The sequence below is a fragment of the Arthrobacter sp. SLBN-83 genome, assembly GCF_006715285.1.
Classification (GTDB): Bacteria; Actinomycetota; Actinomycetes; order Actinomycetales; family Micrococcaceae; genus Arthrobacter.
In genome coordinates this window covers 397,851-512,807 of sequence record NZ_VFMX01000001.1, presented here as the reverse complement: position 1 = coordinate 512,807, position 114,957 = coordinate 397,851, and the positions used below count along the sequence as shown (strand labels likewise).

Genomic DNA, 114,957 nt, shown 5'->3' with positions numbered 1-114,957 from the left:
CTCCGCGCCGGGCGCCACCCTGGTGAAGCTGTTCGGCCGCCCGGACGAGGAATCCCGCGAGTTCGCGGCCCGCGCCGGCCGCGTCCGCGACATCGGCGTCCGCATGGCGATGCTGCAGTTCACTTTTGTCACGGCCCTGACCCTGGTCTCGGCGCTCGCACTCGCGCTGGTCTACGGCCTGGGCGGCTGGCTCGCCCTGGGCGGCCAGCTGGCGCCCGGTGACGTGGTGGTCCTCGCGCTCCTCCTGACCCGTCTCTACGCTCCGCTGACAGCCCTTTCCAACGCCCGCGTGGAAGTCATGAGCGCGCTGGTCAGCTTTGAACGGGTCTTTGAGATCCTGGACCTGAAGCCGCTCATCCAGCAGAAGCCCGACGCCGTTCCGGTTCCGGCCGGACCCGTGTCCGTGGAGTTCGACAACGTCCGGTTCGCCTATCCCTCGGCGGACAAGGTCTCGCTGGCCTCCCTGGAGGAAGTCTCCACCCTGGACACCCGCGGCGGCGAGGAGGTGCTGCACGGCGTCAGCTTCCGGGTGGAACCCGGGCAGACGGTGGCCCTGGTGGGCTCCTCGGGTGCCGGCAAGTCCACCATCGCCCAGCTGCTGTCGCGGCTGTACGACGTCGACTCCGGCGCCGTGCGTCTTGGCGGCACCACGCCGGGGACCGGACTGGACGTCCGGGACGCCACCTTCGATTCGCTCCGGGACACCCTGGGCATGGTCACCCAGGACGGCCACCTGTTCCATGAGACCATCGCTTCCAACCTCCGGCTGGCCCGTCCCGACGCCACCGATGAGGACATGTGGGACGTCCTGCGGCAGGCCCGGCTGGAGGCCATGATCAGGTCCCTGCCGGACGGGCTGGAGACGGTGGTGGGGGAGCGCGGCTACCGGCTTTCGGGCGGCGAACGCCAGCGGCTGACCATCGCCCGGCTCCTGATCGCCCAGCCCCGCGTCGTCATCCTCGACGAGGCCACCGCGGCACTGGACTCCACGAACGAAGCCGCCGTGCAGGCAGCCCTGGGCGCCGCACTCGAGGGCCGGACCGCCGTCGTGATTGCGCACCGGCTCTCCACCGTCCGCGCAGCCGACGCCATCCTGGTGGTGGAGGGCGGCCGAATCGTGGAACGCGGAACCCACACGGAACTGCTGGCTGCCGACGGCCGCTACGCCGAGCTGTACCGGACGCAGTTTGCCGAGGCCACGGCGGTGGCGCAGGAGTCCGTCCCCGAGTTCTAGGGGCCGGCCGCAGGCTGTTTCTCAGACCGCCCGCGCCGCCAGCAGGGGCAGGATGTGGTCCGTCAGCAGCGGCGCGAGGTCGTGGGGGAGGGCCGCACCCGCCGGCGCGCTGATGTCCAGCCACCGGATCTCGGCGATTTCAGCCGCGGGAGTGGCCTCCCATGTGCCCGGGGCGATGAAGACGGTGGCTTCGATGTCGGTGGCGGCCTCGTTCGCGGCGTCGGCGATCCAGACGCCCATGAGGTCGAGGTCCTCCGGACGGACCACGATGCCCACCTCTTCGGCGAGCTCGCGGGCGGCAGCCTGAACGGCGGTTTCGCCCGGTTCCGGCTTGCCGCCGGGGTGCATGAACATTGCCGTTCCCCGTTTCCGCACGGTCAGGAGGCGTCCGGCGTCGTCGAAGACACAGACGGCGGACACCACGATCCGGTCCTTCACTCGGGGATCCTTTCCAGGTGTGAGACCAGCAGCAGGTCCTTGCGGGGTCCCTTCACATCCCAGCTGTAGCTGAACACGTCCGGGCCCTGGTGGGTGTAGGACACGCGGTAGGTGTCCGGATCGCACCAGTGGGTGTCCAGGCTGGCATCAGGGGTGAAGCTCATGCGGTGGAACGGCCTGCCGTCCGGGAAGAACACGTCCAGCGCGTCCGTCCGCGCCGCGGGCTTCAGGACGTACTCGCGCGAGGCGGGGCCGGTGAAAGCAGGCCAGCACATGGTGCCTTCTTCGCGGAGGGCAAGGCCGCCGTCGTCTGTTGGGGTGTAAAGGACGACGCCGGAAAAGGTTCCCCGGGTGCCGTCCGCCCTGTCCAGCAGGTCCCGCTCCACCCGCCACCGGGCTTCGTGTCCGGGGCGGCGTTCAGGGCTGGCCGCCAGGCTGCCGAGGAGGTAATCGCGGAGGCTGGGCTCCGGGGAACTGGAGTTCAAGTGCCCTCGATTGGAATCGAACCAACGACACCGGCTTTAGGAGAGCCGTGCTCTATCCACTGAGCTACGAGGGCGGGCATCCGGTGGTTCGGCGGGGCCGGTCCGTCCGGACACGGTTACAAGCATACAAGGTGCGGGGCCGTACTACGCTCAAGGCATGAGTCCAGCCGCCACTGCCGCTCCCGCCGCCGCCTTCATCCCGAACGTTGCGTCCACCCGGCATTACATCGGGGCCTGGGCTGTTTTGAGCGTGCTGCAGTATTTCCTCGCGGAGGCAGTGGTGGCTGTGGCGTGGGCCGGGCCCCGTCCCTATGACCTGCGGACCGGATACATCAGCGACCTGGGTGCGCTTCACTGCGGCGCCTATTCCGGGCGGGATGTCTGCTCACCCTTGAACTGGCTGATGAATGCCTCGTTCGTGGTCCAGGGCCTGGGGCTGCTGCTGGGGGCGGTGCTGCTGACGTCGGGGTTGCTCCGTGTGGCGGCCCGGCCCGGCACCAAGGTAGATTGGCGCCGCCGGAAGCCCTGGCTTGCAGCGACGGCGGTCCGGCTGCTTACCGGAGCGGCCGGAGCCGGAACCGTGGTGGTGGGGCTGGTCCCGGAAGACCTCGGATCGCCCTGGCACTACGCCGGTGCCATCACGTACTTCATCACCGGCGGGGCCGCCCTGCTGGTGCTCGGCCTGCTCTGGCTGCGCAAAACCCCCATGGCGTGGTTCCTCCTGGTGTGCGGGGGTGTGTCGCTGGCAGCTACGGCGACCGGGGGCCTCACCCGCATGATGGTCCCCGAGCCCGGGACCCTGGAACGGCTGATGGGATATCCGGTGACGGTGGGCATGGCTGCCGCAGGCCTGGTTATTGCCCAGCGCGTGCACCGGCACCGCAAGGAACGGCGGGCTGCGGCCGCGGGGACAGCTGCCGTTTAGCGGTCCTTCCGCCTCCGGCTGTTGAGGAACACCCCTGCGGCGCCGGCCAGGAGGCTCAGCACCAAAAGCACCCACCCGGCAATGGTGAGGCCGGACGCCAAGGCAACCTGCCCGGCGTCGGGACCCGGCGTACCCATCATGGCGTCAATGGCCACGTTGCCCCACAGCCGGACCACGACGAACAGCATGGGAAGCGCCCAGAGGGCCCACCGCAAGGCTTTCTTCGCTACGTTGGTTCCGATCAGCAGCAGCCACGTGAAGCCGAAGATCAGCGGGAACAGTGTCCCGGCGGTCTTGTGGACGTAGCTCAGCTGGCCCAGGGCGTCGCCGTTCATGGCGCCCTGCAACCGGGCGATGTAGCCGGCATCGAACCCACCCACCAGCGAATCCGGCATGGCCTGGCCGTCCGAGAGCTGCGTCATCTGGTTCAGGGTCAGCAGGTGCAGGTACCAGAACAGGAACAGGCTGGCCACCACCCCGGCAATCACGATGAGATTGCTGTTGCCTTGCGCCTTCTCCGGTGTGCGCGTCGTGGTGGGGTTGACCACCGGTGGCAGGTGATGCTGCGGCACGGCCGCGTTGGCGCCGTGCTTCTTGATCCGCTGGGCAGGGGTTTTGGCCATGGCACCATTATCCCGCCCCATAAACTGAACCCATGACCACTGGCCGACACAGCGCAGCTGTTCTTGACCCCGCACTGGACGACTACGAACTGGCGGCGGCGCTGGTCCGTGAAGCCGGACAGCTGGCGCTCCTCATGCGCATGGCCGGCCTGGAGTCGGAGCAGAAGACCTCCGTGTCCGACGTCGTGACGGCAGCTGACCACGCCGCCGAGGCCTACGTGCTGGAGCAGCTGCGGCGCTGCCGGCCCGAGGACGGCATCCTGGGCGAGGAAGGCGCCTCCGTCCAGGGCACCAGCGGGCGTACCTGGGTGATCGACCCCGTGGACGGCACCTATAACTTCCTGCACGGCTCCACCTATTGGTGTTCAGCCATCGCCCTCAAGGACCGCCGCGACGTGCTGCTGGGCGCGGTTTTCCAGCCTGAGGAGGACAAGTTGTGGCTGGGCGGGCACAACAGGCCCGCTACCCTGAACGGCCAAGCGCTGACCTCCTTTTCCGATGGCGGCGGCAAGCGCAACAGCACGGCTGTCGCGGAACTTGGTGCGGCCACCTACATCCACCCCACCTGGCTGATGGACCCCATGTGCGCCATGCCGTGGCACGCTGCGGCCACCTCCGCGGCGTCCCTCCGCATGCTCGGTTCCGGTTCCTGCGACCTGGGCAGGGTGGCCGACGGGCAGCTGGGGTGCTGGTTCCAGCACAGTTGCCCGGAGTGGGACTGGCTGCCCGGCAAGGCAATCGTCCGTGCGGCCGGAGGCGCCGTGGACACCGTCCGGGTCAACGGGCTCGAGTGGTTCATAGCAGGAGGAACGACGGCGGTACGCCAGTTGCGTGCAGCCCTTGAGTCAGCGTCGGTGGCTTAAGAATCACGGCAGTAATCCACAGGCTGGAAGGCGTTGTCGGTCCCACCGCCTAGACTTGTAGGCACCATGGATATGTTGTTTGACCCGTACTCTGACGGACCGTTCAAGGCCGCTCCCGCCGCTACCGCCCGCACCAGGACGGGGCCGGAGGGGGTTGCCACCACGGCCGGGCCGGGCGGAATACCGGGCTCCGGCATGGATGGGCAGCACCAGTCCGGCGGCTGGCAGCAGGCCAACCGGAACGGCGGGAACCGGCACGACGACGGCGGCCACCACCATGGCGGCCACCGCCCGGACGCGGCCCAGTTGCTGGAGGGGCTGAACCCACAGCAGGAGGAGGCCGTCAAGCACGGCGGGTCGGCGCTGCTGATCGTTGCCGGCGCCGGATCGGGCAAGACCCGCGTCCTCAGTAACAGGATCGCGTACCTGATCGCCACCGGCCGGGCCCACCACGGCGAGATCCTGGCCATTACCTTCACCAACAAAGCCGCGGCGGAAATGCGGGAACGCATCGAGGCCCTGGTGGGCGGGCGCGCCAAGATCATGTGGATCTCCACGTTCCACTCGTCCTGCGTCCGGATCCTCCGGCAGGAAGCGGCCAACGTTGGCTTGAAGTCAAACTTCTCCATCTACGACTCCGCCGACTCCCTGCGGCTGGTCACCCAGGTGTCCAAGGCGCTGGACCTGGACCCCAAGAAGTTTGCGCCCAAGGCCATCCAGCACAAGATCTCGGCGCTGAAGAACGAACTGATCGACGCCGATTCCTTTGCCTCGGCAGCCAACTACAACGACCCCTTTGAACACGCTGTGGCGGACGTCTACAAGGGCTACACCCAGCGCCTTCGCCAGGCCAACGCCATGGACTTCGACGACCTCATCGCCGAGACGGTTTACATGTTCCGGGCCTTCCCTGCGCTGGCCGAGTCCTACCGGCGCCGGTTCCGCCATGTCCTGGTGGACGAGTACCAGGACACCAACCACGCCCAGTACGCGCTGGTGCGGGAGATTGTGGGGGAAGGGCCGGGAGCCTCGGAACTCACCGTGGTGGGCGACTCGGACCAGTCCATTTATGCCTTCCGCGGCGCGGACATCCGGAACATCGTGGAGTTCGAAAAGGACTACCCGGAAGCCCGGACCATTAAGCTGGAACAGAACTACCGTTCCACCCAGAACATCCTGAGCGCCGCCAACTCCGTGATCTCGCGCAACCCCAACCGGCCGGAAAAGCGCCTGTGGACTGCCGAGGGCGAAGGCCACAAGATCATTGGGTACGTCGGCGAAAACGAGCACGACGAAGCGCAGTTCATTGCCAAGGAGATCGACAGGCTCCAGGACGAGGAAAACTTGCGCCCCGGTGACGTCGCCATCTTCTACCGCACCAACGCGCAGTCCCGCTCCATTGAAGACGTCCTGGTGCGCGTGGGCCTGCCATACAAGGTTGTTGGCGGCACGCGCTTCTACGAGCGCAAGGAGATCAAGGACGCCCTGGCTTACCTGCGCGTCCTGGTGAACCCGGACGACGACGTCAACCTCCGCCGGGTGCTGAACGAGCCAAAGCGGGGCATCGGCGACCGCGCCGAAGGAGCCATCGCAGCCCTGGCCGAGCGGGAGCGGACATCCTTCATGGCCGCGGCGCGCCGGGCGGACCAGGCACCGGCAATGGCCACCCGTTCCGTCAACGCCGTGCTGGGCTTCGTGAAAATGCTCGATGACCTAGCTGAGGTAGCCGCCGGGTCCGGGGCTGCCGCAGCACTCGAAGCCGTCCTGGAACAGACCGGCTACCTTGCCGCGCTCCGCTCCAGCACCGATCCGCAGGACGAATCCCGTGTGGAGAACCTGGCCGAGCTCGTGGCCGTGGTGCGCGAGTACGAACAGGAAAATCCGGAAGGGTCGCTGGCGGCATTCCTGGAACAGGTGTCCCTGGTGGCGGACGCCGACCAGATCCCGGATGCCCCCGGCGCGGACATCGACGAAGCCGTGGCCGAGGCCAAGCGGCTGGGCGTGGTGACGCTCATGACCCTGCACACTGCCAAGGGCCTGGAATTCCCGGTGGTGTTCCTTACCGGAATGGAGCATGGGCTTTTCCCGCACCAGCGATCCGCCACAGATCCCAAGGAACTGGCGGAGGAACGCCGGCTGGCCTACGTGGGCCTCACGCGTGCCCGCAAGCGCCTGTACGTCACCCGGTCCGAAGTGCGCAGCATGTGGGGCCAGAGCCAGTACAACCCAGCCAGTCAGTTCCTGGAGGAAATCCCCGCGGAACTCCTGGAATGGAAACGGGAGGGAACCAGCAGGCAGGCCGGCGGCTGGGGCGGCGGCTCCATCGGGTCCGGCCGATACAGCGGGTCCTTCTGGGGAGCAGGCACGGCCCGCGGTGCAGCTGCGGACTCCTCGGCCGGCTTCAACGCCGATGTTCCGGCCTTCATCGCCAAGAACCGGGTGCAGCCGCAGAAGGAAATCATCGCGGTCAGCGTAGGGGACAAGGTCAACCACACCAGCTTTGGCAACGGGACTGTCCTGGCGCTGGAAGGTGCGGGGGACAAGACCGTAGCCAAGGTCAAGTTCGATGTCGGCGAGAAGCGGCTGCTGCTCCGGTACGCGCCGCTGACTAAGCTGGACGCCTAAAGCGGGCCCCGTCCCGGGGCATAATGGAGGCCATGCGACGGACTATTTGGGGGATGCTCGCAGCCCTTCTCTGCATCACTGCCACGGGGTGCAGCGTAACCACCAAGGATCCCGGCTATGTCCCGCCCGCCCCGCTGAAGCCCATGGAACAGCTTGAGAAAGCGCCCCTGGCGGAGGCGAAGGCGTTTTCGAGCGGCACCGACGTCCTCTCCTTCATTACCGCGGACGGGACCGTCGCCTGCTCACTCACCTCTGCCCGCGGCGAGCACCTGAACCTTCCCTATGAGCAGAACCGCTACACCGACTCCGCCAACAACAAGCTGCCCATCGTTCCTGTGGCTCACTGCGAGCTGGCCACCTACCCGGCACCGCAACCGGGCGACATTAAGGACGACTGTGCCGGGACCCACCTGGGCTACCTGGGTGGAGTTGCGCTGCTGGTCCCGGAAAGCGCCGGGTACGGGGAATGCCGCTCCGGCGTCACATCCATGGAAGCAACCTATGGACCCAAGGGAACCAAAGCGGGCCCACTGACCCAGTTGCCCGTGCTTCCGGACGGCCAGACCCTGGAACGCAACGGGCTGCGCTGCTCCGCCTACAACGGGGGAGTGGCGTGCGGAAACGTCTCCGCCGGCGTCGGATTTTTCGTTTCCCCCGAACGTTACGAACTGATCGCCGGGCCGCCCGCAAACAGCCCGAAAGCCCAGCCGGAGGCCCCAAAAACCCCGTAAATCCGCGGTTTTTCTACGCCCCATAGAATAGTGTGCTTACTCACATAAGAGGTAGTCTGGGACGGCCCGGTCCCTCCAAAGGACTAGAGTTCCCCATGGAGCATTACGCCGCGTGGCTCGTTTCCAGACAGGCCGCCGGTGCGTGCAATCCGCAGCCCGGTCATCGTCTCTTCGATGGTGCCCGACTGTACCGAAACTACTTCGACGTAGAAGGACACTAAACCGTGGACCTGTTTGAATACCAGGCGCGCGATATGTTCGAGGCGCACGGTGTACCCGTGCTTGCCGGCATCGTGGCGTACACCCCAGAAGAAGCAAAGGCAGCTGCCGAGAAGATCGGCGGCGTTACCGTTGTCAAGGCACAGGTCAAGGTAGGCGGCCGCGGCAAGGCCGGCGGCGTCAAGGTGGCAAAGTCCGCCGACGAGGCATTTGAACACGCCTCCAACATCCTGGGCATGGACATCAAGGGCCACACCGTCAAAAAGGTGATGATTGCCCAGGGTGCGGACATCGCCGAGGAATACTACTTCTCCGTCCTGCTGGACCGGGCCAACCGCAACTACCTGGCCATGTGCTCGGTTGAAGGCGGCATGGAAATCGAACAGCTCGCCGTCGAACGCCCCGAAGCGCTGGCCAAGATCGCCATCGACCCCGCCGTGGGCATCGACCAGGCCAAGGCCGACGAAATCGTCGCAGCCGCCGGCTTCCCCGAGGAACTGCGCGGCAAGGTTGCCGGCGTCATCCTCAAGCTCTGGGACGTCTTCAAGAAGGAAGACGCCACCCTGGTGGAGGTCAACCCGCTGGTCAAGACCGGCAACGGTGACATCCTGGCCCTCGACGGCAAGGTCTCCCTGGACGAGAACGCCGACTTCCGCCACCCCAAGCACGCACAGCTTGAGGACAAGGACGCAGCTGACCCGCTTGAGGCCAAGGCAAAGGCGCAGGACCTCAACTACGTGAAGCTGGACGGCGAAGTGGGCATCATCGGCAACGGCGCCGGCCTGGTCATGTCCACCCTCGACGTCGTTGCCTACGCCGGCGAGAACCACGGCAACGTCAAGCCCGCCAACTTCCTGGATATCGGCGGCGGAGCCTCGGCAGAAGTCATGGCTGCCGGCCTGGACGTCATCCTGGGCGATGAGCAGGTCAAGTCCGTGTTCGTCAACGTCTTCGGCGGCATCACCGCCTGTGACGCCGTCGCCAAGGGCATCGTCGGTGCACTGGCCGAGCTGGGCACCTCCGCCAACAAGCCGCTGGTAGTCCGCCTCGACGGCAACAACGTCGAGGAAGGCCGCCGCATCCTCACCGAGGCCAACCACCCGCTGGTTACCCTGGCCGCCACCATGGACGAGGGCGCCGACAAGGCCGCCGAGCTCGCCAACGCAGCTAAGTAAGGGACGCACCATGTCTATCTACCTCAACAAGGACTCCAAGGTCATCGTCCAGGGCATCACCGGCGGCGAAGGCACCAAGCACACCGCCCTGATGCTCAAGGCCGGCACCAACATCGTTGGCGGTGTCAACGCCCGCAAGGCCGGCACCACGGTCCTGCACGGCGAGAAGGAAATCAACGTCTACGGCACCGTCAAGGAAGCCATGGCTGAAACCGGCGCCGACGTCTCCATCGTCTTCGTGCCGCCGGCATTCACCAAGAACGCCGTGGTTGAAGCCATCGAGGCCGGCATCGGCCTGGTCGTGGTCATCACCGAAGGCGTTCCCGTCCAGGACTCCGCCGAATTCTGGGCCCTGGCCCAGTCCAAGGTGGACGCCGACGGCAACCAGGTCACCCGAATCATCGGCCCGAACTGCCCCGGCATCATCACCCCCGGCGAAGCACTGGTTGGCATCACCCCCGCCAACATCACCGGCAAGGGCCCCATCGGCCTGGTGTCCAAGTCCGGCACGCTGACCTACCAGATGATGTACGAACTGCGCGACCTGGGCTTCTCCACCGCCATCGGCATCGGCGGCGACCCCATCATCGGCACCACCCACATCGACGCCCTGGCCGCGTTCGAGGCTGACCCCGAGACCAAGGCCATCGTCATGATCGGCGAAATCGGCGGCGACGCAGAAGAGCGCGCGGCCGACTTCATCAAGGCCAATGTCACCAAGCCGGTTGTCGGCTACGTGGCTGGCTTCACCGCCCCCGAAGGCAAGACCATGGGCCACGCAGGCGCCATCGTCTCCGGCTCCGCCGGTACGGCCCAGGCCAAGAAGGAAGCCCTTGAGGCAGCCGGCGTGAAGGTTGGCAAGACGCCTTCCGAGACCGCCAAGCTGCTCCGCGAGGTCTACTCAGCCCTCTAGCAGTACGCACGGCGCGGGGTCACCCCAGCCCGGTCTTCAAGGAGGCCGGCACGGGGAGGCCCCGCGTCTGCTTGTTTAACACGGCGGTTCAGCAAACGACGACGGCGGGCGGCTGACCGAGGGCGTCGAGTAATGTTGAGTAAGGCAAATCAGGGGGCGCCGCGCGCCCAGGCAGGGGATGGACGATGGCAGAAAAGCGACGCAGCCTGGTCGACGCCGTCGTGGATAAAGTCCTGGAGCACATCCTCAGCGGTGAGATTAAGGCCGACGACGCCCTTCCGCCTGAAGCTGACATTGCCAAGGAGTCCGGGGTCAGCAGGCTGACGGCACGTGAAGCGATGAACGTCCTGAAGGCCCAAAACGTGGTCTACGTAAGGCGTGGGCTCGGGACGTTCGTCAACCCTCCGGAACGATGGACCGGCATGGACGCCATCATGCAGGCAGCCTCCAGGGGAGTGGCCTCCGACCAGGTAGCGCTGCGGCTCCTTGAAGTCCGCCGCATGGTGGAGACCGGGGCCGCTGAACTTGCCGCCTCCCGCCACCGGCCGGCCGATCTCGCAGCCCTGCAAGACAGCGTGGACCGGATGGAAGCAGCGCACCAGTCAGGCGATGTTGACGCCCTCACCGTGGCGGACATCGCCTTCCATGACACAGTCCTGCGCGCTTCGGGCAACCCCTTTGTGCCGGCCCTGCTGGGCCAGTTGTCCACGCTGCTGTATGCCATGCGGCGGGAGACATCGGCGTTCCCGGACGTCCAGCGCCACGCGATCCACCACCACAAGATGGTCCTCGCTGCCATTGCCGCCGGCGACCCTGCCACTGCCCGCTCCACCATGGACGCGCACATCACCCAGACCTTCGAGGACTACGAGCAGTTCCTTGCCATGTCCAGCCGCACGGAAGCCACTGCCGGCTAAGAGGCCCTTCTGCTCCAACACTCCTGTGTTGACGCTCGCCTTCCCCTGTGACTACAATCTCAGTCAGACATCAGACATCTGATATCAGCATCCCCGCAAAATGCCGCCAGCCAAAGGAGTCTTCATGCGCGCGCATTCCCTTTTCAAGGGTCCCCACACAGAAGCGGCAGGTACGCGATGACCTCCCGTGCCGCCGCCCCCGCACTCAGCGAACTGGGCGAGACCACCCTCCGCAAGGTTCGCCGGAGGCTCATGCCCCTGATCGTCCTGCTCTACTTCATTGCCTACCTCGACCGGAACAACGTAGGCTTCGCCAAGCTCGGCATGCAGGGGGACATCGGCCTGACCGAAGCCGCCTACGGCCTGGGTGCAGGCATCTTCTTCCTGGGCTACGCCCTGCTGGAAATCCCGAGCAACGGCGGCATGTACCGCTTCGGCGCCCGCAAATGGATTGCCCGCATCCTGATCAGCTGGGGCATCTTCGCCACGGCCATGTTCCTGGTGAACGGCGAAGCCACCTTCTACGTCATCCGCTTCCTCCTTGGTGCTGCCGAAGCCGGCTTCTTCCCCGCCATCCTCTTCTACCTGACCCTCTGGTTCCCGGCAGCGCAGCGCGTGACCGTGCTGGGCATCTTCATCCTGGCCCAACCCATCTCCAACGCCCTCGGCGCTCCCGTGTCCGGCATGCTCCTGAACCTGGAAGGCGTGGCCGGCCTGCACGGCTGGCAGTGGCTCTACATCCTTGAAGGCATCCCCGCGATCATCCTGGGCATCATCACGCCCTTCGTCATGACGGACCGCCCCGAGCACGCCAAATGGCTCAAGCCGGAAGAGCGCGAGTGGCTCTCCATCACCATGAACGCGGAGCTGGCTGACAAGCAGAAAACCGGAAACCACAACTTCCTTGCAGGCTTGAAGGACTCCCGCACCATCGCCTACTCCGCGCTGTACTTCGGGCTGGTCTGCGGAATCTACGGGCTCGGCCTCTGGCTGCCCACCATCGTCAAGGCGCTCGGATCGTTCGACTCAACGCAGGTTGGATTCATCGTCTTCATTCCGTACGCCATCGCGGCAGTGTTCGTCTACTTCTGGAGCAAGCGCTCGGACCGTACCGGGAACCGCGTTTGGCACGCCAGCATCAGCATGGTGCTCGCCGCCGTCGGCCTCCTGGGTGCAGGCTTCCTGCTGCCGGTCAACGCGGTACTCGCCATGGTGTTCCTGACCCTCGCGGCGATGGGCATCTACTCGGCCATCGCACCGTTCCTCGCAATGCCCTCCGCCGCCCTCACCGGGGCTGCGGCCGCGGCGGGATTGGCCATGGTCAACTCGCTCGGCAACCTGGGCGGCTTCGTGGCCCCCTACATCGTGGGCATCCTCAAGGACGCCACCGGAAACAGCCAGACCGGCCTGGTCTTCCTGGCCGCCTGCCTCGCCGTGACGGCAGCCGCCACCTACCTTTACGCACGCAAGCGGCCTGAAGGTGTCTCCGCACCCGGTGCCACCGTTCCTGCCGCCGAAACCCACTAGGACATACCAATGACAACTCAGCACGCATTCCCCGCAGAACGCACCGCAGTCCTCACCGGGGCCGCATCGGCCCGCGGCATTGGCCGCGCAACGGCCGACCGCCTGGCAAGCGAGGGCTGGTCCATCGCCATCCTGGACATCAATGCCGAAGACGCCAAGGCCGCCGCCGCGGAAATCGGCTCCAGCCGGGCCGTCAAGGCCATCGGCGTCGGCGCGGACGTCTCGGACGAAGCATCCGTGGACCGCGCCATCACGGAGATCGAGCAGGCACTTCCGCCGATCGTTGGACTGGTCAACCTCGCCGGCATCAGCTCGCCCACCCCCTTCATGGAAACCACGGTTGCTGAATGGGACAAGGTCTTTGCCATCAACATGCGCGGCACCTTCCTGGTGTCGCAGCGGGTACTCAAGGGCATGATCGAGCGGGAGCTGGGCAGGATCGTCAGCATCTCCTCGATTTCCGCCCAGCGCGGCGGGGGCACCTACTCCAAGGTTGCCTACAGCGCCTCCAAAGCCGGCATTCTCGGGTTCACGCGTGCCCTGGCCCGCGAAGTGGGCGAGCACAACATCACCGTGAACGCCATCGCGCCTGGCCCGATCGACACCGACATCATGGGCGGGACCCTGACTGAAGAGCGCAAGGCCCAGATGTCCGAGGGGATCATGATGGGCCGCGTAGGCACCCGCGAGGAAGTGGCCGCGCTGATTGCGTTCCTGCTCAGCGCGGACGCCGGCTACATCACGGCCGCCACCTATGACATCAACGGCGGCCTGCAGGTCTCCTAGGACCCCCCGAGCCTGAAGGCGCCGGGCTGCCCACGGCGGCCCGGCCCCTTCAGGGCGCTGTGCCCTTAACACTCGCGTTTGCGAGCCTCTCCCGGCTATAGGATTTCTACATGGCAACCAAGAAGCAGGCCGCTGGCGGCGTGAGCAGGCAGGTCCTCGCCGACCACGTTTATGAAGCGCTTCTTGTTGCCCTGATGGACGGCCGGCTGGAGGCCGGTACACCCGTCAGCATCGACGGGATGGCGCGGGAACTTGACGTTTCCCCAACACCAGTACGGGAGGCGCTCGCCCGGCTGGAAGCCACCGGAATGGTCCGGAGGATGGCTCTGCGCGGTTACCGCGTAGCGCCACTGTTCTCGCCGGAAGAGCTGGCAGACCTCATGGACGCCAGGCTGGTAATCGAGCCGGCCAACGCCTTCATGGCCTGCAAGCACGCGGATCCGGAACTGACCGAGCAGCTGCAACAGGCCATCGAAGACCTGAAGGCAGCCCCCCGCGGTCCGTCCTTCGCCGAATTCCGCGCCTACTGGGAAGCCGATGAACGTTTCCACCGCCTCATCGCAGAATTCGCGGACAACCAGTTCCTGCTGTCCGCCTACAATGCGCTGGGCGGCCAGGTACAGCGTTTCCGCTTCTTCGGCGGCTTGGGCGTGACCGACGCCGACTATGCCATCGCCGAGCACACCGAAATCCTCAAGGCCTTTGAGGCAGGCGACGCCGAACTGGCCCGGCAAAAAATGATCGACCATATTGAGGGCGTCAAGCAGCGCTCACAGCACGACAGCGAAGTTCGCAGCTAGCAGTTCCGCCCTGGCGCACGCTCGCGGTGCGCTGCCGCCGCCCTCAACCCTGCGCTGAGCAGGCATAACAAACAGGCCCTTGACAGGGAACACAAGCAGCGTAGATCCTATAGGAAATGCGATTTAGATCTGGAGTGACAATGCCGTACACCGCTGAAAACTGGCCCATCGCCGCCGCCCTGCTGCAGTTCCCGGGAACCAGGCCCGATGGAACCACCGTGCAGGACGCCCCCGCCAGCGACTGGCAGATGGTCTTCGAGGAAGTGGCCGACGCCGGCTTCACCAACGCCGACCTCACCGACAGCTGGGTTCGCCCCGGCGACCTCTCGCCCGCCCGCCTCGATGAGTTGAAGTCCGCCGCCACCGCCGCCGGTCTTGGACTGCCTTCCATCTCCGCCATCCGCCGCAGCGTCATCGAGGAGGCCAACTGGGAAGACAACCTGGCCTACACCCACCGCACCCTCGAAGCCGCAGCGCACCTCGGCTGCGAGGTCGTGTCGATCGGCCTGCACCAGGCCATCACCCCCGAGCAGCAGAAGCAGCTGTGGTTCTGGACCGTTGAAGGCCACAAGGATCCGGCGGGGGACAAGGAAACGTGGAACAACGCCGTCACCCGCATCCGTGAAGTGGGCAAGCACGCCGCGGAACTCGGCCTCCTGGTATCGCTGGAGATGTACGAGGACACCTACCTGGGGACGGCCGATTCCTCCGTGCAGCTGGTCCAGGACATCGACCTGCCCAACGTCGGCCTGAACCCGGACCTGGGCAACCTGATTCGCCTTCACCGTCCCATCGAGGACTGGCGCGAAGTGGTGCACAAGACCCTGCCGTACTCCAACTACTGGCACGTCAAGAACTACATCCGCGATGAGGACCAGGCACGGGACCAGTACGTCGCCATGCCGGCCCCCATGGAATCCGGCCTCATCAGCTACCGCGAGGCCTTCCAGTTCGCCATCTCCGTTGGCTTCCAGGGCATCATCTGCACCGAACACTACGGTGGCGACGGCCTGAGCGTCACCGCCACCAACCAGGACTACCTGCGCCGCCAGGTCCTGCCCAAGCGCGAAGGCTACGCGCTGGGCACCAGCCTGGTGGCCCAGGGCCGGCAAACCCCGGCGGCAGTTCCGGCCCGCTAACCCGGCATCCCAACCGACAACCGGTTCGACGAGGAATCATGACAAAGATATTTGACGATCCAGCGCAGTTCGCAGACGACGCCCTCGACGGCTTCGTCGCCGCCAACCGCCAGTACGTGGCCCGCGTTGACGGCGGTGTGGTCCGCTCCACCGAATCACCCGAGGGCCAGGTGGCAGTGGTCATCGGCGGCGGATCCGGCCACTACCCGGCCTTCGCCGGCCTGGTGGGCGCCGGACTCGCTGCCGGGAGCGCCTGCGGCAATATGTTTGCTTCCCCCTCCGCGGGGCAGGTGTACCGCGTTGCCAAGGCATCGCAGACCGGCGGCGGCGTCCTGCTGAGCTACGGCAATTACGCGGGGGACGTGCTCCACTTCGGCCAGGCGCAGGAGAAGCTGAACGCCGAGGGCATTGAAACCCGGACCGTCCTGGTTACCGATGACATCGCCAGCGCTCCGCTCGAAGAAATTGGCAAGCGCCGGGGCATCGCCGGAGACCTCACCGTCTTCAAGGTGGCCGGGGCGGCAGCAGAAGCGGGCCTGGACCTGGACGAGGTGGAGCGGCTCGCCATCAAGGCCAACCACCACACCCGTTCGCTCGGTGTGGCCTTCGCCGGGTGCACCCTTCCCGGAGCCGAGGAGCCGTTGTTCACTGTCCCCGAAGGCATGATGTCGGTGGGCCTGGGCATCCACGGCGAACCGGGCATCTCCGAACAGCCACTGCCTACCGCCAGCGAGCTTGCCAAGTTGCTGGTGGACGGTCTGCTGAAGGACAAGCCGGACACTGCGGGCCGCCGGGTGGCACCCATCCTCAATGGCCTGGGAACGGTCAAGTACGACGAACTGTTCCTGCTGTTCGGCAAGGTCGAGGCCCTGCTCACCGAAGCCGGACTGGAGATCGTTGAGCCCGAGTGCGGTGAACTGGTCACCAGCCTGGACATGTCCGGCCTGTCCCTGACGCTGTTCTGGCTGGATGAGGAACTGGAGAAGTTCTGGTCCGCGCCGGCTGACACCCCTGCCTTCCGCAAGGGCAACCTGGCTCCCCGGCGCGCACGGTCTGTGGAGTCCCTCGCGGAGGCCGGGACGGCGCCGGTGCTGGCCGCCACCCCTGCGTCGACTGCCTTGGCCGCCACGGCCCTGGACGCGCTGAAGGAAGCTCAGGCCGTCGTCGTCGAACACGAAGAAACACTCGGCAAGCTGGACGCAATCGCCGGGGACGGCGACCACGGCATTGGCATGCGCCGCGGCGTTGATGCCGCCGTTGCCGCCGCCGAAAAGTCCCACGCTGCCGGCGCGGGGCTCGAGGAACTCCTCGCCGCGGCGGGGGAGCAGTGGGCCGAGCGCGCAGGTGGCACCTCCGGGGCCCTCTGGGGCGCGGCCGTCACCGCGGTTGGAAAGACCCTCGGCAGCAAGGACTCCTACACTTCCGCAGACGCAGCGGCAGCCGTCAACGCCCTCCGTGACGCCATCGTCACCCTGGGCAAGGCGGAAGCAGGGGACAAGACCATGGTGGACGCGCTGCTTCCGTTCGCCGACACCTTCAGCAAGGCAATTGACGACGGCGACAGCCTGGCTGCCAGCCTTCGTGCAGCAGCGGAGGCGGCGGCAAAGGCCGCTGACGCAACTGCCGAGCTCAGCCCGAAGAAAGGCCGGGCCCGGCCGCTGGCGGAAAAGAGCCTGGGCCATCCGGACCCCGGGGCCGTGTCCTTCGGACTCATCGCCCGCAGGGTGGCCGACTACGCCGCCACCATCGAAAGCTCCTAAGGAGAACATCATGACCGAGAACACCCAGCCAGGCTGGCGCATCGTCGTCGGCAACGACGAAGCAGGCGTTGAATACAAGAACGCCCTGCGCGAACTTCTGGAGGCGGACCCCCGCGTTGCCTCGGTGGAGGACGTAGGAGTCGGCGCCGACGACTCCACCGCCTACCCGCACCTGGCCGTTGCAGCAGCCCGCAAGGTGGCCGCCGGAGAAGCGGACCGCGCGCTGCTGATCTGCGGCACCGGCCTGGGCGTGGCCATTTCGGCCAACAAGGTACCGGGCATCCGCGCGGTCACCGCCCACGACAGCTACTCCGTGGAACGCTCCGTGCTGTCCAACAACGCGCAGGTGCTGACCATGGGCCAGCGCGTCATCGGCCTGGAACTTGCCAAGAAGCTGGTAGGCGAGTGGCTCAACTACCGCTTTGATGAAAACTCCGCATCCGCGGCCAAAGTAGACGCCATCTGCTCCTATGAGGGCGCGTCGGAAGGACTTGAAACCAAATGAGCACCCGTAACATCGCCGTCGTCGGCTCCGGCTACATGGGCGGCGGAATCGCCCAGGTCCTGGCACTCGCCGGAGCCCGCGTGGCCCTGGCGGACGTCTCCGCCGAAATCGCACAGGGAAACTACGAACGGCTGCTGACGGAATCCGACGAGTTCGTTGCGGCGGGCCTCTTCCCGGCCAACGCCACGGACCTGCTCAAGGAAAACCTTTGGGCAGCCAAAGACATCGAAGAAGCAGTGTCCGGCGCCGAGTACATCGAGGAGGCCGTGCCGGAAGTCCTCGAGATCAAGCACGCCACCCTGGGCCGGATCAGCGCCGCAGCCCGCCCGGACGCCATCATCGGCTCCAACACCTCCACCATCTCCATTGCCAAACTGGCCGAGGTAGTGGAAAACCCGGAGCGCTTCCTGGGCGTCCACTTCTCCAACCCGGCACCGTTCATCCCCGGCGTGGAAGTCATCCCGCACGAGGGAACCTCCGAGGCCACCGTGCAGGCGGCGCGCACCATTGTGGGGGAGACCGGCAAGGAAACCGCCACCGTCAAGGACGTCACCGGCTTCGTGCTCAACCGGCTCCAGTACGCCCTCTTCCACGAGGCGGCCCAGGTGGTGGAGGAAGGCATCGCCAGCGCGGAGGACGTGGACACCCTGGTCCGCACCACCTTCGGCTTCCGGCTGCCGTTCTTCGGCCCCTTTGCCATCGCCGACATGGCAGGACTGGACGTTTACGCCTTCTGCTACAAGTCGCTGCAGACCGGCTTCCCGGAACGGTTCGCCACCCCGAAGATCCTGCAGGAAAAGGTCGACGCCGGCCAGCTTGGCACCAAGACAGGCTCCGGTTTCCTCGACGTCCCCGCCGACCGCACCGCAGCCCTGGTTGCCTACCGGAACAAGGCGTACGTCGCCATGCAGAAGCTCATCGAGGAACTGGGCCCGGCCCCGCTGTCCTGAGTTTTTCGGACCGCAACGCTTTCCGGGACCACACCACCCCCTTTAGAAGGAACACTTCATGACAGCATTCCCCGCAGACCGCACGGTGATCGTTACCGGCGCAGTCTCCGAGCGCGGCATCGGCCGTGCCACCGCCGACTACCTGGCCGAGCGCGGCTGGAACATCGGCGTGATCGACCTCGATGACGCCGCCTGCAAAGCAGTGGCCAAGGAACTTGCCGGGAAGCACAGCGTCAAGGCCCACGGTGCCGGCGCCAACGTGGCCGACGAAGCGTCGGTCCGGGCCGCCATCGACGAGATCGAAGCCGAACTGCCGCAGCTGGTGGCCCTGGCCAACATCGCCGGCGTCAGCTCACCGGTGCCCTACCTGGAACTCGACAGCGCCGAGTGGGACCGCGTCATCAACATCAACATGAACGGCGTCCACTATGCCACCCGCCGGGCAGCCGAATCGATGGCCAGGAACCGGCTGGGCCGGATCGTCAACATCTCCTCCGTCTCCGCACAGCGCGGCGGCGGAACCTTCAGCAAGACCCCGTACTCGGTGGCCAAGGCCGGTGTCATCGGCCTGACCCGTGCCACCGCCCGCGAACTGGGTGAGTACGACATCACCGTCAACGCCATCTCGCCGGGTCCGATCGACACGGACATCATGGGCGGCACCCTCAGCGAGGAACGCAAGGATGAGCTGGTCAAGGACCTGGTGGTGAACCGGGTGGGCACCACCCGCGACATCGCCGCGGCCATCTCCTTCCTCATCGGCGAGGACGCCGGTTACATCTCCGGCCAGACGCTGAATGTCGACGGCGGGCTGTACATGCACTAACGGCACCAGCTACCGCCAACCACATAGCTGAATGCCAAAACAAAGCCCGCGGGCCGCCGGCCCGCGGGAATTACCAACGTCACCACTCGAAGGAGAGTGTTGTGTCCGAAACCACCGCAACATCCAAGGAGCTTCTGGCCCGTCCGGTCCTGAAGTCCGCGATCTTCAAGGCGGCCCGCCGGCTCATGCCGATGCTGGTCATCCTGTACGTCGTTTCGTTCCTGGACCGCACCAACGTCGGCTTTGCCGAGGCGGCGCTGGGAACAGACAAGGGTGTGTCCGCCGCGGCCTTCGCCCTGGGCGCCGGCATCTTCTTCATTGGCTATGCGATCTTCGAGATCCCCAGCAACCTGCTGCTCAAGAAGGTCGGCGCCAAGATCTGGCTGGCACGCATCGCCATCACCTGGGGCATCGTCTCGGCGTGCTTCGCCTTCGTGCAGGGCGAGACTTCGTTCGTAATCCTGCGGTTCCTCCTGGGCGTGACCGAAGCCGGCCTGTTTCCCGGCGTGATCATGTACCTGGCTGAATGGTTCCCCAACAAGGTGCGCGTGCAGATGTTCGCCATCTTCTACCTGGCCCAGCCGTTCTCCCAGATGATCGGCAACCCGCTGTCGGGCTGGTTGATCAACATCGGCGACCAAGTGCCCGGCCTGCGCGGCTGGCAGGTCATGTTCTTCGTCGAAGGCCTCCTGGCCGTCCTGGCAGGCATTGCTGCTTTCTTCTTCCTGATCAACGGCCCGGAAAAGGCCAAGTTCCTCAGCAATGACGAGAAATACGCGTTGAAGGAAGTCATGGCGCTGGAGGACACCGTCAAGGATGAGCACGGCCCGCGCGGCATCCTCGCGGCCTTGCGCAACGGCCGCGTCTGGTACTTCACCATCATCTACTTCTGCCTCCAGATCGCGGTCTATGGCGTGACGTTCTTCCTGCCGCAGCAGGTGTCCTCGCTGACCGGGCAGAAGGTGGGGCTCGCCGTCGGCCTGCTGATTGCCGTCCCATGGTTCTTCGGGATCTTCTCCTGCTACTTCATCGGAAAGGCTGCCGACACCGTAGCCAAGCGCCGTAAGTTCGGCACCATCCTGTTCATCTCCACCGGTCTGTGCATCTTCGGGTCTGCCTGGGCGGGAACCAACCACCAGCCGGTGCTGGGCATGATCTTCATTACCCTGGCAGTCTGCAGCTTCCTGGCCGTCGGTCCTGTGGTCTGGGCTTACCCCACCGCGTTCCTCGCGGGTTCAGCTGCTGCCGCCGGCATCGGCCTGATCAACTCCCTGGGCAACCTGGGCGGCTTCGTGGCTCCCATCCTCCGGACCGCCGTCAACGAGGCAACCCAGTCGCCCACCGGGTCCATGGGCGTCTATGCCCTGGGTATCATGCCGTTCGTAGCGGCGGCCATGATGTTCGCCACCCGGCGGTTCAAGAACAAGGCCGACGACCTGCTCGACTGAGCGGGCCGTACCACCCACGCAAGGAATCCATGAGCACCTCCGGCAGCAACGCAGGCAACGGCACCCTCTACATCGGTGTCAGCACCAAAATGTACCTGGGCTACCAGGCAAGCCTGCGTTGGCTGTCGGAGGTGCGCTCCATTGTGGACGAAAGGCCTGGACTGGCTGGTAGTGCGCCGGTCCGGGTCTTCGTCATCCCGTCCTTCCCGGTCCTGGAATCCGCCGGCCGGATCCTGGACGGTTCGCCCATCCTGCTTGGCGCGCAAAACTGCGCCTGGGGGGACGGGCCGTTGACCGGAGAAGTCAGCCCCGGGATGCTAGCCGAACTCGGCGTCTCACTCGTCGAGATCGGCCATGCCGAACGCCGCAAACTCTTCGCCGAGGATGACGCCACGGTGGCACGCAAGGTGCGTGCCGCCGTCGGCCATTCCCTCACCCCGCTGCTCTGCATCGGTGAGCCGGAAAGGCTCGACGCCGGAGCTGCCGCGGCTTTCTGCGTCGAGCAGGTCCGCTCCGCCACGGATGGCGACGCCGCCCTGCTCAGCCGCGTGGTCCTGGCCTACGAGCCCGTTTGGGCCATCGGCGCGCAGGAACCTGCCCCGCCGCAGCACGTGAATGCCGTCCTGGCACAGATCCGTGCCGAGCTGGGCCCGGAATGCCCCCTCATCTACGGCGGCAGCGCCGGCCCCGGACTGCTTCCGCAGCTGCCGGCCGCGGACGGACTCTTCCTGGGCCGCTTTGCCCACGACGCCGCCAACCTGGGCCGTGTCCTGGACGAAGCCCTCGCTCTTGCTCAGACCCGCGCGCCCGCCAGTAATTCTTCAAGCCGCTCGTAGCCTTCGCTCAAGCCGCCTTCCATTCCCGACTGCGCCATGCCATCGCGCGCCTCCTGGCTGGGGTACACCGAGTGGCCCCGCAACCGCGTGCGTCCGTTGCCCAGGTCCTCGAAGGTCATGAACTCCAGGCTCACCACGTCCGGGTATCCGCCGAACTCGAAGGTCTGCAGGGCGAACTCGTTCTCGCGAACCGTATGGAAGATGCCCCGGAACTCGTAGGGCACCCCGTCAGGGCCGGTGTGGATGTACCGGTAGCTCCCGCCGGTGCGGAAATCGTAGTGGTCGATGTCCATCTTCATGCCCCGCGGGCCCAGCCACTGGACAATGAGATCCGGCTCTTTGTGCGCGCGGAACACGTCCGCCACCGGGAAATCGAACTCGCGCTCGTAATCGATGAAGGGGACGCCCTCAGGAACGCTGAGTTTCAGGGAATTGCTCATCATGACTCCTTGGAGGATTGGTCGCCGCCTGCTGCAGCATGTGATTTCAGCACGGTATCCAGGTTGCGGAACTGACTTTCGCGGACCAAGCGGTACTGGTCAATCCACGCAGTAAGTGCCTCAAGCCGTGCCGGGTTCAGGTGCACGGGCCGGCGTTGGGCATCCCGGCTGCGGGTGACAAGTTGCGCCTGCTCGAGTACCTGGATGTGCTTCGAGACTGCCTGCTTGGAAATCTCGAACGGGTCCGCCAGTTCATTGACGGTTGCCGGACCCTTGCTCAGCCGGGCGATGATGCTGCGACGGACAGGGTCTGCCAGGGCCAGGAAAGCCGCATCCAGAGCCATGTCGTCGGACATCGTGCCGGCCTCTCGAATCGTAATCAACCTAGTCGTTTATCAACATTTCGGTTGATTAATGCTAGGCCTGCCGCGGCCTCGGCGCAAGAGGGGCCTTGTTTCTTCTAAAGCAGCTTTGTTAGTATGTCAGTACAAACTAACAAGGGAGAAGTTTTATGCCACTGGTACGCATCGACGTCAACGAAGGGCGCACCGCCGAGGACCTGCAGCGGCTCAGCCGCGGAATCCACGACGCCATCCTCGCCGAATACGGCATTCCGGAGCGCGACTACTTCCATATCCTTACCGAACACCCCCAGGGCCAGATCTTCGCCCAGGACGCGGGGCTGGGCTTTGAGCGCACGGGGGGAGTGGTGATGATCCAGATCTTCACCCAGGGCGGACGCTCCCAGGAGGCCAAGCAGAGGCTGTTCGCTGCAGTTGCCGAAAAGCTCGCCGCGGTGGGGGTTGCCGGCGAGGACGTTTTCATCGGCTACGTCGAAAATACCGCCGGCGACTGGTCCTTCGGCTTCGGCAAAGCGCAGTACGTGACGGGCGAATTGGCCGTTCCGAAGAAGTAGCGGGCGCGCCCATCAATTGGGGGATGGGCGCCAGCAACCTATGTTGTAAGCATGTCAGTACAAACCTTTGACAGGACATTCGATCTAGGGCAAAGTAGTGCCTGTGGCCCACACCACGGCCTGCCAGTTCCGGAACTCCTGCCTCTCAAAGGACTCGAGTTCCACACCAGAAAGGTCCACGATTCCCGTGACCCACGAGCTTCTTACGATCGGGCGCATCAGCGTTGATATCTACCCGAACGACATCGGGGTTGGCCTGGAGGATGTCAATTCCTTCGGCAAGTACCTGGGCGGTTCGCCGTCGAACGTCGCTGTTGCCGCTGCCCGCCACGGGCGCCGGACCGGCGTCATCACCCGCACCGGGGACGACCCGTTCGGGGAGTACCTGCACCGCGAACTGCGCAAGTTCAATGTTGACGACTCCTTCGTGACTCCGGTCGAAGACTGGCCCACGGCCGTGACGTTCTGCGCCATCAAACCGGCCACGGACGAGTTCCCGCTGTACTTCTACGGCCGTTTCCCCACGGCCCCTGACCTGCAGATCAAGGCCGAGGAGCTGGACCTGGACGCGGTCCGGGACGCAGGGATCTTCTGGTCCACCGTGACGGGGCTGTGCCAGGAGCCGTCCCGGACCGCCCACATCGCCGCGCATGAGGCCCGCCCCCGCACGGGGCTGGCCGAGGGGCAGTTCACCATCCTGGACCTGGACTACCGGCCCATGTTCTGGGCCTCCGAGGAAGAAGCCCGGGCCGAGGTGGCCAAGATCCTGCCGCACGTCACGGTCGCCATCGGCAACGACAAGGAATGCGCGGTTGCCGTGGGCGAGGGCACCCCTGATGAGCAGGCGGACCGGCTGCTGGCTGCGGGGGTCGAAATCGCCGTCGTCAAGCTGGGCCCTGAAGGCGTGATGGCCAAGACCCGCACCGAGCGCGTAGTTTCCGCCCCCGTCCCCGTCGAAACCCTCAACGGCCTGGGGGCAGGTGACTCCTTCGGCGGCGCCTTCTGCCACGGACTGCTGTCGGGCTGGCCCCTGGCCCAGGTCCTGGATTACGCCAACGCCGCGGGCGCCATCGTCGCCTCCCGCCTCTCCTGCGCCGACGCCATGCCGACGCCGGACGAGGTCACCTCCCTGCTGGCCGAACGCGGACGCCCGGTTCCCGGCACCGCCCAGCTTGCCACCGAAGGAGCAGTACTGTGACCCTCACACCCCTTGCCTCAGACAACGCCGTGGACGATGACCCGCGCCGCTACGAGCACCTGAGCACCATCCGCCTCGAGGACCCGGACGCCGTCGCCCGCGCCGCGAAGGCACGCCGCCGCCACCCGGGCGTGAAGGCAGGCCGGCAGAACTTCATCGTCGCCGCCGACCACCCGGCCCGGGGCGCCCTGTCCGTCGGCAACGACCCCGTCGCCATGGCGGACCGCCGCCAGTTGCTGGACCGGCTGCAGATCGCGCTGGCCAACCCGGCTGTGGACGGTGTCCTGGCTTCCCCGGACATCATGGACGACCTGCTGCTGCTGGGTGCTCTGGACGGAAAGCTGGTGTTCGGCTCGATGAACCGCGGCGGGCTGTCCGGGCTGGTCAACGAGTTCGATGACCGGTTCACCGGCCACACCGCCGCCGCCCTGAAGGAACTGGGCGCTGACGGCGGGAAAATGCTCACCCGCATCTGCCTGGGCGACCCGGATACGGTTGCCACCCTTGAGGCCACGGCACGCGCCATCGACTCCCTGGCCGAACGGAAGCTGATCGCCATGGTGGAGCCGTTCCTGTCGGTCCGCGAGAACGGCCGGGTCCGCAACGACCTGTCCACCAACGCGGTGATCAAGTCCATCGCCATCGCCGAGGGCCTGGGCTCCACCAGCGCCTACACCTGGATGAAGCTTCCCGTGGTGGCGGAGATGGAACGCGTCATGGCGGCGACCACCATGCCCACCGTCCTGCTGGGCGGTGACCCGGACGGGTCCCAGGACGAGGTCTTTGCCACCTGGGGTGCTGCCTTGGCACTGCCCGGCGTGCAGGGCCTCACCGTGGGCCGCGCCCTGCTCTACCCCGCTGACGGGGACGTCGCCGGCGCCGTTGCCGCGGCTGCCTCGCTTCTGCACCACACCACAGAAATCCCGGAGAACTAGCCATGGGCACAACACCAGGAACGCGCAGAATGACGGTGGCGCAGGCCGTCGTCGAATACCTTTCCCAGCAGTACACCGTGGACTCAGTCAATGGCGTCGAGTACCGTGAGCGGCTGATCCCGGGCACGTTCGGTATTTTTGGGCACGGCAACGTGGCCGGTGTAGGCCAGGCGCTGAAGCAGTACCAGCAGCAGGATCCCACCCTGATGCCGTACTACCAGGGCCGGAACGAGCAGGCCCAGGTCCACCAGGCCGTCGGGTATGCCCGGCACACCCGCCGTCGGCAGACCTACGCGGTCAGCACCTCGATTGGCCCGGGCTCGTCCAACCTGCTGACGGGTGCGGCGCTTGCGACGACCAACCGCCTGCCGGTGCTGCTGCTGCCCAGTGACACGTTCGCGACCCGCGCCGCGGACCCTGTCCTGCAGCAGCTGGAGCAGCCGTACGCGTACGACATCACCGTCAATGACGCGTTCCGGCCGCTGTCCAAGTTCTTCGATCGCGTGAACCGCCCGGAGCAGCTGTTCTCCGCGTTCCATCACGGCCTGCGGGTCCTGACCGACCCGGCCGAGACCGGCGCTGTCACCATTTCGCTGCCGCAGGACGTCCAGGCCGAGGCCTTCGATGTCCCGGAGGAGTTCCTGGCCGAGCGGGAGTGGCGCATCCGCCGCCCCGACGCCGACGACGACGACATCGCCCGCGCCGCCGCAGCCATTAAGGCAGCGAAGCGTCCGCTGATCATCGCCGGCGGCGGCGTCCTCTACGCCTACGCCAACGACGAACTCGCCAGGCTCGCCGAGCTGACCGGCATTCCCGTGGGCAACACGCAGGCCGGCGTCGGCGTCCTGCCCTGGGACCACAAGTATTCGCTCGGTGCCATTGGCTCCACGGGCACGACGGCGGCCAACGCCATCGCTGCCGAAGCGGACCTGATCATCGGCATCGGCACCCGCTACGAGGACTTCACCACCGCGTCCCGGACCGCGTTCCAGAACCCGGACGTGCAGTTCGTGAACATCAACGTCGCCCCGATCGACGCGTACAAGCACGGCACCACGCTGCCGATCGTCGCCGACGCCCGCAAGGCCCTGGTCAAGCTCAACGCAGCCCTGGGCGGCTACCGCGTGGGCGCCGACCTGTCGCGACGCGTCGAGGCGGAGAAGCAGCGCTGGAACGCCACGGTGGACGAGGCGTTCGACACGAGGTTCACCCCGCTGCCGGCGCAGAACGAAATCATCGGCGCCGCCAACCGGGCCATGGACGCCCGTGACGTCGTCATCTGCGCGGCGGGTTCGCTACCCGGTGACCTGCACAAGATGTGGCGGGTCAGGGACCCGTTCGGCTACCACGTGGAGTACGCCTACTCCTGCATGGGCTACGAAATCCCCGGCGGCCTGGGCGTCAAGCGCGCGGCGATCGCCGAAGCGGCAAGCACGACGGCGGCAGGCGCCATTGGTGGGGAAGCTGCCCAGGTGCGGGACGTCGTGGTGATGGTGGGGGACGGCTCCTACCTGATGATGCACACCGAACTGGTCACCGCGGTCGCCGAACGCATCAAGCTGATCGTGGTCCTGATCCAGAACCACGGCTACGCCTCCATCGGCTCGTTGTCCGAATCCCTTGGCTCGCAGCGGTTCGGCACCCAGTACCGTGCGCTGAACGAGGAGCAGCACAGCTTCGACGAGGGCGAAACCCTGCCCGTGGACCTGGCCCTGAACGCCGAGTCCCTGGGCGTAAAGGTCATCCGCATCGAACCCGGCGAGAAGGTCATCGCCGAACTCGAACAGGCCATCCGCGACGCCAAGGCCGCCCCGGAAGGGTCCGGGCCGATCCTGATCCACGTCGAATCCGATCCGCTGCTGGACGCACCGTCCTCCGAATCCTGGTGGGACGTTCCCGTCTCCCAGGTCTCCGAACTGGAATCCACCAAGCAGGCCTTCCAGACCTACGTGGACCACAAGTCACGCCAGCGCAAACTGCTCGGCTGACTTCCGCTCCCTCCAAGACCCACCCACTCAAGGAAGAGTCCCATGACTGCCACCACTACTGAGACCACCGTCATCAACCACTTCATCGACGGCGCCGAAACTGCCGGCGAGGGTGACCGCACCACCCCGGTGTACAACCCGGCCACCGGTGCCGTGTCCGGCGAGCTCCGCCTGGCCAACCGCGCCGACCTGGACACCGCCGTCGCCGCCGCCCGCAAGGCCGCCGACGCCTGGGGTGACATCTCCCTGGCCAAGCGCACCGCCGTGCTGTTCAAGTTCCGCGAACTTGTCGCCGCGCACGTTGACGAACTCGCCCAGCTGGTCACCGCCGAGCACGGCAAGGTCCTCTCCGACGCCAAGGGCGAAATCGGCCGCGGCCTCGAGGTCGTGGAGTACGCCTGCGGCATCCCCACCCTGCTCAAGGGTGACTACTCGGACCAGGTCTCCACCGGCATCGATGTGTTCTCCTTCCGCGAGCCGCTCGGTGTGGTTGCCGGCATCACGCCGTTCAACTTCCCCGTCATGGTGCCGCTGTGGATGGCCCCAATGGCCATCGCCACCGGCAACGCATTCATCCTGAAGCCCTCCGAGCGCGACCCCTCCGCGTCGCTGCTGTTGGCCAAGCTGTGGAAGGAGGCTGGCCTGCCGGACGGTGTGTTCCAGGTCCTGCACGGCGACAAGGAAACCGTTGACGGGCTGCTGACCCACCCGGACGTGGACGGCATCAGTTTTGTCGGTTCCACCCCGATCGCCCAGTACGTCCACGAAACCGCCACCAAGCACGGCAAGCGCGTCCAGGCCCTGGGCGGGGCGAAGAACCACGCGATCATCCTGCCCGACGCCGACCTGGACAACGCCGCCGACCACCTCGCCGCCGCCGCGTTCGGCTCCGCCGGGGAACGCTGCATGGCCATCTCCGTCGCCGTCGCCGTCGGAGACGCCGCCGATGCCCTGGTCGCCAAGGTCCAGGAACGCGCCGAAGCCGTCAAGGTCAACAACGGCACCGAACCCGACGCCGAAATGGGCCCGGTCATCACCCCCGCCTCCAAGGAACGCATCGTCAAGATCGTCACGGAAGCCGAAACCGCCGGCGCCGCCATGGTCGTTGACGGCCGCGACCTGGTGGTCCCGGGCCATGAGAACGGGTTCTGGGTCGGCCCCACCGTGATCGACCACGTGAAGACCGAAATGACCGCCTACAAGGAGGAAATCTTCGGACCGGTCCTGGTGGTGGTCCGCGTGGACACCCTCGAAGACGGCATCAAGCTCATCAACGCCAACCCCTACGGCAACGGCACCGCCATCTTCACCTCCTCGGGAGCCGCAGCCCGCAAGTTCCAGCGTTCGGTGACCGTGGGCATGATTGGCATCAACGTGCCCCTGCCCGTCCCTGTGGCCTACCACTCCTTCGGCGGCTGGAAAGCCTCCCTCTTCGGCGACAAGCACATCTACGGACCCGAAGGCGTAAGCTTCTACACCCGCGGCAAGGTGGTCACCTCCCGCTGGCCCGAAACCCACCACGCCTCCGGCGCCTCCTACAACTTCCCCTCCAACTGAAAGGCACCGCAGTCATGACTGAGAACAAGCTGATCATCGGCACGGCGCCGGACTCCTGGGGCGTCTGGTTCGCGGAGGATCCCAAGCAAACTCCGTGGGAACGCTTCCTCGACGAGGTGGCCGAATCCGGCTACAAGTGGATCGAGCTGGGACCTTACGGCTACCTGCCCACCGACCCGGCCCGCCTCGCAGAGGAACTCAAACAGCGCGACCTGCAGATCTCCGCCGGCACCGTGTTCACCGCCTTCCACCGCGGCCTGGACCAGTGGGAAACCGCATGGGAGCCGGCCCGCAAGGTGGCGGAGCTTACCGCTGCCATGGGCGGCGAGCACATCGTGGTCATCCCCGCCATGTGGCGCGACGACGTTACCGGCGAGGCCGTGGAAAGCGGCACCCTCAGCGAAAAGGCCTGGGATGACCTGTTCGCCGGCCACAACCGCCTGGGCAAGACCCTCCTGGAGGACTTCGGCCTGAAGCAGCAGTTTCACTCCCACGCCGACTCCCACGTCGGCGCGCAGGCGGAAATCGAAACGCTGCTGGGCGCCACGGACCCGCAGTACCTGAACCTCTGCCTGGACACCGGGCATGCCGAATACTGCGGCGCCTCCAGCCTGGACCTGATCAAGAACTACCCGGACCGGATCGGCTACCTGCACCTGAAGCAGATCAACCCGGAAATCCTCAAGAAGGTCAACGAGGAAAACATGACCTGGGCAGCTGCCAACCTGGCCGGCGTCATGACCGAACCGCCCAACGGCCTGCCGGACCTGCGCGCGGTCATCGAAGCTGTGGAAGCTCTCAACCGTCCCATCTTCGGCATCGTCGAGCAGGACATGTACCCGGTGGCCTTCGACGTTCCCATGCCGATTGCCAAGCGCACCCGCAACTACCTGCTGTCCTGCGGCTCCCGCACCACTGTCAACTGACAGACAGCACAGACCCCGCCACAGACACCAAAAGGACCAGAACAATGACTGAAACTCTCCGCGTCGCCGTCATCGGCGCAGGCCGCATGGGCGCCGACCACATCCAGCGCCTCAACAAGCGGATCCATGGAGCCGAAGTTGCCGCCGTCGTCGACGTAGACCTCGCCCGCGCCCAGGCCGCCATTGAAGGCATCCCGGGCGCCGTGGCCCTCGCCGACGCCGAAGAGGCCCTCGACAACGGCGACGTCAACGCCGTCCTCATCGCCACCCCCGGCTTCCTGCACGAGGACATCCTGCTGAAGGCCCTCGCCCGGGACATCCCGATCCTCTGCGAAAAGCCCCTCACGCCCGACGCCGAATCCTCCTGGAAAATCGTCGAAGCCGAGGTGGCACTGGGCCACAAGCGCATCCAGGTAGGCTTCATGCGCCGATTCGACGCCGAATACGCCACCTTGGGCTCGATCATCCGCAACCACGAACTGGGCGAGCTGCTGATGCTGCACCACCAGCACCGCAACCCGAGCACCCCCGCGGGCTTCACCAACGAGATGCTCATCAACGACTCAGTGGTCCACGAGTTCGATGCCATCCGGTACTTCACCGGCGAGGAAATCACCAGCGTGCAGGTGCGCCTGGGCAAGGCCACGAGGAACGCTCCCTCCGGCCAGCACGATCCCCAGCACGTCCTGCTCGAGACCGAGTCCGGCGTCCTGGCCGACGTCGAAATCTACGTCAACGCCAAGTTTGGCTACGAGGTGGCCACCCAGGCCTCCTTCGAGGACGGCATCGTCAGCATCGGCGGCGACAAGGGCCCCTACACCCGGAGCTCGGGCCGCTGGGGTGGCAACGTCACTCCAGGGTTCGAGGAGCGCTTCGGGGCGGCGTACGACGTCGAAATCCAGTCGTGGGTGGACGCTGCACTTAAGGGCGGGATCGGCGGCCCCTCCGCCTGGGACGGGTACGCCACCGCTGCGTGCTGCGAAGCAGGCGTCGAAGCGCAGAAGAACGGCGAAAAGGTCGCCGTGAAGCTGAACGCAAAGCCCGACCTCTACAAGTAGGACCGGAAAGGGGACGGAGCCCATCCGTCCCCTTTCGTGTCTCCGTATCTTTTGAGCCACAATGGAGTGTTTACGTGAAAATCGCCCTTGATCCCACCCCTTTCCACCACTCGCACAGCCTGCTTGAGTTCCCCAAGGTGGTGGCGGACCTCGGCTACAAGTACATGCAGATGACCCCGCACGCGGACTTCATCCCGTTCTTCAACCACCCCAAGGCAGACGACGAACTGGTGGGCCAGCTGAAGAAGGCCTGCAGGGACGCCGGAATCGAGATCGCCTCCGTGCTGCCGGTGCTCCGCTGGTCGGGGCCGGACGAGGACGCCCGCGAGGCGGCTGTCCGCTACTGGAAGCGCGCCATCCAGATCACCGTGGACCTGGGCGTCAGCACCATGAACACCGAGTTCAGCGGCCGTCCTGAGAAGGCGGAGGAGTCCGAGCGGGCGTTCTACCGTTCCATGGAGGAACTTTTGCCCATTATTGAGCGCGAGGGAATTGATCTGCTGATTGACCCACACCCGGATGACTTCGTGGAGGAGGGCCTTGCCGCCATCCGCGTGATCCGGGGTGTGAACTCGAAGAATGTGGGCATGGTCTACGTGGCCTCGCACAGCTTCCATATGAAGAACTCCCCGTTGGACATCATGCGGGCGGCGGGGGACAAGCTGCGGCTGGTCCACGTGGCCGACACCATGAACCACCACGCCTCCCACGGGCTGCGCTACATCACCAACCCGCCGGGCAACCCGGTCCGCGTCCACCAGCACCTGAAAATCGGCGACGGGGACGTCAACTGGGACGAGTTTTTCGGCGGCCTGAAGGAAATCGGCTTCCTGGACCGCGACGACACGGTGATGGTCTCCAGTGTTTTCGCGGAGGACGAGAACGCCGACGAGGTGTCCCGCTACCAGCTGGAGACCATGAAGCAGTACGTCCAAAAGGTAAGCCTATGAGTTCTCACGCGCATACCGGGGCAAAACCCGGCAACCACAAGCGGGCACTGCGGACCGTCACCATCATCTCCACTTTCGGTGGCCTGCTGTTCGGCTACGACACGGGTGTGATCAACGGTGCCCTTCCGTACATGCAGGAGGACTTGGGCCTGACGCCGCTGACCGAAGGCCTGGTCACCTCGTCCCTGCTGTTCGGTGCAGCCTTCGGCGCCCTGTTCGGCGGACGCCTGGCCGACCGCAATGGCAGGCGCCGGATGATCATGGTGCTGGCCGTCATCTTCCTGCTGGGCACGCTGGGCTGCACGTTCTCGCCCAGCACCGAAGTGATGATCGCGGCCCGGTTCATCCTGGGACTGGCCGTAGGCGGAGCATCGGTGACAGTGCCCGTGTACCTGGCGGAAGTTTCGCCGAGCAACCGCCGCGGCCGGATCGTCACACAGAACGAGCTCATGATCGTCACCGGCCAGCTGCTGGCGTTCATCTTCAACGCCTACCTGGGCAACTCCTTCGGTGAGTCGCATGGCATCTGGCGCTGGATGCTGGTTATCGCCACGCTTCCTGCCATCGCGCTGTGGATCGGCATGAACTTCATGCCCGAGAGCCCCCGTTGGCTGGCCTCCATCGGCAGCTTCGGGGAGACGCTCAGCGTGCTGCAGCGGATCCGGTCGCAGGAGGAGGCCCGCAGGGAGTTTGAAGAAGTCAAGGCCATGGCCGTGGAGGACTACAAATCCAAGATGGGTTCCTGGAAGGACCTGGGCATTCCGTGGCTCCGCCGGATCTTCGTGGTGGGCCTCGGCCTGGCGGTGATCCAGCAGATCACCGGCGTGAACTCGATCATGTATTACGGCACCCAGATCCTGTCGCAGTCGGGGTTCGGCCGCGAAGCGGCGTTGACGGCCAACATCGCCAACGGTGTGATCTCGGTCCTGGCCACCTTCGTGGGCATCTGGCTGCTGGGCAAGGTGGGCGGGCGCCGGATGCTGATCACCGGCCAGGCAGGCACGACGACGGCGCTGCTGCTGATCGGCCTCTTCTCACTGATCCTGCCGGAAGGCACAGCCCGGGGCTTCGTCATCCTGGCGCTCACCGTGACGTTCCTGGCGTTCCAGCAGGGTGCCATCTCCCCGGTAACCTGGCTGATGCTCTCGGAAATCTTCCCGTTGAAGATCCGTGGCCTGGGCATGGGCGCTTCGGCGTTCCTGCTGTGGATCGTGAACTTCCTGATCGGGTTCGGATTTCCGCAACTGCTGGCCGCCATCGGCATCTCCAACACGTTTTTTGTATTCGCCGTCCTGGGCGTGGGCGCTATCGCTTTCGCCGCCAAGTATGTGCCCGAGACCAAGGACAAGAGCCTTGAGGACCTGGAGCATTACTTCAAGAACGTGGCAGGCAGCAAGCCCCAAGCGGCCGGGGCCGCAGTTCACTGACGGTCCGGCCAGCTAAGCCATAACCACGCCAGCGCCACCACCCCCACGCCCCCTTGAGCATCGCTCAGGGGGCGTGGCTCGTTTCCGGGTCAGTTTCGTTGTGGCGTTGTCCGGTTAAACATGCGGAGGGGCGGCGCAAACGCGCAGCCCCTCCTGCTGTTGGTGCCGAGATGGTCAGGCAGGGTTCAAGGACGCCGCCAGGGCCGCGTCAGCGTCCTTCAGGACCTTCGCGGCAACCTTAAGCCCCTCGATCCGTCCAAGGGAGACGTCCTCGTGCTCGATGTTGACCAGCATGTTGGGATCCACGTCGTGCAGTGCGCGCAGGAACTCGGTCCAGTACGCAGTGTCATGGCCGCGCCCCAGAGCCACGAAATCCCAAGCGGAGTCCTTGGGCCATTCATTCACCCATTCGTCGCCGCCGAGGTTGGTGCGGTTTTCATCCGGGGAAAGGCGGCGGAAGCTGTTGTCCAGTACGCCGTACAGGGCCGCGTTGCCGGCGTTGATCCGGACGTCTTTGGCCGCGGCCTGGAAGACGAGGGGCCCGAGTTCGCGCACCACGGCCACCGGGTCCATTTGTTGCCAGAACAGGTGCGAAGCGTCCAATTCGACCCCAACGTGGGTGGCGCCGGTGAGTTCGATGAGTTTACGGACGTCGGCGGTGTTGAACACAATGTTTTGGGGATGGAGTTCCAGGGCCACTTTCACCCCGTTGTCTGCCGCAAGGCGGTCCGTTTCCCGCCAAAACTTTGCCGCAATTTCCCACTGATAATCCAGTACGTCAAGGGCTGCTGAGTTCCAAGCGTTGACCACCCAGTTCACCACGGCTGCACCTGGTTCGCCGCCCGGGAGGCCTGACATGGTGATCACCCGGTCCTGGCCAAGGCGCTGGGCCAAACGGATGGAGCGGCGGATGTCCTCGGCATGCTTGCCGCCAATTTCGGGCCTGGGGTGCAGCGGATTGCCGTTGCAGTTCAGGCCGGCGATCGACACCCCGGTGCCCTCGAAAATCGCAAGGAAGTCGTCCCGGGCTGCGTCGCTTTCGAGGATCTGATCCATGTTTGGAACGTGCACGGGCGGCAGGAAGCCACCCGTGTTGATCTCGATGCCCGTCAACCCCAGATCCGCAATAACCTTCAAGGCTTCAGGGAGGGGACGGTCGTGGAGGATCGCGTTGTAGACGCCGAGTTTCATGCCAATACCTTCTTCTGTTGTTTAGCGCCGACTCCGCCTGCTTTAGAGCGCTCTAATCGGAACTACTCAAAGAGTAGGTATGTGCGTATGTCCTGTCAATAGGGCTATGCGTTTGCGCCTGGATGGTCGCATAAGGGATGGCTGAAGCAGTGGTTCAGCCAATCGCCCAGGCGGCTGGTGGCTCCCGTCAGGGTGCTGTATGCAGCTTGGGGAGCGCGTCCACCAGCGGCGCCAGCTCCGGGATGGCCGTGGCCTCATTGAGGGCACGTTCCAAGGTGGCGTCGTGGACCGGCCGCGCTTCCGCCAGCAAACTGCTCCCGCTGGAGGTCAACTCCGTGTAAATCCCGCGGCGGTCGTCGTCGCACAGGATCCTGGTCAGCAGGCCCCGGTCCTCCAGCCGGTTTACCAGGCGCGTGGTGGCGCTCGGGCTCAGCGCGGTAGCGCGGGCCAACTGCTGCATCCGCATGTGCCATCCGTCCTGCCGGCTGAGGGCGTCAAGGACCGTGTACTCAACCACGGAGAGCTTTGACTCTGCCTGGAGGGAGCGTTCCAGTTCGTTTTCGATCAGCCCGTGCAGGGCCGCCAGGGTACGCCAGCCCTGCGCGCGGACCTCGACGGCGTCGTCCTTGATGCCCATGCTTGCTCCTTCGTGGATGGATGATGATGCCGCCACCGTTGCGGCGCACCGATATAGTTGCTTGCGCGGCATATTTGCATATGCAACAATAAATACCGCGCCTGCAACTATCTATCTTAGGCGCCTTCCTATCTGGGGGACAATCACACCTACAGCTCAAAGGAGCATTCGCATGCCTGTTGGCCTGATAGCACTCGCCCTGGGCGGGTTTGGCATAGGACTTACTGAATTCGTCATCGCCGGCCTGCTTCCGCAGGTGGCAGCCGACTTCGGCGTCAGTGAGGCGTCGGCCGGCTGGTTCATCTCCGGCTACGCGCTCTCTGTCGTCGTGGGAGCGCTGGGGCTGACCGCCGCCGTGACGCGGTTCCCACGCAAACCCGTGCTGGCTGCCCTGCTGGTCCTGTTCATCGCAGGAAACCTGCTCTCCGCGACGGCCGACGGGTACTGGCCCATGATGCTGGGCCGCGTCATCGCCGCCCTTTCACATGGCGCCTTTTTCGGGATCGGTGCCGTGGTGGCGGCGGGAATGGTCCCGGCGAGCAAGAAGGCCGGTGCCATCGCGCTGATGTTCACCGGTTTGACCGCGGCCAACGTTCTGGGTGTGCCCTTCGGCACGCTGCTGGGCCAGGCCGCAGGGTGGCGTGCCACCTTCTGGGCCATCACCATCATTGGCCTGGCCGCGCTCGCCGGCATCCTGGCGCTTGTCCCCAGGTCCGCTGGTGAAACGGAAGAAGCAGGCAGCCTCCGCTCCGAACTCCGTGCCTTCCGCTCCGGGCAGGTATGGCTGTCCATCGTCGTTACCATCCTGGGCTTCGGCGGGATGTTCGGCGCGTTCACCTACATCGCCTACACACTGACGGAGGTGTCGGGCTTCGATGCCTCCACGGTGCCGTGGCTGCTCATTCTCTTCGGCGTGGGCCTCTTTGCCGGCAACACCCTGGGCGGTAAGGCCGCCGACCGCAATGTGGACCGGACGCTCCTGGTGGTGCTCGCCGCGCTGACCGTGGTGCTGGTGTCCTTCGCCCTCACGGCCGCCAATCCCGTCCTGACCGGCATCTCTTTGGTACTGATGGGGGGCTTTGGCTTTGCCACCGTTCCGGGCCTGCAGATGCGCGTGATGAAGTACGCCGCAGGGGCTCCCACCCTCGCCTCCGGCGCCAATATCGGTGCCTTCAACGTGGGCAACGCCCTGGGCGCCTGGCTGGGCGGCGTCACCATCACCGCCGGATTCGGCTACACCTCGCCCATCTGGGCCGGTGCGGCGATCACCCTCGCGGGCCTGGCTGTCATGACGTTCGCAGCCGCCGGCGCCAAACGGAGCAAGCGGGGCGGGCGGCATGAACGGGCGCAGGTCCAGGCAGCAGAAGAGCTGGTAAGCCGCTAGGCGTCCGGGTCGGAGGACCGCCGCACCATCAGGGCCGGCTCCAGTTTCCGGGTGACGGCCGGCCCCGCGGCACCGGCAATCCGGTCCAGCATGGTTTGGGCTGCGAGCCGCCCCAGTTCCTGCGCGTGCTGGTCGATCGACGTCAGGCCAATCAGGGGCGAGGCTCCCAGCTCGATATTGTCGCAGCCAACGATCGCCATGTCGCCCGGGACGGACACGCCGCGGGACGCCAAGGCCTCCATGATGCCGATGGCCGTAAGGTCGTTGTGCGCAAAGACTGCCGTGGGGAGGGTGGCGCCGGAGTCCAGGAACTGTTCCATCACAGCCCGGCCGCCGCGTTCGGTCATGTCGCTGTGGACCAGCTGCGGCTCCAAGGCGAACTGGCGCATGGCGTGGAGGTAGCCCTCCCTGCGTTCGGTGTAGGGGAGCCAGTCGGAGATGTCGAAGTGCGCGATCCGCCGGTGCCCCAGCTGGTACAGGTGCTCCACGGCGAGTGCGCCGGAACGGAAGTCGTCGGTCAAAACGGAATCAACGCCGTCGACCTCCATCTCCCGGGTGATGACGACGGCGGGCGTACCGCGCAGGGCCCCTGCCAGTTCCGCCGAGGTGCCGGTGTAGCCGGCCAGCAGCACGCCGTCCACGCGCAGGTCCACGAAAGAGCGGACGGCCTCGAGTTCCGTCCCGGGATCGGCGGAGCCGACGGCGACCATCACCTGGTTGCCGCTGCCGGCCAGGCCCTCGGTCAGGCCGTCGTAGATGTCAGCGAAGACCGAGTTGTGCAGGTCCAGGAAGAGGACCCCCAGCGTATTGGTCCGGTGGCTGGCCAGGCGGCTGGCGAGCCTGTTGGGGGAGTAGCCCAGGGCGGCGGCGCTTTCCAGCACCGCCGTCCGTTTGGCAGGGGAAACGTTTGGGGAATCGCGCATCACCAAGGACACTAAGGCGCGGCTCACGCCGGCCTCGCGTGCCACGTCCTCCATGGTCACCGATCGCGGTGAAGGGGAAGTCTGTCTCACAGGACTCCACTATGCCAGCCTGCCGTGGGCTGTCCGCGCAACCCGCGGTCAGGAGCCGAACGGCAGCCGCGGATCGATGTCCTGGTTCTCCCAGGTCTGCCGCACCCAGCCGTGGTGTGGGTCGTCGCTGATGAGCCACTCGCGCACGGGCCCGGGGCCTGCCATCACGTTCAAGTAGTACATGTCGTAGCCCGGTGCCGCCATCGCGGGGCCATGCCAGCCATAGGGGACCAGGACGACGTCACCGGTGCGCACCTCGGCCGCGACGTCGATGGGGCGCTCGTCCGAGGCGTAGACGCGCTGGTAGCCCATGGCGTCCGCGTCGGCCGGTGCGCCGGAGCCCGAAGCCACCTGCGTCTCGAAGTAGTAGATCTCCTCGAGGGAGGTCTCGCCGTCCTTCTCCTCATCATGCTTGTGCGGAGGGTAGGAGGACCAGTTCCCGGCAGGCGTGAGGACTTCGCAGACGATGAACCGGTCGGCTTCCAGGGCGGCCGGAGTGCCGAAGTTGTGGACCTGGCGCGAGCAGTTGCCCGCGCCGCGCAGTTCCACCGGGGTTTCGGCGGCGGACACCAGACGGGTGGGGTAGGACGCTTTCGCCGGCGCGGTGGCCACGGCGACGCGTCCGCCGTCCGCTGAACTGATGCCCACGGCGCGCCCGGTGCCGGAGTACAGCACGTCACTTGGGCCCGAGAATACTGAGGCGCGGCCTTCCAGCGGGTAGTCCGTTCCGTCGACGGTCACGGTGAACGACCCGTTGAGGGGAACCACAATGCGTTCCTCGTCCGCGGCGGGAAGTTCGACGGCGGCACCCGCGGCCAGGGTGGCCACCTTCAGTCCCGTATGGGCCCAGCCTTCAACGCTGAGGGAGGAATCGGAGGTTCCGATCGAGATGTCCCATTTGCCGTCGGCTGCGGTGCCCAGGGGGTAGACCCAGTTGGTCATGGAGTTGGCTCCTTGGATTATCGCTGTACGAGTGTCATTTCAAAGCTGTAGGAATCGGCGCGGTACACGTGGTGGCCGGTTTCAACCCGGCGGCCGGTATCGTCGACGGCGGTGCGTTCCATGGTGACCAGCGCAGATCCAGCCGCGGTGTCCAGCATGCAGGCCTGGTAGTCATCGGCGGTCTTGGCACCGATGCGCTGGTTGGCCAGCCGGAAGTTCACGCCGCCACGGCGAAGGATGGAGTAGAGGCCTTCGGCCTGCAGCATGGCCTCATCCATGTCGGCAATGTCGTCGCGCACCCAGTTCTCCATGAGGGCCAGTGGCTTGCCGCCTACCTTGCGGAGCCGGGTGAAGTGGTACACCTTGGAGCCAGCGGGCAACTGCAGGGTGGCGATGGTGGCGTCATCGGCCTCCACATGCGAGAAACTCAGGACCTCTGTGGTGGGCTTCTTCCCGTTGTTCGTGAGGTCGTCATAGAGGCTGGACAGCTCCAGCGGGCGGCGCACCTGGCTGGAAACCACCTGAGTGCCTACACCCCGCTTGCGTACCAGCAGTCCGGAGCGGACAAGTTCGTCCATGGCCTTGCGCATGGTGGGCCGGGACAGGTTGAGCTGGGCTGCCAGGTCGATCTCGTTGTCCAAGCGGCTGCCGGGCTCCAGCGCCCCACTGTAGATTGCCGCTTCGATGCCCTGGACCACCTGGTGGTACAAGGGCACGGGGGAGGAGCGGTCGATGCTGAGTCCCAGGTTGTTCGCCACGGTGCGTTCCCTCGTCTTCGGTGGATGCGCGCCGTCCGGTCAGGACAGGGCGCCTGCAGGCACTTTGCCGCTATATGTTCGCTTGATAGGACATACTTCCTTCCTTGATCGTAGCAGGCGCGCAGGGAGGGTCAAGGGTGGAGGTGCTGCGCCGCCGGAACACGCTGCCAATTTTTATTGTGCTGACATTAAGACTTTCTATTGACGCGGCGCATTAGAGCGCTCTAAAGTCGGTGGCACGCATCACATTCCTGACCGGTCCTCCGGTCCCCGAGAGAATTTGAGAGGCAACAATGCTGTTGCAGAAACAAACCCAGAGCCCGTCCGGCACCCAGCGTCGCGGTTACCTCGCCCGGCTCACTGTCATCTCCACCCTGGGCGGCCTGCTCTTCGGGTACGACACCGGCGTCATCTCCGGCGCCCTGCTGTACATGAACGACTCGCTCAACATGACCGCCGTCGAGGAAGCAACCGTGGTGAGCGCACTGCTGTTCCCCGGTGCCGCCGTCGGCGCCCTCACCGGCGGCCGCATGGCAGACAAGCTGGGCCGCCGCGGCTCCCTGCTTGTTTGCGCCCTCCTGTTCCTGCTCGGCGCCATGGGCTGCGCGCTCGCACCGAACGTGACCTTCATGATTGCCGCCCGCATTGTGCTCGGCCTGGGCGTGGGCGCTGCCGCCGTGACCTGCCCGCTGTACCTGGCGGAAATGGCGCCGGCCCACCTTCGTGGCCGCATGGTGACCATCAACGAGCTCATGATCGTCACCGGCCAGATGCTCGCGTTTGCCATCAACGCCCTCCTGGACGCCCTGATCCACGACAACGAGGTCTGGCGCTCCATGCTGGGCATCGCCTCCGTTCCCGCCCTGGCGCTGCTGGCAGGCATGCTGATGCTTCCGGAGTCACCCCGCTGGTACGCCATCCGTGGCCGGCTTGAGGACAGCCGCCGCGTCCTGAACCTCAGCCGCAGCCCGCAGGAGGCAGCCGCCGAGTTCGAGGAAATCGCACTGGCTGCCCGCACTGCCAAGGAGGAACGCGGCCACGCCCTCCGCGACCTGAAGAACAACCCCTGGATGCGCCGCCTGCTCTGGATCGGCATCGGCCTGGCCGTTGTCCAGCAGGCCACCGGCATCAACACCGTCAACTACTACGCCCCAACCATCCTGGAAAAGAGCGGACTTGGCGTCAGCGCGTCGCTCGTGGCCACCATCGGCGTCGGTGTCACCTCCGTGCTGATGACCATCCTGGGCATTTGGCTGCTTGGCTTCGTGGGCCGCCGCAGGATGCTGATCATCGGCTTCTCCGGTGTAGTGGGCTCGCAGGCGCTGCTGGCCATCGTCTTCCTCCTGCCGCAGTCGGACCTGGCCAGCTACACCATCCTGGCAGCCATGATGCTGTTCGTGGCCTTCGTCCAGTGCTTCATCGGCACCTGCGTCTGGCTCCTGCTGTCCGAGATGTTCCCGCTGGCGATCCGCGGCTTCGCCATGGGCATCGCGGTCTTCGCCCTCTGGACAGTCAACGCCGCCATCTCCTTCCTGTTCCCCATCGTGGTCAACGCGCTGGGCTCCACCGGCACCTTCGGCCTGTTCGTCCTGGTCAACCTGGCGTCCCTGGCCTTCGTGGCCAAGTTCGTCCCGGAAACCAAGGGCCATTCGCTCGAGGACCTCGAAGCGCACTTCCGCGACGGTGAAAAGGTCACCGCCTGACCACGCCCCTTCCCGGCGCCACCCGCCACAGCATCGCGGGGCCGGACCAGGCCTTTCCGGTAGACACCGGATAGGCCTGGTCCGGCTCCGCGTTTGCGTTGGGTGGCTAGGCTGGCTTCATGACGTGGACCACGGGGCAACAGCCATGAACTTCGCCGGAAGCCTTGGTCCCCGCCCGCGTAACCTCGAGGTCCAGGACCTGGCCAGCTTCGACCGCCTGGTGGCCGGCGGCGCCGTCAACCTGCACGGCTGGCATGCGCAGTCGCTGGACCTGCGGGGCCGCTCCGCCGCACTGAAAAGCGTGAGCGTCGAGGGTGCGATGTTCCTGGGCTGCATCTTCGACGACGGCATGGAGGGCTACCTCCGGAGCCGCGGGGCCTTGATTTTTCCCAGGCTGGAAGGTGTCCCGTTCGATCCCTACCGGGCCGCCCTGTATTCCCCGGCTGAGCTGTATGCCGGGCTGGCGACGTCCCCCTATGAAGATGTTCCGGACGCCCGCATCTACCACTGGAGCATCCAGCCCGGCCAGCGGCACCGCGTGGACTCAACCCTGGCCTCTGCCCTGCACGACCATGCCATCGGGGACGCGCTGGATGAGCTGACCCGCTCCGGGACATGGACCCGCCGCTCCATCGTGGGCGTCATGGGCGGCCACGCAGCGCCGCGCGGCAGCCGGGAGTTCGCCGAGGCTGCCCGGCTGGGGAGGCTGCTGGCCCTCGAAGGCCATTCTGTGGCCACCGGCGGCGGACCGGGTGCCATGGAGGCGGCCAACATGGGGGCGTACCTGAGCCAGGCGTCCGACGGCGACGTGCAGGCGGCCCTGGCCACGCTTGCCGCTGTTCCCGGGTTCCGTCCCTCGGTGTCGGGGTGGGCGCGTGCGGCCGCGGCCGTCGTCGAACGCCATCCGGGCGGGACGCCGTCACTTGGCATCCCCACCTGGTTTTACGGGCACGAGCCGCCCAACTACTTTGCCACGCACATCGCCAAATACTTTGCCAACGCCATCCGCGAGGCCATCCTGCTGGAACTGTGCCACGGCGGGATTGTCTTCCTGCCGGGAGCAGCCGGCACTGTCCAGGAGATCTTCCAGGACGCCTGTGAAAACTACTACGGAGCCCGCGAGAAGGTGGCGCCGATGGTCCTGGTGGGGCGGCAGCACTGGGAGCAGGAGTACCCGGCGTGGCCCATGTTGCGCAGCCTTGCGGCCGGCCGGGCCATGGCGGACTACATCCACCTGGTGGACACGGTGGACGAAGCAGTGGAGGTCCTCCGGGAACGCTGAACGTTGCCGAAAGACCTCCACAAAAAGCCGCTGACTGCTGCTAGCCCACGGCGGTGCCGAACAGCAGGCCCAGCAGGTACGTGATGGCAGCCGCGCCCAGGCCGATGGCCAGCTGGCGCAGGCCGCGGGTCAGTGGGGACGTGCCGGACAGCAGGCCGACGGCGGCACCGGTCGCCAGGAGTGAAATGCCCACCAGGGCACCTGCGACAACGAGGGCCGCGACGCCGGTCATGCCGAACAGGAACGGCAGGATGGGGATGATGGCGCCGGAGGCGAAGAAGCAGAAACTGGACAACGCGGCCCCCCAGGCAGTGCCCACTGCCTCGTGCCGGTCCTCTTCCTCCGCGAGTTCCGGCTGCAGGGACAGGCTGGGATCGCAGTCGCAGGACAGCTGGCCCGTGCGCTCAGCAACCCGGTGTTCCGCCGCTTCCCGCGACATCCCGCGGGCCAGGTACACCAGGAGGAGTTCGTTGTTTTCAAGGTCCAGCTTGGGTGCCGCCGCCAGGGTGATCTGCGTTGGCCGGGTGGCGGCCAGCAGTTCGCGCTGGGAGCGGACGGAGATGAATTCCCCTGCGCCCATGGACATGGCGCCGGCCAGGAGTCCGGCGATGCCGCTGAGCAGCACCACGCTGCTGGCAACGCCGGACGCGGCCATGCCCATCACCAGGGACAGGTTGCTGACCAGGCCGTCGTTCGCACCGAAAACCGCGGCCCGGAACGTGCCGGCCAGGCGGTTGCGGCCGCGCGTTGCCAGGCCACGGACCACTTCCTCGTGGATCTGTTCATCGGCGGCCATGGCGGGCGTGGCGTTGGGGTCCTTGGCGTAAGGGGAGCGGCCCTCCGCGCGCTGGGCAAGGGCCAGCACGAACACGGAGCCGAAGTGCCTGGCCAGGAATCCCAGGAACCGGCTTCGCGCCGAGGCCCGCCGGGGCTTGCCGGCGTGCTCACCGAGCAGGGCCAGCCAGTGTGCTTCGTGCCGGCCTTCGGCCTCGGCCAGGGCCAGGAGGATGGCGCGCTCTTCCCCCTCACGGTTCTGGGCGAGGTCACGGTAGACGGCGGCTTCGGCGCGCTCGTCGGCAAGGTACTGGCGCCACCTCTTGATGTTCGACGGCGAGGGCTGGGCTTGCACGGTGGTGGAGGCCTCCTGGGGCATGGCATGGGAACTGGATTGGGCGTGCTGCGGCACTGGTACTCCTGGGCTGGAAAGGGCATGTCGTCGCGCCTTTGCCCTGCCAGCCTACTGCGGATTTCCGCGGTTTTTTGGCTGGCAAACCTCGCTGGAAAGTTTCGGTTTGCCTTAAAACCCAGGCCCCCGGTGCCGGTCTTCCGGGCCGTTTCCCTGGGCCAAGGCCGCTATTGACCTGTCCGCCCGGCCGGTGCTGTGATGAAGGTGTGGCGCAGGCTGCGCCCTCCTGAAAGAGCACGTCAGGCGAACCTACGGAGGTTGAATCATGAGCACCACCGGACAGCACCCGGACATGCCGCACCTGGACGCCGTGGAAGCGGACCCCGCCTACGATTACGCCGAGGATGCACCGGTAGACGATGCGGACTGGGACGCGGAGGACGCGATGATTGATGAGGAAGAACCGGTGGTCCAGCCGCCGCCGGTGGTCATCGACGCAGAGGACCGCGAGGTCCCGCTGGATGACGACGAGCCCCGCGACACAGAGAGCTAGGAAACAGGGGAGCAGGACTTACGACGGCGGCACCTCCCTTCGCTTTACCGCGAAGGGAGGTGCCGCCGTCGTGCGTTATACGTTTTTGCCTTTGAGGGTCAGCGTCCGGCGAGGACTTCCTCCGGGGCGTCTTCGGGTTCCTGCCCGGAGACCCGTCGCTGCCAGGCCTGCATGACGGCGGGGTCCGTGGGCCGGGTGAGCAGTGATGCCGCGATGTAGACAACGGCTGAAGCAATCAGGCCGTAGTAGATGGGCTCGTTGGCATAGACGCCGTCAAGCGGTGCCTTGGCGTTGATTTCCAGGATGATCATGGTTCCCAAAGTCACCACGGAACCGACCGCCATGGATGCCGCGGCGGCCAGGCCAGTGCCGCGCTTCCACACGAGGCCGCCCAGGATGGCAACCAGGAGCCCGCCCACCAGGATGTCGTAGGCGATGGTCAGCGCCGCCACCACGTCCTTGGTGATGATGGCGATGACGATGGCCACGATCCCCAGGGCGAGGACCCACATGCGGTTGGCCTTGACGTCGTGCTCAGGGTTCTCGGTGTCGCCGGTGTTGACCTTCTTGCCGAACCACCCGGCCACGAAAGGCAGGACGTCGGCGCGGGCAACGGTGGCGGCGGCGATAAGGGCGCCGGACGCAGTGGACATCATGGCGGCGACGGCGGCTGCCAGTACCAGTCCGCCGATGCCGATGGGAAGGATGTTTTGCGCAACTTCCGCGTAGACATCGTCCTTGGCAGCGATTTTCACGCCGGACAGGGCCACGTTGGCGGCCATGCCGATCAGTGCACCGGCCACGCCGTAGAGGATGCAGTAGATGCCGGCCGTGGCCCCGCCCCACCGGGCCACCTTGGGCGTCTTGGCGGTGAATACGCGCTGCCAGATGTCCTGGCCGATCAGGAGGCCCAGGGTGTAAACGACGAAGTAGGTGATGATCGTCTGGACGCCGATGCCATCAATCTGGAAGAAGCTGGCGTCGACGCGGCTGCGGATGCCGTCCAGGCCGCCGGCGGCATTCAGGGTGAACGGGAGCATCAGGAAGAAGATGCCCACGGTCTTGATGACGAACTGCACCTGGTCCGCCAGGGTGATGGACCACATGCCGCCGATGGTGGAATACACCAGCACGATGGCGCCGCCGATGGCAATGGCCAGCGCCCGGTCCAGGCCGAACAGCACCACGAAGATGGTGGCGTAGGCGCCGGTGGAGGTGGCGCAAAGCATCAGCGTGTAGGCGAGCATGACGATGCCCGAGGCTTCCGTTGCCCTGCTCCCGTAGCGGAGGGTGAGCATCTGGGACACCGTGTAGATCTTCAGCTTCTGGATGGTTCCTGCGAAGAGCAGGCTCAGCAGGAGGACGCCGGCGCCGATGGCCACCACCAGCCACATGCCGGAGATGCCGAACTTGTAGCCAAGTCCCACGCCGCCAACGGTGGAGGCTCCGCCGAGGACGACGGCGGCCATGGTTCCCGTGTAGAGGAAAGGCCCGAGGCGGCGGCCGGCGACCAGGAAGTCGCTGTTGTTCCTGGTGCGGGACTTACCCCACCAGCCGAAGGCCAGCATTGCGAGAAGATACACCACCACGATGGCGATGTTGATGGCACTTGCATCCATAGATGGCTCCTTGGAGCTGTTGGGCGCCGGGTGTGGGACCGGGGCCGACGGCGCCCGGAACCGCCGCGGACGAACGGAAACGGCTCCTGATATTGCCCTATAGGCAACAGGAGTTTCCACAGACTAGAGTGTGACGGCGGCAACAGTCAAGGAGGGGAGTGACTGCGGATCGCCCGTGTGGCGCCGGTGCGTCACAAAAGCGGCGGCCACTAGTATGGCTCGAGAGCGGAGCCGGGCTGCCGGCCATGAAAGGTTCGTAGATGAAGGCACTGCCAGTTGAGCCCAGCAACGTCCCGGTTGCCATCGGCTCCAGGATCCGGGCCGCCCGGCAGTCCCAGCGGCTCACCATCGAGCAGGTAGCCGACGCCACCGGGCTCACCAAGGGTTTCCTGAGCCGGGTGGAGCGGGACCTGACCTCTCCCTCTGTCGCGTCCCTGGTGACGCTGTGCCAGGTGCTGTCCATCTCCATTGGTGATCTTTTCGCTGCACCGGAAACCCACCTGACCAAGCGGAACGACGGCCCGCGGATCTCGCTGGGCGGCCAGGGCATCGTGGAACGTCTCCTGACCGCCCGTTCGGAACGCCGGGTCCAGATCATCCAGGCGGTCATCGAGCCCCATGGCCGCGGCGAGTCCGAGCTCTACGCCGTGGACTGCGACGTGGATGTGCTGCACGTGGTCAAGGGGTCCATCAAGCTGATCCTGACCAATGAGGAATACGACCTCAACACCGGTGATACCGTCACCTTCCCGGGCCGCGAGCCCCACACCTGGGTCAACCCCACGGACGAGCCGGTCGAGGTGCTCTGGGTCCTGGTCCCCGCGGCTAGCCGGTAGCCCTTCCTTGGGCTGTGCATTCCTGCCCGGTTGCCTCTGGTTGCCCGGATGTGACTGCGCCTCCATTCCCGGGATTCCGCCGGGCGCAGTTTGTGGGGATAGAAGTAACTGGGCAGCATTGCACGGTCACCGGTTCGGATTACGTGGTCCTGCCGCCCGGACTGTCTTGATTTCCGATATCACCCTGCTGGGATCGAACCAGATATGCTCCGGCATGTAGCGAAGGACGGTGTAGCCGCTGACGGCGGATGCGTTATTTCGCTCCCGGTCGCGGAGCATGTCCCCCCGCTTCGAGTGGAACGCGAAGCCGTCGATCTCCACAATCAGGAAGCCGTCCAGTAGAAAGTCCACCCGCCCGATCCCGGGCAGGAAGACTTGGGTTTCGAAGTCGATTCCGTTGGCGCGGAACAGGTGCTGTGCATCCACTTCCACGATCGATTCCGCACGCACGTCGAGTTCCCGCAGGAGGCGGAGCGCGGGTCCGGACCGGTCGGCCAGGAGCTGGGACGCGAGCAGTTCGCGCGGTACGCCGTGCAATCTGATAGCTGAAGTGGCCATCGCGGTGGAGGCTGGAGCCGGCAGGCAGCCCAATGCATGAAGCGCCACGTCTTCGACTGCGGCCAGCGGTTGGAATGGATGACCCTGGAATCGAACGGTGCGATGCCGGACGAAGCCACCGCCGTGGCCATGGTTACAGGCGAGGTGAAGTCGGTCGGGAGGTCTGCGCAGCCAGAGTCCGTAGTGGGCGGCAGCGCTGGCACAGCTCAGCCTCCCGTTGTTCAAGACTGCTGCGAGGAGGCCTTCGTCGCAGCCGGGCAGAACGAAGACGCCGCGCCTGGGCTGGGTGGCACCGAGCCCTGTGAGCCGTAAGAGTTCCCGGCGCGGGAACCCTGCGTCCAGGAGTTGGCCGGAACGGGCAACGCCGCCGGATTGCTTCAGGTATTCGAGGATGTCCACCGCATCATTTGAGACCGTGTGAGGCAAGGCCTGGAACCGGACGCCGGCCCTATGTGCACAACCCGGCGGGGCGCAGTCTGCATTCCCGCCCAGTTGCTTTCCCGGCGGCTCGGGTTGCTTTGCCACAAAACCTGGTGATTCGCGCAGAGAACGAATAACGGAGTCGGCCCGACCAGGGAGTAGCTGGGCAGGAGTGCTCCACCCCGCTACCCGGAAGGTAAACAACTGGTGCTCCAAGGAAAACAAGCGTGTATGATGGCAGTCACAGAAGTCCCTCAACTCCTCGAAGGAGAGGCCTCCATTGGAAGAGCTGCGCATTGAAGCCAACGGCAACCTTGGCCCCATCGATTCATCCCGGATTCCCCGCTATGCCGGAGCTGCCACTTATGCCCGCCTCCCGCGCCTGGACCAGGTGGACAAGGCTGACGTCACGGTAGTCGGCGTCCCCTTCGACTCGGGTGTTTCCTATCGTCCGGGAGCGCGCTTTGGCGCAAACCACGTCCGGGAAGCGAGCCGTCTGCTGCGCCCCTACAACCCTGCCTGGGATGTCAGCCCGTTCGAGAACATCCAGGTGGCCGACGCCGGGGACATGGCCGTCAATCCGTTCAACATCAACGAGGCAATTGAGACCATCCAGCAGAACGCGCTGGACCTGACTGCGGCCGGCAGCAAGCTGCTGACCCTGGGCGGGGACCACACCATCGCCCTGCCGCTGCTGCGTGCCGCCGCCGAGCGGGCCGGCGAACCTGTTGCCATGCTCCACTTCGACGCCCACCTGGACACCTGGGACACCTACTTCGGCGCCGAATACACCCACGGGACGCCCTTCCGCCGTGCGGTGGAGGAAGGCATCCTGGACACCGAGGCTATAAGCCACATCGGCACCCGGGGTCCGCTCTACGGCAAGAAGGATCTCGACGACGACCACCGCTTTGGGTTCGGCATCGTCACCTCCGCGGACGTCTACTACCAGGGCGTGCTGGAGACGGTGGCCAAGGTCCGCGACCGGATCGGCAGCCGCCCGCTCTACATCTCGGTGGACATTGACGTCCTGGATCCGGCCCATGCGCCCGGTACCGGCACCCCCGAGGCCGGCGGCATCACCAGCCGGGAACTCCTGGAGATCATCCGGGGCTTCCGCGGCATGAACCTGGTGGGCGCCGACGTCGTCGAAGTCTCTCCTGCGTACGACCACGCCGAGATCACCGGCGTTGCCGCCAGTCATGTGGCGTATGAACTGGTGACCCTCATGGCGGACAATGCCGCACCCGGAAACCGTTTCGGTGCGGACACCGGATACGCGGCCCAGGCTCTTGGCCAGGAAGCCCGCCGCCCCGCCGGTTTCGCCGCCGCCGCCAAGGAGTAGGGCCGTGGCAGAACAGGACGTCCCCGTCCCCGCACGGGGGAGCGGGGTTCGCAACGGCGGGGACCTCGTCGTCGAGACCCTTGAAGCGCTGGGCGCCAAGACGGTTTTCGGCATCCCGGGCCAGCATGCCCTGGGGCTCTTTGACGCCATGGGCCGCGGCAACCTGCACTTTGTCTCCTCCCGGGTGGAGAACAACAGTGCCTTTGCCGCGGACGGATACTCCCGCGCCACCGGCGAAGTGGGCGTGCTGTTCCTGTCCACCGGCCCGGGGGCGCTGACCTCGCTGGCCGGCCTGCAGGAGGCCTACGCTACGGGGGTGCCCATGGTGGTAGTGGCCAGCCAGATTCCCCTGGAGGGCTTGGGTGCGCGGCGCAAGGGCATGCTGCACCAGCTCGATGACCAGAAGGCATCCGCGGCCAACGTCACCAAGAGCCAGCGGCTGATCCAGCATGCGTCGGGCATTCCGTCCGCCATCCAGGACGCCTGGACCGAGGCCATCTCCTCGCCGCAGGGGCCGGTGTGGCTGGAGATCCCGCAAAACGTGCTGCTGGACCCGATCATGGTCCCGCCGGTGGAGGATGCCCTGGCCGAAGCGGCGGACAACCCGCCCCGCATTGAGCTGGTGCGCGAGGCCGTGAAGTGGCTGGAAACAGCAAAACGCCCGGCCATCATTGCCGGCGGCGGGACGCGTCGCGGCAAAGCGGAGAAGTCGCTGCTCTCGATCGCCGAGAAGCTGCGCGCGCCGGTGATCTGCACCCCCGGCGGCAACGGCGCGTTCCCCTGGAACCACGAGCTGTCGCTGCAGTCCTGGATCGAGGACCGGTACATGACCGACCTCCTCGAGGACGCGGACGTCCTGGTGGTGATCGGGTCCTCCCTGGGCGAAGTCACCTCCAACTATTTCACCTTCGAGCCGCGGGGCAGGATCATCCAGATCGACGCCGAGCCGCGCGTGCTGGAGTCTAACCGGCCGGGTTTGGGCATCCGTGCCGACGCCGGCCAGGCACTCGCGGCCATTGATGAGGCGCTCGACCCCGGCAGGACCGGGACGCCGGACTGGCATGGGAGCACTCCGGAAGAGCTGGTCGCGAAGTCACTCGCCCAGGTCCGGGCACGGCTGGAATCACAGGACCTGACCAAGGAACTGAAGTTCATGGCGGATATCCGCGAAGCCGTGCCGGCGGACATGCAGACCTTCTGGGACATGACCATTGCCGCGTACTGGGGATGGTCCTGCTGGGATGCCCGGCAGGGGCAGTTCCACTCTGCTCAGGGCGCCGGCGGCCTGGGCTATGCCTTTCCCGGAGCTATCGGCGCAGCCGTTGGACTGGAAACGCTCGGCAAGCCTGCCCGGGTGCTCGCAGTCTCCGGCGACGGCTCGTCCATGTACTCCATCGCCGAGCTTGCCACCGCTAAGCAGCACAACGTGCCGGTCACCTGGCTGATCGTGGACGACGGCGGCTACGGCATCCTGCGCGAGTACATGGTGGGTGCGTTCGGCAAAGCCACGGCCACCGAACTTGCCCGGCCGGACTTCGTGAAGCTCGCGGAATCCTTCGGCGTGCCCGCCACCCGGGTGGCCCCGGAGGACGTGGGGGAGGCGCTCAGGGCGGGATTCGCCGCGGATGGACCCAACGTCGTCGTGGTTGAAACCCTCCTGAGGATGTTCAGCCCCACCCACCTGGGCGACTGACCATACCCTTTCGTTCTGGAGCTCCCTCACTTCCTGCTGGAAGTGGGGGAGCTTCTGCTTAACCTTCCTCGCGCACAACTTCGTTTCCCTAAGCAACCTTTTTCTGATACAGTTGCTTGCAGCAACTAATTCTTTTAGGGAGGATCATGTCTGTCGCACCGGCCACTGCAGCCGACCTCGTCAGCCATATCTATGACCTCCAGCGCGCGCTGCGCTGCGTCACCATGGTTAACGTCAAAGGCCAGGACACCGGCATCGCCCTGCAGGGCGTGCTCAAGTTCATTGGCGAGGGGGAGACCCGGGCCGCGCACCTGGCTGAACGCCTGGGGGTCAGTCCGCCGGTGCTCAGCCGGCACGTGGCCGAGCTTGCGGACGCGGGCCTGGTGGTGCGCACCCAGGACCCGGACGACGGCCGGGCCCAACTGCTGGCGCTTTCCCCGCGCGGGAAGGAGAAGCTGGCAGAGCTGGTGCGGCACCGGGCGGAAACCCTGCAGGCCTACCTCTCCGACTGGAACGAGGATGACGCAGCCGCAACAGCCGCGATGCTGAACAAGCTCACCACATCCCTGAAGAATTCCATCCGGGCAAGGGCGGCCGGAACCACCAACGAACAGAAAACGCAGGAGTCCATTAATGGCTAACGTCACCGCCGCCGCGGACCAGGAGCAGGAGCGCCAGCGCCAGCGCACCGCTAAACAGGAATCGCGGCAATCCAAACGCCACGAGCCGGGCGCGCCCATGAACCACCGGCAGATCATGGAGGCCCTGACCGGCCTCCTCGCTGCCTTCTTCACCGCGATCCTCAGCAGCACCATCGTGGCCAACGCGCTGCCCACCATCATGTCCGAGCTCAAGGGCACTCAGACGGACTTCGCATGGGTCATCACGGCGGCGCTGCTGGCCAACGCAGCCACCACCCCCATCTGGGGCAAGCTCGCCGACCTCTTCGACAAGAAGATCCTGGTCCAGCTGAGCATCGTGATCTTCGTTGCCGGCTCGGTCATGGCAGGTTTCTCCGAAAGCATCCCGTTCCTGCTCACCGCCCGCGTGATCCAGGGCATCGCCATGGGTGGCCTCACCGCCCTGGCCCAAGCCATCATCGGCTCCATCATTCCGCCGCGTGAACGCGGCAAGTACTCCGGCTACATGGGCGCCGTGATGGCTGTCGGCACCGCCGGCGGCCCGCTGCTCGGCGGCTTCATCGTGGACAGCGCACTTGGCTGGCGCTGGACGTTCTTCGTCTGCGTGCCGCTCGCCGTCGTCGCCCTGATCCTGCTCCAGATCACGCTGAAGGTCCCGCACATCAAGCGCCCCGCCAAGATCGACTGGTTCGGTGCCATCCTGCTGACCAGCGGCGTGAGCCTGCTCCTGATCTGGGTTTCCTTCGCCGGCAACCCCGACTACTACGACTGGTGGTCCTGGCAGACCCTGGTGATGGTGGGCGGCGGCGTCCTCCTGCTGGCACTGCTGGTGCTGGTGGAGTCCAAGGTCTCCGCACCGATCATCCCGCTCAAGATCATCTCCGAGCGCACCACCGCCCTGGCCATCGTCGCTTCCGTGGCTGTCGGCATCGCAATGTTCGGTTCCTCCACCTTCCTGGGCCAGTACTACCAGGTGGCCCGTGGCGCCACGCCCACCGAGGCCGGCCTGCTCACCCTGCCCATGATCGCCGGCAACCTGGTCGGTTCGGTGGTCTCCGGCCAGCTCATCAGCCGCTACGGCAAGTGGAAGCGGTTCCTGATTGGCGGCAGCATCCTGCTGATCGGCGGCCTGGCCATGGCCGGAACCCTGACCCACACCACCGAACTCTGGCAGGCCGGCATCTACACCGCAGTCTTCGGCGTCGGCCTGGGCATGCTCATGCAGAACCTGGTCCTTGCGGTGCAGAACACCGTCCGCGCCACGGACATCGGTTCGGCCAGTGCGTCCGTCGCCTTCTTCCGCTCCTTCGGCGGTGCCATCGGCGTGTCCGTCCTGGGTGCCGTCATGTCCAACCACGTCAAGGACCTTGCTACCGAGGGCCTTGCCAAGCTGGGCATCCAGACTTCGGGCGACGGCGGCGGTGCCAGCCTGGACCTCAAGGACCTGCCCGCCCCGATCGCCGACGTCATGCGCGCCGCCTACGGTGACGCCACCGCCGCGATCTTCATGATCTCCGCCGTGGTGGCCGTTGTTGCGCTGATCGCCGTCATCTTCATCAAGGAGGTGCCGCTCCGCAAGACCGTGGACATCGCCCCCGAGAAGGCACTTGAGGCCAACGCCGCCGGTGAAGCGGGCATGACCGCCACCATGACCGGGCAGCTTCCCGTGGTCTCCGCCGAGGCCCCGGACCGGGACATCCCCGGAGGGGCGGGCATCGCCACGCGGAGTGCAGCACGGGCAGGCTCCGCCCCCGCCAAAAGGTACGACGGCGGTGCTGCCGCAGCCGCCGCAGCATCCGGCCGGGTGGCCACGGAGGACTTCGAGGAAGTCTTCGCCCGGAACTTCAGCTCCGAGAGCCTTGACCTGCCGTCCGCAGACAAGGCGGAGAAGGTAGCCGACGCCATCGCCAGTGCCGCCGCCACCCTGCAGAAGCTGCAGGAAACCCAGCACCTGCTGGCCCGCCAGCAGGCAGCACTGGGCAACATGCTGCTGGACGTCCAGGAACAGCACCGTTCCCAGCAGGAGCTGGCAGCCAAGCAGGCCGCCACCACGGCAGAGCTCAGCAGGCTGCAGCGCAAGTTCCTGAAGGAACGCAAAATCCAGGCAGCAGCCGCACTCTACCTGGCCGGCCACGGCAGGCACAGCGCCGCCGCCCCGCTGGACGCACCGTCCACCGGTGCCGGTTCTGAACCGGGCCAAGGACAGTAAGGCCAGGGACAGCAGCGGGGACGGCATCCCTTCCCCGCCGAGGCTAAAGCCACGGCAACTTCAAGGCCGCAGCCCGCACCCGGAAGACCTCCGGGAGCGGGCTGCGGCTTTCCTGCGTGCTGCCCCGCTCTACGCCCTTTTCAGCAGGCTTTTCACGGTTGAAAAGTTGCCGTCGAGAGGCCCCAATGTCGGTGCCCATCACTAGAGTTGAGTCCATGCTCCTCACCCTCATTCGGCGCTACTCCAAACCGTATTTGCCATACATCCTGGCTGTCGTCATTTTCCAGCTCGCGGCCACCATCGCTGCGCTGTACCTGCCCAGCCTCAACGCCCAAATCATCGACCAGGGCGTGGCACGCGGAGACACCGATTTCATCTGGCGCACCGGCGCGGTGATGCTCCTGGTGGCCTTCGCCCAGGTAGCCGCGGCCATCGCCGGCGTGTACTTCGGCTCCAGGACTGCCATGGCGGTGGGCCGGGACCTGCGCCATGCGGTGTTCCGCAAGGTCACCAGCTTCTCCGCCAAGGATGTCAACGCGTTCGGCGCGCCCACGCTGATCACCCGGGGCACCAACGATGTCCAGCAGGTGCAGATGCTCCTCCTCATGGGGCTGAACTTCATGGTTGCCACCCCCATCATGTGCATCGGCGGGATCATCATGGCGCTGCGCGAGGACATCAACCTGTCCTGGCTGGTCTGGGTTTCCGTTCCCCTGCTGGCCGTGGTGGTGGGCTACCTGGTGGTCCGGCTCATGCCGCTGTTCCGCTCCATGCAGCGGAAGATCGACCGGATCAACGCCGTGCTGCGCGAGCAGATTATCGGCATCCGCGTTGTCCGGGCCTTCGTGCGTGAGCCGTTTGAGACCGAACGGTTCGGCGCGGCCAACAAGGAACTCACCGACGTCTCGCTGCGCATCGGCGCCCTCTTCGTCCTGATGTTCCCGGCCATCAGCATGATCCTGCACCTGTCCACGGCAGCGGTGCTCTGGTTTGGCGGCCAGCGGGTTGATGCCGGCGCCATGCAGGTGGGCTCGCTCACCGCGTTCCTGCAGTACCTGCTGCAGATCCTGATGGCAGTCATGATGGGCACCTTCATGGCCATGATGATCCCGCGCGCCTCCGTCTGTGCCGACCGCATCGGCGAGGTGCTCGGCGTTGAACCCTCCATCCACGACCCCCAGCAGCCGCAGGCTCCGGCCTCGCTCACCGGGGTGGTGGAGTACCGCAACGTCACCTTCGCCTACCCGGGCGCCGAGTCCCCGGTGCTCAGCAACATAAGCTTCACGGCACGTCCCGGGCAGACCATCGCCATCATCGGGTCCACGGGCGCCGGCAAGACCTCCCTGTTGTCCCTCCTGCCGCGGCTGTACGACCCAGTGGAAGGACGGGTGCTGCTGGACGGCGTCCCGGTGGACAAGCTGGACCGCGCCGAGATCACCAAAAGGGTTGCCCTGGTGCCGCAGCGTCCGTACCTGTTCTCAGGCACCATCGAACACAACCTCCGGTTCGGCAAGACCGAGGCAACAGACCAGGAACTGTGGGATGCCCTCCGGGTAGCCCAGGGTGAGTCCTTTGTCCGCGAGAAGAAGAACGGCCTGGACGCAAGGATTTCCCAGGGCGGCACCAACGTCTCAGGCGGTCAGCGCCAGCGCCTCTGCATAGCACGCGCGCTCGTGACAAAACCCCGTGTCTACCTCTTTGACGACTCGTTCTCCGCCCTGGACGTGGCCACTGACGCCCGGCTCCGTACCGCCCTGAAGGGCATCACCAGGGATGCCACCGTCATCATTGTGGCCCAGCGGATCTCCACCATCACCGAGGCCGACCAGATTTTGGTGCTGGACAACGGACGCATCGTGGACCGTGGCACGCACGAGGAACTCCTGGAAACCTCGCCCACCTACCAGGAAATTGTCGAATCCCAGCTGAGTGTGGAGGAAGTGGCATGAGCCCCCGCAAGAGAGACTCCACCGCTGTCGAAGAGACAGCCCCTGCATCCACCGTGGCTGCCGGCGCGGGGCCCGGAGATGACGACGATTTCCTTGAGGAGGAGTTCACCCCCTCCGAGGCGGACGGGGACATGTTCGGCGGTATGCCCGCCAAGAAGGCCGAGCACTTCTGGCCATCCGCCAAACGGCTGATGGGCCTGCTGAAGCCGGAAGCCCTGGGCATCTATGCCGTGGTGGGCCTGGTGGTGGTCTCCGCGGTCCTCAACGTCATTGCGCCCAAGATCCTGGGCCAGGCCATGGACGTCATCTTCGCCGGAGTGGTGGGAAAGCAGCTGCCGGCGGGAGCCAGCAAGGAACAGTTCGTAGCCGGGCTGCGCCAGCAGGGCCAGGACAACTTCGCCGACATGGTGTCCCGCATGGAGCTGGTGCCGGGCACCGGCATCAATTTCGACAAGCTCACCACGCTCATCGCCATCGTCCTGCTGATGTACTTCGTGGCGAATATCTTCATGTGGCTGCAGGGCTACGTCCTGAACCGTATCGTCATGAAGGTTATCCGCCGCCTGCGTGACGACACCGAGAACAAGCTGAACCGCCTGCCGTTGAACTACTTCGATACGCGGCAGCGCGGCGACGTGCTGTCGCGGGTGACCAACGACGTCGACAACATCCAGCAGGCCCTCCAGCAGGCGTTCGCGCAGCTGGTCAATTCCGTGCTGACCGTGCTGGGCATCGTGATCATGATGTTCATCGTCTCCTGGCAGCTTGCCTTGATCGCCCTGATCGCCCTCCCGTTGTCCGGGGTGGCAGCAGGCCTGATCGGAGCCCGGAGCCAGAAACTCTTCGCCGCCCAGTGGAAGAACACCGGATCGCTGAACGGCCAGATCGAGGAGTCCTTCTCCGGGCATGACCTGGTCCGCGTCTTCGGCCGCGACGCCGACATGCTGGCACGGTTCGAGGAACGCAACGAGGCACTCTACAAGGCAAGCTTCGGCGCGCAGTTCGTCTCCGGGATCATCTTCCCCGTCATGCAGTTCGTGTCCTACCTCAGCTACGTGGGCATCGCGGTGGTGGGTGGCCTCCGCGTGGCATCCGGCGCCATGTCACTGGGTGACGCCACCGCGTTCATCCAGTACTCCCGCGAGTTCACCCAGCCGCTGGGCCAGATGGCGGGCATGGCCAACATGCTTCAGTCCGGCGTGGCGTCCTCGGAGCGCGTTTTCGAGTTCCTCGACGCCGATGAACAGGACGCCGAAACCGCCATCGAACACCTTCCGGCCAAGACGGACGGCCACGTGGACTTCCGGAACGTCACCTTCAGCTACACCCCGGACAAGCCGCTCATCGAGAATCTGTCCTTCACGGCAGAGCCTGGCAATACCGTGGCCATCGTCGGACCCACGGGAGCCGGCAAGACCACCCTGGTGAACCTGGTGATGCGCTTCTACGAGCTCAACTCGGGCTCCATAATGCTGGACGGCGTGGATGTCACCCACCTGAGCCGCTCCGAGCTGCGCTCCAAGGTGGGCATGGTGCTTCAGGACGCATGGCTCTTTGGCGGGTCCATCTACGACAACATCCGCTACGGCAACCTCAACGCCACCGAGGACCAGGTGATCGCAGCTGCCAAGGCCACCTTCGTGGACCGCTTCGTCCGTGCCCTGCCGGAGGGCTACGACACCGTGATCGACGAAGAAGGCAACAACGTCAGCGCCGGTGAAAAGCAGCTGATCACCATCGCCCGCGCCTTCGTGGCCAACCCCTCGCTGCTGATCCTTGATGAGGCCACCAGCTCCGTGGATACCCGCACCGAGCTGCTGGTGCAAAAGGCCATGGCGGCGCTGCGTTCGGACCGGACCAGCTTTGTGATCGCACACCGGCTTTCGACCATCCGCGATGCCGATACGATCCTGGTCATGGAAAACGGACAAATCGTGGAACAGGGCAACCACCAGGTGCTGCTCGCCGCAGGCGGGGCCTACCACCGCCTTTACATGTCGCAGTTCGCGGGTGCGGACGCCGGGGAAACGGCAGTGGATGATTCGACGGCGGTGCGCAGCTGAGCGCGCACGGTGGCCAGCGCATCGAGGTCCAGGTACCGATGCGCTGGGGCGACATGGACGCCTACGGCCACATCAACAACGTCCAGATCGTGCGAATGCTGGAGGAAGCGCGGATCGCAGCTTTCGGGCCACCGCGGGGGGCGGGCCTGCCTGGCATCGAGCCCCCGGTGTCGTTGTTCAACGACGTCCCCGAGGGCACGCTTGCCTTGATTGTTGACCACAAGATCCGCTACGTCAGGACCCTGGAGTACCGCAACGTTCCGGCCGTGGTCCAGGTCTGGATCGGCGCCGTCAAGGGAGCGAGCTTTGACATCCACTACGTGGTCCAGGACCCCGTCACCGGGGAGGACTGCGTGAAGGCGAGCAGCCACCTCGCCTTCGTGGACGAGGCGTCGGGCCGGGTGCAACGGCTCACGCAGGAGCAAAAGGAGCGGATGGCCCCCTACAGGCACTAAGACTCTGGTCAGGGCTGCACGTAACACAGGACTGTAGAACCTGACTGCAAACTCCCGGCTGGAACCACGATCCACAGCGAAAGGAAGCCTGATGGCACGGAACAAGAAGGCCCTGAACAAGAAGGCGCACGAGATGAGCCGCAGGAACAAGATGCATGGTGGCAGGAAGAAGAAGACCTGGAAGGAGATGTCCCCGGCCGGCAAGGTGGGTACCATCGTCACTGCGATCATGCAGGTGTCCCTGCTGGTTGCCGCCCAGCGCGATATCTCGCGCAGGCCTGCTGAGCTGATCAACGGGCCGAAGGCTGCGTGGCGGGCAGCGTCCTTCGTCAACTTCATCGGGCCCATGGGGTACTTCATCTTCGGCAGGAAGCGGCCTGCCACCGCCAAGTAACAGGCCCTGGCGGTCCGGGAGTTCAGCCGGCGTGGAGCGGGCGCCCAGCTTGACCCTGTAAATTTGTGGGCATGACCCCCACTGCCACTGCTGCCATGACCCGCGCCCTCGGCATCTCCAAGGAGATTGAGGATGCAGCGTGGTTCGTACTGGGGCCGGGTCTGCAGGGCAAGGCGTCACCCCTAGACGGCCGCACCCGGACGTGGTCCGTTCCGGCCGCCGCTGAGCTGCTCGACCGGCTGGAACGGGGCATCGCTGACTCCAAGGCTCCCATGATGACCAACCTCCGCGAAAACCTGGAGGGTGCCACCCGCGGGGCCAAGCAGCTGGCCGTGGAACTGCTCTTCCTGCAGTCCCTGCCGCTGGCGCACGAGGTGAAGTCGCTGAAGGTCAAGCGTGCCCGGGTGGCGGAGGCCGCGGGCTGGCTCGAGCCGCCGCTGGAACTGCCCGAAGAGCTGTACGCCGGCATGACGGACCACGGCGTCATCCGCGATCGCACCGCTGAATTCAACTGGACCATCTGGGACCACCTCAAATGGCTGTGCCGGTTCGTCCGCAACGTCGCCCAGCGGCCGGCCAGCGTAGTGCAGGCAGCCATCAAGGACCCGCTGCAGTTCCACCGCCTCGCCGCATCGACCCCCGACGACCAGCCGGCCATCCGCCGCAGCATCGAGTTCCTGGCCTGGCCCAGCTATTTCGAGCCCGTGGTGGCGGACGTGGAACGCCAGGAGATCCGGGACGCCTTCGCCTCCCTCGTGGGCGGGGCCAAGGGAGACAGCGAAGAAGACGTCACCGCGGATATCCACCGCATCCGGCTGCACTTGGACGAACAGGCCGGCCAGCGCATCGACTGGTACTCCCGCCAGCTGGTCAGCCAGTGGCGGAAAGTGGGCGACCCCGGGAGGCGTGCCTGGCTGCTCCGGACGCACAGCGACAACGCCGAGCTGCTCACTGCCTGGCACGGCGAGGAGAAGGTGACGCTCGACGTCGAACACCTCCGCCTGCTAGAGCCAGGCGTTACCGCCGGCGTGGTGCAGCACGCGGTGGATGAGGACTACAAGCACCTGGGCTACGTGGAACGCGAGGACACCAAGACCGCGGTGTTTGCCTTCCTCACCGTCATGAAGCCCGGTGACCTGGTGCTCTACCAGCACGCCGGAACCGTGCGCCTTGGCGGCGTCCTGGGGGAGCCCGAGTACAACGATGACAACCGCCGGCTGCGGCGCAAGGTGCGCTGGTTCGACGATGGGCACACCACCACCAGCCTTCCCCGGCACGTCCAGCGGCAGCTTGCCACCCCCGGCATCGTGGTGGACGCCACCCGCGTGGTGCAGGCGCTGCAGGCGCTGCTCCCTGCCGAGGCGGAAACCGAGCCTGACGGCGATGCCGACGGTGCCGCCGTCGTCCTCCCTGCCCAGGAGGGCTTCCGCCCGCTGACGCAGGAATTCGCCGCCTCGCTGCACATGGAGCTGGAACCGCTGCAGGAGATCGCTGACCTGCTGGAGGAAAACCGCCAGCTGGTCCTCTACGGCCCGCCGGGCACCGGCAAGACCTACCTGGCCAAGCACCTGGCGGCCGAACTGGCGGACGACACCACGGACGAGCGCGTAAAGCTGGTCCAGTTCCATCCGTCCTACGCCTACGAGGACTTCTTCGAGGGCTACCGGCCGGACAAGACCGACGACGGGCAGGTGTCCTTCAAACTGGTGGCCGGGCCGCTGCGGCGCCTCGCGGAGGAAGCGGCCAAGCCCGGGAACGAGAAGAAGCCGTACTTCCTCATCATCGATGAGATGAACCGCGCCAACCTGGCCAAGGTGTTCGGCGAGCTGTACTTCCTGCTGGAGTACCGGGACGACCGGATCTACCTGCAGTACAGCCCCAACGAGCCATTCACCTTGCCGGACAACCTGTACATCATCGGGACCATGAACACGGCGGACAGGTCGATTGCCATGATGGACGCCGCCATCCGCCGCCGGTTCTCCTTCATCGAACTGCACCCGCAGACCGAACCGGTCAAGGGTTCCCTGGCCCGGTTCCTGCAGGCACGCCAGCTTGATCCCACGCCGGCTCTGCTGCTGGACGCTCTGAACGGGGCCATCGATGAGTGGGACCGGGACCTGATGATCGGCCCGTCCTACTTCATGAAGCCCGCAGCCCAGACCTCCGCCGGGCTGCGCCGGATCTGGAAGTACGAGCTCATGCCGCTGCTGGAGGAGCACTACCACGGCCAACTCACGCGCGCGCAGCTGGAGGAGCGCTTCGGGCTGGACCAGCTGCTGGGACGCATTGCAGCGCGCTGACCCGCGGGCGCCGGGCTCTTCAAACGGCCGGATGCGGCATTTGGTCCTCGACGAGCTGTCCAGCGGCCTGGTGGAGCGGCTGGACGCACCCAGCGCTTCCGTCCTGAACTCCAGCGGCCTGGCTAAAGCGTCCCCGATGGGTATGGGGCTGTACCGGATCGAGCCGGTGGGCAAGGTGGGGTCGGTGCGGACAGCCACCGTCCAGCTGGACGTCCGGCCCAAGGACCGGCTGGGACTGAGCCGGCTCCTGTTCCTGCTCAGCTACGCGGGGGAGCAGGGCTTCCGGCCGGAGCTCGTGGCGGCCAGCGAGGACCTAGACCTGTGGAGCGCGCTGGCCGAGTCACTGGCACAGCTTGCCGAACGGGCCCTGGGCCGCGGCGTCCTGCAGGGCTACCTCACTGTGGACGAGTCCCTGCGCACCGTGAAGGGGCGAATTAGGATTTCGGACCAGATCTCCCGCCGCCCTGGCATGCTGGTTCCCCTGGAGGTCTCCTACGACGAGTTCACCGAGGACATCGCCGAAAACCGCATCCTGCGCGCCGCACTTGAACGGATGGGGCAGGTGCCGGGGGTGCGGCCCGAAGTGCTGGGCCGGCTGCGCCAACTGAAGGGAAAGCTCGACGGCGTCACGCGCCTTCCAGCTGGCGCCCCGGTGCCGCCGTGGAAGCCCACCAGGATGAACCTGCGCTACCACGCTGTACTGCGCCTGGCGGAGCTGATCCTGCGCAACGCATCCGCCGAAGCCGGCGAAGGCAGGCAGCAGACGGCCTCGTTCGTGGTGGACATGGCGCAGGTGTTCGAAGACTTCGTGGGAACCGCACTGCGCGGCGCCATGGCTGCCTATCCGGGCGAGCTTAGGCTCCGGTACAACGCCCTCCTCAGCGAGGCCGTGCGGGATTCCGACCGCCTGTCGGTCCGCCCGGATGCTGTGCACCTGCTGGGCGGGCGCCCCGTGGTGGCCTACAACGCCAAGTACCGGGCCGCCTCGGATGCCGGTGCCTCCCTTACCGCCGACCACTACCAGATGCTGGCCCACTCCACCGCGCTCGCCGTGCCCACCGCCTGGCTGGTCTACGCAGGGAAGGGCGAAGTGAAACTTCGCCGCATCCTGAACACCGACATCGACATCGTGGAGTTCCCGTTGGACCTTAGCCAGCCGCCGTCGGCCATCCTTGCCTCAGTCCAGGAACTCGCCCGCCAGTCGTGGGGCGAAGTGGTCCGCCAGGCCCGGAACGGCTGACGCACCCGGCTGCCCGCCGTCGTCGTCCTTTCAGACCGGCACGCGGAACGTAAAGGTTGTTCCCTTGCCCAAGGTGCTCTCCACGTCGATGGTGCCGCCGTGTGCTTCGACGATTGCCTTGCTGATGGGCAACCCCAGGCCCACGCCGGGGATAGCGGTGCGCCGGACGCTGCTGGTGCGGAAGAATTTGGCGAACACCTCGGAAGCGTCCTCCGGGGTCATGCCCATCCCGGTATCGGTGACGCGGCAGGCCACGTGCCCGTCCTCCCGCGCCAGCGACACCACCACCTGGCCACCGTCCGGCGAGTACTTGATGGCGTTGGACACCAAGTTGTCCAGGACCTGCGAAATCCGCGCGCTGTCCACGTGGGCCTCCAACCGTTCCGGCGTGTCGGCATGCAGCTCGACGCCGGCGGCTGCCGCCCGGGGCATCGCCGAGGACACGCTGCTCCGGATGAGATCGGCAACGTCCACGGCGTGCGGCGTGACGATCAGTTGGCCGTTCCGGCTGGACAGCAGGTCGGATACGAGGGTCAGGAGCCGCTCGGAATTGCGGCGGATGATTTCCAGCATCTCGCGCTGCGCCTCGTGCGGTTCGTCGGCGAGCAGGATTTCCACATAGCCAAGGATGGAGGTCAGCGGGGTGCGGAATTCATGGGAGACGCTGGAGACGAAGTCGTCCTTGGCGGTGAGCGCGTTCACCAGGTCCGTGACGTCGCTGAAGACGATCACTGAGCCGGTGAACTTGCCGTCGGAGTCCCTCATGGCGCGCGCCGTGGTCACCAGTGCCCGCTGATCGTTCCCTTCCCCGAGCCAGACCAGGTAATCCGTGAAGGTTTCGCCCAGGACGGCGCGCCGCACTGGACGCTCCTGAACGGGGATCAGGGTCTTCCGGTCCGCCCCGTAGACCAACAGCTGCGACTCGTTGGGGTCCGCAATATTCTTTGGCCGGGCCAGCTCGTGGTTGGCGCGCTGCTTGCGGTTCATCAGGACGTCGTGGCCGTCGGCGTCCACGGCCAGGACGCCCAGATGCACGGTGTCCAGGATGGTGTTGAGCAGCGATTCCTGGCGCTTGCTGGTGCGCAGGTTGGCCCGCAGCTGCTCGTCCTTGTCCTCCAGCTCCTTCTGCTGGCGCATCATGCTCAAGGTCAGGACGCTGACCGACACTCCGATGCCCAGCATCATGACGGGCAGCAACAGGGAGCGGGCAAAGTCCTGCGGGTTCTGGTTTCCCTTCAGTAGCAGCGGCACCCAAATGATGGCCAGCGGTCCCAGGAAGGACAGCCACAGGGCCGCCCGTGCGTAGTACCCGGAGGCGCAGAGCCAGATGACCGGAAACACCGCCAGCAGGCTGATGCCCGCAAGGCTTTCCTGGCCGCCTTCCCTGCCCGCCGCGATGGAGACGAAATCCAGTAAGGGGATGGCCAGGAAGCTGGTGTAGGGCAGCCGTTCCCAGGGAATGACATAGCAAAGCGCCATGATGGCCAGCTGCGAGATGAGGAACGTGACGAACAGGGGGTTGCCCATGGTCTCGGGGAAGAAGGCCCATACCAGGACGGCTGTGAGGATGGTGGTCACGAACAGCGGCATTTGGCTCATGGCCACGCGGTCGGTCAGCCGGTATTCATGGAATGGCCGCTTGAAGAATCGCAGCCGTCCGGAGGACCAGGCCGTGGGGTTGCTCATGGCGCGGAGGACGCGGACGTCGGGCTGTGCGAGACCATACCAGCAGGATATCCGCAGCCAGCTATACTTCTGACGTTGGCACTGAGGGGGCTCTATGAGTGAGGCACGTGTGGGTCTGGTCATCGAGGATGACCACGACATTCGGGAACTGGTTCGCACTGTGCTGACCCAGGCTGGGTTTGACGTCACTGTCGCCAGCGGCGGCGCCGAGGGCGTCCTGATGGCCAAGAGCCTGAATCCTGATGTCATTACGCTCGACCTGGGCTTGCCGGACATTGACGGCTTTGAGGTTTCCCGGCAGATCCGCGAGTTTTCGGATGCCTATATCGTGATGCTCACGGCGCGGACAGAAGAACTGGACACCCTTATCGGGCTGGAATCCGGCGCGGACGACTACCTCACCAAGCCTTTCCGCCCGCGGGAGCTGCGGGCGCGGGTTGCTGCCATGATGCGCCGGCCGCGGTCTGTTCCCGACCCCGGCGACGTTGCCGTTGATGCTTCCCCGGATAACGCTTCCCACCCGGAGCGTGGAAACTTCAGCCACAACGGCCTGGAGCTCAGCTACGCCTCACGTACCGTCACCGTTGACGGCAAAGAGATGAACCTGACGCGCACCGAGTTCGAGCTGCTGTACGCGCTCCTCGAAGCGGGGCGGACGGTCCGGACCAAGTCCGACCTGGTGCGGCGGCTCCGCGATGAGGATTACGACGTCGGCGGCTACATCAGCGAGGCCGACGAACGGTCCGTGGAGGTCCACATGGGAAACCTGCGCAAGAAACTGGGTGACTCGCCGCAGCAGCCGCGGTGGCTGCAGACCGTCCGCGGAGTGGGCTACCGTTTAGCGCCGGGGCAGCACTGAGCCTGCAGCCGGTGCATGGTTTGCCTGCTGCACTGGGTGATGGGCCGCAGATAGGTGGCGGCCAGCCTGGGCAATGCCACCGCCATATCAGCGTGGCGTGCCTCGGCGCGGATCTCGTTTTCCAGGTCCAGGGCAAGTCCTGCCAGGCGTTCGGCTCCAACCATTTGGCTTGACGTCTTCAGGCTCAGGACCGCGTCCATGGAGCCCTCCAAATCACCGGTGGTCAGGGCGAGCCGCAGCCGGCCCAGCCGTTGCGGCAGGTAGTCGATGAAGTTCCCTACGAAGACCCGGCTGTAGCCTTCTTCCTCCTCGAGTTCGTCCCGGAGCCGGTCCAGGACGGACTGGTCCACCAGCGGCCTTGGCGCATCATCCGACGTGCTCATGACACTCCTTTCTGCTGGATTTGGGGACCTCGAAAACCGGGTGTTTGAGCGGGGGATCTTGTTCTGTTTCAGGTTAGGACCGTTCCCGCGACCTAGGAGAAGACTCGGGAAGAATTGTGGTTTTCTTGATGGGACTGCGGTTTTCGGGCCATAAGATCGATGCCAGTGCTTTTTCGCATTGACGTCGTCAGCGGCCATAGCCGCCTTTTCAATCTGGGGATAGATTGCCGTGTTCCGAACTCTTAGGACTTTATTTGTCGCGCTCATAGTCGGGGCTGGGCTGGCGTTGTCCATCGTCCAGCCGGCCAGCGCAGCCACGACACCGCAAATCACGCTCAATCCGGGTTCCGGTCCGGTCGGTTCCGCCGTCACGGTCACCGGAACCGGGTTCAAAGCTGCCACCACGGGCACTGTGATTGTGGGTTCCACTACTTTCGCTTTCCAAACCACATCGACCGGCGCTTTCAGCACCGGCATCACCATTCCGGCCGCATCTATCGGAAACCTCACCATCACTGCCAAGACATCGTCCATCAAGGCGTCGGCCACCTTTGTGGTGCAGGCAGCCCCTGCTCCTGCGCCCGCGCCGGCGCCAACCATCAGTTCCGCCCCCTTGCGCTTCGGGGTGGCAACGCCGGGGGGACCTACGGCCAGTACTGAGCTGGACGAGGTGGCCACCCTGGCAGGGGAAGTCCCCTCCGTGGTGATGAGCTACAAGGACTTCCTGCAAGCCCCGCCGATCACCGAGTTGGATGCTGTGCGCTCGCGCGGAGCCACCCCCCTTGTCACTTGGGAGCCGTGGGCCTGGGGAGGCGGAGTGGACCAGCCCGCCTATTCGTTGGCCCGGATCACCGCAGGCGACTTTGACGCCTACATCAGCCAGTGGGGCCAGTCCCTGGCGGCCTGGGGCAAGCCGGTCATGCTGCGCTTCGCCCACGAAATGAACGGCAACTGGTATCCCTGGGTCGAGGGCGTCAACGGCAACCAGCCGGGTGAATACGTGGCCGCCTGGCGCCATGTCCATGACGTTGTTGCCGCTACGGGAGCAACCAACGTCCAGTGGGTCTGGTCCCCGAACGTACCCTACTGGGGATCGACCGACCTGACAGGTTTGTTCCCCGGCGCAGGCTACGTGGACATCGTGGCATTGGACGGCTACAACTGGGGCAGCTCGCAAACCTGGAGCAGCTGGGTTTCCCCGGTGGACCTCTTTGCGCCCGGCATTTCCCAGCTCCGCACCCTGGCACCCGGCAAGCCGGTCCTGATCGCCGAGACGGCATCCAGCGAGTTGGGTGGTTCCAAAGCCTCCTGGAACACGGATCTGGTGTCCTACCTGGCTGCCCAGCCGGATGTTATGGGCTTCGTCTGGTTCCACATGCAGAAGGAAACGGACTGGCGCATCAACAGCAGCGATTCGTCGGCCTCGGCCTTCAAGTCCGCACTGTTGGCCCGGAGAAGCTAGGGGATAGGGGATAGCTGCTCTGAAACCGTCAGTGGCGGATTGCCTGACCGCGGCAACCTGTCCATCCTGTCTGTCCAGGATCAAGGACGGCGGCAGAAACGGCTAAAGATTGCCTCAAGATTTATCTGTCAGGCGCCGGCTTCGAGGAAGTGGACCAACTGGGATTCGAGGGCTGAACGATCCTTTAGCTCACACTCCCAGACGGTCAACACTTCCCAGCCGGCGTCTTCCAGTTGGCGGCGTTGGCCGGCGTCGCGCTCGCGGGTCCGGGTGCGCTTCGCAACCCAGAACTCCGCATTGGCTTTCGGGGCGTGCAGACCAACGCGGCAGTCGTGGAAATGCCAGAAGCAGCCATTCACAAAGATCACCTTGTGCCGCCCGGCGAAGACGAGATCCGGGTTGCCCGGCAGCTTGGTGCCGCCGGACCTGCCGTGCAGGCGGTACCGGTAGCCCCTGGCGTGCAGGATCCGGCGCACCAACAGTTCGGGCTTGGTGTTCTTGCCGCGGATCCGGGACATGTTCCAGCTGCGCTGCTCGGGGGTGAGCTTGTCTGCAGTGGGCTTATCCGCCATCCCTCCAGTCTAGGAGGCCTTAGATCTCGCGTTCCGGTTGTTCGCCGAACACGAAGTGGCGGCCGCTGACGGACTTCGGCTCAATCTCCACGTAAAAGTCCTTCAGGGTGGGAACCCAGGTCTTCAGTCCGAGTTCCTCGATGGCCGCAAGTTCAGCCGAGTTGCTGAGGACCCGTGCCGTCCCGCGGAGAATCACGGACCACGCTTCCTGCGACAGGATGCCGTCGGTTTCGAACAGCACCTTGGAGTTGATGGTCAGCTGCGCAAGCTTGTTCCCGGGAGCGGTCCGCAGGTAGACCTTCCGGTTCGAAGTCACGTAGTTCACCGGGAAGATGTCCGGTTCTCCCGCCACCGAGACCACCAGCCGCCCGTGCTGCGTTGCCGCCAGGAGACGCCACGATTGCTCATCATCGAGTTCCAGGACGGGATTGCCGTCCGCGTGTTCAAACATCATGTCGCCATTCTTCTACCTCAGGTAGAAATGCGCCAGAGGCTTTGTACCCGCAATTCCCGGCCCTTTTGTGACATCTCCGTCAATGCTTAACAGAGCGGAAACAGGCCTGTGACCGGATTGTCTTTCCAGCTGGATAGCGTCGCACGCAGGGCCATTACGGCTGAATGCGAAAAGAAAGCGACGCACCCAATGGGCAACGACAGAGACACAACGCAACTGCTGGAACCTGCGGCACCTGCTGATGCCGCCGTCGTCGGACGTTCTCCGGCAACGCCGACGGCGGGCAACAGCTCGGCTCTGAACGCCACCAAGGAAAGCCTCGAGGATTACACGCTCCGGTTCGCGCCGCGCTCCTACCGCAAGTGGAGCGCCGGGGTAGTGGCCACCAGCGCCCTGGGCGGCATTGCCTACCTGGCGGACTTTTCGATCGGCGCGAACATCGGCATCTCGTACGGCACGGTCAACGCACTGCTGGGAATCCTGGTGGCCGCCGTCGTCATCTTCGCAACGGGCTTTCCCTTGGCGTACTACGCAGCCCGCTACAACATCGATCTGGACCTGATCACCCGTGATTCCGGCTTCGGCTACTACGGATCGGTGGTCACCAACGTCATCTTTGCCACCTTCACTTTCATCTTCTTCGCGCTCGAGGGCTCCATCATGGCGCAGGGGCTGGAATTGGGGCTGGGGATCCCGCAGTGGATGGGGTACGCCGCGTCCACCGTGATCATCATCCCGCTGGTGATTTACGGGATGAACACGCTGGCCAAACTGCAGGTCTGGACCACCCCGCTGTGGCTGCTCCTGATGGTGGTGCCGGTGGGTTACCTGCTGATCTCGCATCCGGAGAGCATCGACAGCTTCTTTGCCTATAGCGGTGCGACCGGTGACGGCGGCCCCAACCTTGCGTCCGTGATGCTGGCCGCCGGCGTGTGCCTGTCCCTGATGGCGCAGATCGCCGAGCAGATCGACTACCTTCGCTTCATGCCGCCGCGCACTCCTGCGAACCGCGGTGCCTGGTGGCGCGCGGTGATCCTGGCTGGCCCGGGCTGGGTGATCTTCGGAGCCATCAAGCAGATCGTGGGCCTGTTCATCGCCATTTACTTGATCGCGTCGTTGGATCCGGCCGCCTCTGCCACTGCCAACGAGCCGGTGCACCAGTTCCTGGGCGTGTACCAGGAGATGATGCCGGCCTGGCTGGCCATGACGCTGGCGGTGGTGTTGGTGGTCATTTCGCAGATCAAGATCAACGTCACCAACGCGTACTCCGGTTCGCTGGCCTGGACCAACTCCTTCACGCGCATCACCAAGACGTACCCGGGACGCATGGTGTTCGTGGTGGTGAACCTGCTGATCGCGCTGGTCCTGATGGAAGCCAACATGTTCGACTTCCTCAACACCATCCTGGGGTTCTATGCCAACTGCGCCATGGCGTGGGTGGTCACGGTGGCGTCCGATATCGCCATCAACAAGTACCTTTTGAAGATCTCGCCCAAGGTACCTGAGTTCCGGCGCGGGATGCTGTACGCCGTGAACCCAGTGGGGTTCGTGTCCATGCTGGCGTCTGCGGGTGTTTCCATCGCAGTGTTCTTCGGGGCATTCGGTGCCGCCATCCAGCCGTACTCGCCGATCTTCGCGGTGGGCCTGGCGCTCGTGCTGCCGCCGGTGCTGGCCGTTCTGACCCGCGGGCGGTTCTACCTGCGGCGTGTTGACGACGGCATCGAGCTGCCAATGTTTGACGGCGACGGAAACCCAAGCGACGCCAAGCTCCTATGCCACGTGACCGGCTTGGAGTTCGAGCGTCCGGACATGGTGCGTTCCGCACAGGACGCGCCCGACGGCGGCCCGCAGTACGTTTCTTCGCTCGCGTTGTCGACGGACAAGACGGGGGAACTGGTCCTGCCCGCCCAGAAGTAACGTCTTTTGATTAGGGAAGCCGGCGCACTTTGGTGCGCCGGCTTCCTTTATGACTTCTCTTGTCGCATTGCAGCTGGTAGACAGTGCATCGGGGGCCTTGTGCCTGTGGATAAGTGCGGTCGTCAAAATGTGACGTGGGCTACCCTTAAGTCACTGTCCGGAGCAAGCCGTCTTGAAACTACTGGGGGAATAGCGGCCCATGACATCGCAGAACTTCCTTTCGTCCCGCACATTTGTTTCGCCACGCACTGTGCAGTCCGGCGCGGCCGTCCTTATCGTTGGGCTTGCGCTGGCTTTGTCTGGCTGCAACTCGGGCGATTCTCCCGGCCCGGGTGGCACTTCTTCTCCGGTGGCCGCCGACACACCCACCGCCACGCCCACTCCCACCCCGACGCCGAGTGCTGTGTACAAGCCGGCCGACGCGTCTGGACCCGCCCAAAATGTCCCGGTTCCGGTGCTTCCCGAGGTGGCGAAGACGGAGACGAAGGAAGGGGCAGAAGCGTTCACGAAGTATTGGTTCTCGGTTCTGAGTTACGCATACGAGACGGGGGACACTGATGCACTCTCAAAGCTTTCCAATTCTCAGTGCGCATTCTGTCAAGGGCTCGTGGCTGACATTGAAGCCGCCTGGGCTGAGGGCAAGTGGATATCTGGCGGCCAGATAGAAATTCCGGTTGCGACCGCAAAACCTTCTACTGACGGCACCACGCAGGTAGTTCTGCAGGTACTGCAGAAGGAACTCGTAATTCACAACCCAGATGGAAGCCCCTACCAAGAGAAGACGCCAGCTACGAATTCCGGCAGCGTAGCGATGGTGCGATTCGCCAGCTCTGCTTGGGTCGTCAATGATCTAGGGCTGATCCGGTAGCCGTGGCTTACTTAGGTAGGGGCATCGGAATCCTCGCCTGCTGTCTGGTGTTCTTGACAGCTTCTCTCCTCTCGGCCTACGCCGAAGATGGATCAAAACCGAAGCCACGAATCGGTGGGGGATTTGTGGACTCCGGGCTCAAAATGGGGGCCGATGACTGGGTACCTGATGAGGCAGGCCAATTTGTTCACGCTGAACCTGGCGCCGTAACCACTGACCCCAACGAGTACAAGTACGAACTCCAATGCCACCTCGGCGGGGGCGACTTCGACACTCCTTGCCTTGCCCGCCAGCTCGACTGCAAGGATCGGGAAGACGGCGCCAAGGGCATCCCTGTCATGTGGCTGTCCCGGCCACGGGGCGTGCCGGGTGCGGTTTGGGCGCATCATTCGGGGCCAACCTGCCTTTACGATCCCAAGCCCGAGGACCTCCTGCCCCGCATCGCCGCAGATATCCAGCGGCAGTTCCAGAACCTGCCGGTAAGCGCCGGGAAAGTGGTGGCGCAGCCCAGCCCCAACACTCTCCGCGGCGCCGAAACGAACTTCTACGCAGAAGCGGTCGAGCAGCAGTTCGACATCACCATGTTTGGCCAAAAGGTCCATGTGGTGGCAACGCCGGTGCAGTACACATGGAACTACGGCGACGGCACCGTCTTCGGCCCCCAACCGTCCATGGGTGGGCCCCTCCCGCAGGACCGCTGGGGCGAAAAGACCCGGACCAGCCACGCTTACGCATCAACTGGTGATTTCCAGGTGGTCATGACGACGTCCTTCCAAGGCACGTATTCGGTGAACTCCGGGCCGCCGCTGCCGATCCCCGGCCAGGGACAATTCAATGCACCTCCGCAAACCATCAGCGTCTGGCGTTCGCTCACCCGCAACTACGCGGATGACTGCAACACCAATCCGCAGGGCCAGGGCTGCCCGGGTGCCGGGAGCCGCTAAGTCCAGACCGGACTGTGATCCCCGTCGCACCCGGGAAAGTACTGGAATAGTTGCACGCGCCCCACAGTTGGCAAAGGCAGTACGTCTTCAGCCTTCGAAAGGAACCGCGCATGCTGTTTTCCCCACTCACCCTTGGCGAACTTGAACTTCCCAACCGCCTGGTGATGGCACCGCTGACCCGCCTCCGCGCGGGTGAGCAGGGCATCCCGGGCCCGCTCCTCGTCGAGCACTACCGCCAGCGCGCTTCACTGGGCCTGATCGTCAGCGAAGGTATCTACCCCGTCCCTGTGGGGCAGGCCTACCCGGGACAGCCCGGCATCGTCACCCCCGAACAGGTCGCCGGGTGGAAGAAGGTTACCGACGCAGTCCACGCCGAGGGCGGCCGCATGTTCGCCCAGATCATGCACGGTGGCAGGGTTTCCCACTCTGACATCACCGGTGGCCTGCCCATTGTCGGACCCAGCGCTGTAGCGATCGACGGCGTCGTCCGGACGCCTGCGGGCAAGCAGCCGTACCCGGTGCCCCACGCCCTGTCCACAGACGAACTCCCCATGGTCATCCAGGAAATCGTCACCGCTTCGTTGAATGCCATCGAGGCAGGGTTCGACGGCGTGGAGCTGCACTCTGCGAACGGTTACCTCCTGCACGAATTCCTGGCACCGAACTCCAACATCCGCACGGACAGCTACGGCGGATCCCCGGAAAACCGCGCACGCTTCGTGATTGAAACCGTCAACGCGGTGGTGGCAGCCCTTGGCGCCAACCGCGTGGGCCTGCGGATTTCCCCCGAACACAACGTCCAGGGCATCGCCGAGACCGACGCCGCAGACGTCCGCGCCACCTACGAGGTACTCGTGGACAGCATCGCGCCGCTCAACCTTGCATACCTGAGCATCCTGCACCACGAACCTACCGGTGAACTTGTGCAGGATCTGCGCAAGCGCTTCGGGGGCACCTTCCTGGTCAACACAGGGTTTGGTGTCATCACCACCCGGGAAGAAGCGGTGAACCTGGTGGCCGAGGGCCACGCCGACGCAGTGGTGGTGGGACGGCCCGCCATCGCCAACCCGGACCTGGCCCGCCGCTGGAAGGAAAGCCTTCCGCTCAACGAGCCCGATCCGTCCACCTTCTACGCAGAGGGTGCCATCGGCTACACGGACTACCCCATGTACCAAGGCTAAACACCTCACCGGCAGCCTGGACAAAACGACGACGGCGGCACCCAATGTGGGTGCCGCCGTCGTTGGCTGTCTGGGGTGCTGGTCCCGGGCAGCGTCGCCGGAGGCCATCCGACGACCCCCAGCTGAAGACTTTTATGTGGCCCGCCGGACTCCATCGGAAGCCGGCGGTGATCAGATGCTACTCCAACGAATGGACTCTTACCAGAGCCAGTTTTGCGTCCGGCAAACCCGGCTAAAGCACAGCCTCGCGACCCGTGCCTTCCTTCATCAGCAGCCGCCCGTCCTCGATGGACACCAGCACGCTTTTGGGTTTACCGCTGACCTTGGTGATCGCCTTCAGCCCCCGGTTGGTCACTTCCACCCCCACCTGCGCACCCTTCGCCGGCAACTCCACTGATACCTCTGACGCGATGCCGAGCAGTGGATTGGTGGAGACGCCCAAATCCCTGCGCACCTCCTTGCCATTGACAGTCACGGTGATGTTGGCCTCGTCGAACCCCTCCTGGAAAACAACAAGCAGTTCCCGCATGATGGCCTCTTCCTCGAGCATCGGCGCCACTAACGGCATGTCCACTACAGCACTTCGCACGCCCCAACGGAATACCCTCCGCAACTCCGCGATATCCACATAAAAACACCCTCCTGTGGAGCCCGGCAGACCGGTAAGGCAAGATGTTCTGGTGACCCAACTGCCTGCACCTCCCGCTAATTCCGCACCCTCCCACGCTTCGGGGGAGGAGGCGGTCTTTGCCCAGATCGCCACTGAGCTGGGGGTCAAGGCGTGGCAGGTGAAGGCAGCCGTTGGCCTGCTCGACGGCGGCTCCACGGTTCCATTCATCGCCAGGTACCGCAAGGAAGCCACCGGGACGCTGGACGACACCCAGCTCCGGAACCTCGACGAGCGGCTCCGCTACCTCCGCGAGCTGGCGGACCGCCGTCGTGCCGTCCTTGAAGCGATTGAAGCGCAAGGGCAGCTGACGCCGGAACTGCGCAAGGCAATCCTGGCTGCGGATACCAAGTCACGGCTTGAGGACATCTACCTGCCGTTCAAGTCAAAGCGCCGGACCAAGGCCCAGATCGCGCGTGAGGCGGGCCTGGAGCCGCTCGCGGATACGCTGCTGAAGCGACCGGAGCTGGACCCGGAACGGGAAGCCGCGAAGTACCTCAACAATGGGCACTCCATCGACGACGCCGCTGCGGCCTTGGCAGGCGCCCGCGCCATCCTGGTGGAGCGGGTGGCCCAGGACCCGGATCTCGCGGCGAACCTGCGGGACCGGATGTGGACGCAGGGCCGGATGGTCTCGCGCGTCAAGAAGGGCAAGGAGGCGGAAGGGCAGAAGTTCGCCGACTACTTCGAGTTCGCGCAGGCGCCGGAGCGGATGCCTTCGCACCGGGTGCTGGCGCTGTTCCGCGGGGAGAAAGATGGCGTCCTTGAGTTAGACCTCGCAGAAGCAGATCCAGCGGACGACGCCGCCCTCACCGCCGCCCGCACCCGCTACGAGTCCGCGGTTGCCAGGTTCCTCGGCGTCGCCGACCGCGGCCGTCCCGCCGACGCGTGGCTGATGCAGACAGCCCAGGTGGCTTGGCGCTCCCGCGTGCTGGCCCGCCTCACGTCTGACCTTCGCGCCAGGCTGTTCGCGGCGGCGGAGGACGAAGCAGTCCGGGTGTTCGCCGCCAACCTTCGCGACGTGCTGCTGGCCGCCCCGGCCGGAAACCGCGCCACCTTGGGCCTGGACCCCGGGCTGCGTACCGGTGTGAAGGTCGCTGTGGTGGACGGCACCGGAAAGGTGGTGGCCACTGACACGGTCTACCCGCATGCTCCCGCCCGTAAGTGGGACGAAGCCCTGGCCACCCTGGTGCGTTTGGCGCGGCAGCATGCGGTCGAACTTGTCGCCATCGGGAACGGGACGGCATCGCGCGAGACGGACAAGCTGGCTGCAGAACTGATCAAGCAGCTGCCGGAGGTGGACCGGAAGCCCCAGAAACTGGTGGTGTCCGAGGCCGGCGCCTCCGTTTACTCCGCGTCAGCGCTCGCCGCCGCCGAACTGCCGGGAATGGATGTCTCCCTGCGCGGCGCCGTCTCCATTGCGCGCCGCCTGCAGGATCCGCTCGCCGAACTCGTCAAGATCGATCCCAAGTCCATCGGCGTGGGCCAGTACCAGCACGACGTCACAGCGTCGAAGCTGGACCGGAGCCTTGATGCAGTGGTGGAGGACTGCGTGAACGCCGTGGGAGTGGACGTCAACACCGCGTCGCCTGCGCTGTTGAGCCGGGTTGCCGGCGTCGGGCCGCTGCTGAGCGAAAACATCGTGGCCTATCGGAACGAACATGGCCCCTTCAACAAGCGGACCGACCTCAAAAAGGTGCCGCGTTTAGGCGCCAAGGCATTCGAGCAGTGCGCTGGCTTCCTTCGAATTACCGGGGGAGCGGAGCCACTCGATGCGTCGAGCGTGCACCCGGAGGCGTACGCGGTGGCCCGGAAGATTCGCGCTGCTGCCGGGTCAGCGCCGGTGTCCTCCCTGGACCCGCAAGAGTTTGTGGACGACATCTTTGGCCTTCCCACCGTCCAGGACATCCTCGTTGAGCTGGACAAACCGGGCCGGGACCCCCGCCCCGCCTTTGCTGCCGCCACCTTCTCGGAGGGGATTGAAAAGATCTCGGACCTGCGGCCGGGCATGATTCTTGAGGGAACGGTGACCAACGTTGCGGCGTTCGGCGCGTTCGTGGACGTGGGCGTCCACCAGGACGGGTTGGTGCACGTCTCTGCCTTGGCGAACCGCTTCGTGTCCGATCCGCGCGAGGTGGTGAAATCCGGTCAGGTGGTCAGTGTCAAAGTCCTGGAGGCTGACCCGGAGCGGAAGCGCATCTCCCTGACGCTAAGGCTCGATGACGAACCAGCCGGCGGCGGTGCAGGTTCCGGACGGCGCGGAGGACATGGCACTGCAGGGCCTGTGGGTGCAGGACCTGGTGGCGCAGGACCTGGTGGTGCCGGACAGGACAGGCAAGGCAACCGCGGGGGAGCGGGTGGCCAAAGGGTTGAGCGCGCCGGACGCCAGGACCGGCAACAGCAAGGGAAGCAGTCTCCGCGTGCTGCCGGCGGTGATCACCGTTCCGCCCCAAAGCCTCAGCCCGTCAACACCGCAATGGCAGAGGCGCTGAGGAAGGCCGGGCTGGGCAAGTAGTTGGCCGGGCTTTTGGCCGGGGCGGCTTTTCTGCAAGGGTGGGGTATGACCTATTTCCTGGAGTACACCGTTCCTGCCGCCCCCGGCGAGGCCGAGTTCGAGTTCCCGCACGACGAGATCCAGTCCGGAACCACGGTCCCGCTCACTCAGACCAACGCCGAAGTGGTGCACACGCCGAGTCTGCCGGCCCGCGCCGGTATCGTCGGCGCAACCGTGCCCGAGGCGAAGCTGGAGGCTGAGCAGTTGATCACCCACAGCCGGGCATCGGAAGCGTCCCTGTACTTCGACCCGTCCAACTCCCTGCAGGCGGGCGTGGGCACCCTGGTGAGCACTTTCACGGAGGGCCGGGGCTGGCAGGATGCCCAGGGCGCACCCGACCCCCAAGACGCAACCTTTTAGCCGCCTGTTCCCAGCAGACGAGGCCTGCCGAATCTGGTCCGGACTCCTGGCGAGTACAGGACAGATTCCGGCGGCCCGCTCACGCTGATGCCGGCAGCTTGGACCAAGCGGTCGCTGAGCCGGTGGACATCTGCGCTAAAGAGTGGCCACTCCTGGTGGGTATTCGGAACATATATGGTTCTGCCGTCCAAGCGGCCATGCATTCCGAACCTCGCGGTAAGGAAGATCGACAGTGGATCGGTGGCGGCGGTATCCAGTCTGGGCACCACGCCGAAGTGGCTTCGGGCAGCGTTGGCACCGAACCGGTGCACGGAATAGCCAACAGGTAATCCACGCGTGCCGGCAGCACTCCTCCGGTGGTTGCCACGCTGGCGTCCGTCATGACCGTCCAGAAAGGGCGGCCATTGCCGGATACGTGACCAGACGTAGGGAATCCCAACTGCCCGCGTTGCGATGACGACTGGGAGTCGGTTAGCGTCCAGGCTCAGGAACACCACGCCGCGGGTCCCGTCCGGCTCCCGCGAGTAAAGCCTGACGTTGACCTCATTGAAGCTTCCCAAGTAGGCGATGCCGGGGCCGTGGCCAAGCCCCGCCTGCACCATGCGAAATCCAATGAGCCCAACCCAGGAACTGCCGTCGAACACATCCGGTTGAACCCCAGTCGGCATGAACTTCGCCGCCAATGCCTCGGGAATTCGCCAGTGGAGGAAGACGGCGTCAAGCCACCGCTGGTCGGAGAACACCGGCCTTGGTAATTCCGGCGGACGCGGCCACAGTGCTGCGGCGCTCAGGTTCCCCGTCAACTTTCAACCACTCCTTCCCTCAGTCCAGCCGCTGACGCTTGCAGTTGGCAAGCTGCGGGTTTCACCTAGTTCAAGGGCCGCGTATTCTCAGGAAGCTGGCCGCCCGCGAGCAGTTCTGCGGCTGCGTCGGCGAGGGCTGTCAGGGCCACCCTCTGCGTCCATGGACCGTACGAGATGCGCGCAACGCCCAGTTCCTGCAGCTTGGCCGGCGGCAGGGAACCGGGGACATTGATGACAGAGATTTTGTTCCAGCCGATGCCCTCAACCAGCGCTGTGACCGTGGGCTTGTCCAGGAGTCCCGGCACAAAGACAGTGGTGGCGCCTACGTCCAGGAACGCCCTGCCGCGTTCGATGGCGTCGGAAAGTACATCTTCGAACGCACGGTCCTGGCCCTTCAGAAATGCGTCGGTGCGGGCGTTCAGGACGAAATCAATTCCTTCGGCAGCGCCAGCGTGAACAACAGCTGCCATCTGGTTTACGGCGTCTGTCAGCGGGCGCATCTGGTCTTCAATGTTTGCGCCGACGATGCCCACTCCGATCGCCTTCCGGGTGGTTTCACCCGGATTTCCGTACCCGGATTCAAGGTCAGCGCTGACTGGCAAATGCGTGGCTGCGGCGATTCGGCCCACAAAGCTGATCATCTCGTCGACGGGAATGTTCTCACCATCCTCGTAGCCCAGAGTTGCCGCGATTGAGTGGCTTGCTGTCGCGAGGGCTTTGGTTCCGGGGACATCCGTAATCACTTTGGCGGTGATGGCATCCCAGACGTTGACCACCTGAAGGATCTCAGGAGCTTGGTGAAGGCTCAGCAGTTCGGTGGCTTTTGCACTGTTGGGTTCAGTCATGGGTGAAGCCTAACCGACGGCTACGGGTGGTTATTAGTCCCGTGGGTGGGGTGGTGGGGGTGGTTTGAAGTAGTGGTTTTGTTGGGGTGTTTGGTTGGGGTCGAGGTGGGGTGGGGGGATGAAGGTGGGTGTGCCGTGGGTGGTGGTGATTTTCCATTGTTCTTTGTGGATGAGGTGGTGGTGATGGCTGCAGAGCAGGACGCCGTTGTTGGTGGTGGTGGGTCCGCCGTGTGACCAGTAGGTGATGTGGTGGGCTTCGCACCAAGGGGCGGGAATGGTGCAGTTGGGGAAGGCGCAGCCTTGGTCTCGGGCGGTGAGGGCCAGGCGTTGGGCGGGGGTGAAGAGCCGGGTTTTGCGGCCGAGGTCGAGGATTTCGCCGCGGGTGCCCAGGAGGGCGGGGATGATGTCGGCGTCGCAAGCGGTTTTGCGCAGGGTGGTGGCGGCGACGGGCCCGGTGAACATGAATGCTCCGGTCCCGGTGGAGGTCCCTGTCTGGGCTTCCGGGGCGGTTTCCGGTTCCGCTTGTGAGTGCGTTCGGGCCTCTGATCCTGGTTCTGTTTTCCCGGATGTGGTGCCGGTGGTGTGAGGGAAGAGGTCTTGGTAGTGGATGGTGGCGATGATTTGGGGTCGGTTGCCGCCGGTGGTGGGCAGGGTGTTGGTGGTGAGGGCGGCTTTGGCGGCGCTGACGAGGCCGTCGAGTTGTTTTTGGGCGCGGGTGCGCCGGTCCAGGTCCGGCAGGGCGGTGTGCTCGGTGGCGTTGCCTGCCGGTGTGCTGCCTCCGGTGCCGGTACCTGTCCCTCCGCTGCCGCCACCGCTGCCGCCGCCCGTGCCCGACCCCTCTGCAGTGCCAGTGGCCGTGCACATGCCGGTGTTGGGGGTGGTGGTGCGGGGGTTCGTGGCGGTGTTCATGACGGTGAGGAGGTGTTCGTATTGGTCGGTGGTGGCGAAGATTTCGACGCGGTGCAGGCCATGGCGGGGTTTGCGGATGAAAGCGCCTTGGGTGTGGCGGAGGGTTTCTTCGGTGGGTTCGGTGCCGTCGGCGTCGATGGTGTCCATCCAGCGTTGGGCCAGGCGGGTGAGGAAGTCGGGGTCGCAGCTGGTGGCGGCGGTGGTGAGGTGGTGCTCGATCCGGTCGAGGATCTCTTCGGTGGTGTGGTGTTGGAGCCGGTCGAGGGTGGCGGTGATGATGGTCGCTGCGTGTGAGGACACCGCCGGGTCCTGGGCCGTCCAGGATTCCGTGCCGGTCCCGGTGCTGGTGGGGGCATCAGTGCCGGCGGGTGTGAGGGCGGCGGCGAGGTGTGGCCGGGTTGGTGTGAGTGGTTCGCCGGTGATGGTGGTGCCGGGCAGTGCGTGCTGGGCGAGGGTGAGGCGGCGGCGGGCTTCGCGGATGGGGACTTGCAGGCGTAGGCGGAGGAACTCTGCGGTGTTCCGGCAGCCGTCATCGGCCGGGGACACCACCACGGGGCGCATCAGGCCTCGTGTGGAGGGCGGGCCGGGCCAGTTGGCGTCGGTCTCGCTTACCGCGCCGGTCCCGGTAGAAGTCCCGGTCGCGCACGCTGTGCTGGTCTGGTCCAAGGCGCCGGTTCCGCTGGCTGTTGCTGGGGTGGTGTTGAGGGTTTCGATGCCGTTGGCGTCCCAGCCGGTGATCCAGCCCCCGGACTGGCCTTTCCGGGACCGGGTTGCGCGGGTTTTGGCTGTGGCGGCGTCGTTGATGGCCTGGGTGCGGGTCCGGTCCACGGCACCGGCGGCCACGAGTTGGAGGTACTCCACGGAGCGGGCGAGGCCCTCGATCCGGGCGGCGTAATCGGCGGCCTCGACATAGGATGCCGTTGCGAGCATGTCCGGGGCGGCCAGGGCGGCGGCCGCCAGCTGTGCGGCCAGCTCGTCCAGCACGTCCTGCCCACCGGGCCCGGAAGCCGATGCCTGCAAAGGACCTGCCAAAGGATCCTCACTGGGGACCGGGTGAAGGTGGGCCGGGCGTGGCGGCCAACTGCCGGCGTCATACGCCTCACCAAGATCTTCCCCAATGGCCTCCATAACCCCACTCTGCCAGCCACCACTGACAATCAAGAGACCCCAAAACCCCTATGTGGAAAAGCTGGGCAAGTGGTGTTTAGGCCGCGGAAGCTGTGGAGCCGGAACGGGCCGCAGGTGCTTCCTTTTGCCATGGCCAGCGCCCCGTGATTTCCAGCTCCAGCGAGAAGCTGAGGAACGTCCGGATCAACACGATGATGGCCAGCACCCCGACGCTGACGAACGTCGGCGTTACGGCAACGGTGCGGATGATATCGGCAGCGACGAGCAGTTCAAGGCCCAGCAGGATGGACCGGCCAAGCAACTGGCGGTAGGAGCGATAGAAGCTCAGTTTCTCCGCCCCCGCTGGAAGCTGCCGCGGCTGGTGGCCACGGATTGCCATCGGGAGGGAAACCACCGCCCCGATCACCATGACCGCAACGCCTGCAAAGTCAACCAGTTGCCCAACTGTCTCAATGATCTGCCGAAATTCCATGCCCTGCCTCAACTCAGGCCAGGCCTCCCCATAACCAGCCTGGCAGCGATCAAGGAACGGCGGAGTCGCTCATGGATGGCGTACGCCGTTCCCCGCTATAACCTCCCTGTACCCTTCCCGGAAAGTGGGAAACGTGAAGGCAAACCCGGTGCTGCGAAGGAGATGGTTGCCGCAGCGCTTATTGCCCCCGCGGGCGGGTCCGGCGTCGCCCACGCGGGGTGAAGGAAGGCCCAGTTCGGCAGCCAGGAAGCGCAACACGGTTCCCAGATCTGCCGGCTCGTTGTCCACGCCTACATATATGGGCCCGGGCGCGGCATCCATTGTTGCCAGGTGCACCAGGGCCGCCGCGGCGTCGTCCCGGTGGATTCGGTTGGTGTAGCACACGTCCCCAGGAATCACCGCCGAGCCCGACTTCACCTGGTCGATCAACCGTGTCCGGCCTGGCCCGTAGATACCGCCCAGCCTGAGCGAGGTGCCCACGGAACCGGTGCCGGCAAGCCTGGCCTGCAGAAGGTCTTCGGCCTCCATCAGCACGCGGCCGGAGAAACCACCGGGGTTGGGCGGCGTGGTTTCATCCACCCACCCGCCGTCCGCGTCGCCGTACACGGCGGTGGACGAGACGAAGATGATGCGGCGAGGCACCACTCCATCGCGTTCGAGTGCGTTCAGAACGTTTGCCGCTCCGCGTACATACGCGGCGCGGTATGCCTCCTCCGTGGGGGAGTCGGCAGCCACGGCAATCACGACGGCGGAGGTATCCACCGGGACCGGCGGCAGGTCCGGAGACGCCAGGTCAGCCGCGGCACCTTCGATGGCTGCCGGCAGTTTTGCGGGCGAGCGGCGCCACCCGACAACACGGTGGCCTGATGCGGCGAACCGCAGACCCGCCTCGGTGCCCAGATCGCCGCAGCCGGCCAGGAGAATCGTCATGGCCTACGGGGCCTCCACCGGGAAGAACACGCGGGGGTCCTGCAGCAGCGCCGGGTACGTGAACGCGGACCGGTCGATGATTTCCGTGACCTCGAAATTCCTGCCAAAACGGCCGTCATCGAGGGTGATGGGGCGGCCCACCACCTGTCCGACAGCGAACCTGGCCCCGTTCTCGAACGGAACCGCTACCGGAGTCTTTCCAGGAAGGGTCCGGAACGCTTCCTCCTGCGCCAGCCGCTTGCGCGTGGGCTTCTTCGCCTGGGGCTTGGGCGGGGCCTTCTTCGGCGCCCGGGACGGCCTGCGGGAGCCGTCGTCCACATAAACGGGGGAGTAGCCGTCGTCGCCCGTGGACATGGCTGCCGCGGCAGCAGCGGCGCGGTTCACCGGGGGAAGCGCCACCGTGGTGAGGGACTGGGGGTCGACGTCGTCGTGCGGTTCCCGGAGGATCCACAGGATGTCCCCTTCCGGCTCCTCCGGCAGGAACTCGTGCCGGGGCTCGGGCCAGACGTAGTCCATGTCCGGAATCGCATCCGGGAACACCGGGGTGTAAAACTTTGGTTCCTTGTGGACCAGCTTGGAACGGTGGCTCAGGTGGAAGTCCGGATCACCAAGCCACGGCGGCATGACGATCTTGGCGGCATAGTCCGGGTGGGCTGCCTGCGGTGCGAACTCCGCAATGTTGGCGCGGGTGTTGTCAGGGTGGCCGCGCTCGGTCCATTCGTCCACCATCGCCAGCCCGTACATGGTGAGGGCGGGCACGTGGCCCATCCACATCCGGATCGCCGGGTGGGTCTGCCAGCCGTAGCCCGGGATCACCAGGGCGCGGAGGGTTTGCAGCGCTTCGACCCGCTGCTTGCCCAGCCGCGCGGTGTCCAATGCTGCGGCGCTTTGGCGGAAGTCAGGGTACGGGAGAAAGGTTTGCATCCATTCAGTCTGACGGTCGCCGGCGGAACTGCCAATTGCTGTGCCTGCGGCCACAAGCTGGGCGTGCCGGTGTCCAAATAATGGACGCCTGCATACGGCTTTCAGGTTAAACCACTAAGATCACCGCAACCACCCCCGCATTTTGGAAGCTCTCTCATGACATCTACACCTGACACAGCCGTCACCCCCGCCCGCACTGCCCTGCCCCGCTACGGACAAATGCTCGGCCCGGAAGCCCAGGGCGTCCTGGTTCTCGACGAATTCATTATCGATCCCGCCGCGGCGCGCAAGGACCAGCACCGCTTCCGTGACGGCATGGCTGCCGTCGCCCGGACGGTCCGCCGCATTGCCGCCCTCCGCGTGGTCATCGCACTGATAGCCATCGCCAACCTGCCCCTGTTCCTTCTTTCCAGCGGCTGGTGGATCTACGGCGTTTCGCTCACCCTGGTCGTCGCAGTCCACACAGCAGTGACCCTGCTCAACCGGCACGAGCCGCGGCTCAAGCAGCGGTCAGCGCTGGAGCTGCACATGCACCGCGAACGCAGCGTCAACTACCGCAAGGTGCGCGACGCCGTGAAGTACATGATCGACACACCCAGCCGCATGAACGAGCACCTTTACCTGGAGCTGCTCGCCGTCAAGCGGGTCGCCCTGAACCTGGCGCACGGCACCGTGGCGCTGCTGGACACCAGCGACGACTCCGCCTGGAAGGTGCGCATCGTCCGCGAGTTGCCCGTCAGCTGACCGCCCACCACGGCAGCGGCTAAGGAATTAAAAGAACGACGCCGGCACATCCCTTGTGGGGGTGTGCCGGCGTCGTTATTTGGTCAACGGAATTTGTCTATCGCCGACCTGTCTGTGTCGCCTTGGAAAAGGCGGAGCGCCCGGAGGCGCCACTGGTGCTGAGTCCGCTGTTACGCGGGAAGCTGGATGACCTGGCCCGCGAATACCAGGTTCGGGTCTGCAATGGTGTCCAGGTTGGCGTCCGCAAGGTGCTGCCAGCCGCCCTGGATGCCCAGCTTCTGGGCAACGATGCTCAAGGTATCTCCGGCCTGGAGGGTGTAGGTCTCGCCGCTGAGGGCAACGGAGGTTGCGTGCCGCGGGGCCGGTGCCTGCTGGACCGGAGCGCTCTGGACCTGCGTGGCCTGGACGGGTGCACTCTGGACCGTGGCGCTCTGGACGGGTGCGCTCTGGACAGGCGCACTCTGGACGGGGGCTCCGCCGCCACCGCTCAGTCCGAGCTGGGATGAGCAGGACGGCCATGCGCCCCAACCCTGGGAAGCCTGGACCCGCTCGGCTACCGCGATCTGCTGTTCACGGCTGGCGTTCTGGGGAGACCCGGTTCCGCCGTAGGCCGACCAGGTGCTGGCGGTGAACTGCAGGCCGCCGGAGAAGCCGTTGCCCGTGTTGATGGACCAGTTGCCGCCGCTCTCGCACTGGGCCAGCGCGTCCCAGGTGGACGTGGGTGTCGCTGCGTTGGCCGCCGTTGCGGAAAGGGCCAAACCTGCCGCGGAGACGGCGGCCAGGGTGACTCCGCGGCGTGCGGCAGTACGGAATTTGGTGTTTTTCATGGTGGTGATGCTCCTGAAGGCCACCGGCGCTGGCTCCGTCCCCGGAGATTGTCGCGCCACTGCCCGCCCCTGACGAATAGAGGTCACTATCGGTGGCTGCCGCTGGGCAGTTCTGGTGGAGGCAGCACCGGGCAATCAAAAAGCCCGCCGAACGGGCATGCATTTCACGCTAGGACATCATCCGGCCGTTATCAAATCGAGATTGAAGTCGGCGTGTTGGGTGTGGCATGAAGCACGGTAACGGCGGGTTCACAGAGATGCGGGTTTCCCGAACAGGCGCGAAACCGGGAGGGGCACTATCCTGACCGGATGGACAACTTTGCCGGCGGCAGCAGCGCGCCCGAAACCGAAACGGAACCCGCGGAAACTGAGGTTCCCGCCAAGCCCCTTCCGGTGGCCGAACTGCACCTGCACATCGAGGGCACGCTGCAGCCTGAGCTCATCTTTGCCCTGGCCGAGCGCAACGGCATAACGCTGCCGTATTCCGGGCTGGATGAACTGCGCCAGAAGTACGAGTTCACCGATCTGCAGTCCTTCCTGGACCTCTACTACGCCAATATGGCAGCACTCCAAACCGAGCAGGACTTTGCGGATATGACCCGCGCCTACCTGGAGCGGGCAGCCGCCGCAGGGGTCCGGCACGCCGAAATCATGATGGATCCGCAGGCGCACCTCTCCCGCGGCATCCCCCTCGAGGCGTGCGTCAAAGGCGTGGCTTCGGTGCTGGCAACCTCCGAGGAGGAGTATGGAATCTCCACCATCCTCATCGCGGCCTTCCTGCGCGACCTGCCGGAGGACTCGGCACTGGAGGTCCTGGGCCGGTTGCTGGCCATGAACGCACCCATCGGCGCCATCGGCCTCGACTCGGCCGAAGTGGGAAACCCGCCGTCCAAGTTCGAGCGGCTGTACGCGAAGGCACGTGAAGCAGGCCTGCGGTTGACGGCGCACGCGGGGGAGGAAGGCCCGGCGTCGTACATCACTGAAGCCCTGGACCTCCTGGGTGTGGAACGGATCGACCACGGCATCCGCTGCATGGACGATCCCGACCTCGTGGAGCGCCTGGTGGACGCCCGGATTCCCCTGACCGTCTGCCCCCTGTCCAACGTCCGGCTCCGTGCCGTGGACACCCTGGCGGATCATCCACTGCCGGCCATGCTTGCGGCGGGCCTCAATGTTTCGGTCAACTCGGACGATCCCGCCTACTTCGGCGGCTACGTGGATGACAACTTCGAGCAGCTGACCGCCGTGTTCGACCTCTCCGATTTTGACAAGGCGCGGCTGGCAGCGAACTCGATCCACTCCTCCTTCGCTTCCGAAGAGCGCAAGGCGGAACTGCTGGCCGAACTCAACGGCAGGGAAGTGTCCGACTGACGGCTGCTGTGTCGGGGGCAACAGCCGGGCTTTCTGCCCGGTAAACTAGGTGCCGCAGGCGTGTCTGGGGAGTGCAAGGCAGCACCCATGTCAGCGCTTGAGGGTTATGCAGACAGCCCTTACCCGAGACCTCCGCCTCACTTGCGGCACCATCCGCTTCACAGTCGGTCACGACACGCAGAGTTAACCAATTAAAGTCGCGCGATTTAATGGGCAGTTGGCAAGATGCCTAAGACCGATCGCTTTTATATAAGGGGAATCATGGCCAAGTCCACCGCAGAAAACACTTACCTTCGGCTCAAGACCGTGCTGGATGTCCTGACCGAAGGCGTGTGGTCCGGCGATGCGCTGAATGCTGGCCAGGTCCTGGCGGAAGCAACTGCCCGCGTGCCGTTCAACGAGCATGAGGCCGAACTCCTCAGCGGCGGCATCCCTCGGGGTCACAAGACCCTCACCTCGGCAACCGCCAAGCTGGTCAAGGCGGGCTGGCTGATCAAGGGCCGCTCGGGCTGGACCATCACCGAGGATGGCATGCGCGCCACCGTTGCCTTCCCGGACGTGGATTCCTTTGCAGCAGCGCTCGACGCCGGCACCCCGGTCCCTGCCGACATCCCCGTTCCCACGGCTCCCGAGGGCTTTGTCCGCCCGGTTTCCGCAGCCGCGGCAACGCTGGAGGTCCCGGCCAAGGAAGCAGCACCGAAGAAGACCGCCAAGAAGGCTCCCGCGAAGAAGGCAGCCTCCGCTGTGGGCAAGGCAGCTAAGGCGCTCGAAGACGCCGTGGAGCCCGTGGTGAAGGCCGTCCGCAAGGGCAAGTCTCCCGCCAAGGACAAGGCCGAAGCTGTTGCTGCCCCTGCTGGAACCTCAACGGCGGCCGGCGCTGCTGAGCCGTTCGAGGGCCCTGACGTTGAGACCCTGCCGCAGCCCGAGGCTGTGGCCGTGGTGGGTGACTTCAACACCATCCTGGGCGCGCCTGAGGACTGGGCGCCGCAGTACGACGAAGCCCAGATGGAGTTCGACTTCCTGGACCAGCTGTGGAAGAAGAGCGCCGAGCTTCCTGCCGGCTACTACACCTTCAAGATCGCCCTCAACCGTTCGTGGGATGAGAACTACGGCGCCTTCGGCACGTTCGACGGCCCCAACCACGAACTGCACCACGCCGGTGGCACCGTGACCATCCGCTACAACCACGCCACCCGCGATATCACCATCAACTAGGCGTTGAGTGCCCAACCGGGCAGCGGTTACTGTCGTTCGACACTCACAACGGCACCTGCTGCTACCTGGTTGGGCAGGCCGATGTTTCCTTAGGAGGCCCGGCATGGGCAGGCATGAACGCACGCAGGACGGCCCAACCCAGGACAGCGTGCGGCTGGACGCCCGGGTGTTCGGCATGGTTCAAGGTGTGGGCTTCCGTTACTGGACGATGGGTACGGCGGAGGACCTCGGACTGTCGGGTGAGGTGAAGAACCTCGACGACGGTTCGGTATCCGTGGTTGCCGAAGGGCCCCAGCCACAGGTACGCAAACTGCTGGATTGGCTGAACTCGGACCGCACTCCCGGCCGGGTGGAGCGGGTGGACAGCTCGGTGTCCGAAGCCGGCGGAAAATACCGCGGCTTCGGGGTGGGCTGACCGGCCCGGGCTTTGCTCCAACCACGCCCGCTCGCCCAACGAGGCCCCGCCCGCCCAACGAGGCCCCGCTAACCCGGAGTCGTTTACCGAAGGCGGCTCCTCCCCCTGACCGCACTCCGATGGCTATTCCCGCGGGCTGAGGCCGATGAACGCACCCAGTTCCTCCAAGGCCGCGGGCTTGTGCGGCATGTAGCTGGTGAGTTCGGGGGACCGGACGATGACTGCGCGCCACTGGCCACGGGAAACCGCAACGTTAATGCGGTTCCGGTTCAGCAGGAACTCTGCGCCCCGGGGTGCCTCGGCCACAGCAGAGCACGCCATCGAAACAAACACCACGGGCGCCTCCTGGCCCTGGAACTTGTCCACCGTGCCCACGCGAACCTTCGGCAGTCCAGCCTCTGACAGATGCCTTCGGATCAGGTGGACCTGGGCGTTGTACGCGGCCACCACCAGCAGGTCCTGCTGCTCCAGCGGCCGCGCTTCGCTGCCGGCGCCGGCAGTCCACTTCAGGCCCAGATGGCGTTGGGCCTGCCGCACCACTTCCTCGGCCTCTTCCTTGGAAGCCGTAGTGTTGCCGGTGTGGTTGACGAGGACGGTCTCCACCCCGGGTGCCACCCGCTCCAGTTCGCGGTGGGCCGTGGCCGGAGCCGACTTCAGCTTTCCCTCGTAGCTGAGGTTGGATACGGCGCGGCACAGTTCCGGATGCATGCGCCAGGTGTCGGCGAGGAAGTAGCCCAGGGCCGCGGGAAGCGTAGCGTGCCCGGCGGCCAGCCAGCCGAGGGCCGATTCATCCACCGGTTCCGGGTGGGCGCCCTGGGAGACCTGCGGGAGTTGCTGGGGGTCGCCCAGAAGGAGCAGCCGCTTCGCCGCGCGGGACACCGCGAGCGTGTTGGCCAACGAGAACTGGCCGGCCTCGTCGATGACCAGCAGATCCAGCGACCCCGGCGGCACCTCCTTGCCGGTCATGACCCATGCCGTACCGCCCACCAAGCACCCGCCCGGAGAGGCCAGCAGGCGCGCCACATCTCCGTCAGCGGTCAAACTCCACGGGACCTCGTGGGGGTCTTTCAGCTTCTTGGCCACACAGGACGGATCGACATCACCGTCCTCGATGGCGCGGCATAGCAGGTTCTCCACCACGTTGTGCGACTGGGCCACCACGCCGATCTTCCAGCCTTCGGCGACGAGCCTGCCAATGACATGGGCGCCGACGTAGGTCTTGCCCGTTCCCGGAGGCCCCTGCACCGCCAGGTAGGAGTGGTCCAGGTCCCGCAGGGATTCAGTGATGGCGCCTGCGTAATCCGCCGTGCCATCGTTGCCGTGCCGTACCTCAGCAGGTCCCCGGAGAGAGCGGAACCGCGGTGGCAGCTTCCGCAGGATGTCCAGGCCGGGTTGCGCGGGGAGGGACGGCAGTGTGGAGCCGACGGCACGGGCTAGTTCAGCAATTGCTGCCTCGATACTGACGGTGGCCACCGGTTGGTCCTCCGTCAGGGCCACCGGTATGTGTGAATAGGCGGCAACCTTCTTGGACTCCCGCTCCGAAATAGTGATGATGGTGTGTTCCGGATTGTCGGGAGCTGCCCATAGGTCATCAATGCGGGTCTTGAAGGTGTAGGCCCGTGCGCCGGGTGCCGCATTGGGGGCGGCCATGCCGTCCGGCGCCGGGGGATCGTACAAGCGGCACCAAGTGGAGTCGGCACGGAAATCAGATCCCTCGGTCATGGTGCCGCGAAGCTTCAGGACCCGCGTGCGCATCTTTTCCGTCGCCTTCGCCAGCGCCCAGTCGGAGGAAACTTCGGCCGATTCAACGACAAAGACGTTCCGTTGGCCGGACCAGTTGTCCACCGGCGCCTCGACCCGGTCGAAGTGCTGCCACCAGAACTGCTTGCGTTCGCGCCGGTGATAGCCTGTGGCGGCTGCCACCATGGCGATGGCACGTTCGTCATCAGTCCAGGGGCGGTTGTCCGGCAGGGCAGCCAGGTACTCGCGCAACCTGCCCTCCTCCGGTGTCTCCTCGGCAGGAACCGCGTCGCCACCAGCATCTGCGGCAATCCCGGGTAGCCCGCCCGGGCCGGCCTCCGGACCAATTGCGGCTGCATCAAGCCCGCCTTCATCCATCCCGCCTGCTGTCCGGCCGCGCTCCTGCGAAGCACTGGCATCCTCTCCCAGCTGGAGCAGCCAGTCCCGCAGCCGCAGCGTGGAGAGGCAGTCGTACTGGTTGTAGTCGGAGATGGAAGCCAGGATGGCATCAGCGTCCTCGCGGCGCCCTTCATCACGGGCGGCGCAATACGCGGCGTAGGCCACCACCGAGGCGCCCGCGTCCTTGACGTCCCCGGACCGCAGGTTGTCTCCCATGTAGAGCGGTTCAAGCTTCTTGATGGAGTACGACGCCTCTGAAATCCGGATGGAATGCCGCACCGTGGCGTAGAGGTCAACCAGCAGCCCCTGCCGCAGCCAGTCATCCACTCTGTCCTCTCCGGCCTGGTGGACCAGGGAAAGATTTCGCAGTGCCGTCTTTTCGTACGGGGCGTAGTGGTAGACGTGCATGTCCGGGTAGGTGGCACGACGCTTCTCCACGTAGTCCAGGAAGTCGAGGAAGGCGCGGCGTTCCCCGGAGCGGGAGTGTGCCCAAAACGGACGGAACACCGGATCGCCTTCGACCCCCGGCACGGGGGCCTCGATGACGCCAAAGAGGTACTCGATGCCCCAGGCACCGGTGGCGGGATCCTGCCACAGCGGATCGCCCTCGAAGTCGAAGAAAATGTCCCCGGCACTGGGCGCCGGAAGGGACCCGATCGAATTCTCCGGAAGGACGGTGTAGGAGACCGTGTGCGGCTCACCATCCTTCACGAAGGTGCGGGATCCGGCCGCTTCATCCAGTCCCAGCTGCATGCGAGCCTGGGCACGGAGCCGGACCACGGAGTTCTTTGCTTCCGAGGCCGGCATGGCTGCCAGTTCGTCGATGGTGGTGACGTTGATTTCGTGCAGTTTCCGCCGCTGGACCACGGACATGCCGGCCACCATCAGTAGGTCCCTGTGCAGTTTGACCTGCTCCGCACAGTAGTCACAGCGCCCACAGTGCACGACGCCGGGCTGCTGCCACTGCACCCGGGCATCGCCCGCACGGTGGCCGGCCGTGAGCTGGCGGAAGCGCTGGCGCCGTTCCCGGAACACGGGCAGCAGGTCCGGCAGCGAGTGGCTGCTCCGCAGCCAGTCGTCATCCACCCGGGTGCCGAGCACGAGGGTGACCACCGGTGATGGCTCCAGCCCCATGCCCAGGAGCTGGTCGCCGTAAGCGGCAAGCTGAAGGAGGGCCCCCACCTTGGCGTGCCGGGCGAGCTTGGTGTCCCAGACCTCGTACCGCCCCGGGCTCCCCGTCCCGGCGGCCTCGTTCACCAGGAAGTCCGCGTAACCCAGGAATTCGCCGTCGAAGAAGGTGGCCTGGAACACCACGTCCGCCCCGGACCGGAGGGCGAGTTCGGTCTCCGCGTGCTTTGCCTGCAGCTCGCCGCGCAGGTTCTGGCCCCGCTCCAGCGAGTAGACGCCCGAGCCCCGGCTGGCATCCCACTCGCCGTACTTCGCCACCAGGCTGGCAAGCACGGTCTGCTCGTGCCGGTCGCCCAGCTCGCCGGCTCGCTTCTGCATTTCGTCATCAGGAAAATCTGCTTTGGGGGCACGGCCCAGCTTTTCGTCCAGGACCCGGAGCGTGCGGTACTCACACTCGGACGCAGCCACCAGGTCACTGGCCGAGAAGATCAGGTCCGGCGGCGCACTTGAGCCGGCTTCAACACCAGCGTCGAGCAAAAACACGGGTCCTCCCCAATGACAGCGGGGCCCGAAGACGGTTTCCGTGGCCCTGTATGTGTGGCTGAATCAAACGTAGCAAGAGGGACTGACAAACAGCCGGGCAGGCCCACGACAAGGACAACGCACCGGGATAACAAGGCAGGCCCGGCCCGGTAAGTGAAGGGTTCAGCCCTCGGCTGCGGCTGCCCGGACCTGGGCCTTGTCATGCTCCGCGTGGGCGTTGTGCAGCAGCTCCATGAACTCGGTCTCGTCGCGGACCAGTCGCTTGTACTTCTCGGGCAGCTTGCGGATCTGGGTCTCCTCGCGGCACATCCTGGCGAAGATCTTGTCGCGTTCGGCCATGTCTGTTTCGTAAGTGAGGTCCAGGTATTCGGTGGCGTGCCGACGGGCCCCGGATACCGCGTTCTTGGCCTTGCCCTTGGGGCTGAAGACGGACGCCAGGATGGTCACCAGCAGGACGCCCAGGATGACGCCCAGGGAGACTCCGGTAGTGACTTCCACCACGTTGACGTGTTCGCCGTCGTTGATGAACGGCAGCGTGTTCTCGTGCAGGGCGTGCAGGATGAGCTTCACGCCGATAAAGCCGAGGATGGCCGCCAGGCCGTAGGAGAGGAAGATCAGCCGGTCCAGCAGGCCGTCGATCAGGAAGAACAGCTGCCGCAAACCCATCAGTGAAAAAGCGGTGGCGGTAAAGACGATGAACACGTTCTGGGTCAGGCCGAAGATCGCCGGAATGGAGTCCAGGGCGAACAGGATGTCCGTGCCGCCAATGGCCACCATGACCAGCAGCATCGGCGTCAGGACCCGCTTGCCGTTCTCCACGGTGAAGAGCTTGTCCCCGTCGTAGTGCTGCGACGCCGGCAGGACCTTCCGGGCGAGCCGGACCACCAGGCCTTCGGAGTCGTCGTCGTGGTCGTCCGGCTTGAGCAGGTTGCCGGCGGTGAGCAGCAGGATGAGCCCGAAGATGTAGAACACCCAGGCGAAGCTGTTGATCAATGCCGCACCCAGGAAGATGAACGCCGTGCGCGCGATCAGGGAGAACACGATTCCGAACAGCAGCACCTTTTGCTGGTCCGCCCGCGGCACCTTGAAGCTGGCCATGATGATGAGGAAGACGAAGAGGTTGTCCACTGACAACGCCTTCTCCGTGACGTAGCCGGCGAAGTACTCCGTGCCCATGTCGGGGCCGCCAAACAGCAGCACCCCCAGCCCGAACAGCACGGCAATTCCCACGTAAACCGCCGACCAGGTGGCCGACTCCTTGATGGTGGGGGTGTGCGCCTTCCGGACATGGAAGAAGAAGTCGAAGGCCAGCAGCCCCACGATTCCCGCAATGGTCAGGGTCCAGGCAAACGCAGGTACTTCCACGCCGGGGGCCTTTCGTTGGAGGTCCCCTAAGCGTACCTAAGCTGGCTTGAGGAGTTCGTTCTCCACGACGGCGGACCGGGACAGGGTCTTGTACCCTTCCTGTTCGAAGAGAACGGTAATTACATCGTCCTCGTGCCGCATGACCAGGCCGGGCCCCCATTCCTTGTGGACCACTGCTGACTGGAGCGGGAACGGATCGTCACCGTCGGCGGAAACCTGGCCGCCGCCGTCGGCCGCTGCCCCCTGCTGTTTCCTGCCGGCCTTCTTGTCCGGCTTGCCGTCCTTAGCTGTGTCGGCGGGAGCATCGGCAGCGGCGGCGCAGCCGTCACAATTCCCGCAGGGCTCGGGCATGTCCTCGCCGAAGTAGCCCAGCAGGAACTGCCGGCGGCATCCGTCCGTCTCCGCGTAGGCGCGCATCATGGTGAGGCGGGACTGGTCCACCCGTTGCCGGGCCTCGGCGAGTTCGACGGCGTCGCCCACCAGCGTGGGCAGCTTGGCTTTGGACGTCAGCCGGACGCCCCGCTTGCCAACAGCCACCGCGCCGATTTCCTCCAGCTGGTTCACCAGGCCCGTCACGCGGCGGGGTTTGAAGCCGGTCAGCTCTGCGAGGGAAGACTTTGGGGTGGCGGCGTGGGCAGCCTTGAGAACCTTCAGCACCGCCAGGAGCGAATCGGGATCAGGGGAGTGGGTGCCGAAGAATTTGCGCAGCCCCAAGTCCTCGGAGCGGTAGTGCAGCACGGCCGAGGCCGGATCGCCGTCCCTGCCTGCCCGCCCGATCTCCTGGTAATAGGAGTCCAGCGATTCGGGGATGTCGGCGTGGACCACAAAGCGGACATTCGGTTTGTCGATGCCCATGCCGAACGCGGTGGTGGCCACCACCACGTCCAGCTTGTCGCCCAGGAACAGCTCGTGGATATGTTCGCGGTCCGCGGCCGAACGGCCCGCGTGGTAGGCCTCCGCGCGGAGCCCTTCCTTGGCCAGCTTGGCCGCGTACTTCTCCGTGTCCTTCCGCGTGGCGGCGTAGAGCAGCCCCTGCCCCTTCCTGGCCAGATCCGCGACCTGCTCCAGCACTGCCTTGCGCTTGCCCTTGTCTTCGTGGTGCCGGACCACATCCAGGCGGATGTTGGGCCGGTCGAAGCCGCGGACCAGGACCAGCGGGTCCTTCATGCCCAGCCGCTCCACGATCTCGTCGCGCACCGGAGGGGAGGCGGTGGCGGTCAGGGCGGCCACAGGCGGATTGCCCAGCTGTTCACGGACATTGCCCAGGGACAGGTAGTCCGGGCGGAAGTCATGCCCCCAGGACGAGACACAATGGGCCTCGTCCACCACGAACAGCGAGATGTCCAGGGCCTTGATCCGGTCCACGGTCGACTGCTTGGCCAGCTGTTCCGGGGCAAGGAATACGAACACGGCCGTGCCGTCCTCAGCCGCCTTCCACGACGCTTCGACGTCCGCGTCGCTGTGCGAGGAGTTGATCGCCACAGCCGCATCGGTCCCGAGGTCCTGGGACAGCCCGTCCAGCTGGTCTTCCTGCAAGGCAATCAGCGGTGAAACCACGACGGCGGGACGCCCGGTCTGCTGGTGCAGGTGCAGTGCTGCGACCTGGTAGATGGCGGATTTCCCGTAGCCGGTGGGCATCACGGCCAGGACGTCGCGGCCTTCGACGAGGGCGGCCATGCCGGCCAACTGGCCGTCCCGGAGGTGGGGCAGGGCGAAGGAGGATTCAGCAAGGGCCCGGAGGGCAGGTTTGTCGGACATGAAACGGGCTCCGCACACAAAGAAAAGAGCGGCCGCTTGCTTCAGCCGTAGGAACCACCCTACGCCAGCCCCGCGCCGCCGTTGTAAATTGCGCCTAGTGGCGCCCTTCCCGCGTGGGCGGCCCGGGCCCGCGTAACCGTTGCCGGCCGGCAACGCCTATGCGCGGAAGGGCCGCCCCCAGCGGTTCCCCGGAACTTACGTATCGATGGTGGACATATTCGGGTAGCGGGCGCCTGCAGTTGCCCCGGCAGGTGCCAGCTGGTCGAGCAACTGGAGATCCTCCACACCAAGTTCGACGTCCACGGCGCCGAGGTTCTCCCGCAGCCGTTCCCGTTTCTTCGTGCCCGGGATCGGGACCACATGCTCGCCCTGCGCCAGCAGCCAGGCGAGCGCAAGCTGGCCCGGTGTGCAGCCTTTCCGGTCCGCCAGCTCCTTGACCCGGTCCACCAGCTCAAGGTTCCGGGTGAAGTTTTCGCCCTGGAAGCGCGGGGAGTGCTTGCGGAAATCGTCCTCGGCGAAGTCGTCCACGCTGCGGATCTGGCCGGTGAGGAAGCCGCGGCCCAGGGGGCTGTAGGGAACGAACCCGATGCCCAGCTCCGCGAGCACGGGGAAGACCTTGGTCTCCGGCTCGCGCTCCCACAGCGAATACTCGGTCTGCAGCGCGGTGATGGGATGCACGGCGTGGGCCCGCCGGATGGTCTCTGCTGACGCTTCGGACAGGCCAAGGTGCCGGACCTTTCCGGCCTGGACCAGTTCCGCCATGGCGCCCACCGTGTCCTCGATGGGAACGGTCTTGTCCACCCGGTGCTGGTAGTAGAGGTCGATGTGGTCAACCCCCAGCCGCTGGAGGCTGGCATCGCAGGCGGCCCGGACGTATTCGGGGCGGCCGTTGATGCCCACCCAGGACCCGTCCTCGCGGCGCTCGTTACCGAACTTGGTGGCGAGCACAACGTCCTCGCGGCGTCCCGCAATGGCGCGGCCCACCAGCTTTTCGTTCGTGAAGGGGCCGTACATGTCGGCGGTGTCCAGCAGTGACCCGCCGGCGTCCAGGAACTCGTGGATGGTGGCGATCGACTCCTGCTCGTCGCCGTCGCCGTAGAACTCGCTCATGCCCATGCAGCCAAGGCCCAAGGCGGAAACTGTCAGTTGTCCAATGGTGCGTGTTTTCATGCCGTTCTCCTCAAGGTGGAACTTGCCTGGGAAGCGGCCAGCCGGCGGTCTGGGGGCCGGTTGGTGCAGCGTAGGCCACTATAGGAACTTCCCCTGTGAATACTCCGGTAAACAAGGGGCTTCCTACCCCTAGACCGCTTGGGGGGCCGTGCCTAGACTGGGCGAATCCCCACCCGGGAACCGGTATCTGACCACGCCAAGTATCAGGAAGCACCGACGGGCCAGGGCTGTTTCCCCGAGGGATGTCCCACCTACCCAGATCATGGCCGTCCCACCGGACGCCTGACTATAGGAGTGATAGATGACAGGGAACAAAGCCGTTGCCTACAAAGAAGCGGGCAAGGTTGAAGTAATCGACATTGACTACCCAACGTTCGAGCTCAAGGACGGGCCAGGGGTCAACCCCGCGAACGTGGGACGCCCGGTTAACCACGGGGTGATCCTGAAAACTGTGGCCACGAACATCTGCGGCTCGGACCAACATATGGTCCGCGGGCGCACAACCGCCCCGCCAGACCTGGTGCTGGGCCATGAAATCACTGGCGAAGTGGTGGAGGTGGGCCGGGACGTCGAGTTCATTAAGGTCGGCGATCTCTGTTCGGTTCCGTTCAACATTGCCTGCGGCCGCTGCCGGAACTGCAAGGAACGCAAGACCGGCATCTGCCTGAACGTGAACCCGGACCGCCCCGGCAGCGCCTACGGCTACGTGGACATGGGCGGCTGGGTGGGCGGCCAGGCCAACTATGTCCTGGTGCCGTACGCGGACTGGAACCTGCTGAAGTTCCCGGACAAGGACCGGGCCATGGAGAAGATCATGGACCTGGCCATGCTCTCGGACATCTTCCCCACGGGGTTCCACGGCGCCACCACAGCGGGCGTGGGTGTCGGTTCCACGGTGTACATCGCCGGGGCTGGTCCTGTGGGCCTCGCGGCGGCCACCAGCGCACACCTGTTGGGTGCCGCCGTCGTGATTGTGGGCGACATGAACGAGGGCCGGCTGGCGCAGGCGCGCAGCTTCGGCTGCGAAACCGTGGACCTCACCCAGGGCGAGCCGAAGGACCAGATCGAGCAGATCCTGGGCGTTCCTGAGGTCGACTGCGCCGTTGACGCGGTGGGCTTCGAAGCCCGCGGCCATGGCAAGGGCGCGCAGGAAGCACCCGCAACCGTGCTGAACACCCTGATGGACATCACGGCGGCGGGCGGCGCGCTGGGTATTCCCGGCCTGTACGTCACCGGCGATCCGGGCGGCATCGATGAGGCAGCCAAGAAGGGCTCCCTGAGCCTGAGCCTCGGCACCGGCTGGGCGAAGTCGCTGAGCTTTACCACGGGCCAATGCCCTGTGATGAAGTACAACCGGCAGCTGATGATGGCCATCCTGAATGACAAGGTCAGCATCGCCAAGAACGTCAACGCCAAGGCCATCCCGCTGGAGGACGCACCGAAGGGCTACGCGGAGTTCGACGCCGGCGCGGCCACCAAGTACGTCCTCAATCCGAACGGCTACCTGAGCTGACCCGGCGGGTAATGCCGCGAGGGAACCGCCGCTTGCGGAAATAGGTGCTGCCCGTGCCGGGTTAGGCTTTGCACGGGCAGCACCACCCGCAAACAAAGGAGTTCCCCTTGAGCGACATCACCGTCCGCCACAACCCCGAGCGCGAACGCTTCGAGCTCCTCGACGCCGGCAACGTCATTGGCAAGGCAGCGTACAAGGAGTACGACGGCGGGGAGTCGCCGCAGCGGATTTTCTACCACACGGTGGTCAATGAGGAATACGGCGGGCAGGGTCTGGCCGGCCGGCTCGCCACGGCTGCCCTGGACAGCACCGTGGAAGCGGGCAGCGGCATAGTTCCGGTGTGCCCGTTCATCAAGAAGTTCCTGGCCAAGCACCCTGAATACCTGGGCAGCGTGGTTGCAGTTACCCCGGCGCACCTGGAGTTCCTGGAGACGGCACTCGCTGCCCGCACCCGCGGCTAAGCAGATTTCGGTGCGCAAAACGTTTTTCGACGCGCACATTCCCTGGCGCACGCAGAATTTGGTGCGCGCAGAGTAATTTGCGCGTCGACATGGACTCCCGGCGTCGAAATGATTCCCTGTTCCGCGCTTCGGCAGCGTGGCGCGGAACACCTGCAGGCCTTCAGGAAGCTCCCATCCTCCGGTGATTTAATCGGCAGCGTCAGCGCGGCTCATGGCCGCGCTGACGTTGTTTGTGTTTGCCGAGGCGGGACAGGAGCCCTTGTATGTCCGAGCACCACGTGGTGCCCACACCAGGCCGCGAGGCTCCGCCGCCTGTGCCCCGCAGGCCGGCCCCCGGCAAGCCTGGTTCCGGTAAGGCCCGGGGCAACCGACGGCTGCTGATCCTGGCGCTCATCGTGGTCCTGGTGATCGTCGGCACCATCACCCTGGCGGTGGTCAGGTCGGAACCGCGGTCGGGTGCAGTGGTCCCCACTCCGCCCGCCGTGCCCGCGGCGCCGGTGGCGGCAGCCCCGCCGTCGTTGCAGGACAACGTGGAGAACATCCTGAGCGAAGCGGACCAATACCGGATTGGGCTGGCGCTCGCCGACGTCTCCGGGGGTGCAGAACGGACTTTCGGGGACCAGGACACCTTCACGGCAGCCAGCACGGCGAAAATCCTGACAGCCGCCGCCTACTACCACCTGGTGGAGGAAGGGCAGGCCAGTTTGGACGCACCCATGGGCGATTACGACGCCGCATTCCAGCTCAAGGCCATGGTCAATGACAGCAACAACGATTCCTGGCTGCTGCTGATGGACGCCGTGGGGTACCCGCAGCTGATCGCCTACGCGGACTCCATCGGGGTCACGTACGACCCCGAACAGAATCTCCTGACCGCCGCGGACATGGCGCTGATCCTGAAGAAGCTGTACGCGGGGGAGCTCCTGGACAAGGAGAACACGGACCAGTTGCTCAGCTACATGCAGGACACCAACGATGAAGACCTCATTCCCGCCGGTTCCCGGCCGGGAGTGGACGTCCACCACAAGTACGGGGAGGTGTCCGGCGAACTGCATGACGCCGCCCTGCTCACCTACGGCGGGTCCACATTTGCTCTGGTGATCTACACGGAGAACCCGGACGGCGTGGCCGATGACGGCCAGGCGGAGGTCATCCGCGACCTGACCCGGGCCGTGGAGGACGCGCTGTTGCCGGTGGCGTTGGCCGGCAAGTAGCGAACGCCACACCCCGCCGGAAGCCCGCCGAATCGTCCCGGGCGGCCGCGGTGGGCCAGACTGTTACCGTGAGCAACAAACCCCGGACTGCCTTGGCCGTCGCCGGCCTCAGCCTGGGTACGGCACTCAACCCGCTTAATTCGTCCATGATCGCTGTCGCCCTGGTGGTGCTGCGCGCGGACTTCGGGCTCGACGTCGCTGCCGTTACCTGGGTTGTTACCTCCTTCTACCTGGCCTCCGCCGCCGGGCAGCCGGTCATGGGCAGGCTGGCCGACCGGTTCGGCCCGCGCCGGATGTTCATGCTGGGCATGGCACTGGTGGCCATCACGTGTGCCCTGGCCCCACTGGCCCCGAACTTCGCGCTGCTCTGCGTGGCGCGGGCGGTTATGGCGCTGGGCACCGCCACCGCCTACCCCAGCGCCGTGGTGATGGTGGGGGCGCTGGCCCACCAGGCAAAGGTTGACACCGCCCGTCCGCTGGGCCGGCTGCAAATGGCCAACACCTCTGCAGCCGCGGTGGGGCCAGTGGTCGGCGGACTGCTGGTGGGCTTCGTGGGCTGGCAGTCGCTTTTCCTCATCAACGTTCCGCTGGCACTGGCAGCGCTGCTGATCGTGCGGAAGGCTGCGCCGCCGGACAAGGTCCGGGAGCACGGCAGTGTGGCAGAGCTGGTGCGGGACTCCGACGTCCCCGGCATCGCTGGTTTCATAGGTGCCCTGCTGCTGGTCATGATGGCCGCATTGAACGTGGCGCCGGACTACCGCTGGTTGATGCTGGCCGCCGGAACCGTCCTCGCGGCACTGTTTGCCTGGCGGGAGCTGCGCTTCGCCAAGCCGTTCCTGGACCTGCGGCTGCTGGGCCGGAACCGGCCGCTGATGCTGGTGTACCTGGCCTTCGCCGTGTTCAGCAGCGTCTACTACTTCGTCTTCTTCGGCCTGCCGCAGCTGCTGCAGGAAGCCGGCGGCTACGATCCCGGCGTCGTGGGTTTGCTGATGCTGCCCCTGGCGGGCATGTCCGTGATCGCCACCCCGTGGGCCGTCTCCGCGATGGGAAGGTTCGGCGTGCGGCGCGTGCTGCTGGCCGGCGTCGTCCTTTTGACCGTGGTGGCGGCACTCATGTGGCTGCTGACCGGCACGCTGGCCATCCCGTTCGTGGTGGTCCTGACCGCGCTGATGGGCGTCCCGTACGGCACCGTGAGTATCGCCTCCAACCAGGGCATGTTCGTGTCCACCCGCCCCCAGGACCGTGGCGTGGCGGCCGGCATCTACCAGACCTGCCGCTACGTCGGCGCGATTACCGCGACGGTGATGATCGGGGTGTTCGCTGCCGGCGGGGTGCATCAGGAGAGCTGGATGCGGATGGTGCTGGCCATGCTGGTGCTCTGCGCCGTGACGTTCGGGATTTCCGTGTTCTGGCGGCAGCAGAAGGCGTAGCCGAACGCCTCAGGTAGGGGCCGGAGCCCCTAGGAAGGCCCGGGGGAGCATGCCATGCTGGCCGCATGGGAAACATGATGACTCTCGGCAACGCCAAGACATCCGTCCAGGCCTACGTCAGTGAAGCAGCCGGAACCCCCAAAGGCGGGCTGGTGGTGGTCCACGAAGTGTGGGGGCTGGTGCCCCACACCAGGGACGTGGCGGACCGTTTTGCCGCGGAAGGCTACCTGGCAGTCGCCCCGGACCTGCTGTCCGGAGCCGGCGGCGTGCCGGATCTCAGCGGGGAACTGCAGGAGGCGGCGTTCGACCCCCAACAGCGCAGCAACGCCCAGCCACGCCTGCGCAAGCACATGGCACCCATCCGCTCCCCGGAGTACGCCAAGCATGCGGTTGCTGCGCTGCACGTGTGTTTCGACCACCTGGAGGGCGTGGCCGGACTGACCGGCCGGGTGGCTGCCACGGGCTTCTGCCTGGGCGGGACCTACACTTTCTCGCTGGCCGTTTCCGAACCCAGGCTGCGCGCAGCCGTCCCCTTCTACGGGCACGCCGAGTTCAAGGACGCAGAGCTGCGCGCCATCAACTGCCCGTCCTGGCCTTTTACGGGGATCAGGACGCAGGGCTCACGGACGAGCTGCCAGGGCTGAAGTCACGCATGCGCGCGGCCGGGGTGAAGTTCGAGGCGGTGGTGTACCCGGGCGCAGGTCACGCCTTCTTCAACGACACCAACAAGTACACCTACAACGCCGAAGCAGCCGCCGACTCCTGGACCCGCACGCTCGCTTTCCTGGAGCGAAGCCTGGAGGCCTAGGAGCGGCGGCACCCGCTCACGGGCAGTAGTGCGCATCGCGGTCGTACTGGACCTTGGTGCCCGTCTGGTGGGAGTCCTCCCGTTCCCAGCACTGCCGGGTGGCGTCCGTGGTTTGCTCCCGGTAATGCTGGCCCACCTCAAGGAGTTGGCCGTCGCGGACGAGCATGTGGGAGTGCGTCTGGGTCTGGATGGTGTTTAGGACAGTTCCGCCGTCCGTCACAGTCAAGGTGTCCGTGTAGTTGCTGGAGGACGAGGTGGACTGGACGCCGCTGGGTGTCGAAACGTGGTGGTTGACCGCGGTCCCCGTGCGGCAGTCCTGGTAACTGCCGTAAACCGAGCACTCGTTGAACTTGGTGACGTCCGCGCCGTTGCCGCTTGCGGCCTGTGCGGGGGCTGCGAGGGCCGCAGCGCCAAGGGCCAGGGCGGCGCCGATGAGGGTGGTGCGTTTCGTGAACATAGCAATGTGTCCTGCCGGGGTAAGGGAGCACGTGCCCTGTGCCCCGAGATGCAGCGGAAACAGCCCCCAGCCGCTCCTGGCCCCAACGGCCAGCCGCCCCTTAACTGTGGCGGCAGTACGCCCCTGACCGTAGGGCCATTGGTCCCAGAACCGGGCCTGCGCGTTAGGAGCGGCGGAGCCACGCAGCGTTGTCCGGCTGCAGCCAGCCGTCCTGCTCCAACGGGAAGGCGCTGAAAAGCACGACGCCGGGCGGCAGCTGCACAGGTGCACTCCCCATGGCTACCGCCACCAGGAAGCCGGGGTTCCGTTCGCAGGTCAGGAGGCTCCCTGCCCCCACGTGCCAGGTGCCGCCGTCGTCCGTGGTGAAGGTGCCGTCCCCCCACAGCTGCCGCCGCAGGGAAATGGCCCTGGTGGCCAGCGCCAGCGGCGACTCCCGGTCACGCTGCTGCCGCTCAACCGCATGCTCTCCCCAGCCGTCCGGGAGGGGCAGCCACGGAGCGGCCGCTCCGCTGACCGGCGAGAAGCCGTGGTTCCCGGCAGGGTCCCCGGTCCACGGCAAGGGCACGCGGGCACCGTCGCGGGTGACGCAGCCGCGGGCCCACATAGGATCCACGCGTGCCTCCTCGGGCACGTCCACCTCGGCCAGTCCCAGCTCCTGCCCCTGGTAAATGTACGCGGCACCGGGCAGGCCCAGCAGCGCCACCAAGGCGGCGCGGGCACGCCTGGCCCCGAGCGCGCCGCCGCCGAAGCGGGTCACGGAGCGGACGATGTCGTGGTTTTCCAGGGCCCAAGTGGGGGCGGCGCCATGCAACTGCCGGGCTTCCTCCAGCTCGGTGCCAACCCGAGCCCACGCTGCGGCGTCCCAGCCGAGCTTCACGAACGCAAAGGCGAAAGCCTGGTGCATCTCGTCGGCACGGGTATAGCGGGCCGCCCGGAGTGGCTCCAGGTTCACTTCGCCCACCAGCAGCCGGTGCGGCTGGTACTCCTCTGCCAGCCGCCGCCAGCGCCGGTACACCTCGTGCACCTCCTCCTGGTCGGACACCAGGGGGTTGGAACGCAGTCCGTCCACCACTGGGCTTTCCGAGGGTGCGTCCGGCATCCCGTCGGCCTTGAAGAGGGCATGGGCCACGTCGATCCGCAGGCCGTCCACGCCCTTGTCGAACCAGAAGCGGAGCACGCCTTCGAAGTAGTCGCCCACCGCCGGGTTCCGCCAGTTCCAGTCCGGCTGCCCGGAGGAAAACAGGTGCAGGTACCACTCGGTGTCGGTTTGTGAGCCGGGGTTGGCCCGGGACCAGGCCCGCCCGCCGAAGACGCTCTGCCAGTTGTTGGGCGGAAGGTCGCTGGGGTTGTCGGGGGATGAGCTGCGGCCCTCCACGAAGTGGAACAGCTCCCGCTCCGGCGAACCCGAGGCGGCGGCCAGTGCCTCCTGGAACAGCGGGTGCTGGGACGAGCAGTGGTTGGGAACCACGTCCAGCAGGACCCGGAGGCCAAGGGCATGGGCCCGCGCGAGGAGCCGGTCAAAGTCCGCCATGCCCCCGAACAGGGGATCCACGCCGCAATAGTCGCTGACGTCGTAGCCCTGGTCCACCTGCGGCGAGGGCTGGAAGGGGGTCATCCAGATCCCATCCACTCCGAGTGCGGCGATGTAGGGCAGCCGTTCGATCAGGCCGGCGAGGTCGCCCACGCCGTCGCCGTTCCCGTCCGCAAAGGACCGCGGGTACACCTCGTAGATGACGGCGGATTCCCACCAGTTGCCGCTCATTTGCCGGCTCCAGCCGTGAGGCCTTCGACAATCCGGCGTTGGAACACCAGCACCATGATCACCAGCGGAATGGTGACGATGACGCCGGCGGCCATCTGCTCACCGAACGGCGCCTGGAACTCCGTGGCGCCGGTGAACTTGGAGATGGCCACCGTGGCGGTCTGGATTTTCGGGTCGTTGATCATGGACAGCGCAATGATGAACTCGTTCCAGCTGTGGATGAAGGTCAGGATCGCGGTGGTGAACACACCCGGGGCGGCCAGCGGCAGCAGGACCTTCCGGAATGCCTGCCACTTGGTGCAGCCGTCGATCATCGCGGCTTCCTCAAGGTCGAACGGCAGCTGTTTCATAAACGTGGTGAGGTTCCAGACGGCCAGCGGAATGGCGAAGGACAGGTTGGGGATGATCATTGCCTGGTAGGTGTTGATCCAGCCAAGGTCCGTGAAGAACCGCAGCAGGGGCACCACCACGGAGATCCCCGGGAACATGGACGTGGCGATGATGACGCCGAGGATCACGGACTTGAACCGGAAGTTCAGCCGGGAAATGGCGTAGGCGGCGAAGACGCCCAGCACCAGGGCGGCAACGGTGGTCACGCCCGCCACGATCAGGCTGTTCAGCAGCGCCTGGCCGAACATCGTGGAGCCGTCGAACACCTTGGTGTAATTTTCGAGTGAGAAGGGGTTCGGCAGGAGGGTGTTGTCGAAGATGTCGGCGGTGCGGCGCAGGCTTGAGACGACCATCCAGTAGAACGGCGCCAGGCAGTAGACAATGATCAGGGCCAGGCCCGCGTAGACGGAGTAGGAGCGCCAGGTACGTTTGTGCTTGCCCGCAAGGGTGCCGTCCGACGCCGGGTCCCCGGCCTTGGAGAGGGCCCGGAGGTCTGTGATGGTCATTAGGCGGCCTCGCCTTTCCGGATGCGGTCTGTCTTGCGGGCACGGCGCTTGCTGCCCAGCTGCTTTGCACCGGTGATGTCTGCGCCCAGCACCTTGACGAACACGATGGCCACGGCCGCGACGTAGAGGAACAGGATCACGGCAAAGGCCGACGCCGAGCCGTACCGGAGCTGGTTGGACTCGTCCCACGCCAGCATGGACAGCGTTTCCACCGACTGCTTGCCCGGGCCGATGAGGACGAAGGGCAGGTCGAACATGCGCAACGCGTCGAGCATGCGGAACAGCACGGCCACCAGCAGCGTGGGCTTGACCAGCGGGAGCGTGATGGAGCCCAGTTGCCGCCACCAGCCCGCGCCGTCGATCTTGGCGGCCTCGTACACCTCATCAGGGATGATCTGCATGCCGGCGAGCACCAGCAAACCGATGAAGGGTGCCGTCTTCCAGACCTCAGCCACGATGACGGCAACCTTCGAGGCCGCGCCCTCCGCGGTCCACAGGATTTCGCTGCCCAGCAGGGCATTGGCGATGCCGTCCGACTGGAAGATCCAGCGCCAGAGCAGGCCGGAAACCGCCGTGGGGACAGCCCATGGCACAAGGATGCTGGCCCGGAGGAAGGACCGGCCCTTGAAGGCCCGGTTCATGGCCAGCGCCAGGGCCAGGCCCAAAATGGTTTCCAGCAGCACAGTGGTGACCGTGAAGAACGTGGTGTTGCCGAACGCGTTGAGGAACCGCTGCCCGGCTTCGCCCGCGAAGAGGTCCGCGTAGTTGGCCAGGCCAACGAACGCTTCCCCTTCGGTGACGTAGCCGTCAGCGTCAAGCCCGGACTCGGCCCGGTACAGGGATTGGTGGATGGCGGAGATGAGCGGGTAGGCGATCACCAGTGCCAGCACCAGGAGCGTGGGGGAGAGCAGCAGGGCTGCCATCCGGCCTTCGCCCGGGGTGCGGCCCGCGCCCGGCGCGTTGTTCGCGCCGGGCGGTCCGCTCAATCTCCGGTTGAGCGTTGCGGTGCTGGTCATTTCGAGGAGATCTCTTTGAGCTTGGACTGCATGTCGGCCAGGGCGGCGTCCGTGGTCTTCTGGCCGGTGATCGCGGCGTAGGCCTCTTCCTGGATGGCCTTGGTGGTGGCGCCGTACTGGACCACCTTGGGGCGGGGCTGGGCGTTCTGCAGGGACTCAAGCAGGGTGGGGAAGAACGGGCGCTTGGCCACGACGGCCTGGTCCTGGTAGAGGTCGGCGTAGGCGGGTGCGCGGGAGCTCAGTTCGAGGCGCTTTTTGGCCTGCTCTTCGCTGGTGAAGAACTTGATGAACTCCAGGGCCGTGGCCTTGTTGGGCGTGAAGGGTGAGACGGCCAGGTTGCGGCCGCCCAGGGTGGAGACGCCGGGGCCGTCGGTTCCGGGGATGGAGGTGATGCCGAACTTGCCGGCTACCTTGCTGGAGCCATCAGTGGCGCTCAGGGAGGCGTAGACGAACGGCCAGTTCCGCAGGAACACCACTTTGCCGTCCTGGAATGCGCGGCGGCCCTGTTCCTCAAGGTAGGTGATGGCGTCCGAGGGGAAGAGTCCTTCCTTGAACCCGTCCACCAGCAGGGACAGGCCCTTCTTCGCTTCCGGGGTGTCAACGGTGGGTTTGCCGTCGGCATCGACCACGCTGCCCCCGGCGGAGGCCACTGCCTCGGAGAAGTTCACGGTGAGGGCTTCGTTCTTGTCGAACTGCCCGGCGTAGCAGGACATGCCGGCGGCTTCAGGCAGGGCCAGGATCTTCTTACAGGCGTCCTTCATCTCGTCCCAGGTCTTGGGCGGGGCGGCAACGCCGGCGGCGGTGAGCAGGTCCTGGCGGAAGTAGAAGAGCGCACCGTCGGTGTAGTACGGCGCACCCACCAGGGTGTCCCGGTACTTGGCGGCGTTCACGGTGGCCGGGATCATCTTGTCCGTAGGCACGGCGTCCGCGGGCAACGGCAGGACCCACTTGTTGGCGGCAAACTCGGAGTTCCATACGACGTCCAGGTTCAGCACGCTGAACGTGTCCGACTTGATCTGGGCGTTCTGGATGAGCTGCTGGCGCTGCTGGTCCGCGGAGTCCGGCAGCTCGATGAACGTGACTTTTTCATCCGGATGCGCGGCGTTCCACTCATCAATGCTCTTGTTCGCGGCGCCGGAGGCATCGCGGGAGGAGACGTAGTTGATGGGTCCCTTGCCCTCGAACGCGGCGGCCGGGCTGCTGCTGGCCTTCGGCGCGGATGACGAGCCCCCGCAGGCCGTGAGCCCGGTGGCGGCTGCCGTCAAGAGTGCGGTGGTGGTGAGAAGTGTCTGCCAGGTGCGGCGGCGCTGCCTCATGTGATGCTCCTTCTGGGGATTTTTATGGTGCATATTTCTCGGTGCAAACCTCGGTTTGCGGGCATGGAAAAGTACGACGACGGCGGCACGGGAGGCGCCGGTCGTTGCCTTGGTGGGTGTCTTCGAGGTGGTGGAAGGATCAGGTGGTGGGCGGAGGTGCGGTGGATCCGCGCTCAATGAGCCGGTGCGGCATGATCTTGGGCCCAAGGTCCCGTGCGCGGAGGAGCTTGGTGACGGCCATCCGGCCCATCTCCTCCAGCGGCTGCGCCATGGTGCTCAACGGCGGGTGGACGTGCAGCGAGGTGGAAGTGTTGTCGAAGCCCAGGACGGAGACGTCCTCGGGCACTTTCCGGCCCCGCTTCTGGAGCTCGTTGACCACCGCGGCGCCCATTTCGTCACTCACCGCGAAGATGGCGGTCAGCCCCGGGTCCTGGGCCAGGAGTTCGTCCAGCCCAGCGGCTCCGCTCTCGTAGAAGAAGCTGCCGATGGCTGTAACGGGGGTGCACTTTGCCTCCCGCATGGCCCGGAGGTAGCCGCGCTCGCGGGGCTTTGCCACGAAGACGGAGGCATGATCTCCCGCCAGCAGGCCGATGCGGCGGTGGCCGATCTTCAGCAGGTGGCGGGTGGCGTCGTAGGCTGCCTGTTCGTCGTCGATGGCGACGCTGGGGGAACCGGTCTTGTCGCTGATGGCCACGGAGATGATGGGGATGTTGGGGCCGAGCAGCTGCCGCGTCTCTTGGGTGATGACAGCGGAGATGAGGATGACGCCTGCGGACCGGTAGGTGCGCAGGGTCCGGAGGTAACCGGCGATGAACGCGGACTTTGCCCCGGTGCGGCCCAGCATGACGGCGTACCCGCGCTCCTGGGCCTCCTCCTCGACGCCCTGCATCACTTTGGAGGCGAGGGCGTCCGACACCATTGGGGCGAGGAGTCCGATCACGGAAGTCTGCCGGGTTTTGAGGCCGCGGGCCAGGTAGTCGGTTTCGTAGCTGAGTTTCCGGACGGCGGCCTCGACGCGTTCCCGGGTCTCGTCCGAATACCCCACCAGGCCGTTGACCACGCGGGAAACGGTGGCAGGGGAGACACCGGCGTGCTGCGCCACATCCCTGATGGTTACCACGGTTTTCCTCTTCCCGTTTCGTGCCTGTGGAAGTTACGCAAACGGTTTACGTAAACGGTTGCGTAACTTGCCTCAACAACAGTAAGGGGAGGGGAAGTGGAACCCGATGCGTTTCGTAAACGCGACTCTTTGGCGGAAAGTTCGTCCCGCCGTCGTATTTCTTCAGCCAGCGGCGCCGGGATGGTTGGTGACCGGGGTGACCCGGATCCGGGCTATCCGCAGCCGGTCCATGCTGAGGACTGTCAGGACGTATCCGGGGATCTCGACCCTGTCGCCTGCGGCAGGCAGGCGGCCCAGCCGGTCCAGCATGAACCCGGCCACTGTTTCGTAGTGGCCCTCCGGCAGGGCGATCCCGGACGCTGCCGTGAACTCCTGGAGGATCAGCCCGCCGTCCACATCGATGGTGCCGTTGGCCATGTTGACGCGGTCCTCGTGCTCGGCGCCGGTGTCGTACTCGTCGTAGATCTCGCCCACCAGTTCCTCCACCAGGTCTTCGAGCGTGACCACGCCGTCCGTGCCGCCGTATTCGTCCACCACCAGCACAATGTGCTGGTTGGTCCTGCGCATCCGGGACAGCGACGGCAGCACCCGGTTGGTCCCCGGCATGGCAAGGATCTTACGGGCGATGTCACGCACCACTGCCTGGTCCTGCACCTTGCCGCCCGGCATCAGGTCGCGGATGTGCACGAAGCCCAGGACGTCGTCGGGACTCCTGCCGATGACGGGAAACCGGGAATAGGGGCCGTCGCGGACCATGGTGCGGGCGTCGGCGATGGTCATGGCGCCGTCGATGAAGACGACCTCCGTGCGCGGGCGCATCACCTCCTGAAGGGTCCTTTCTCCGGCGCCGAACACGTCGGCAAGAATGTGCCGGCTGCTCTCTTCGAGCATCTCGTTCCCGGCCACCATGTCCCACAGTTCCTCCGAGGTGATGGCGGGCCGCTTGGCACGCGGGTCACCACCGAAGAGCCTGACCGCGGCGTCAGTGGAGACGGACAGGAACCAGATGGCTGGCCGCATGAGCCTCGAAAAACTGATGAGCGGCGGGGCCAGGACCCGGGTGAAGGCGACGGGGCTTTGCAGCGCCAGCCTCTTGGGCGCCAATTCGCCCAGCACCAGGGACAGGTAGGCCACCAGCAGGGTCATGCCAATAAAGGAGACCGGCCCGGCCGCCGCACCCAGCCCCACGGCTTCCAGGAGAGGCACGACGTCGGGCGCGATCGCCGAGGCGCCGTAGGCCGCCGAGAAGAACCCAGCCAACGTCACCCCGATCTGGACCGTGGAGAGGAACCGGTTGGGGTTGCGCGCCAGCGCCGCCGTTCGAGCCCCTGACTCACCGGACTTCTCGATGCGGCGCACCTGGCTTTCGCGCAGGGACACCAGTGCCATCTCCGCCGCGGCGAACACCCCGCCCAGCAATACGAATCCAAGAACCAACGCGATATTGAGGAAAGCGCCGCTGTCCATGACACGACTTTACCGAGCCACGATCCCGGTGGCGCGTGCCTGTTGCCCTGCTCAGAAGCGGCTGCGTCAGGAAGCGGCAGGGCGGGGCCGGAGCCGAAGTGCCTGCATGCCGCCGTCCACTGCCAGGTCCACTCCGGTGGTGGACCCCGAGAGCGGGCTGGCAAGGTAGGCGACGGCGGCTGCGACTTCCTCCGGCGAGACCAGCCGGCCGTGCGGCTGGCGCGCCTCCAGCGCCGCCCGTTCCGCGGCAGGATCCGGTGCGCTGGCCAGCAGGCGGCCGATCCAGGGAGTGTCGGCAGTCCCCGGGTTCACGCAGTTGACCCTGATGCCTTCCTGGAGGTGGTCGGCGGCCATGGCCAGGGTGAGCGACAGCACTGCGCCCTTGGTTGCGCTGTACAGGGCGCGCTGGGGGAGCCCGGCGGTGGCTGCAACAGAGCACGTATTGACGATCGCCGCGTGGCTGGACCGGCGCAGGTGCGGCAGGGCAGCCCGTGACACCCGGACCATGCCCAGCACGTTGACGTCGAACACGCGGTGCCACTCGTCGTCGTCATTTGCTTCAATGGTGCCCTGTGCACCCACGCCGGCGTTGTTGACCACCACGTCGATCCCGCCCAGCTGTTCCGCAGCCTCTTCAACGGCCCGGCGGACGGACGCGTCTTCGGAGACGTCACAGTGGACGGCCTTCACTCCCGCCGGCGCTTGGTCGGGGTTGAGGTCCAACACGGCGACATCGGCCCCGCGTTCCTGCAGCAGCTTCACTGTCGCAGCCCCAATTCCCGAGGCTCCGCCGGTAACGATTGCCTTGATGCCCGCAAACTCCATTGTCTGGTCCTTTCGTAATTAGCCCTGGAAGAATTCCTGGCGCTGGCGGCCCAGTCCCGCCACTTCAAGTTCGACGACGTCCCCGGCCTTGAGGTACGGGAAACGCCCGGACAGGGCTACTCCCTCCGGGGTGCCGGTGCAAATCAGGTCCCCCGGCTCAAGGACCAGGAACTGGCTGAGGTCATAGATCACCTGCTCCACGCCGAAGATCAGGTCGCGGGTGGAGGAGTCCTGGCGGATTTCGCCGTTCACCCAGCTGCGGAGCCGCAGGTCGTGGGCGTCCACCTCGTCCGGGGTCACGAGGTATGGGCCAGTGGGGCAAAAACCTGCGCAGCTCTTTCCCTTGGACCACTGGCCGCCGGATACCTCCAGCTGGAATGTCCGCTCTGACAGGTCGTTGACGGTAACGAAGCCTGCGATGTAGTCGTGGGCCTGGGAGGGGGAGTCCAGGTAGGAGGCACGCCGGCCGATGACCACGCCGAGTTCCACTTCCCAGTCGGTCTTGGTGGAACCGCGTGGGATGGCCACCGGATCGAACGGCCCGGCCACGGTGTTGGGTGCCTTATGGAAGATGATGGGGACCGAAGGCGGTGCGGAGCCGGATTCCGCTGCGTGGGCTGCGTAGTTCATGCCCACGCAGATCACGGAGGACGGCCTGGCGATCGGAGCACCGATCCGGGCCCCGTCAACGGCGAGTTCTGCCAGTTCGCCGGCGGCCAGTGCCGCTGCGGCACGCGCCGGCCCATTCGTTTCCCAGAAGTCGGCATCGATGTCCCGGGTCACCTGCTCCAGGGAGTAGTACTTCTTGTCGTGGAGCAGGGCGGGGATTTCCTTGCCAGTGGCACCTATGCGGGCAAATTGCATTCGTTTCTTCTTTTCTCGGTAGTACTCGGTTGTGCTTTCAGTCGATCAGTCCGCGCTCGCGCAGGTCAGTCCACAACCCGGCCGGGACGCTTTGGGCGGCCAGGTCCAGGTTTTGCTTTACCTGCGCGGGCGTCCGCATGCCAAGGACAACGCTTGTCACGGCGGGGTGCTGGTAGGGGTAGTGGAGGGCGGCCGCCGGGAGGGTGGTCCCGTGCGATTCGCAGATGTCAGCCAGCAGGTTGGCCCGGTCCAGCAGTTCCTGCGGGACAGGTGCGTAGTTGTAGGTGGCGTTGGCAGCTGGGCGTTCCTTGGACAGCAGCCCTGAATTGAAGACGCCCACGTTCACGACGCCGACGCCGCGTTCCAGGCACGCGGGGAGCAGGTCCCGGGCCGCACCTTGCTCCAGCAGCGTGTACCTCCCGGCGAGCATGACCACGTCGATGTCCGTCTCGGTGACGAAGCGGTGGAGCATTTCAGATTGGTTCATTCCTGCACCCCAGGCGCGGATCACCCCTTCGTCGCGCAGCGCGGACAGTGCCGGGGCCGCGCCTTCCACGGCCTCCGCCCAGTAGTCATCCGGGTCATGGATGTAGACGATGTCGATCCGGTCGGTCCCCAGCCGCTGCAGGCTCTCCTCTATGGAGCGCAGCACCCCGTCGCGTGAGTAGTCGCGGACCCGGTGCACATTGTCAGGGACGTCGAAGCCTTCCGTGTCCTTGCCTCCGGGCGAGGGGTTGGGGCGCAGCAGCCGCCCAATCTTGGTGCTGAGCACGTAGCTTTCGCGGTCCTTCCCTGCAAGCGCGGCACCCATGCGGCGTTCGGAAAGCCCCAGCCCGTAGTGCGGCGCGGTGTCGAAATAGCGCACGCCGCCCTCCCAGGCCGCGGTGACGGCGTCGACCGCTTCCTGCTCGGGCACCTCCCGGTAGAGATTGCCGATGGGTGCTCCGCCGAGGCCGAGCACCGGCAGTTGGACGTCAGTACCAGGAATGGTGCGGGTTTCTGCTTGCATGTCAGTCCTTCTCCTCGTGTGGGCTTGCCTGTTCTGCTGCCGTTTCCAGGCGGTAGACACGGGCCGCGGTTTCCTGCGCCACCTTGCTGCGTTCGGCCTCCGACGCGCCCGCCATCGCCTGTTCCACCGTGGTGATCCAGTCAAGGTAGGCACCGGGGCGTCTCAGGGAGACAGGGAAGTCGCTGCCGACCATGCATCGCTCCGCTCCGAAGAGATCCAGCGTCTCCTGGATGAACGGCAATGCCTGGGGCGCCAGGGCGCGGTTCGGGTCAGCTTCGGCGCCGGCTCCGGAAATTTTGACGACGACATTGCCGCAGCGGGCCAGCTCCTGCATGCCGCTGCGCCAGGCCGTGAGCTCTCCACTGGCGATGGGCGGCTTGCCCATGTGGTCCAGCACGATCGCGAGCCCGGGCACGCGGCGGGCGAATTCCGCGAGGGGTGCCAGTTGTCCGGCGCGGATGCACGCGTCGAAGACCAGCCCGGCGCCGCCCACCTGCCGTGCTCCCGCCAGGGTGTCCTGGTGCAGCATGAAGGATTTGTCCCGGTCCTGGAACAGCTGCCGGACCCCGCGGACCAGGGGCCGTTCCAGCAGTTGGCCAAGGTCCTGTTCGACGGCGTCGCCCTTGCTGATGGGCGCAAACGCCACAATCCCGGCGAGCTGGGGCCAGTCCGTCCGGAGGCCTGACACCCAGTCCACTTCTTTGAGTGCCTGGTCATCGCGGCAGTCGGCCTGCACGAAGACGGCGGCCCGCGTGCTTTGTGAAGTGTGGGGGAGGTCCCTTGGCAGGAACGGATGGTTCAACCCGGAAGTGTCGCCCAACCAGGCGTAGTCCAGCACGTCCGGATCCCAGACGTGGACATGGGAGTCAACCACCTGCAAGGAAGGCGCCTCCATCAGGCCGTGCCGTCCGGCCGCACGCCGATGGTGAGCAGCAGGTTGGCGTAGTGCCGGGTATCGCCGCTGGCAATGACGACGGCGACATTGGGCGAGCGTGCGGCGTCGTAGAACTCGAAGCGCTGATGGGACGTGATGGGGACCTCCGTGCCCAACGTCCGTTCGTAGCCTTTGACTGCTTCCGTCCAGTTTCCGTCCGGCGGGGTCATCACCGCTGCCGCCTCCAGGGGGACTGCGTCCACCAGGACTTCGAGGATCTGGTCAATCGTCAGCAGGCCGGGCCGGAGGTTCAGGGCAATCCGACGGGCGGATGCGGGTGCTCCGGTGTTGTGCGGGTAGTTGGCGTCTGCAACCAGGATCTGCGAGCCATGGCCGGATTCGGCGAGCGCGGCCAGCAGCCCCGGGTGGGTCAGGGTGTAGTTGATCATGCCTGTGCCCCAAGCCGTGCGCTCGCGAAGGCAACCTGGCCGGGTTGGTTTCCCGCCCGCCAGGCCTGTTCTGCCTGGCCAGTGTCAGTTCCTGCCCAGTAGGTGCCATAGGGAAAGGCGTATTCCTGCAGCGTTTGCTCCTTGAGTTCCGCGGAATATCCGGGATTCGCGGGCATGACGTAGGCGCCGTCCTTGATGATGCATGGGTCCACGAAATGCTCGTGCAGGTGGTCGACGAACTCGGTCACCCGTCCTGTTAGGTCACCTGACACTGCGATGAAGTCGAAGATTGAAAGGTGCTGGACCAGTTCGCACAGGCCCACACCGCCGGCGTGCGGGCACACGGGGATCCCGAATTTAGCCGCCATCAGCTGGACGGCGAGTACTTCGTTCACGCTGGCGAGCCGGCACGCGTCCAGCTGGCAGTAGTCGATCGCAGCGGCTTGGAAGAGTTGCTTGAAGAGCACCCGGTTCATGCCGTGTTCGCCCGTGGCCACTCCGATGGGCTGCACTGCCCTGCGGATCTCGGCATGGCCCAGGACATCGTCGGGGCTGGTTGGCTCCTCAATCCACATGGGGTTGAATTCGGACAGTTGCTTGACCCAGTCGATGGCCTGCGGAACATCCCACACCTGGTTCGCGTCGATCATCAGGTTGCCGTCAGGACCGATGACCTCGCGTGCAATCGCGAGGCGGCGGATGTCCTCCTCCAGGGATGCGCCTACTTTGAGCTTGATGTGGCGGTAGCCCTGGTCTACAGCCTCCTGGCACAGCCGCCGGAGCTTCTCGTCCGAGTAGCCCAGCCAGCCGGCGGACGTGGTGTAGCAGGGGTACCCGTTTTCAGTCAGTTGCCGGATGCGCTGGTCCCTGGTGGGCGCAAGGCGGGTCAACAGGCCCAGCGCTTCTTCACGGGTGAGGGCGTCCGATAGGTAGCTCAGGTCCGCCGCGTCAACAATCTGTTCCGGGGTCATGTCGGCCAGCAACTGCCACAGGGGTTTCCCCGCCTGTCGTGCCGCGAGGTCCCAGACCGCGTTCATCACCGCCCCGAGGGCCAGGTGCTCCACGCCCTTGTCAGGTCCCAGCCAGCGCAGCTGGGAGTCCCGCTTCAAGCCACGGTAAGTTCCCCCGAGGTCGCCGCAGATCTCCTCGGCGTCCTGCCCTATGAGGGGCCGGGCGCGCAGTTCGATGGCAGCCGCGCAGATGTCGTTGCCGCGGCCGATGGTGAAGGTGAAGCCGCAGCCGTACAGTGCCGGGTCGTCTGTCCTCAGCACTATGTAGGCGGCAGAATAGTCCCCGTCCTTGTTCATGGCATCCGAGCCGTCCGCAGTCAGCGACGTGGGAAACCGCACGTCAAACACGTCGAATCCAGTGATCTTTGGCAAGGTAAGCCCTCCAGGTTCAGGCTATGACGATGAGCTCCAGCAACGTTGCGAGCGTCATCTGATGTATTCGGAAGTATTCGATGAGAATATCGGAGTAGGCTGTTTTTTCCAAGCAATACATCTGATGAAAGTCATTTTTCCAGCGGAAGCTCACTTGGTGAAGTACCCAGAAAGGCGGTTGTCATGACCAGCGGCGCAGCAAATGGCTCGATGTCCCAGACGGACGTCGTAATCTCCGGCGTAAAGCGAATGCTGTCCTCCCGCCGGCTCAAGCCCGGCGACCGGCTGCCGATCGAGAAGGACCTGGCGGCGGAGCTGCAGGTTTCCCGGGGTTCGCTCCGTGAGGGCGTGCGGGCGCTGTCCACGATGGGCATCCTGGAAACCAAGCAGGGTGCCGGCACTTTCGTGACCCGCCTGGAGCCCTCGGCGCTCCTTTCGGCCATGGAATTCTGGGTGGGCCTGCAGGACGGCGAACGGGCTAACCAGGTGCACACCGTGCGGAGGGCGCTGGAGACCGAGGCTGCCGCCGCGGCCGCTATCTGTATTGTCAAAGACAAGCTGGACGAAGCTGAAGGCATTTTGGATCGCGCCCATGCGGCCATTCATGCGAACCCCGTCCAGCATGAAGCCGCCATGCAGTGTGATGTGGAGTTTCACCGGCTGATAGCGGAGGCGTCTGCCAACCATGTGCTGTCAGCGTTAATCGAGACGGTTTCCACCAACACGATCAGGGGCCGGATGTGGCGGTCCATGCATGACAACGAAGGGCTGCTTGCCACCCATCGCGAGCACCTGGGCATCCTGGAAGCACTGCGCCGGCATGATGTGGACCGCGCCCGAACGCGGATGGCCAACCACCTCTATGCGGTGGAGGACTATGTCACGGCCATCCCCGAGCCGGACTTGGAGGGACGAGTAGGGGACGCAGAGACAGTCCTTGGTGGTCAAGACAGCGACCTTTAGCCGCTATTCGTCTGATCTAGTTATCCAAAAGACCGCAAAAGTTCCATCCTCCAGGCGCTTTCGTTCAAATTGGCCAAATAAAGATCAGATGATTCCTTGACTTACTGAGATGACCGGGGTCATTCTGTTGAGGCAGGGGTTGCGGAAATCACACCAGGCAGGCCACGAGGACGTCGCCGGGCAACCCTTGTCCCCAGCTATGGAAGGACATCATCGTGTCGAACAACCGCGTTACCGGCCGCCTGCTGACAGCGGCAGCGGTGGCAGCCCTCGCCGCGGGCACCTTGAGCGCCTGCGGTTCAAGCGCAAATTCATCATCGGATGCGGGCAAGGAAGCCTCCTCGATGTACACCTGGATTACCAACGAAAACGACCGGGCCCAGTGGCAGGCTTTCGTGGACGCGGCCAAGAAGAAAGACCCGGCGTTCAACCTCACGCTCGAGGGCCCCAGTTTCAACGACTACTGGACAAAAGTGAAGACGCGGTTGTCCAGTTCAGGCGCACCCTGCATCATCACTACGCAGGCAGCCCGCGCCCAGGAGCTCAAGGACCTGACGGTGCCGCTCGATGACATGGTCAAGAGCAACAACATTGACGTCTCGATGTACAACAAGGCGATGATCGATGGCCTGACGGTTGACGGAAGCCTGCGAGGGATCCCGTATGACGCCGAACCGGTGGTCCTCTACTACAACAAGGATCTCCTGTCCGCAGCAGGCGTGAAGGAACCGACCCTCAATTACACCACCGCCCAGTTCACCTCCGACCTGAAGGCATTGACGAAAGACGGCGTCACGGGCCTGGCCGTCCCGCCGGGCTTCGGCTCTGGACCGGGCCTGCCATTGGCTTTTGCCAACGGCAACGAACCGGTCAAGGACGGAAAGCTGGACCTGACCAACCAGGGCTTGGTGCAGGACCAGCAATTCGCTTTTGACCTGGCGGCCAAGGAGAAAGTGGCCACCGCTCCTCAGGCATCGGACGGCACTGATGTTCCGGAGCAGCAGTTCATGAGCGGCAAGGCAGCCATGATCATCGACGGCCCCTGGATGTACGACACACTGACGACGAAGACCCAGGGCAAGGTGGGAATCGCCGTGGTTCCGT

The 114,957-nt window shown here is 65.6% G+C and carries 102 protein-coding genes, 1 tRNA gene and 1 pseudogene (2 of these 104 running past the window's edge); 61 read left to right on the top strand and 43 right to left on the bottom strand.

The genetic code is table 11. From position 1 onward, the window contains the following. Nucleotides 1–1,234 carry the 3' portion of an ABC transporter ATP-binding protein gene (locus tag FBY30_RS02285; protein WP_142131027.1) on the top strand. Its footprint begins 680 nt before the window's first position, so only the last 1,234 of its 1,914 coding nucleotides appear in the window; the start codon falls outside the window, past its left edge; it ends in the stop codon at nt 1,232–1,234. A 21-nt stretch (nt 1,235–1,255) separates the two neighbouring features. Here the strand turns inward: FBY30_RS02285 and FBY30_RS02280 are convergent, their stop codons facing one another. The 3 genes from FBY30_RS02280 to FBY30_RS02270 all read right to left on the bottom strand — a co-directional run bounded on the left by FBY30_RS02280 (nt 1,256) and on the right by FBY30_RS02270 (nt 2,231). Continuing rightward, complete coding sequence (locus tag FBY30_RS02280) at nt 1,256–1,672, bottom strand: NUDIX hydrolase (protein ID WP_142131026.1); 417 nt, start codon at nt 1,670–1,672, stop codon at nt 1,256–1,258. Beyond that, nucleotides 1,669–2,157 carry a DUF6314 family protein gene (locus FBY30_RS02275; RefSeq protein WP_200830620.1) on the bottom strand — a complete coding sequence of 163 codons (489 nt, stop codon included), beginning with the start codon at nt 2,155–2,157 and terminating at the stop codon, nt 1,669–1,671. Before FBY30_RS02275 ends, FBY30_RS02280 begins: the two co-directional genes overlap by 4 nt. Nucleotide 2,158: 1 nt before the next feature. Further along, nucleotides 2,159–2,231, bottom strand: a tRNA-Arg gene (locus FBY30_RS02270). Between the two features lie 83 nt (nt 2,232–2,314). On the opposite strand from FBY30_RS02270, the gene FBY30_RS02265 reads away from it, so the two are divergent. After that, a complete protein-coding gene (locus FBY30_RS02265; protein ID WP_142131024.1) occupies nt 2,315–3,082 on the top strand; it encodes a DUF998 domain-containing protein in 768 nt (255 codons plus the stop codon). Here the strand turns inward: FBY30_RS02265 and FBY30_RS02260 are convergent. Then, complete coding sequence (locus tag FBY30_RS02260; protein ID WP_142131023.1) at nt 3,079–3,705, bottom strand: hypothetical protein; 627 nt, start codon at nt 3,703–3,705, stop codon at nt 3,079–3,081. The two genes, FBY30_RS02265 and FBY30_RS02260, sit on opposite strands and share 4 nt — an antisense overlap. 32 nt (nt 3,706–3,737) lie before the next feature. Here FBY30_RS02260 and FBY30_RS02255 point away from each other — a divergent pair, with 32 nt between their 5' ends. The 16 genes from FBY30_RS02255 (at nt 3,738) to FBY30_RS02180 (ending at nt 21,725) form a co-directional block, all read left to right on the top strand. Continuing rightward, nucleotides 3,738–4,568, top strand: coding sequence for an inositol monophosphatase family protein (locus FBY30_RS02255; protein WP_142131021.1), 831 nt, complete (start codon nt 3,738–3,740; stop codon nt 4,566–4,568). A 66-nt stretch (nt 4,569–4,634) separates the two neighbouring features. Then, nucleotides 4,635–7,193 (top strand): DNA helicase PcrA, encoded by a 2,559-nt coding sequence (pcrA, locus tag FBY30_RS02250; protein ID WP_142131020.1) that lies wholly within the window; start codon nt 4,635–4,637, stop codon nt 7,191–7,193. 23 nt (nt 7,194–7,216) lie between these two features. Continuing rightward, a complete protein-coding gene (locus FBY30_RS02245; protein WP_235009306.1) occupies nt 7,217–7,924 on the top strand; it encodes a hypothetical protein in 708 nt (235 codons plus the stop codon). 224 nt (nt 7,925–8,148) lie between these two features. After that, on the top strand, nt 8,149–9,318 hold the full coding sequence (gene sucC, locus FBY30_RS02240; protein ID WP_142131019.1) for an ADP-forming succinate--CoA ligase subunit beta: 1,170 nt from the start codon (nt 8,149–8,151) through the stop codon (nt 9,316–9,318). A 10-nt stretch (nt 9,319–9,328) separates the two neighbouring features. Continuing rightward, nucleotides 9,329–10,231 (top strand): succinate--CoA ligase subunit alpha, encoded by a 903-nt coding sequence (gene sucD, locus FBY30_RS02235; protein WP_142131017.1) that lies wholly within the window; start codon nt 9,329–9,331, stop codon nt 10,229–10,231. A 185-nt stretch (nt 10,232–10,416) separates the two neighbouring features. After that, complete coding sequence (locus tag FBY30_RS02230; RefSeq protein ID WP_142131015.1) at nt 10,417–11,148, top strand: FadR/GntR family transcriptional regulator; 732 nt, start codon at nt 10,417–10,419, stop codon at nt 11,146–11,148. Between the two features lie 177 nt (nt 11,149–11,325). Continuing rightward, complete coding sequence (locus FBY30_RS02225; protein WP_142131014.1) at nt 11,326–12,675, top strand: MFS transporter; 1,350 nt, start codon at nt 11,326–11,328, stop codon at nt 12,673–12,675. 9 nt (nt 12,676–12,684) lie between these two features. Beyond that, nucleotides 12,685–13,461, top strand: coding sequence for an SDR family NAD(P)-dependent oxidoreductase (locus FBY30_RS02220; protein ID WP_142131013.1), 777 nt, complete (start codon nt 12,685–12,687; stop codon nt 13,459–13,461). A 110-nt stretch (nt 13,462–13,571) separates the two neighbouring features. Continuing rightward, nucleotides 13,572–14,261, top strand: a complete 690-nt coding sequence (locus FBY30_RS02215) for a GntR family transcriptional regulator (RefSeq protein ID WP_142131012.1) — start codon at nt 13,572–13,574, stop codon at nt 14,259–14,261. A 140-nt stretch (nt 14,262–14,401) separates the two neighbouring features. Further along, complete coding sequence (locus FBY30_RS02210) at nt 14,402–15,400, top strand: sugar phosphate isomerase/epimerase family protein (protein WP_142131010.1); 999 nt, start codon at nt 14,402–14,404, stop codon at nt 15,398–15,400. 38 nt (nt 15,401–15,438) lie between these two features. Further along, nucleotides 15,439–17,160 (top strand): dihydroxyacetone kinase subunit DhaL, encoded by a 1,722-nt coding sequence (gene dhaL / locus FBY30_RS02205; RefSeq protein WP_142131009.1) that lies wholly within the window; start codon nt 15,439–15,441, stop codon nt 17,158–17,160. A 10-nt stretch (nt 17,161–17,170) separates the two neighbouring features. Beyond that, on the top strand, nt 17,171–17,665 hold the full coding sequence (locus FBY30_RS02200) for a ribose-5-phosphate isomerase (RefSeq protein ID WP_056331217.1): 495 nt from the start codon (nt 17,171–17,173) through the stop codon (nt 17,663–17,665). Continuing rightward, complete coding sequence (locus FBY30_RS02195) at nt 17,662–18,615, top strand: 3-hydroxyacyl-CoA dehydrogenase family protein (protein WP_142131007.1); 954 nt, start codon at nt 17,662–17,664, stop codon at nt 18,613–18,615. The genes FBY30_RS02200 and FBY30_RS02195 overlap by 4 nt, the downstream gene beginning before the upstream one ends. A 58-nt stretch (nt 18,616–18,673) precedes the next feature. Beyond that, entirely contained in the window at nt 18,674–19,441 is a 768-nt protein-coding gene (locus FBY30_RS02190; RefSeq protein WP_142131006.1) for an SDR family NAD(P)-dependent oxidoreductase, read from the top strand. A gap of 101 nt (nt 19,442–19,542) precedes the next feature. After that, nucleotides 19,543–20,889 (top strand): MFS transporter, encoded by a 1,347-nt coding sequence (locus tag FBY30_RS02185; RefSeq protein ID WP_142131005.1) that lies wholly within the window; start codon nt 19,543–19,545, stop codon nt 20,887–20,889. Between the two features lie 29 nt (nt 20,890–20,918). Beyond that, nucleotides 20,919–21,725: a triose-phosphate isomerase family protein gene (locus FBY30_RS02180; RefSeq protein WP_142131003.1), complete on the top strand. Its 807-nt coding sequence runs from the start codon at nt 20,919–20,921 to the stop codon at nt 21,723–21,725. Here the strand turns inward: FBY30_RS02180 and FBY30_RS02175 are convergent. After that, nucleotides 21,683–22,165, bottom strand: a complete 483-nt coding sequence (locus FBY30_RS02175; RefSeq protein ID WP_142131002.1) for an SRPBCC family protein — start codon at nt 22,163–22,165, stop codon at nt 21,683–21,685. The two genes, FBY30_RS02180 and FBY30_RS02175, sit on opposite strands and share 43 nt — an antisense overlap. Continuing rightward, entirely contained in the window at nt 22,165–22,521 is a 357-nt protein-coding gene (locus FBY30_RS02170) for an ArsR/SmtB family transcription factor (protein WP_142130999.1), read from the bottom strand. The genes FBY30_RS02175 and FBY30_RS02170 overlap by 1 nt, the downstream gene beginning before the upstream one ends. A gap of 155 nt (nt 22,522–22,676) precedes the next feature. Here FBY30_RS02170 and FBY30_RS02165 point away from each other — a divergent pair, with 155 nt between their 5' ends. The 9 genes from FBY30_RS02165 to FBY30_RS02125 all read left to right on the top strand — a co-directional run bounded on the left by FBY30_RS02165 (nt 22,677) and on the right by FBY30_RS02125 (nt 33,120). Further along, the gene (locus FBY30_RS02165; RefSeq protein ID WP_142130998.1) at nt 22,677–23,081 is read left to right on the top strand and encodes a tautomerase family protein; all 405 of its coding nucleotides are present in this window, start codon (nt 22,677–22,679) and stop codon (nt 23,079–23,081) included. Nucleotides 23,082–23,268: 187 nt separating this feature from the next. Continuing rightward, nucleotides 23,269–24,279: a 5-dehydro-2-deoxygluconokinase gene (gene iolC, locus FBY30_RS02160; RefSeq protein ID WP_142130996.1), complete on the top strand. Its 1,011-nt coding sequence runs from the start codon at nt 23,269–23,271 to the stop codon at nt 24,277–24,279. After that, nucleotides 24,276–25,214 (top strand): Cgl0159 family (beta/alpha)8-fold protein, encoded by a 939-nt coding sequence (locus FBY30_RS02155; RefSeq protein ID WP_142130994.1) that lies wholly within the window; start codon nt 24,276–24,278, stop codon nt 25,212–25,214. The genes iolC and FBY30_RS02155 overlap by 4 nt, the downstream gene beginning before the upstream one ends. Nucleotides 25,215–25,216: 2 nt before the next feature. Next, nucleotides 25,217–27,202 carry a 3D-(3,5/4)-trihydroxycyclohexane-1,2-dione acylhydrolase (decyclizing) gene (gene iolD, locus FBY30_RS02150; protein WP_200830619.1) on the top strand — a complete coding sequence of 662 codons (1,986 nt, stop codon included), beginning with the start codon at nt 25,217–25,219 and terminating at the stop codon, nt 27,200–27,202. A 42-nt stretch (nt 27,203–27,244) separates the two neighbouring features. Continuing rightward, nucleotides 27,245–28,759, top strand: a complete 1,515-nt coding sequence (locus FBY30_RS02145) for a CoA-acylating methylmalonate-semialdehyde dehydrogenase (protein WP_142130991.1) — start codon at nt 27,245–27,247, stop codon at nt 28,757–28,759. A 14-nt stretch (nt 28,760–28,773) separates the two neighbouring features. Further along, nucleotides 28,774–29,685, top strand: coding sequence for a sugar phosphate isomerase/epimerase family protein (locus tag FBY30_RS02140; protein ID WP_142130988.1), 912 nt, complete (start codon nt 28,774–28,776; stop codon nt 29,683–29,685). Between the two features lie 44 nt (nt 29,686–29,729). Continuing rightward, a complete protein-coding gene (locus tag FBY30_RS02135) occupies nt 29,730–30,743 on the top strand; it encodes a Gfo/Idh/MocA family protein (RefSeq protein WP_142130987.1) in 1,014 nt (337 codons plus the stop codon). 74 nt (nt 30,744–30,817) lie between these two features. Next, nucleotides 30,818–31,693 (top strand): sugar phosphate isomerase/epimerase family protein, encoded by an 876-nt coding sequence (locus FBY30_RS02130; protein ID WP_142130986.1) that lies wholly within the window; start codon nt 30,818–30,820, stop codon nt 31,691–31,693. After that, complete coding sequence (locus FBY30_RS02125) at nt 31,690–33,120, top strand: sugar porter family MFS transporter (protein WP_142130985.1); 1,431 nt, start codon at nt 31,690–31,692, stop codon at nt 33,118–33,120. The genes FBY30_RS02130 and FBY30_RS02125 overlap by 4 nt, the downstream gene beginning before the upstream one ends. A 174-nt stretch (nt 33,121–33,294) precedes the next feature. On the opposite strand, the gene FBY30_RS02120 is transcribed toward FBY30_RS02125, so the two are convergent. Both FBY30_RS02120 and FBY30_RS02115 read right to left on the bottom strand, forming a co-directional pair. Then, complete coding sequence (locus FBY30_RS02120) at nt 33,295–34,311, bottom strand: sugar phosphate isomerase/epimerase family protein (RefSeq protein ID WP_142130983.1); 1,017 nt, start codon at nt 34,309–34,311, stop codon at nt 33,295–33,297. A gap of 187 nt (nt 34,312–34,498) precedes the next feature. After that, nucleotides 34,499–34,948, bottom strand: a complete 450-nt coding sequence (locus tag FBY30_RS02115; protein ID WP_142130982.1) for a MarR family winged helix-turn-helix transcriptional regulator — start codon at nt 34,946–34,948, stop codon at nt 34,499–34,501. A gap of 172 nt (nt 34,949–35,120) precedes the next feature. On the opposite strand from FBY30_RS02115, the gene FBY30_RS02110 reads away from it, so the two are divergent. Continuing rightward, a complete protein-coding gene (locus tag FBY30_RS02110) occupies nt 35,121–36,332 on the top strand; it encodes an MFS transporter (RefSeq protein WP_142130981.1) in 1,212 nt (403 codons plus the stop codon). Here FBY30_RS02110 and FBY30_RS02105 read toward each other — a convergent pair. Genes FBY30_RS02105 through FBY30_RS02095 form a run of 3 tightly spaced genes read right to left on the bottom strand, consistent with a single transcriptional unit; the run spans nt 36,329 to nt 39,045 of the window. Next, on the bottom strand, nt 36,329–37,345 hold the full coding sequence (locus FBY30_RS02105) for a LacI family DNA-binding transcriptional regulator (protein WP_142130979.1): 1,017 nt from the start codon (nt 37,343–37,345) through the stop codon (nt 36,329–36,331). The genes FBY30_RS02110 and FBY30_RS02105 overlap by 4 nt on opposite strands. 48 nt (nt 37,346–37,393) lie before the next feature. Then, nucleotides 37,394–38,287, bottom strand: a complete 894-nt coding sequence (gene iolB / locus FBY30_RS02100; protein WP_142130977.1) for a 5-deoxy-glucuronate isomerase — start codon at nt 38,285–38,287, stop codon at nt 37,394–37,396. Between the two features lie 17 nt (nt 38,288–38,304). Next, nucleotides 38,305–39,045, bottom strand: a complete 741-nt coding sequence (locus FBY30_RS02095; protein ID WP_142130976.1) for a GntR family transcriptional regulator — start codon at nt 39,043–39,045, stop codon at nt 38,305–38,307. Nucleotides 39,046–39,338: 293 nt separating this feature from the next. On the opposite strand from FBY30_RS02095, the gene FBY30_RS02090 reads away from it, so the two are divergent. After that, nucleotides 39,339–40,748, top strand: coding sequence for a sugar porter family MFS transporter (locus FBY30_RS02090; protein WP_142130974.1), 1,410 nt, complete (start codon nt 39,339–39,341; stop codon nt 40,746–40,748). A gap of 145 nt (nt 40,749–40,893) precedes the next feature. After that, complete coding sequence (locus tag FBY30_RS02085) at nt 40,894–42,030, top strand: LOG family protein (protein ID WP_142130973.1); 1,137 nt, start codon at nt 40,894–40,896, stop codon at nt 42,028–42,030. Nucleotides 42,031–42,070: 40 nt separating this feature from the next. On the opposite strand, the gene FBY30_RS02080 is transcribed toward FBY30_RS02085, so the two are convergent. Continuing rightward, on the bottom strand, nt 42,071–43,216 hold the full coding sequence (locus FBY30_RS02080; protein ID WP_142130971.1) for a VIT1/CCC1 transporter family protein: 1,146 nt from the start codon (nt 43,214–43,216) through the stop codon (nt 42,071–42,073). Nucleotides 43,217–43,481: 265 nt separating this feature from the next. Here FBY30_RS02080 and FBY30_RS02075 point away from each other — a divergent pair, with 265 nt between their 5' ends. Further along, complete coding sequence (locus FBY30_RS02075; RefSeq protein ID WP_142130969.1) at nt 43,482–43,709, top strand: hypothetical protein; 228 nt, start codon at nt 43,482–43,484, stop codon at nt 43,707–43,709. A 98-nt stretch (nt 43,710–43,807) separates the two neighbouring features. Here FBY30_RS02075 and FBY30_RS02070 read toward each other — a convergent pair whose 3' ends face one another. Next, entirely contained in the window at nt 43,808–45,328 is a 1,521-nt protein-coding gene (locus FBY30_RS02070; RefSeq protein WP_142130967.1) for a sodium:solute symporter, read from the bottom strand. 260 nt (nt 45,329–45,588) lie between these two features. Between FBY30_RS02070 and FBY30_RS02065 the strand changes: the two genes are divergently transcribed. Further along, complete coding sequence (locus FBY30_RS02065; RefSeq protein WP_142130966.1) at nt 45,589–46,164, top strand: helix-turn-helix domain-containing protein; 576 nt, start codon at nt 45,589–45,591, stop codon at nt 46,162–46,164. Nucleotides 46,165–46,290: 126 nt separating this feature from the next. Here FBY30_RS02065 and FBY30_RS20910 read toward each other — a convergent pair whose 3' ends face one another. Then, complete coding sequence (locus tag FBY30_RS20910) at nt 46,291–46,722, bottom strand: endonuclease domain-containing protein (RefSeq protein WP_235009305.1); 432 nt, start codon at nt 46,720–46,722, stop codon at nt 46,291–46,293. 700 nt (nt 46,723–47,422) lie between these two features. On the opposite strand from FBY30_RS20910, the gene speB reads away from it, so the two are divergent. From speB to FBY30_RS02010, 10 genes are all read left to right on the top strand, one after another. Beyond that, a complete protein-coding gene (speB, locus tag FBY30_RS02055) occupies nt 47,423–48,487 on the top strand; it encodes an agmatinase (RefSeq protein ID WP_142130962.1) in 1,065 nt (354 codons plus the stop codon). Nucleotides 48,488–48,491: 4 nt separating this feature from the next. Further along, complete coding sequence (locus tag FBY30_RS02050) at nt 48,492–50,180, top strand: thiamine pyrophosphate-binding protein (protein WP_142130961.1); 1,689 nt, start codon at nt 48,492–48,494, stop codon at nt 50,178–50,180. 146 nt (nt 50,181–50,326) lie between these two features. Continuing rightward, nucleotides 50,327–50,821, top strand: a complete 495-nt coding sequence (locus FBY30_RS02045) for a MarR family winged helix-turn-helix transcriptional regulator (RefSeq protein WP_142130959.1) — start codon at nt 50,327–50,329, stop codon at nt 50,819–50,821. After that, nucleotides 50,814–53,030 (top strand): MDR family MFS transporter, encoded by a 2,217-nt coding sequence (locus tag FBY30_RS02040; RefSeq protein ID WP_142130957.1) that lies wholly within the window; start codon nt 50,814–50,816, stop codon nt 53,028–53,030. The genes FBY30_RS02045 and FBY30_RS02040 overlap by 8 nt, the downstream gene beginning before the upstream one ends. A 215-nt stretch (nt 53,031–53,245) precedes the next feature. Beyond that, nucleotides 53,246–54,979, top strand: a complete 1,734-nt coding sequence (locus FBY30_RS02035) for an ABC transporter ATP-binding protein (RefSeq protein WP_142130956.1) — start codon at nt 53,246–53,248, stop codon at nt 54,977–54,979. Beyond that, nucleotides 54,976–57,042, top strand: a complete 2,067-nt coding sequence (locus tag FBY30_RS02030) for an ABC transporter ATP-binding protein (RefSeq protein ID WP_142130955.1) — start codon at nt 54,976–54,978, stop codon at nt 57,040–57,042. Before FBY30_RS02035 ends, FBY30_RS02030 begins: the two co-directional genes overlap by 4 nt. 38 nt (nt 57,043–57,080) lie before the next feature. Further along, entirely contained in the window at nt 57,081–57,497 is a 417-nt protein-coding gene (locus tag FBY30_RS02025) for an acyl-CoA thioesterase (RefSeq protein WP_142130953.1), read from the top strand. 151 nt (nt 57,498–57,648) lie between these two features. After that, nucleotides 57,649–57,891: a PLDc N-terminal domain-containing protein gene (locus FBY30_RS02020; RefSeq protein ID WP_142134823.1), complete on the top strand. Its 243-nt coding sequence runs from the start codon at nt 57,649–57,651 to the stop codon at nt 57,889–57,891. Between the two features lie 71 nt (nt 57,892–57,962). Then, on the top strand, nt 57,963–60,194 hold the full coding sequence (locus tag FBY30_RS02015) for an McrB family protein (protein ID WP_142130952.1): 2,232 nt from the start codon (nt 57,963–57,965) through the stop codon (nt 60,192–60,194). 31 nt (nt 60,195–60,225) lie between these two features. Beyond that, nucleotides 60,226–61,434: a 5-methylcytosine restriction system specificity protein McrC gene (locus FBY30_RS02010; RefSeq protein ID WP_142130950.1), complete on the top strand. Its 1,209-nt coding sequence runs from the start codon at nt 60,226–60,228 to the stop codon at nt 61,432–61,434. A 30-nt stretch (nt 61,435–61,464) separates the two neighbouring features. Here FBY30_RS02010 and FBY30_RS02005 read toward each other — a convergent pair whose 3' ends face one another. Beyond that, the gene (locus FBY30_RS02005; protein ID WP_142130948.1) at nt 61,465–63,120 is read right to left on the bottom strand and encodes a sensor histidine kinase; all 1,656 of its coding nucleotides are present in this window, start codon (nt 63,118–63,120) and stop codon (nt 61,465–61,467) included. A 94-nt stretch (nt 63,121–63,214) separates the two neighbouring features. Between FBY30_RS02005 and FBY30_RS02000 the strand changes: the two genes are divergently transcribed. Then, nucleotides 63,215–63,979: a response regulator transcription factor gene (locus FBY30_RS02000; protein ID WP_200830618.1), complete on the top strand. Its 765-nt coding sequence runs from the start codon at nt 63,215–63,217 to the stop codon at nt 63,977–63,979. Here FBY30_RS02000 and FBY30_RS01995 read toward each other — a convergent pair. Next, on the bottom strand, nt 63,952–64,362 hold the full coding sequence (locus FBY30_RS01995) for an Hpt domain-containing protein (protein WP_142130946.1): 411 nt from the start codon (nt 64,360–64,362) through the stop codon (nt 63,952–63,954). The genes FBY30_RS02000 and FBY30_RS01995 overlap by 28 nt on opposite strands. Before the next feature lie 280 nt (nt 64,363–64,642). On the opposite strand from FBY30_RS01995, the gene FBY30_RS01990 reads away from it, so the two are divergent. Continuing rightward, entirely contained in the window at nt 64,643–65,824 is a 1,182-nt protein-coding gene (locus FBY30_RS01990) for a glycosyl hydrolase (protein WP_442858293.1), read from the top strand. Nucleotides 65,825–65,952: 128 nt separating this feature from the next. On the opposite strand, the gene FBY30_RS01985 is transcribed toward FBY30_RS01990, so the two are convergent. Both FBY30_RS01985 and FBY30_RS01980 read right to left on the bottom strand, forming a co-directional pair. Beyond that, complete coding sequence (locus FBY30_RS01985) at nt 65,953–66,396, bottom strand: very short patch repair endonuclease (protein WP_142130944.1); 444 nt, start codon at nt 66,394–66,396, stop codon at nt 65,953–65,955. 19 nt (nt 66,397–66,415) lie between these two features. Then, on the bottom strand, nt 66,416–66,850 hold the full coding sequence (locus FBY30_RS01980; RefSeq protein ID WP_142130942.1) for a pyridoxamine 5'-phosphate oxidase family protein: 435 nt from the start codon (nt 66,848–66,850) through the stop codon (nt 66,416–66,418). Between the two features lie 189 nt (nt 66,851–67,039). Here FBY30_RS01980 and FBY30_RS01975 point away from each other — a divergent pair, with 189 nt between their 5' ends. The 4 genes from FBY30_RS01975 (at nt 67,040) to FBY30_RS01960 (ending at nt 71,760) form a co-directional block, all read left to right on the top strand. Beyond that, on the top strand, nt 67,040–68,767 hold the full coding sequence (locus tag FBY30_RS01975) for a purine-cytosine permease family protein (protein WP_142130941.1): 1,728 nt from the start codon (nt 67,040–67,042) through the stop codon (nt 68,765–68,767). A 199-nt stretch (nt 68,768–68,966) separates the two neighbouring features. Next, complete coding sequence (locus FBY30_RS01970) at nt 68,967–69,635, top strand: DUF6318 family protein (protein ID WP_200830617.1); 669 nt, start codon at nt 68,967–68,969, stop codon at nt 69,633–69,635. Between the two features lie 143 nt (nt 69,636–69,778). Further along, a complete protein-coding gene (locus tag FBY30_RS01965; RefSeq protein WP_142130940.1) occupies nt 69,779–70,579 on the top strand; it encodes a hypothetical protein in 801 nt (266 codons plus the stop codon). Between the two features lie 110 nt (nt 70,580–70,689). Then, nucleotides 70,690–71,760: an alkene reductase gene (locus FBY30_RS01960; protein WP_142130938.1), complete on the top strand. Its 1,071-nt coding sequence runs from the start codon at nt 70,690–70,692 to the stop codon at nt 71,758–71,760. A 232-nt stretch (nt 71,761–71,992) separates the two neighbouring features. On the opposite strand, the gene FBY30_RS01955 is transcribed toward FBY30_RS01960, so the two are convergent. Beyond that, complete coding sequence (locus FBY30_RS01955; protein ID WP_142134819.1) at nt 71,993–72,310, bottom strand: hypothetical protein; 318 nt, start codon at nt 72,308–72,310, stop codon at nt 71,993–71,995. A 130-nt stretch (nt 72,311–72,440) separates the two neighbouring features. On the opposite strand from FBY30_RS01955, the gene FBY30_RS01950 reads away from it, so the two are divergent. Both FBY30_RS01950 and FBY30_RS01945 read left to right on the top strand, forming a co-directional pair. Next, nucleotides 72,441–74,942 (top strand): Tex family protein, encoded by a 2,502-nt coding sequence (locus FBY30_RS01950; RefSeq protein WP_142130937.1) that lies wholly within the window; start codon nt 72,441–72,443, stop codon nt 74,940–74,942. Nucleotides 74,943–74,987: 45 nt separating this feature from the next. After that, entirely contained in the window at nt 74,988–75,341 is a 354-nt protein-coding gene (locus FBY30_RS01945) for a hypothetical protein (RefSeq protein WP_142130935.1), read from the top strand. On the opposite strand, the gene FBY30_RS01940 is transcribed toward FBY30_RS01945, so the two are convergent. From FBY30_RS01940 to FBY30_RS01915, 6 genes are all read right to left on the bottom strand, one after another. Next, the gene (locus FBY30_RS01940) at nt 75,338–76,084 is read right to left on the bottom strand and encodes a YqjF family protein (RefSeq protein ID WP_327437021.1); all 747 of its coding nucleotides are present in this window, start codon (nt 76,082–76,084) and stop codon (nt 75,338–75,340) included. The two genes, FBY30_RS01945 and FBY30_RS01940, sit on opposite strands and share 4 nt — an antisense overlap. Nucleotides 76,085–76,209: 125 nt before the next feature. Further along, nucleotides 76,210–76,989: an isocitrate lyase/PEP mutase family protein gene (locus tag FBY30_RS01935; RefSeq protein ID WP_142130931.1), complete on the bottom strand. Its 780-nt coding sequence runs from the start codon at nt 76,987–76,989 to the stop codon at nt 76,210–76,212. Between the two features lie 33 nt (nt 76,990–77,022). After that, nucleotides 77,023–79,026 carry an HNH endonuclease signature motif containing protein gene (locus tag FBY30_RS01930; protein WP_142130930.1) on the bottom strand — a complete coding sequence of 668 codons (2,004 nt, stop codon included), beginning with the start codon at nt 79,024–79,026 and terminating at the stop codon, nt 77,023–77,025. A gap of 76 nt (nt 79,027–79,102) precedes the next feature. Continuing rightward, nucleotides 79,103–79,498, bottom strand: a complete 396-nt coding sequence (locus FBY30_RS01925) for a DUF1622 domain-containing protein (protein WP_142130929.1) — start codon at nt 79,496–79,498, stop codon at nt 79,103–79,105. Between the two features lie 69 nt (nt 79,499–79,567). Further along, complete coding sequence (locus FBY30_RS01920; protein ID WP_142130927.1) at nt 79,568–80,428, bottom strand: SDR family oxidoreductase; 861 nt, start codon at nt 80,426–80,428, stop codon at nt 79,568–79,570. A gap of 3 nt (nt 80,429–80,431) precedes the next feature. Further along, entirely contained in the window at nt 80,432–81,352 is a 921-nt protein-coding gene (locus FBY30_RS01915) for an MSMEG_6728 family protein (RefSeq protein ID WP_142130926.1), read from the bottom strand. A gap of 156 nt (nt 81,353–81,508) precedes the next feature. Here FBY30_RS01915 and FBY30_RS01910 point away from each other — a divergent pair, with 156 nt between their 5' ends. Then, nucleotides 81,509–82,096 (top strand): hypothetical protein, encoded by a 588-nt coding sequence (locus FBY30_RS01910; RefSeq protein WP_142130925.1) that lies wholly within the window; start codon nt 81,509–81,511, stop codon nt 82,094–82,096. A 170-nt stretch (nt 82,097–82,266) separates the two neighbouring features. Here FBY30_RS01910 and FBY30_RS01905 read toward each other — a convergent pair whose 3' ends face one another. Further along, entirely contained in the window at nt 82,267–82,923 is a 657-nt protein-coding gene (locus tag FBY30_RS01905; protein WP_142130923.1) for a LysM peptidoglycan-binding domain-containing protein, read from the bottom strand. A gap of 309 nt (nt 82,924–83,232) precedes the next feature. Here FBY30_RS01905 and FBY30_RS01900 point away from each other — a divergent pair, with 309 nt between their 5' ends. The 3 genes from FBY30_RS01900 (at nt 83,233) to FBY30_RS01890 (ending at nt 85,924) form a co-directional block, all read left to right on the top strand. Then, on the top strand, nt 83,233–84,294 hold the full coding sequence (locus FBY30_RS01900; RefSeq protein ID WP_200830616.1) for an adenosine deaminase: 1,062 nt from the start codon (nt 83,233–83,235) through the stop codon (nt 84,292–84,294). 261 nt (nt 84,295–84,555) lie between these two features. Next, nucleotides 84,556–85,509 carry a pullulanase X25 domain-containing protein gene (locus FBY30_RS01895; protein WP_142130922.1) on the top strand — a complete coding sequence of 318 codons (954 nt, stop codon included), beginning with the start codon at nt 84,556–84,558 and terminating at the stop codon, nt 85,507–85,509. Between the two features lie 103 nt (nt 85,510–85,612). Beyond that, a complete protein-coding gene (locus tag FBY30_RS01890; RefSeq protein ID WP_142130921.1) occupies nt 85,613–85,924 on the top strand; it encodes an acylphosphatase in 312 nt (103 codons plus the stop codon). A 123-nt stretch (nt 85,925–86,047) separates the two neighbouring features. Here the strand turns inward: FBY30_RS01890 and FBY30_RS01885 are convergent, their stop codons facing one another. From FBY30_RS01885 to FBY30_RS01870, 4 genes are all read right to left on the bottom strand, one after another. Then, entirely contained in the window at nt 86,048–89,734 is a 3,687-nt protein-coding gene (locus FBY30_RS01885; RefSeq protein WP_142130920.1) for a TM0106 family RecB-like putative nuclease, read from the bottom strand. Nucleotides 89,735–89,896: 162 nt separating this feature from the next. Further along, entirely contained in the window at nt 89,897–91,099 is a 1,203-nt protein-coding gene (locus FBY30_RS01880) for a TerC family protein (RefSeq protein WP_142130919.1), read from the bottom strand. Nucleotides 91,100–91,135: 36 nt separating this feature from the next. Continuing rightward, entirely contained in the window at nt 91,136–92,857 is a 1,722-nt protein-coding gene (locus tag FBY30_RS01875) for a RecQ family ATP-dependent DNA helicase (protein WP_142130918.1), read from the bottom strand. 195 nt (nt 92,858–93,052) lie between these two features. Continuing rightward, a complete protein-coding gene (locus tag FBY30_RS01870) occupies nt 93,053–94,027 on the bottom strand; it encodes an aldo/keto reductase (protein ID WP_142130917.1) in 975 nt (324 codons plus the stop codon). A 301-nt stretch (nt 94,028–94,328) separates the two neighbouring features. Between FBY30_RS01870 and fdhA the strand changes: the two genes are divergently transcribed. The 5 genes and pseudogenes from fdhA (at nt 94,329) to FBY30_RS01845 (ending at nt 99,453) form a co-directional block, all read left to right on the top strand. Beyond that, nucleotides 94,329–95,540 (top strand): formaldehyde dehydrogenase, glutathione-independent, encoded by a 1,212-nt coding sequence (fdhA, locus tag FBY30_RS01865; protein ID WP_142130916.1) that lies wholly within the window; start codon nt 94,329–94,331, stop codon nt 95,538–95,540. Nucleotides 95,541–95,647: 107 nt separating this feature from the next. Beyond that, entirely contained in the window at nt 95,648–96,001 is a 354-nt protein-coding gene (locus FBY30_RS01860) for a GNAT family N-acetyltransferase (protein WP_142130915.1), read from the top strand. 263 nt (nt 96,002–96,264) lie between these two features. Continuing rightward, nucleotides 96,265–97,215 carry a serine hydrolase gene (locus FBY30_RS01855; RefSeq protein WP_142130914.1) on the top strand — a complete coding sequence of 317 codons (951 nt, stop codon included), beginning with the start codon at nt 96,265–96,267 and terminating at the stop codon, nt 97,213–97,215. A gap of 68 nt (nt 97,216–97,283) precedes the next feature. Continuing rightward, nucleotides 97,284–98,645, top strand: coding sequence for an MFS transporter (locus FBY30_RS01850; protein ID WP_142130913.1), 1,362 nt, complete (start codon nt 97,284–97,286; stop codon nt 98,643–98,645). 65 nt (nt 98,646–98,710) lie between these two features. Beyond that, nucleotides 98,711–99,453, top strand: a pseudogene (locus tag FBY30_RS01845) (dienelactone hydrolase family protein). A 16-nt stretch (nt 99,454–99,469) separates the two neighbouring features. Here FBY30_RS01845 and FBY30_RS01840 read toward each other — a convergent pair. The 13 genes from FBY30_RS01840 to FBY30_RS01780 all read right to left on the bottom strand — a co-directional run bounded on the left by FBY30_RS01840 (nt 99,470) and on the right by FBY30_RS01780 (nt 112,890). After that, on the bottom strand, nt 99,470–99,910 hold the full coding sequence (locus tag FBY30_RS01840; RefSeq protein WP_142130912.1) for a hypothetical protein: 441 nt from the start codon (nt 99,908–99,910) through the stop codon (nt 99,470–99,472). 163 nt (nt 99,911–100,073) lie between these two features. Then, nucleotides 100,074–101,672: an alpha-amylase family glycosyl hydrolase gene (locus FBY30_RS01835; RefSeq protein ID WP_142130911.1), complete on the bottom strand. Its 1,599-nt coding sequence runs from the start codon at nt 101,670–101,672 to the stop codon at nt 100,074–100,076. Further along, on the bottom strand, nt 101,669–102,568 hold the full coding sequence (locus FBY30_RS01830) for a carbohydrate ABC transporter permease (protein ID WP_235009302.1): 900 nt from the start codon (nt 102,566–102,568) through the stop codon (nt 101,669–101,671). Before FBY30_RS01830 ends, FBY30_RS01835 begins: the two co-directional genes overlap by 4 nt. After that, nucleotides 102,568–103,491, bottom strand: coding sequence for a carbohydrate ABC transporter permease (locus tag FBY30_RS01825; RefSeq protein ID WP_142134813.1), 924 nt, complete (start codon nt 103,489–103,491; stop codon nt 102,568–102,570). Before FBY30_RS01825 ends, FBY30_RS01830 begins: the two co-directional genes overlap by 1 nt. An 89-nt stretch (nt 103,492–103,580) precedes the next feature. Then, nucleotides 103,581–104,900, bottom strand: a complete 1,320-nt coding sequence (locus FBY30_RS01820; protein WP_142130910.1) for an ABC transporter substrate-binding protein — start codon at nt 104,898–104,900, stop codon at nt 103,581–103,583. Between the two features lie 139 nt (nt 104,901–105,039). After that, nucleotides 105,040–106,020 carry a LacI family DNA-binding transcriptional regulator gene (locus FBY30_RS01815; RefSeq protein WP_142130909.1) on the bottom strand — a complete coding sequence of 327 codons (981 nt, stop codon included), beginning with the start codon at nt 106,018–106,020 and terminating at the stop codon, nt 105,040–105,042. Nucleotides 106,021–106,182: 162 nt separating this feature from the next. Next, complete coding sequence (locus FBY30_RS01810) at nt 106,183–107,487, bottom strand: hemolysin family protein (protein WP_142130908.1); 1,305 nt, start codon at nt 107,485–107,487, stop codon at nt 106,183–106,185. Between the two features lie 66 nt (nt 107,488–107,553). Then, nucleotides 107,554–108,312: an SDR family NAD(P)-dependent oxidoreductase gene (locus tag FBY30_RS01805; protein WP_142130907.1), complete on the bottom strand. Its 759-nt coding sequence runs from the start codon at nt 108,310–108,312 to the stop codon at nt 107,554–107,556. An 18-nt stretch (nt 108,313–108,330) separates the two neighbouring features. Continuing rightward, nucleotides 108,331–109,176, bottom strand: coding sequence for a fumarylacetoacetate hydrolase family protein (locus tag FBY30_RS01800; RefSeq protein WP_142130906.1), 846 nt, complete (start codon nt 109,174–109,176; stop codon nt 108,331–108,333). A 37-nt stretch (nt 109,177–109,213) separates the two neighbouring features. Beyond that, complete coding sequence (locus tag FBY30_RS01795) at nt 109,214–110,185, bottom strand: aldo/keto reductase (RefSeq protein WP_142130905.1); 972 nt, start codon at nt 110,183–110,185, stop codon at nt 109,214–109,216. Nucleotide 110,186: 1 nt separating this feature from the next. Further along, entirely contained in the window at nt 110,187–111,059 is an 873-nt protein-coding gene (locus FBY30_RS01790; protein WP_235009529.1) for an amidohydrolase family protein, read from the bottom strand. A gap of 20 nt (nt 111,060–111,079) precedes the next feature. Beyond that, nucleotides 111,080–111,508 carry an RbsD/FucU family protein gene (locus FBY30_RS01785; protein ID WP_142130903.1) on the bottom strand — a complete coding sequence of 143 codons (429 nt, stop codon included), beginning with the start codon at nt 111,506–111,508 and terminating at the stop codon, nt 111,080–111,082. Then, entirely contained in the window at nt 111,505–112,890 is a 1,386-nt protein-coding gene (locus tag FBY30_RS01780; RefSeq protein WP_142130902.1) for an L-fuconate dehydratase, read from the bottom strand. The genes FBY30_RS01785 and FBY30_RS01780 overlap by 4 nt, the downstream gene beginning before the upstream one ends. 183 nt (nt 112,891–113,073) lie before the next feature. Between FBY30_RS01780 and FBY30_RS01775 the strand changes: the two genes are divergently transcribed. Together FBY30_RS01775 and FBY30_RS01770 are read left to right on the top strand one after the other, a co-directional pair. After that, on the top strand, nt 113,074–113,853 hold the full coding sequence (locus FBY30_RS01775) for a FadR/GntR family transcriptional regulator (RefSeq protein WP_142130901.1): 780 nt from the start codon (nt 113,074–113,076) through the stop codon (nt 113,851–113,853). A gap of 215 nt (nt 113,854–114,068) precedes the next feature. Beyond that, a protein-coding gene (locus FBY30_RS01770) for an ABC transporter substrate-binding protein (RefSeq protein WP_235009300.1) crosses the window boundary here: on the top strand, nt 114,069–114,957 show its 5' portion. The gene runs 365 nt beyond the window's last position; only the first 889 of its 1,254 coding nucleotides appear in the window; its start codon is at nt 114,069–114,071; its stop codon lies off the right edge, out of view.

Excerpts from the sequence above, each read along its gene's own strand:
- FBY30_RS02180 (WP_142131003.1), top strand. The coding sequence starts at position 20,919 with ATGAGCACCTCCGGCAGCAACGCAGGCAACGGCACCCTCTACATCGGT.
- FBY30_RS02120 (WP_142130983.1), bottom strand. The coding sequence starts at position 34,311 with ATGAAACTCGGCGTCTACAACGCGATCCTCCACGACCGTCCCCTCCCT.
- FBY30_RS01805 (WP_142130907.1), bottom strand. The coding sequence starts at position 108,312 with ATGGAGTTTGCGGGCATCAAGGCAATCGTTACCGGCGGAGCCTCGGGA.
- FBY30_RS01795 (WP_142130905.1), bottom strand. The coding sequence starts at position 110,185 with ATGCAAGCAGAAACCCGCACCATTCCTGGTACTGACGTCCAACTGCCG.
- FBY30_RS02070 (WP_142130967.1), bottom strand. The coding sequence starts at position 45,328 with ATGGATGCAAGTGCCATCAACATCGCCATCGTGGTGGTGTATCTTCTC.
- FBY30_RS01890 (WP_142130921.1), top strand. The coding sequence starts at position 85,613 with ATGGGCAGGCATGAACGCACGCAGGACGGCCCAACCCAGGACAGCGTG.
- FBY30_RS02230 (WP_142131015.1), top strand. The coding sequence starts at position 10,417 with ATGGCAGAAAAGCGACGCAGCCTGGTCGACGCCGTCGTGGATAAAGTC.
- FBY30_RS02075 (WP_142130969.1), top strand. The coding sequence starts at position 43,482 with ATGAGCACCACCGGACAGCACCCGGACATGCCGCACCTGGACGCCGTG.
- FBY30_RS01785 (WP_142130903.1), bottom strand. The coding sequence starts at position 111,508 with ATGATCAACTACACCCTGACCCACCCGGGGCTGCTGGCCGCGCTCGCC.
- FBY30_RS01975 (WP_142130941.1), top strand. The coding sequence starts at position 67,040 with ATGGGCAACGACAGAGACACAACGCAACTGCTGGAACCTGCGGCACCT.
- FBY30_RS02010 (WP_142130950.1), top strand. The coding sequence starts at position 60,226 with ATGCGGCATTTGGTCCTCGACGAGCTGTCCAGCGGCCTGGTGGAGCGG.
- FBY30_RS02255 (WP_142131021.1), top strand. The coding sequence starts at position 3,738 with ATGACCACTGGCCGACACAGCGCAGCTGTTCTTGACCCCGCACTGGAC.
- FBY30_RS02195 (WP_142131007.1), top strand. The coding sequence starts at position 17,662 with ATGAGCACCCGTAACATCGCCGTCGTCGGCTCCGGCTACATGGGCGGC.
- FBY30_RS01820 (WP_142130910.1), bottom strand. The coding sequence starts at position 104,900 with ATGAGGCAGCGCCGCCGCACCTGGCAGACACTTCTCACCACCACCGCA.
- FBY30_RS02265 (WP_142131024.1), top strand. The coding sequence starts at position 2,315 with ATGAGTCCAGCCGCCACTGCCGCTCCCGCCGCCGCCTTCATCCCGAAC.
- FBY30_RS02035 (WP_142130956.1), top strand. The coding sequence starts at position 53,246 with ATGCTCCTCACCCTCATTCGGCGCTACTCCAAACCGTATTTGCCATAC.
- sucD (WP_142131017.1), top strand. The coding sequence starts at position 9,329 with ATGTCTATCTACCTCAACAAGGACTCCAAGGTCATCGTCCAGGGCATC.
- FBY30_RS02140 (WP_142130988.1), top strand. The coding sequence starts at position 28,774 with ATGACTGAGAACAAGCTGATCATCGGCACGGCGCCGGACTCCTGGGGC.
- FBY30_RS02135 (WP_142130987.1), top strand. The coding sequence starts at position 29,730 with ATGACTGAAACTCTCCGCGTCGCCGTCATCGGCGCAGGCCGCATGGGC.
- FBY30_RS01965 (WP_142130940.1), top strand. The coding sequence starts at position 69,779 with ATGGGGGCCGATGACTGGGTACCTGATGAGGCAGGCCAATTTGTTCAC.
- FBY30_RS20910 (WP_235009305.1), bottom strand. The coding sequence starts at position 46,722 with ATGGCCACTTCAGCTATCAGATTGCACGGCGTACCGCGCGAACTGCTC.
- FBY30_RS01840 (WP_142130912.1), bottom strand. The coding sequence starts at position 99,910 with ATGTTCACGAAACGCACCACCCTCATCGGCGCCGCCCTGGCCCTTGGC.
- FBY30_RS01830 (WP_235009302.1), bottom strand. The coding sequence starts at position 102,568 with ATGACCATCACAGACCTCCGGGCCCTCTCCAAGGCCGGGGACCCGGCG.
- FBY30_RS01825 (WP_142134813.1), bottom strand. The coding sequence starts at position 103,491 with ATGGCAGCCCTGCTGCTCTCCCCCACGCTCCTGGTGCTGGCACTGGTG.
- FBY30_RS01955 (WP_142134819.1), bottom strand. The coding sequence starts at position 72,310 with ATGCTCGAGGAAGAGGCCATCATGCGGGAACTGCTTGTTGTTTTCCAG.
- dhaL (WP_142131009.1), top strand. The coding sequence starts at position 15,439 with ATGACAAAGATATTTGACGATCCAGCGCAGTTCGCAGACGACGCCCTC.
- FBY30_RS01930 (WP_142130930.1), bottom strand. The coding sequence starts at position 79,026 with ATGGAGGCCATTGGGGAAGATCTTGGTGAGGCGTATGACGCCGGCAGT.
- FBY30_RS01835 (WP_142130911.1), bottom strand. The coding sequence starts at position 101,672 with ATGAGCGGCAACTGGTGGGAATCCGCCGTCATCTACGAGGTGTACCCG.
- FBY30_RS02085 (WP_142130973.1), top strand. The coding sequence starts at position 40,894 with ATGAACTTCGCCGGAAGCCTTGGTCCCCGCCCGCGTAACCTCGAGGTC.
- FBY30_RS02200 (WP_056331217.1), top strand. The coding sequence starts at position 17,171 with ATGACCGAGAACACCCAGCCAGGCTGGCGCATCGTCGTCGGCAACGAC.
- FBY30_RS01810 (WP_142130908.1), bottom strand. The coding sequence starts at position 107,487 with ATGGACAGCGGCGCTTTCCTCAATATCGCGTTGGTTCTTGGATTCGTA.
- FBY30_RS02090 (WP_142130974.1), top strand. The coding sequence starts at position 39,339 with ATGCTGTTGCAGAAACAAACCCAGAGCCCGTCCGGCACCCAGCGTCGC.
- FBY30_RS02145 (WP_142130991.1), top strand. The coding sequence starts at position 27,245 with ATGACTGCCACCACTACTGAGACCACCGTCATCAACCACTTCATCGAC.
- pcrA (WP_142131020.1), top strand. The coding sequence starts at position 4,635 with ATGGATATGTTGTTTGACCCGTACTCTGACGGACCGTTCAAGGCCGCT.
- FBY30_RS02000 (WP_200830618.1), top strand. The coding sequence starts at position 63,215 with ATGAGTGAGGCACGTGTGGGTCTGGTCATCGAGGATGACCACGACATT.
- FBY30_RS01925 (WP_142130929.1), bottom strand. The coding sequence starts at position 79,498 with ATGGAATTTCGGCAGATCATTGAGACAGTTGGGCAACTGGTTGACTTT.
- FBY30_RS01995 (WP_142130946.1), bottom strand. The coding sequence starts at position 64,362 with ATGAGCACGTCGGATGATGCGCCAAGGCCGCTGGTGGACCAGTCCGTC.
- FBY30_RS01960 (WP_142130938.1), top strand. The coding sequence starts at position 70,690 with ATGCTGTTTTCCCCACTCACCCTTGGCGAACTTGAACTTCCCAACCGC.
- FBY30_RS02165 (WP_142130998.1), top strand. The coding sequence starts at position 22,677 with ATGCCACTGGTACGCATCGACGTCAACGAAGGGCGCACCGCCGAGGAC.
- FBY30_RS01875 (WP_142130918.1), bottom strand. The coding sequence starts at position 92,857 with ATGTCCGACAAACCTGCCCTCCGGGCCCTTGCTGAATCCTCCTTCGCC.
- FBY30_RS02005 (WP_142130948.1), bottom strand. The coding sequence starts at position 63,120 with ATGAGCAACCCCACGGCCTGGTCCTCCGGACGGCTGCGATTCTTCAAG.
- FBY30_RS02175 (WP_142131002.1), bottom strand. The coding sequence starts at position 22,165 with ATGAGCAATTCCCTGAAACTCAGCGTTCCTGAGGGCGTCCCCTTCATC.
- FBY30_RS01935 (WP_142130931.1), bottom strand. The coding sequence starts at position 76,989 with ATGACTGAACCCAACAGTGCAAAAGCCACCGAACTGCTGAGCCTTCAC.
- FBY30_RS01900 (WP_200830616.1), top strand. The coding sequence starts at position 83,233 with ATGGACAACTTTGCCGGCGGCAGCAGCGCGCCCGAAACCGAAACGGAA.
- iolD (WP_200830619.1), top strand. The coding sequence starts at position 25,217 with ATGGGCACAACACCAGGAACGCGCAGAATGACGGTGGCGCAGGCCGTC.
- FBY30_RS02125 (WP_142130985.1), top strand. The coding sequence starts at position 31,690 with ATGAGTTCTCACGCGCATACCGGGGCAAAACCCGGCAACCACAAGCGG.
- FBY30_RS01920 (WP_142130927.1), bottom strand. The coding sequence starts at position 80,428 with ATGACGATTCTCCTGGCCGGCTGCGGCGATCTGGGCACCGAGGCGGGT.
- FBY30_RS02225 (WP_142131014.1), top strand. The coding sequence starts at position 11,326 with ATGACCTCCCGTGCCGCCGCCCCCGCACTCAGCGAACTGGGCGAGACC.
- FBY30_RS01800 (WP_142130906.1), bottom strand. The coding sequence starts at position 109,176 with ATGCAATTTGCCCGCATAGGTGCCACTGGCAAGGAAATCCCCGCCCTG.
- FBY30_RS01895 (WP_142130922.1), top strand. The coding sequence starts at position 84,556 with ATGGCCAAGTCCACCGCAGAAAACACTTACCTTCGGCTCAAGACCGTG.
- FBY30_RS01915 (WP_142130926.1), bottom strand. The coding sequence starts at position 81,352 with ATGCAAACCTTTCTCCCGTACCCTGACTTCCGCCAAAGCGCCGCAGCA.
- FBY30_RS01870 (WP_142130917.1), bottom strand. The coding sequence starts at position 94,027 with ATGAAAACACGCACCATTGGACAACTGACAGTTTCCGCCTTGGGCCTT.
- FBY30_RS02110 (WP_142130981.1), top strand. The coding sequence starts at position 35,121 with ATGCCTGTTGGCCTGATAGCACTCGCCCTGGGCGGGTTTGGCATAGGA.
- FBY30_RS01985 (WP_142130944.1), bottom strand. The coding sequence starts at position 66,396 with ATGGCGGATAAGCCCACTGCAGACAAGCTCACCCCCGAGCAGCGCAGC.
- FBY30_RS02045 (WP_142130959.1), top strand. The coding sequence starts at position 50,327 with ATGTCTGTCGCACCGGCCACTGCAGCCGACCTCGTCAGCCATATCTAT.
- FBY30_RS02245 (WP_235009306.1), top strand. The coding sequence starts at position 7,217 with ATGGAGGCCATGCGACGGACTATTTGGGGGATGCTCGCAGCCCTTCTC.
- FBY30_RS02260 (WP_142131023.1), bottom strand. The coding sequence starts at position 3,705 with ATGGCCAAAACCCCTGCCCAGCGGATCAAGAAGCACGGCGCCAACGCG.
- FBY30_RS01855 (WP_142130914.1), top strand. The coding sequence starts at position 96,265 with ATGTCCGAGCACCACGTGGTGCCCACACCAGGCCGCGAGGCTCCGCCG.
- FBY30_RS02025 (WP_142130953.1), top strand. The coding sequence starts at position 57,081 with ATGCGCTGGGGCGACATGGACGCCTACGGCCACATCAACAACGTCCAG.
- fdhA (WP_142130916.1), top strand. The coding sequence starts at position 94,329 with ATGACAGGGAACAAAGCCGTTGCCTACAAAGAAGCGGGCAAGGTTGAA.
- FBY30_RS02020 (WP_142134823.1), top strand. The coding sequence starts at position 57,649 with ATGCATGGTGGCAGGAAGAAGAAGACCTGGAAGGAGATGTCCCCGGCC.
- FBY30_RS02220 (WP_142131013.1), top strand. The coding sequence starts at position 12,685 with ATGACAACTCAGCACGCATTCCCCGCAGAACGCACCGCAGTCCTCACC.
- FBY30_RS02170 (WP_142130999.1), bottom strand. The coding sequence starts at position 22,521 with ATGTCCGACGACATGGCTCTGGATGCGGCTTTCCTGGCCCTGGCAGAC.
- FBY30_RS02115 (WP_142130982.1), bottom strand. The coding sequence starts at position 34,948 with ATGGGCATCAAGGACGACGCCGTCGAGGTCCGCGCGCAGGGCTGGCGT.
- iolB (WP_142130977.1), bottom strand. The coding sequence starts at position 38,287 with ATGACCAACTGGGTCTACCCCCTGGGCACCGCAGCCGACGGCAAATGG.
- FBY30_RS02030 (WP_142130955.1), top strand. The coding sequence starts at position 54,976 with ATGAGCCCCCGCAAGAGAGACTCCACCGCTGTCGAAGAGACAGCCCCT.
- FBY30_RS01945 (WP_142130935.1), top strand. The coding sequence starts at position 74,988 with ATGACCTATTTCCTGGAGTACACCGTTCCTGCCGCCCCCGGCGAGGCC.
- FBY30_RS02190 (WP_142131006.1), top strand. The coding sequence starts at position 18,674 with ATGACAGCATTCCCCGCAGACCGCACGGTGATCGTTACCGGCGCAGTC.
- FBY30_RS02065 (WP_142130966.1), top strand. The coding sequence starts at position 45,589 with ATGAAGGCACTGCCAGTTGAGCCCAGCAACGTCCCGGTTGCCATCGGC.
- FBY30_RS01775 (WP_142130901.1), top strand. The coding sequence starts at position 113,074 with ATGACCAGCGGCGCAGCAAATGGCTCGATGTCCCAGACGGACGTCGTA.
- FBY30_RS02040 (WP_142130957.1), top strand. The coding sequence starts at position 50,814 with ATGGCTAACGTCACCGCCGCCGCGGACCAGGAGCAGGAGCGCCAGCGC.
- FBY30_RS01910 (WP_142130925.1), top strand. The coding sequence starts at position 81,509 with ATGACATCTACACCTGACACAGCCGTCACCCCCGCCCGCACTGCCCTG.
- FBY30_RS02215 (WP_142131012.1), top strand. The coding sequence starts at position 13,572 with ATGGCAACCAAGAAGCAGGCCGCTGGCGGCGTGAGCAGGCAGGTCCTC.
- FBY30_RS02015 (WP_142130952.1), top strand. The coding sequence starts at position 57,963 with ATGACCCCCACTGCCACTGCTGCCATGACCCGCGCCCTCGGCATCTCC.
- FBY30_RS02210 (WP_142131010.1), top strand. The coding sequence starts at position 14,402 with ATGCCGTACACCGCTGAAAACTGGCCCATCGCCGCCGCCCTGCTGCAG.
- FBY30_RS01980 (WP_142130942.1), bottom strand. The coding sequence starts at position 66,850 with ATGATGTTTGAACACGCGGACGGCAATCCCGTCCTGGAACTCGATGAT.
- FBY30_RS01905 (WP_142130923.1), bottom strand. The coding sequence starts at position 82,923 with ATGAAAAACACCAAATTCCGTACTGCCGCACGCCGCGGAGTCACCCTG.
- FBY30_RS01970 (WP_200830617.1), top strand. The coding sequence starts at position 68,967 with ATGACATCGCAGAACTTCCTTTCGTCCCGCACATTTGTTTCGCCACGC.